Source organism: Pseudomonas neuropathica (assembly GCF_051174785.1).
Taxonomy (GTDB): domain Bacteria; phylum Pseudomonadota; class Gammaproteobacteria; order Pseudomonadales; family Pseudomonadaceae; genus Aquipseudomonas; species Aquipseudomonas neuropathica_A.
The window spans coordinates 2,056,656-2,171,998 of the sequence record NZ_CP195111.1 but is presented as its reverse complement, the minus strand read 5'-3'; the positions used below and the strand labels follow the sequence as shown (position 1 = coordinate 2,171,998).

General features: G+C 59.4%; 82 protein-coding genes and 1 pseudogene (2 of these 83 cut by a window edge). 38 read left to right on the top strand and 45 right to left on the bottom strand.

The window, feature by feature from the left end; translation table 11 throughout:
• The 4 genes from bamB to ACRRSD_RS09700 form a co-directional block, all read left to right on the top strand.
• Window positions 1–775, top strand: the 3' portion of a protein-coding gene (gene bamB, locus ACRRSD_RS09715; protein WP_435037946.1) for an outer membrane protein assembly factor BamB. The gene continues 377 nt to the left of window position 1, outside the view; 775 of the gene's 1,152 nt are visible here — the last part of the coding sequence; the start codon falls outside the window, past its left edge; the stop codon is at window positions 773–775.
• A 136-nt stretch (window positions 776–911) separates the two neighbouring features.
• A complete protein-coding gene (der, locus tag ACRRSD_RS09710) occupies window positions 912–2,381 on the top strand; it encodes a ribosome biogenesis GTPase Der (protein WP_034156263.1) in 1,470 nt (489 codons plus the stop codon).
• Between the two features lie 158 nt (window positions 2,382–2,539).
• Complete coding sequence (locus ACRRSD_RS09705; protein WP_435037945.1) at window positions 2,540–3,688, top strand: pyridoxal phosphate-dependent aminotransferase; 1,149 nt, start codon at window positions 2,540–2,542, stop codon at window positions 3,686–3,688.
• Window positions 3,676–4,467, top strand: a complete 792-nt coding sequence (locus tag ACRRSD_RS09700) for an amidohydrolase (protein WP_435037944.1) — start codon at window positions 3,676–3,678, stop codon at window positions 4,465–4,467. The genes ACRRSD_RS09705 and ACRRSD_RS09700 overlap by 13 nt, the downstream gene beginning before the upstream one ends.
• Before the next feature lie 171 nt (window positions 4,468–4,638).
• Here ACRRSD_RS09700 and leuA read toward each other — a convergent pair whose 3' ends face one another.
• The 4 genes from leuA to ACRRSD_RS09680 all read right to left on the bottom strand — a co-directional run bounded on the left by leuA (window position 4,639) and on the right by ACRRSD_RS09680 (window position 10,008).
• Window positions 4,639–6,318 carry a 2-isopropylmalate synthase gene (gene leuA, locus ACRRSD_RS09695; protein ID WP_194933493.1) on the bottom strand — a complete coding sequence of 560 codons (1,680 nt, stop codon included), beginning with the start codon at window positions 6,316–6,318 and terminating at the stop codon, window positions 4,639–4,641.
• Window positions 6,319–6,783: 465 nt separating this feature from the next.
• Window positions 6,784–7,605 carry a peptidoglycan DD-metalloendopeptidase family protein gene (locus tag ACRRSD_RS09690; RefSeq protein ID WP_414872532.1) on the bottom strand — a complete coding sequence of 274 codons (822 nt, stop codon included), beginning with the start codon at window positions 7,603–7,605 and terminating at the stop codon, window positions 6,784–6,786.
• Window positions 7,606–7,608: 3 nt separating this feature from the next.
• Window positions 7,609–8,988, bottom strand: coding sequence for an exodeoxyribonuclease VII large subunit (gene xseA, locus ACRRSD_RS09685; RefSeq protein ID WP_008082520.1), 1,380 nt, complete (start codon window positions 8,986–8,988; stop codon window positions 7,609–7,611).
• 132 nt (window positions 8,989–9,120) lie between these two features.
• Complete coding sequence (locus tag ACRRSD_RS09680; RefSeq protein ID WP_435037943.1) at window positions 9,121–10,008, bottom strand: LysR family transcriptional regulator; 888 nt, start codon at window positions 10,006–10,008, stop codon at window positions 9,121–9,123.
• Window positions 10,009–10,108: 100 nt separating this feature from the next.
• Here ACRRSD_RS09680 and ACRRSD_RS09675 point away from each other — a divergent pair, with 100 nt between their 5' ends.
• The 4 genes from ACRRSD_RS09675 to guaA all read left to right on the top strand — a co-directional run bounded on the left by ACRRSD_RS09675 (window position 10,109) and on the right by guaA (window position 14,827).
• Window positions 10,109–10,876, top strand: coding sequence for a sulfite exporter TauE/SafE family protein (locus ACRRSD_RS09675; RefSeq protein WP_435037942.1), 768 nt, complete (start codon window positions 10,109–10,111; stop codon window positions 10,874–10,876).
• Window positions 10,877–11,014: 138 nt separating this feature from the next.
• Window positions 11,015–11,563 carry a sugar ABC transporter ATPase gene (locus ACRRSD_RS09670; RefSeq protein WP_435037941.1) on the top strand — a complete coding sequence of 183 codons (549 nt, stop codon included), beginning with the start codon at window positions 11,015–11,017 and terminating at the stop codon, window positions 11,561–11,563.
• A 117-nt stretch (window positions 11,564–11,680) separates the two neighbouring features.
• Window positions 11,681–13,150 carry an IMP dehydrogenase gene (guaB, locus tag ACRRSD_RS09665; RefSeq protein WP_414872528.1) on the top strand — a complete coding sequence of 490 codons (1,470 nt, stop codon included), beginning with the start codon at window positions 11,681–11,683 and terminating at the stop codon, window positions 13,148–13,150.
• A 99-nt stretch (window positions 13,151–13,249) separates the two neighbouring features.
• A complete protein-coding gene (gene guaA / locus ACRRSD_RS09660; RefSeq protein ID WP_007916833.1) occupies window positions 13,250–14,827 on the top strand; it encodes a glutamine-hydrolyzing GMP synthase in 1,578 nt (525 codons plus the stop codon).
• A gap of 75 nt (window positions 14,828–14,902) precedes the next feature.
• Here the strand turns inward: guaA and ACRRSD_RS09655 are convergent, their stop codons facing one another.
• The 3 genes from ACRRSD_RS09655 to treR all read right to left on the bottom strand — a co-directional run bounded on the left by ACRRSD_RS09655 (window position 14,903) and on the right by treR (window position 22,174).
• Window positions 14,903–18,034 (bottom strand): membrane-targeted effector domain-containing toxin, encoded by a 3,132-nt coding sequence (locus ACRRSD_RS09655; RefSeq protein WP_435038494.1) that lies wholly within the window; start codon window positions 18,032–18,034, stop codon window positions 14,903–14,905.
• A 247-nt stretch (window positions 18,035–18,281) separates the two neighbouring features.
• Window positions 18,282–21,368, bottom strand: a complete 3,087-nt coding sequence (locus ACRRSD_RS09650; protein WP_435037940.1) for a membrane-targeted effector domain-containing toxin — start codon at window positions 21,366–21,368, stop codon at window positions 18,282–18,284.
• Between the two features lie 101 nt (window positions 21,369–21,469).
• Window positions 21,470–22,174 (bottom strand): trehalose operon repressor, encoded by a 705-nt coding sequence (gene treR, locus ACRRSD_RS09645; protein WP_435037939.1) that lies wholly within the window; start codon window positions 22,172–22,174, stop codon window positions 21,470–21,472.
• Between the two features lie 235 nt (window positions 22,175–22,409).
• On the opposite strand from treR, the gene treP reads away from it, so the two are divergent.
• From treP to tadA, 7 genes are all read left to right on the top strand, one after another.
• The gene (treP, locus tag ACRRSD_RS09640; protein ID WP_435037938.1) at window positions 22,410–23,852 is read left to right on the top strand and encodes a PTS system trehalose-specific EIIBC component; all 1,443 of its coding nucleotides are present in this window, start codon (window positions 22,410–22,412) and stop codon (window positions 23,850–23,852) included.
• Between the two features lie 87 nt (window positions 23,853–23,939).
• Window positions 23,940–25,589, top strand: coding sequence for an alpha,alpha-phosphotrehalase (gene treC, locus ACRRSD_RS09635; RefSeq protein WP_435037937.1), 1,650 nt, complete (start codon window positions 23,940–23,942; stop codon window positions 25,587–25,589).
• 105 nt (window positions 25,590–25,694) lie between these two features.
• Window positions 25,695–26,918 carry a maltoporin gene (locus tag ACRRSD_RS09630; RefSeq protein ID WP_435037936.1) on the top strand — a complete coding sequence of 408 codons (1,224 nt, stop codon included), beginning with the start codon at window positions 25,695–25,697 and terminating at the stop codon, window positions 26,916–26,918.
• 62 nt (window positions 26,919–26,980) lie between these two features.
• Window positions 26,981–29,509 carry a phosphoenolpyruvate--protein phosphotransferase gene (ptsP, locus tag ACRRSD_RS09625; RefSeq protein WP_435037935.1) on the top strand — a complete coding sequence of 843 codons (2,529 nt, stop codon included), beginning with the start codon at window positions 26,981–26,983 and terminating at the stop codon, window positions 29,507–29,509.
• A gap of 2 nt (window positions 29,510–29,511) precedes the next feature.
• Window positions 29,512–29,802, top strand: coding sequence for a PTS transporter subunit EIIB (locus tag ACRRSD_RS09620; protein WP_435037934.1), 291 nt, complete (start codon window positions 29,512–29,514; stop codon window positions 29,800–29,802).
• A 117-nt stretch (window positions 29,803–29,919) separates the two neighbouring features.
• The gene (locus ACRRSD_RS09615; RefSeq protein WP_007916816.1) at window positions 29,920–31,296 is read left to right on the top strand and encodes a multicopper oxidase family protein; all 1,377 of its coding nucleotides are present in this window, start codon (window positions 29,920–29,922) and stop codon (window positions 31,294–31,296) included.
• Window positions 31,296–31,796 carry a tRNA adenosine(34) deaminase TadA gene (gene tadA / locus ACRRSD_RS09610; RefSeq protein ID WP_435037933.1) on the top strand — a complete coding sequence of 167 codons (501 nt, stop codon included), beginning with the start codon at window positions 31,296–31,298 and terminating at the stop codon, window positions 31,794–31,796. Before ACRRSD_RS09615 ends, tadA begins: the two co-directional genes overlap by 1 nt.
• Before the next feature lie 269 nt (window positions 31,797–32,065).
• Here the strand turns inward: tadA and cmoB are convergent, their stop codons facing one another.
• The 8 genes and pseudogenes from cmoB to ACRRSD_RS09570 all read right to left on the bottom strand — a co-directional run bounded on the left by cmoB (window position 32,066) and on the right by ACRRSD_RS09570 (window position 45,147).
• Complete coding sequence (gene cmoB, locus ACRRSD_RS09605; RefSeq protein WP_435037932.1) at window positions 32,066–33,022, bottom strand: tRNA 5-methoxyuridine(34)/uridine 5-oxyacetic acid(34) synthase CmoB; 957 nt, start codon at window positions 33,020–33,022, stop codon at window positions 32,066–32,068.
• Window positions 33,019–33,798, bottom strand: a complete 780-nt coding sequence (gene cmoA, locus ACRRSD_RS09600; protein WP_435038493.1) for a carboxy-S-adenosyl-L-methionine synthase CmoA — start codon at window positions 33,796–33,798, stop codon at window positions 33,019–33,021. The genes cmoB and cmoA overlap by 4 nt, the downstream gene beginning before the upstream one ends.
• A gap of 165 nt (window positions 33,799–33,963) precedes the next feature.
• Window positions 33,964–34,608, bottom strand: coding sequence for a lysoplasmalogenase (locus tag ACRRSD_RS09595; protein WP_435037931.1), 645 nt, complete (start codon window positions 34,606–34,608; stop codon window positions 33,964–33,966).
• A gap of 2 nt (window positions 34,609–34,610) precedes the next feature.
• The gene (locus ACRRSD_RS09590; protein ID WP_007916811.1) at window positions 34,611–35,003 is read right to left on the bottom strand and encodes a protease inhibitor I42 family protein; all 393 of its coding nucleotides are present in this window, start codon (window positions 35,001–35,003) and stop codon (window positions 34,611–34,613) included.
• Between the two features lie 263 nt (window positions 35,004–35,266).
• Entirely contained in the window at window positions 35,267–37,684 is a 2,418-nt protein-coding gene (gene lon / locus ACRRSD_RS09585; protein WP_435037930.1) for an endopeptidase La, read from the bottom strand.
• A gap of 796 nt (window positions 37,685–38,480) precedes the next feature.
• Window positions 38,481–38,750 (bottom strand): annotated as a pseudogene (locus ACRRSD_RS09580) (DUF6124 family protein); the annotation flags it as partial.
• An 88-nt stretch (window positions 38,751–38,838) separates the two neighbouring features.
• The gene (locus ACRRSD_RS09575) at window positions 38,839–44,565 is read right to left on the bottom strand and encodes a membrane-targeted effector domain-containing toxin (RefSeq protein WP_435037929.1); all 5,727 of its coding nucleotides are present in this window, start codon (window positions 44,563–44,565) and stop codon (window positions 38,839–38,841) included.
• 207 nt (window positions 44,566–44,772) lie between these two features.
• Complete coding sequence (locus tag ACRRSD_RS09570) at window positions 44,773–45,147, bottom strand: DUF6124 family protein (RefSeq protein ID WP_435037928.1); 375 nt, start codon at window positions 45,145–45,147, stop codon at window positions 44,773–44,775.
• Window positions 45,148–45,835: 688 nt separating this feature from the next.
• Here ACRRSD_RS09570 and ACRRSD_RS09565 point away from each other — a divergent pair.
• A complete protein-coding gene (locus ACRRSD_RS09565) occupies window positions 45,836–46,024 on the top strand; it encodes a hypothetical protein (protein ID WP_435037927.1) in 189 nt (62 codons plus the stop codon).
• Window positions 46,025–46,086: 62 nt separating this feature from the next.
• On the opposite strand, the gene ACRRSD_RS09560 is transcribed toward ACRRSD_RS09565, so the two are convergent.
• A complete protein-coding gene (locus ACRRSD_RS09560; protein WP_311883000.1) occupies window positions 46,087–46,452 on the bottom strand; it encodes a DUF6124 family protein in 366 nt (121 codons plus the stop codon).
• A 534-nt stretch (window positions 46,453–46,986) separates the two neighbouring features.
• Complete coding sequence (locus tag ACRRSD_RS09555) at window positions 46,987–47,319, bottom strand: hypothetical protein (protein ID WP_435037926.1); 333 nt, start codon at window positions 47,317–47,319, stop codon at window positions 46,987–46,989.
• 367 nt (window positions 47,320–47,686) lie between these two features.
• On the opposite strand from ACRRSD_RS09555, the gene ACRRSD_RS09550 reads away from it, so the two are divergent.
• A complete protein-coding gene (locus tag ACRRSD_RS09550) occupies window positions 47,687–47,866 on the top strand; it encodes a hypothetical protein (RefSeq protein ID WP_435037925.1) in 180 nt (59 codons plus the stop codon).
• 112 nt (window positions 47,867–47,978) lie between these two features.
• Here the strand turns inward: ACRRSD_RS09550 and ACRRSD_RS09545 are convergent, their stop codons facing one another.
• Window positions 47,979–50,390 (bottom strand): glucose/quinate/shikimate family membrane-bound PQQ-dependent dehydrogenase, encoded by a 2,412-nt coding sequence (locus ACRRSD_RS09545; protein ID WP_435037924.1) that lies wholly within the window; start codon window positions 50,388–50,390, stop codon window positions 47,979–47,981.
• A gap of 216 nt (window positions 50,391–50,606) precedes the next feature.
• A complete protein-coding gene (locus tag ACRRSD_RS09540; RefSeq protein WP_435037923.1) occupies window positions 50,607–51,968 on the bottom strand; it encodes a carbohydrate porin in 1,362 nt (453 codons plus the stop codon).
• A 300-nt stretch (window positions 51,969–52,268) separates the two neighbouring features.
• Between ACRRSD_RS09540 and ACRRSD_RS09535 the strand changes: the two genes are divergently transcribed.
• Window positions 52,269–52,499 carry a VF530 family DNA-binding protein gene (locus ACRRSD_RS09535; RefSeq protein WP_007916799.1) on the top strand — a complete coding sequence of 77 codons (231 nt, stop codon included), beginning with the start codon at window positions 52,269–52,271 and terminating at the stop codon, window positions 52,497–52,499.
• Between the two features lies 1 nt (window position 52,500).
• Window positions 52,501–53,139, top strand: a complete 639-nt coding sequence (locus ACRRSD_RS09530) for a Pr6Pr family membrane protein (protein ID WP_435037922.1) — start codon at window positions 52,501–52,503, stop codon at window positions 53,137–53,139.
• A gap of 102 nt (window positions 53,140–53,241) precedes the next feature.
• On the opposite strand, the gene ACRRSD_RS09525 is transcribed toward ACRRSD_RS09530, so the two are convergent.
• Both ACRRSD_RS09525 and ACRRSD_RS09520 read right to left on the bottom strand, forming a co-directional pair.
• Window positions 53,242–54,030, bottom strand: coding sequence for a siderophore-interacting protein (locus ACRRSD_RS09525; RefSeq protein ID WP_435037921.1), 789 nt, complete (start codon window positions 54,028–54,030; stop codon window positions 53,242–53,244).
• A complete protein-coding gene (locus tag ACRRSD_RS09520; protein ID WP_435037920.1) occupies window positions 54,027–54,602 on the bottom strand; it encodes a PadR family transcriptional regulator in 576 nt (191 codons plus the stop codon). The genes ACRRSD_RS09525 and ACRRSD_RS09520 overlap by 4 nt, the downstream gene beginning before the upstream one ends.
• Window positions 54,603–55,111: 509 nt before the next feature.
• On the opposite strand from ACRRSD_RS09520, the gene ACRRSD_RS09515 reads away from it, so the two are divergent.
• The 6 genes from ACRRSD_RS09515 (at window position 55,112) to ACRRSD_RS09490 (ending at window position 62,035) form a co-directional block, all read left to right on the top strand.
• Window positions 55,112–55,603 (top strand): CS1 type fimbrial major subunit, encoded by a 492-nt coding sequence (locus ACRRSD_RS09515; RefSeq protein ID WP_435037919.1) that lies wholly within the window; start codon window positions 55,112–55,114, stop codon window positions 55,601–55,603.
• 113 nt (window positions 55,604–55,716) lie between these two features.
• Complete coding sequence (locus tag ACRRSD_RS09510) at window positions 55,717–58,239, top strand: CS1-pili formation C-terminal domain-containing protein (protein WP_435037918.1); 2,523 nt, start codon at window positions 55,717–55,719, stop codon at window positions 58,237–58,239.
• Between the two features lie 4 nt (window positions 58,240–58,243).
• Complete coding sequence (locus ACRRSD_RS09505; RefSeq protein ID WP_435037917.1) at window positions 58,244–59,455, top strand: hypothetical protein; 1,212 nt, start codon at window positions 58,244–58,246, stop codon at window positions 59,453–59,455.
• A 44-nt stretch (window positions 59,456–59,499) separates the two neighbouring features.
• Complete coding sequence (locus ACRRSD_RS09500) at window positions 59,500–60,243, top strand: molecular chaperone (RefSeq protein WP_435037916.1); 744 nt, start codon at window positions 59,500–59,502, stop codon at window positions 60,241–60,243.
• A gap of 33 nt (window positions 60,244–60,276) precedes the next feature.
• Window positions 60,277–60,780, top strand: coding sequence for a CS1 type fimbrial major subunit (locus ACRRSD_RS09495; protein ID WP_435037915.1), 504 nt, complete (start codon window positions 60,277–60,279; stop codon window positions 60,778–60,780).
• Between the two features lie 37 nt (window positions 60,781–60,817).
• Window positions 60,818–62,035, top strand: coding sequence for a hypothetical protein (locus ACRRSD_RS09490; RefSeq protein ID WP_435037914.1), 1,218 nt, complete (start codon window positions 60,818–60,820; stop codon window positions 62,033–62,035).
• A gap of 57 nt (window positions 62,036–62,092) precedes the next feature.
• On the opposite strand, the gene ACRRSD_RS09485 is transcribed toward ACRRSD_RS09490, so the two are convergent.
• The 3 genes from ACRRSD_RS09485 to ACRRSD_RS09475 form a co-directional block, all read right to left on the bottom strand.
• Window positions 62,093–62,923, bottom strand: coding sequence for an NEL-type E3 ubiquitin ligase domain-containing protein (locus ACRRSD_RS09485; protein ID WP_435038492.1), 831 nt, complete (start codon window positions 62,921–62,923; stop codon window positions 62,093–62,095).
• 24 nt (window positions 62,924–62,947) lie between these two features.
• Window positions 62,948–67,207 carry a dermonecrotic toxin domain-containing protein gene (locus tag ACRRSD_RS09480; protein WP_435037913.1) on the bottom strand — a complete coding sequence of 1,420 codons (4,260 nt, stop codon included), beginning with the start codon at window positions 67,205–67,207 and terminating at the stop codon, window positions 62,948–62,950.
• 192 nt (window positions 67,208–67,399) lie between these two features.
• The gene (locus ACRRSD_RS09475; protein WP_435037912.1) at window positions 67,400–70,543 is read right to left on the bottom strand and encodes a transglycosylase domain-containing protein; all 3,144 of its coding nucleotides are present in this window, start codon (window positions 70,541–70,543) and stop codon (window positions 67,400–67,402) included.
• A gap of 490 nt (window positions 70,544–71,033) precedes the next feature.
• On the opposite strand from ACRRSD_RS09475, the gene ACRRSD_RS09470 reads away from it, so the two are divergent.
• From ACRRSD_RS09470 to ACRRSD_RS09460, 3 genes are all read left to right on the top strand, one after another.
• Window positions 71,034–72,455, top strand: coding sequence for an amino acid permease (locus ACRRSD_RS09470; protein ID WP_150652328.1), 1,422 nt, complete (start codon window positions 71,034–71,036; stop codon window positions 72,453–72,455).
• Between the two features lie 155 nt (window positions 72,456–72,610).
• Complete coding sequence (locus tag ACRRSD_RS09465) at window positions 72,611–74,095, top strand: glucosyltransferase domain-containing protein (RefSeq protein WP_435037911.1); 1,485 nt, start codon at window positions 72,611–72,613, stop codon at window positions 74,093–74,095.
• A gap of 115 nt (window positions 74,096–74,210) precedes the next feature.
• Window positions 74,211–74,573 carry a GtrA family protein gene (locus tag ACRRSD_RS09460; protein ID WP_435037910.1) on the top strand — a complete coding sequence of 121 codons (363 nt, stop codon included), beginning with the start codon at window positions 74,211–74,213 and terminating at the stop codon, window positions 74,571–74,573.
• Between the two features lie 36 nt (window positions 74,574–74,609).
• On the opposite strand, the gene ACRRSD_RS09455 is transcribed toward ACRRSD_RS09460, so the two are convergent.
• Together ACRRSD_RS09455 and ACRRSD_RS09450 are read right to left on the bottom strand one after the other, a co-directional pair.
• On the bottom strand, window positions 74,610–76,229 hold the full coding sequence (locus ACRRSD_RS09455; RefSeq protein ID WP_435037909.1) for an FMN-binding glutamate synthase family protein: 1,620 nt from the start codon (window positions 76,227–76,229) through the stop codon (window positions 74,610–74,612).
• Between the two features lie 171 nt (window positions 76,230–76,400).
• Entirely contained in the window at window positions 76,401–77,201 is an 801-nt protein-coding gene (locus tag ACRRSD_RS09450) for a response regulator transcription factor (RefSeq protein WP_435037908.1), read from the bottom strand.
• A gap of 126 nt (window positions 77,202–77,327) precedes the next feature.
• On the opposite strand from ACRRSD_RS09450, the gene ACRRSD_RS09445 reads away from it, so the two are divergent.
• Window positions 77,328–78,149 (top strand): carbon-nitrogen hydrolase family protein, encoded by an 822-nt coding sequence (locus ACRRSD_RS09445; protein ID WP_435037907.1) that lies wholly within the window; start codon window positions 77,328–77,330, stop codon window positions 78,147–78,149.
• A 314-nt stretch (window positions 78,150–78,463) separates the two neighbouring features.
• Window positions 78,464–79,789 carry an APC family permease gene (locus tag ACRRSD_RS09440; protein WP_435037906.1) on the top strand — a complete coding sequence of 442 codons (1,326 nt, stop codon included), beginning with the start codon at window positions 78,464–78,466 and terminating at the stop codon, window positions 79,787–79,789.
• 3 nt (window positions 79,790–79,792) lie between these two features.
• Here the strand turns inward: ACRRSD_RS09440 and ACRRSD_RS09435 are convergent, their stop codons facing one another.
• From ACRRSD_RS09435 to ACRRSD_RS09415, 5 genes are read right to left on the bottom strand one after another with little or no spacing between them, the layout of a single operon-like run.
• Window positions 79,793–81,196: an ATP-binding protein gene (locus ACRRSD_RS09435; protein WP_435037905.1), complete on the bottom strand. Its 1,404-nt coding sequence runs from the start codon at window positions 81,194–81,196 to the stop codon at window positions 79,793–79,795.
• A complete protein-coding gene (locus ACRRSD_RS09430) occupies window positions 81,193–83,007 on the bottom strand; it encodes a DAHL domain-containing protein (RefSeq protein WP_435037904.1) in 1,815 nt (604 codons plus the stop codon). The genes ACRRSD_RS09435 and ACRRSD_RS09430 overlap by 4 nt, the downstream gene beginning before the upstream one ends.
• Window positions 83,004–83,957 (bottom strand): cytochrome-c peroxidase, encoded by a 954-nt coding sequence (locus tag ACRRSD_RS09425; protein ID WP_435037903.1) that lies wholly within the window; start codon window positions 83,955–83,957, stop codon window positions 83,004–83,006. Before ACRRSD_RS09425 ends, ACRRSD_RS09430 begins: the two co-directional genes overlap by 4 nt.
• Before the next feature lie 31 nt (window positions 83,958–83,988).
• Window positions 83,989–85,872: a putative bifunctional diguanylate cyclase/phosphodiesterase gene (locus tag ACRRSD_RS09420; protein ID WP_435037902.1), complete on the bottom strand. Its 1,884-nt coding sequence runs from the start codon at window positions 85,870–85,872 to the stop codon at window positions 83,989–83,991.
• Window positions 85,869–88,127 carry a GGDEF/EAL domain-containing response regulator gene (locus tag ACRRSD_RS09415; RefSeq protein ID WP_435037901.1) on the bottom strand — a complete coding sequence of 753 codons (2,259 nt, stop codon included), beginning with the start codon at window positions 88,125–88,127 and terminating at the stop codon, window positions 85,869–85,871. Before ACRRSD_RS09415 ends, ACRRSD_RS09420 begins: the two co-directional genes overlap by 4 nt.
• A 252-nt stretch (window positions 88,128–88,379) precedes the next feature.
• Between ACRRSD_RS09415 and ACRRSD_RS09410 the strand changes: the two genes are divergently transcribed.
• The 4 genes from ACRRSD_RS09410 (at window position 88,380) to ACRRSD_RS09395 (ending at window position 91,405) form a co-directional block, all read left to right on the top strand.
• Window positions 88,380–89,741 carry an HD domain-containing phosphohydrolase gene (locus ACRRSD_RS09410; RefSeq protein WP_435037900.1) on the top strand — a complete coding sequence of 454 codons (1,362 nt, stop codon included), beginning with the start codon at window positions 88,380–88,382 and terminating at the stop codon, window positions 89,739–89,741.
• A gap of 67 nt (window positions 89,742–89,808) precedes the next feature.
• The gene (locus ACRRSD_RS09405; protein WP_435037899.1) at window positions 89,809–90,270 is read left to right on the top strand and encodes an NUDIX hydrolase; all 462 of its coding nucleotides are present in this window, start codon (window positions 89,809–89,811) and stop codon (window positions 90,268–90,270) included.
• Window positions 90,267–90,905 carry a LysE family translocator gene (locus ACRRSD_RS09400; RefSeq protein WP_034153531.1) on the top strand — a complete coding sequence of 213 codons (639 nt, stop codon included), beginning with the start codon at window positions 90,267–90,269 and terminating at the stop codon, window positions 90,903–90,905. Before ACRRSD_RS09405 ends, ACRRSD_RS09400 begins: the two co-directional genes overlap by 4 nt.
• 2 nt (window positions 90,906–90,907) lie before the next feature.
• A complete protein-coding gene (locus ACRRSD_RS09395; protein ID WP_435037898.1) occupies window positions 90,908–91,405 on the top strand; it encodes a GNAT family N-acetyltransferase in 498 nt (165 codons plus the stop codon).
• Window positions 91,406–91,531: 126 nt separating this feature from the next.
• Here the strand turns inward: ACRRSD_RS09395 and metR are convergent, their stop codons facing one another.
• The 3 genes from metR to ACRRSD_RS09380 form a co-directional block, all read right to left on the bottom strand.
• Window positions 91,532–92,449, bottom strand: a complete 918-nt coding sequence (metR, locus tag ACRRSD_RS09390; protein WP_007916739.1) for a transcriptional regulator MetR — start codon at window positions 92,447–92,449, stop codon at window positions 91,532–91,534.
• Between the two features lie 142 nt (window positions 92,450–92,591).
• Complete coding sequence (locus tag ACRRSD_RS09385; protein ID WP_435037897.1) at window positions 92,592–93,113, bottom strand: hypothetical protein; 522 nt, start codon at window positions 93,111–93,113, stop codon at window positions 92,592–92,594.
• A 118-nt stretch (window positions 93,114–93,231) separates the two neighbouring features.
• A complete protein-coding gene (locus ACRRSD_RS09380; protein ID WP_435037896.1) occupies window positions 93,232–98,787 on the bottom strand; it encodes a dermonecrotic toxin domain-containing protein in 5,556 nt (1,851 codons plus the stop codon).
• A gap of 217 nt (window positions 98,788–99,004) precedes the next feature.
• Here ACRRSD_RS09380 and ACRRSD_RS09375 point away from each other — a divergent pair, with 217 nt between their 5' ends.
• Complete coding sequence (locus ACRRSD_RS09375; RefSeq protein ID WP_435037895.1) at window positions 99,005–100,039, top strand: alpha/beta fold hydrolase; 1,035 nt, start codon at window positions 99,005–99,007, stop codon at window positions 100,037–100,039.
• 175 nt (window positions 100,040–100,214) lie between these two features.
• Entirely contained in the window at window positions 100,215–100,880 is a 666-nt protein-coding gene (locus ACRRSD_RS09370) for a DsbA family oxidoreductase (RefSeq protein WP_435037894.1), read from the top strand.
• A 710-nt stretch (window positions 100,881–101,590) separates the two neighbouring features.
• Here ACRRSD_RS09370 and ACRRSD_RS09365 read toward each other — a convergent pair.
• From ACRRSD_RS09365 to ACRRSD_RS09315, 11 genes are all read right to left on the bottom strand, one after another.
• The gene (locus ACRRSD_RS09365) at window positions 101,591–101,929 is read right to left on the bottom strand and encodes a GlpM family protein (protein WP_435037893.1); all 339 of its coding nucleotides are present in this window, start codon (window positions 101,927–101,929) and stop codon (window positions 101,591–101,593) included.
• Window positions 101,930–101,940: 11 nt separating this feature from the next.
• A complete protein-coding gene (locus tag ACRRSD_RS09360; protein ID WP_038369087.1) occupies window positions 101,941–103,269 on the bottom strand; it encodes a sigma-54-dependent transcriptional regulator in 1,329 nt (442 codons plus the stop codon).
• Complete coding sequence (locus ACRRSD_RS09355; RefSeq protein WP_435037892.1) at window positions 103,266–105,167, bottom strand: sensor histidine kinase; 1,902 nt, start codon at window positions 105,165–105,167, stop codon at window positions 103,266–103,268. Before ACRRSD_RS09355 ends, ACRRSD_RS09360 begins: the two co-directional genes overlap by 4 nt.
• A gap of 177 nt (window positions 105,168–105,344) precedes the next feature.
• Entirely contained in the window at window positions 105,345–106,079 is a 735-nt protein-coding gene (locus ACRRSD_RS09350) for an amino acid ABC transporter ATP-binding protein (RefSeq protein WP_007916729.1), read from the bottom strand.
• Window positions 106,076–106,747, bottom strand: coding sequence for an amino acid ABC transporter permease (locus tag ACRRSD_RS09345; RefSeq protein ID WP_103522149.1), 672 nt, complete (start codon window positions 106,745–106,747; stop codon window positions 106,076–106,078). The genes ACRRSD_RS09350 and ACRRSD_RS09345 overlap by 4 nt, the downstream gene beginning before the upstream one ends.
• Window positions 106,747–107,493, bottom strand: a complete 747-nt coding sequence (locus ACRRSD_RS09340) for an amino acid ABC transporter permease (RefSeq protein WP_038369085.1) — start codon at window positions 107,491–107,493, stop codon at window positions 106,747–106,749. The genes ACRRSD_RS09345 and ACRRSD_RS09340 overlap by 1 nt, the downstream gene beginning before the upstream one ends.
• 193 nt (window positions 107,494–107,686) lie before the next feature.
• Window positions 107,687–108,613, bottom strand: a complete 927-nt coding sequence (locus ACRRSD_RS09335; protein WP_122606850.1) for a glutamate/aspartate ABC transporter substrate-binding protein — start codon at window positions 108,611–108,613, stop codon at window positions 107,687–107,689.
• A gap of 537 nt (window positions 108,614–109,150) precedes the next feature.
• On the bottom strand, window positions 109,151–110,689 hold the full coding sequence (glpD, locus tag ACRRSD_RS09330; protein WP_435037891.1) for a glycerol-3-phosphate dehydrogenase: 1,539 nt from the start codon (window positions 110,687–110,689) through the stop codon (window positions 109,151–109,153).
• Window positions 110,690–110,949: 260 nt separating this feature from the next.
• Window positions 110,950–111,705, bottom strand: coding sequence for a DeoR/GlpR family transcriptional regulator (locus tag ACRRSD_RS09325; RefSeq protein WP_007916700.1), 756 nt, complete (start codon window positions 111,703–111,705; stop codon window positions 110,950–110,952).
• A gap of 95 nt (window positions 111,706–111,800) precedes the next feature.
• Window positions 111,801–113,303 carry a glycerol kinase GlpK gene (gene glpK / locus ACRRSD_RS09320; RefSeq protein ID WP_007916698.1) on the bottom strand — a complete coding sequence of 501 codons (1,503 nt, stop codon included), beginning with the start codon at window positions 113,301–113,303 and terminating at the stop codon, window positions 111,801–111,803.
• 77 nt (window positions 113,304–113,380) lie between these two features.
• On the bottom strand, window positions 113,381–114,232 hold the full coding sequence (locus tag ACRRSD_RS09315) for an MIP/aquaporin family protein (protein WP_077574370.1): 852 nt from the start codon (window positions 114,230–114,232) through the stop codon (window positions 113,381–113,383).
• Window positions 114,233–114,594: 362 nt separating this feature from the next.
• On the opposite strand from ACRRSD_RS09315, the gene ybaK reads away from it, so the two are divergent.
• Together ybaK and ACRRSD_RS09305 are read left to right on the top strand one after the other, a co-directional pair.
• Window positions 114,595–115,065 carry a Cys-tRNA(Pro) deacylase gene (gene ybaK / locus ACRRSD_RS09310; protein WP_435037890.1) on the top strand — a complete coding sequence of 157 codons (471 nt, stop codon included), beginning with the start codon at window positions 114,595–114,597 and terminating at the stop codon, window positions 115,063–115,065.
• Window positions 115,066–115,163: 98 nt separating this feature from the next.
• On the top strand, window positions 115,164–115,343 hold the start of the coding sequence (locus ACRRSD_RS09305) for a PhzF family phenazine biosynthesis protein (protein WP_435037889.1). Its footprint extends 603 nt past the window's final position; 180 of the gene's 783 nt are visible here — the first part of the coding sequence; it begins with the start codon at window positions 115,164–115,166; the stop codon falls past the right edge of the window.

The window sequence follows — 115,343 nt, the reverse complement described above, 5'->3', positions numbered from 1 at the left end:
TATTAACGGTGAAGAGAAGTGGCGTGCTCGTGTAAACAGCGAAGTTCTCGCGCCGCCGGCCAACAACGGCGACGTCGTGGTGGTGCAGACTCAGGACGATCGTCTGATCGGTCTGGATGCCTCCACCGGTACCCAACGCTGGGTGTATGACAGCACGCCGGCCGTACTGACCCTGCGTGGCACCAGTGCCCCGTTGGTTACCAACCGCCTCGCGGTGGCTGGTCTGTCGACCGGTAAAGTGGTCGCGCTGGACATTTCCAACGGCGTGCCGGTCTGGGAACAACGGATCGCAATTCCACAGGGTCGTTCGGAACTGGAGCGCGTGGTCGACATCGACGGCGGTCTGCTGCTGTCCGGCGGTACCCTGTACGTCGCCAGCTATCAGGGTCGCGTGGCGGCACTGGACCTGGAAAGCGGTCGTCAACTCTGGCAGCGCGATGCGTCGAGCTACGCTGGTATTGCTCAGGGTTTCGGCAGCGTTTACGTGAGCCTGTCTTCGGGCACCGTTGAAGGCGTCGACGAGCGTTCCACCACAGCATTGTGGAGCAACGACTCGCTGGCCCGCCGTCAACTGTCGGCTCCGGAAGTGTTCTCCAGCTATGTTGCAGTGGGTGACCTGGAAGGTTATCTGCACCTGCTGAGCCAGGTTGACGGTCGTTTCGTCGGCCGTGAGCGCATCGACAGCGACGGCCTGCGTGCCCGTCCGCTGGTGGTGGGTGACACGATTTATGTATATGGCAACAGCGGCAAACTGGAAGCCCTGACCATCAAGTAACAACTATGCTTGGGGTTAAACCCCCAGGCGGCCCCGGATTCATGGGGCTTGCAGCGCTATCAGGCGTTGCCCCGAGCACCAGCCGCTGCCTCGCAGCGGCTTTTGTATTTTCTGAAATAACGAAGTGGAGAGCCGCATGGTTCCCGTAATCGCCCTGGTGGGCCGACCGAACGTCGGCAAGTCCACCTTGTTCAACCGCCTGACCAGGACTCGTGACGCCATCGTCGGCGACTTGTCCGGTCTGACCCGTGATCGCCAGTACGGTGAGGCCAAGTGGCAAGGGCGTTCCTACATTCTGGTCGACACCGGTGGTATCTCCGGTGACGAGCACGGTATGGACGAAAAAATGGCCGAGCAGTCGCTGCTGGCCATTGAAGAAGCAGACGTTGTGCTGTTCCTGGTAGATGCCAAGGCCGGTTTCACCGCCGCCGACCAGATGATCGCCGAACACCTGCGCAAACGTAACAAGCGTTCCTACGTGGTTGCCAACAAGGTCGACAACATCGACCCGGAAATGGCCCGCGCTGAATTCGCTCCATTGGGCATGGGCCATGCGATCCCGATCGCCGGTGCTCACGGCCGTGGCATCACGCAGATGCTGGAAATCGCCCTGGGTGATTTCCCCAAAGACGCAGAAGAGCCGGAAGAAGGCGAAGAAGAGATCGTTGCCGAAGGCGAGGAAGCCAAGCGCATTCCTGGCCCGAGCGAAAAAGACGGGATCAAGATCGCCATCATCGGTCGTCCGAACGTTGGTAAGTCGACCTTGGTCAACCGCATGCTCGGTGAAGACCGGGTTATCGTTTATGACCAGCCCGGCACCACGCGTGACAGTATCTACATTCCGTTCGAACGCAATGAAGAGAAGTACACGCTGATCGACACCGCTGGTGTGCGCAAGCGCGGCAAGATCCACGAAGAAGTCGAAAAATTCTCCGTGGTCAAAACCCTGCAAGCGATCAAAGACGCCAACGTAGTGATCTTCGTGATGGACGCCCGCGAAGGCGTGGTCGATCACGACCTCAACCTGCTGGGCTTTGCTATCGAATCGGGTCGTGCACTGGTGATCGCGATCAACAAGTGGGACGGCATGACGCCGAGCGAGCGTGACTATGTGAAGGTCGAGCTGCAGCGTCGTCTGTTCTTCGTTGATTACGCTGACATCCACTTCATCTCGGCATTGCACGGCACCGGCGTGGGTAACCTCTACGCTTCGGTGCAGAACTCGTTCAAGTCGGCGGTCACCCGCTGGCCGACCAACCGTCTGACCCAGATTCTCGAAGACGCCGTTGGCGAGCACGCGCCACCGATGGTCAACAACCGCCGGATCAAGCTGCGTTACGCTCACTTGGGTGGCGCTAACCCGCCGATCATCGTGATCCACGGTAATCAGATCGAAAAAGTGCCGAAGTCGTATGTGCGTTATCTCGAGAACACCTACCGTCGTGTACTGAAGCTGGTTGGTACGCCGATCCGCATCGAGTTCAAGGGCGGCGAGAACCCGTATGAAGGCAACAAGACCACGCTGACCGACCGCCAGGTCAACAAGAAGCGTCGCTTGATGTCGCACCACAAGAAAGCTGACAAGAAGCGCCGCGACAAGAAATAAGGTCGCTGGCTGTTGATCGTTCCCACGCAGAGCGTGGGAACGATCAACATGAGAGAAGGGTGCCATCCGGCGCCCTTTTTTTATGGGCGTCGGATGGGCTATCCTCGGGCTCTCCCGCGCCGTCGTCAGAGCCGGGTGTTGAGCAGGGAACCCCCCCGATGATCACCAGTAAGCTGCCGAATGTCGGCATCACGATTTTCACGCAGATGTCTCAGCTCGCGGCGCAAACCGGCGCGATCAACCTGTCCCAGGGTTTTCCTGATTTTGACGGTCCGCAGTCACTGCGTGACGCGGTCGGTCGGCACATCGCCAGTGGCCATAACCAGTATTCGCCGATGACCGGGTTGCCGGCGCTGCGCGAGCAGATTGCGGCGAAAATCGCTCGCAGCTATGGCGTGCAGGTCAATGCCGACAGCGAAGTGACGGTGACGCCGGGCGCGACACAGGCGATCTTCTGTGCGATTCAGGCGGTTATCCACAGCGGCGATGAAGTCATCGTGTTCGACCCTTGCTACGACAGCTACGAACCGGCAACGGAGCTGGCGGGCGGTCGATGCGTGCATGTGCAGTTGAACCCGGACGACTTCTCCATCGATTTCGACCAGCTCGCTGCGGCCCTGAGTCCGCGCACGAAAATGATCGTCATCAACACCCCGCACAACCCCAGCGGCGCGCTGATCAGTCGTGCCGAACTCGATCAACTGGCGGCGCTGATCCGCGATCGCGACATCTACCTGATCAGCGACGAAGTCTATGAACACCTGGTGTTCGACGGCGTGCCGCACGTCAGCGTGCTTGCGCATGAAGAGCTGTATCAACGCGCCTTCGTGGTCAGTTCGTTCGGCAAGACCTATCACGTCACTGGCTGGAAAACCGGTTACGTCGTCGCGCCGCCAGCGCTGACGGCCGAGTTGCGCAAGGTTCACCAGTACGTCAGTTTCTGCGGTGTCACGCCGCTGCAATATGCCCTGGCCGATTACATGGCCGAGCACCCGGAACACGTCGAAGAGCTGCCGGGTTTCTATCAGGCCAAGCGCGATCTGTTCTGCGACCTGCTGGCGCCGTCGCGCTTCACCTTCACCCGAGTCACTGGCACCTACTTCCAACTGGTCGATTACTCGCAGGTCCGTCCTGACCTGAATGACGTTGAGATGGCGATGTGGATGACCCGCGAACACGGCGTGGCGAGTATCCCGGTGTCGGTGTTTTACCAGAATCCACCGCAAGGCCAGCGCCTGGTGCGTCTGTGCTTTGCCAAACGCGAGGAGACGCTGCGTGAAGCGGCGGCGAAACTATGCGTGATCTGAGTGCATTGCCCGATCTCAACCTGGCGCTGATCCAGACCAGCCTTGCCTGGCATGACCGCCAGGCCAACCTCGAGCATTTCGAGGTGTTGCTGGAGCAGGCGCGCGGGGCTGATCTGATCATCCTGCCGGAAATGTTCACCACCGGATTCTCCATGGAGTCCGAAACCCTCGCCGAAGCCGAGAACGGCCCGACCAGCAAATGGCTGCGGGTTCAGGCGGCGAAGCTCAATGCAGTGATCACCGGCAGTGTGATCATTCAGGCCGCTGACGGCAGCCATCGCAATCGCTTGCTGTGGGCGCGGCCGGACGGTGAAGTGCTGCATTACGACAAGCGTCACCTGTTCCGCATGGCCGGCGAGCACAATCATTACACCCCCGGCGAACGCCAGGTGCAGTTCGAACTCAAGGGCTGGCGTGTGCGCCCGCTGATTTGTTACGACCTGCGCTTTCCAGTGTGGAGTCGCGATGCGCAGGACACCGATCTGCTGCTGTACACCGCCAACTGGCCGGGGGCGCGGCGTTTGCACTGGAATCGTCTGTTGCCGGCGCGAGCCATCGAGAACCTTTGCTATGTGGCAGCGGTGAACCGCGTCGGTACCGATGGCAAGGGTTTCGCTTATACCGGCGACAGTCAGGTGCTGGATTTCCAGGGTGAAACCTTGCTGGCCGCGGGGGAGGCGGATGGTGTGTTCAAGGTGGTTTTGGAGGCCGCTCCGCTGGCGGCGTATCGCGAGCGCTTCCCGGCAAATCTGGATGCCGACACCTTCGAGTTCACCTGAGGCAGCCGATCGTTCCCACGCTCTGCGTGGGAATGCAGCCCGTGACGCTCCGCGTCACTGGACGCGGAGCGTCCCTTGAGGTATTCCCACGCGGAGCATGGGAACGAGCGCATCAGGCAAAAAAAGGCCCCGGAGTTCGCACTCCGGGGCCTTTTGCATTTCAGCGGTCGATTACGCCGCCTTCGCCTCAGGCTGGCTCAGCGAGCGGTTCAGCGCGCTGAACAGGGCCTTGAAGCTGGCCGTGGTGATGTTTTCGTCGATCCCCACGCCGTGTACCGCACGCTCGCCATTCACTCGCAGCTCGATGTACGCCGCTGCCTTGGCGTTGGTGCCCGCGCCGATGGCGTGTTCGTTGTAGTCCATGATCTCCACCGGAATCGGCAGGCCGGCGACCAGTGCTTCCAGCGCACCGTTGCCTTTGCCGCGCCAGTGCAGGTTGGTTTCGCCCTGACCTTTGCTCGCCACTTCCACTTCGACGGCGCTGTTGCCGTTTTCTTCCTGCAGGCGATGGCTGACCAGCGCGTACGGGGTGTTGGCTTGCAGGTATTCGCTGATCAACAGCGAATGAATCTGCTTGGCGGTCATCTCCAGGCCGAGACGGTCGGTTTCACGCTGCACGACCTGGCTGAACTCGATCTGCATGCGACGTGGCAGGCTGATGCCGTACTCCTGCTCCAGCAAGTAGGCGATGCCGCCCTTGCCCGACTGGCTGTTGACGCGAATCACTGCCTCATAGCTGCGGCCGATGTCGGCCGGGTCGATCGGCAAGTACGGCACTTCCCAAAGTGCATCTGGTTTCTGCTGGGAGAAGCCTTTGCGGATTGCATCCTGGTGCGAGCCGGAGAACGCGGTGTGGACCAGGTCGCCTACGTACGGGTGACGCGGGTGAACCTGAATCTGGTTGCACTCCTCGACGACTTTGCGCACGCCGTCGATGTCGGAGAAGTCCAGCTGCGGGTCGAGACCCTGGGTGTACATGTTCAATGCGACGGTGACGAGGTCGACGTTACCGGTACGCTCGCCGTTGCCGAACAGGCAGCCTTCGACGCGATCAGCGCCGGCCATCAGGCCCAGTTCGGTGGCGGCAACGCCGGTGCCACGGTCGTTGTGGGTGTGCAGGCTGATGATCACGCTGTCACGACGGTTGATGTTGCGGCCGAACCACTCGATCTGATCGGCGTAGATGTTCGGGGTTGCACATTCAACGGTGGCCGGCAGGTTGAGGATCATCTTGTGCTCAGGCGTCGGGTTCCACACCTCGATCACCGCATCACAGACTTCCTTGGCGAACTCCAGCTCGGTGGCACTGAAGGTTTCCGGCGAGTATTCGAAGGTCCACTCGGTATCCGGCTGCATCGCCGCGTATTTGACGAACAGCTTGGCTGCGTTGACGGCGATGGCCTTGATGCCGTCCTTGTCCTGGTTGAAGACGATGCGACGGAAGGAAGGCGAAGTGGCGTTGTACAAGTGAACGATGGCTTTCTTCGCACCGCGCAAGGATTCGAAAGTGCGCTCGATCAGGTCTTCACGGCCTTGGGTCAGCACCTGAATGGTGGTGTCGTCCGGGATGTGGCCTTCTTCGATCAGGGTGCGCACGAAGTCGAAGTCGGTTTGCGAAGCGGCCGGGAACGACGCTTCGATTTCCTTCACACCGACCTGAACGAGGGTTTTCCAGAAACGCAGCTTCTTCACTGCGTCCATCGGTTCGATCAGCGACTGGTTGCCGTCACGCAGGTCGGAGCTGCACCAGATCGGCGCGGTGTCGATGGTTTTCGACGGCCAGGTGCGATCCGGCAGGTTGATGACAGGAAACGCGCGGTATTTCGAAGACGGATCTTTGAGCATGCTCATCGGGAAATTCCTTATTGTCTGGGCCGAAAAGAGGCGGCCTGCCGGTGTTACGAATGTTCAGGGAAAAGCGTGGGACGAGGTGCCGCGATTCAGCCTGGCAGTCGTGCGCTGACGAGGCACAGGCTGCGGTGCTGGCGAAGCTGAATGAGGGTGTGAGAGGTTTTCATGCCTTCAACCCTAACCGCGAGGGGAGAGGATGGCAAGCAGTCGGAAAAAATTGAGAGGAATACCCGGAAAGTGAGTTTTTGCGGGATTTTATTGCGCTAGAGATCGCTGATCGTTGTGATATTTGCGCGAGGTTTGATTGGGGCGCAATTGAGGTATGCGGGAATTCAGCAAGTATTGGTGTGCTGTGTAGGCCGCCTTCGCGAGCAGGCTCGCTCCCACACTGGATCTTACTCAAAACACAGATCCCCTGTGGGAGCGAGCCTGCTCGCGAAGAGGCCGGTCGCCTCAATACATCATTCAGGGTTGAAACGCGCCAATGAAAATCGCCGGATCCACCCGCGCATCATTCAGGCTAACATTCCAGTGCATATGCGGCCCGGTCGCCCGGCCAGTCGAGCCAACCTTGCCGACCACAGCGCCCCGCGCCAGTTGATCACCGACTTTCACATCAATCTTCGACATATGGCAGAACATGCTGATAAAGCCCTGGCCATGGTCGACAAACACCGTGTTGCCATTGAAAAAGTAGTTGCCGGTGAGGATCACCTTGCCCGCCGCCGGGGTCTTGATCGGCGTGCCCGCCGGCACCGCGAAGTCGAGACCAGCGTGGGGATTGCGCTCTTCACCATTGAAGAAGCGACGCACGCCAAACTTGCTCGACAGCGGCCCGTTGACCGGTTTGTCCAGCAGCAGATTGCTCGGCGTGTTCGGGCTGAAGCTGCGGTAGGCCTTGATCTGCTCGGCCAGTTCACCTTCGATACGCTTGAGGTTCGACTGGTCCGGATTGACCTGCTGCTTGTTCTTCAGGGTGATGCGCTGTTCCGGGTATTTCTTGTTGCCCACGGTGAACGGCAGATTGCGCCCGCCGCTGCTGATCTGTTGCGCGCCCGGCTTCACAGTCAACGGCACGCCGACAATCGCCAGCCAGTTGTTCTGCTCTTTCACCACCAGCACCGGTTTGCCTTGATACGTGGCTTTCGGTGCCTGCGCGGCTGAGCCGAGATCAACCACTGCCACGCCACCCGGCACCGGTTTGTTCAGCAGCCGGGTGATGTAACTGTCGGCGTGGGCATTGAAAGTCAGGCAGAGCAAAAACAGTGGAGCCAGAAAACGCGGCATGGATCAGTCCAGTAAAGAGAGGGTGACAGGCGTCAGGTGATTGTCCTCGACGCGCACTTGCAGTTCGCCTTCGCCGAGTTTGGCTTTCAGGCGCTGACCGGTGTGGGTTTGCGCGGCGTTGCGGATCGCGTGGCCGCGCTCATCCAGCAGAATGCTGTAACCCCGCCCGAGCGTTGCCAGCGGGCTGACCACATGCAGCGTCTGCATCTGGCTGTGCAGTTGCAGTCGACGATTCTTCAGACCTTCGCGCATGGCGCGGGGCAGGCGTTCGGCGAGGCTGTCGAGGCGCTGACGCAACATCGCCAGTTGCCGTCCCGGATGTTGCCCGGCTAGGCGGGTTTCCAGGCGGATCAGGCGCTCGCGACGTGTGTTGAGGCTGCGCTCGAATGCCCGGCGCATGCGCATGTCCAGATCGTCCAGACGCTGCGCCTGCTGGCGCAGACGTTCGCCGGGATGACGCAGGCGACGGGCCATGCCTTCGAGACGCAGGCGATCACGCATCAAGCGATCGCGCATGCGCATCACCAGACGGCGATGCAGGCTTTCGACCTGGCGGATCAGATGACTGGAATCGGGCGCGAGCAACTCAGCGGCAGCGGACGGCGTTGGCGCGCGAACGTCAGCGACAAAGTCACTGATCGACACGTCGGTTTCATGGCCAACGGCGCTGACAATCGGCGTCACGCAGGCATCGACGGCGCGAGCCACGGCTTCTTCGTTGAAGCACCAGAGGTCTTCCAGCGAGCCGCCGCCACGGGCGAGGATCAGCGCATCGAAGCCACGCGCATCGGCCATTTTCAGCGCGCGAACGATCTGCGCGGTGGCTTCGCGGCCCTGCACGGCGGTCGGGATCAACGTCAGTTGCACTTGTGGCGCACGGCGGCGGAACACGCTGATGATGTCGCGAATCACCGCGCCGGTCGGCGAGCTGATGATGCCGATGCGCTGCGGATGCGCCGGCAGCGGCACTTTGCGTTCGGCACTGAACAGGCCTTCGGCGCTGAGCTTTTCTTTCAGCGCATCGAAGGCCAGACGCAGCGCGCCGTCACCGGCAGGCTCGACGGTGTCGAGAATCAGCTGATAGTCGCCACGGCCTTCGAACAGCGAAACCTTGCCGCGCACTTTCACTGCCAGGCCATCCTTCAAGGCTTGGCGCACCCGCGCAGCGTTCTGCCGGAACAGCGCGCAACGCACCTGCGCGCCGCTGTCCTTGAGGGTGAAGTAGATGTGACCGGACGCCGGGCGGGCGAGGTTGGAGATTTCGCCTTCGACCCAGATGTTGCTGAATACGTCTTCAAGCAACACCCGCGCGCGGCCGTTGAGCTGGCTGACGGTCAGGACTTCACGGTCCAGGCCAAGTCTTGCAAAGGGATCTTTAATCATGGGGCGCAGTTTAAAGCTAATTTCCAATGCAATACACGCTCCCCTGTAGGAGCTGCCGAAGGCTGCGATCTTTTGATCTTTCTTTTGGCGGTCAGGATCAAAAGATCGCAGCCTCGTTTCACTCGTCAGCTCCTACAGAAGATTGGTGAAGGTCTGGAGGAAGTGTTGGATCAGCGGAGTCGGATTCTGCCGGTAGGCGAGGGCGACGGTGCTTTGGCAGTCGGGATCGGCCAGCGGCAAAAATCGTACGCCGCTCGGGGCGATGTCCTGCATGGATTCCGGCAGCAGGGCGATGCCGAAGCCGGCCTGAATCAGCTGTAGTTGCGTGGTTTTGCGCGACATCACTCGCGCCGCTTTCGGGAAGAAGCTCTGGCGCATGCACAAGTCAGCACACAGATAACTCAGTCCGCCGCGTTGCGGATGCGGAATCGAGATGAACGCCTCGTCCTTCAACTGTGACAGTTCGACGGTATTGGACCCCGTCAGTCGATGATCGGCCGGCACCGCCAGTAGCAAGCGCTCGGTAAACAGCGGTACGAGCTGAATGCCTTCGCGCTGGCGAAGCACGGGCAGGCGCAGCAAGCCAATATCGAGTCGGCCTTCGGCCAATTCTTCAAGCTGCGCTTCTGAAGACAGTTTGCCGATATCCAGCGATACGCCGGGTTGCTGCTCAAGGTAGGCGCCGATATCGCGGAGCAAGCGACCGCTGATCGACACGGTGCTGGAGTGGCTGAGGCGCAATGTGCCGAGTTGGCCATTGCCGACCTCAGTGGCCATGGCGCTGGCCGTACCCAGTTCATTGAGCAGATTGCGGGCTCGCGGCAAAAACGCTTCGCCCGCCGCCGTGAGCCGAGGCTGGCGCGCCGTGCGTTCGAACAGCGGTGTTTGCAGACGCGCTTCCATGTCCTTGATCTGCCGGCTCAGCGCTGATTGCGCAATGAACAAGCGTTCCGCCGCCGCACTGAAGCTGCCGCATTCGGCAATTTCCACGAAGTAGCGCAATTGGCGGGTTGAAAGCATCAGGTATGCCTTTTCGAGATGGCTTGGCGACGTTGAAGATATTAGTCGCAACCCTCGGCGCTGGCTAAAGTCATCTCAGGTTTACTAAGGAAGCGCATCGATGAGCGTGGCGGGGTTGTTGAGTGAGTGGGCGTGGGGCCCCGGTGGTTGGGCGGTGATCGGGCTGGGCATCGCCCTGGCTTACATCGTGTTCGGCATTGCCGGTTTTGGCACGGCGCTGGTGGCGGGGCCGATTCTGATTCTGTTCATGCCGTTGTCGAAGATTGTGCCGCTGTTGGTGCTACTGGATTTCGTTGCAGCGTTCGGCAATCTGCTGCCGTCACGGCGTGATGTGGCGAAACCGGAGTTGTTGCGGCTGCTGCCATGCATGGCGGTGGGTTGCACGTTAGGGGTGATTTTTCTGCTCAACCTCAAATCCGATGTGTTGCTGTTGTTGATGGGGCTGTTTATCAGCGCTTATGCAATTTACAGCCTGTGGGTGAAAGCGCGGCCGGCGCAATTGGCGGCGGCGTGGGCAGTGCCGATGGGGACTGTGGGTGGATTGTTCGGGGCGCTGTTTGGCAGTGGCGGCTTTTTATATGCGATTTATCTCAACAGCCGACTGCCGAAAGACGCGGCGCGGGCCACGCAAAGTGCGTTGATCAGTTGCAGCACGGTGGTGCGTTTGAGTCTGTTCGCCATCGCCGGTGTGTATGCCGAGCTACCCTTGCTGATGCTGGCGCTGTGTCTGTTGCCGGCCATGGCGCTTGGGTTGTGGATCGGGCGGAGGTTGACCATGCGGCTGTCGCGCGAGGCATTTGTGCGATTGGTGACTTGGCTGGTGCTGGCGAGCGGGATTGCGTTGATCGGGCGCTACCTCAGCACTTGACCGGATTTTGTCAGGGATTAAGCTGCCGGCCTTTAGGGCCTCTTCGCGAGCAGGCTCGCTCCCACTGTGGGAAATGCATTCCATTGTGGGAGCGAGCCTGCTCGCGAAGGCGTCAGAAGCCATACCGCAGGACTTTCCATGAATTCGCAAAGCATCATCGTCCCGAAAATCTCCACCCTGCCGGTCCACGAACCCCGGGCCCGGGCGATTCTGCGTTGGCTGGTACGCAAGAACATCGTCAAGGAAGAGCTGACCACCTGTGGCCGCACCGGCAATCGCATGGCGTACGCGATTGCCGACGGTGCCCGTGCCGTGGTGCTGCACCCGCAGGCGTTGCCATTTGGTGAACCGATCAACGGCCTGGAGGTTGTCACCAAGCGCTGCATCTACACGCCGGCCAAAGGTTTTCTCGAAGAGGCCGGTTGCGCCGAGTGCCGTCGCGAGGTTGGCGAAGCGTTGTTCGAAAGCCTGGAAGAGTGGATGCCCGGGCGTACCGACAATTTCACCTGCCCGGAATGCGGCCATGAAGACGACATCAACGGCTTTCTGTACCTGCAGGAGTGCGCGTTCTCCAACCTCGGCTTCATCTTCAACAACTGGTTGGAAGCGGGGTTCAAGCAAAGCTTTATCGATGAGTTCGCCGATTGGCTCGATCAACCTGTCTCTTGGGTCAAGGTGGAGCTGTAGGGGCGGGGATTTCCCGTACATCAGCAACATTGATATTAAGCTGAGTTTTACATTGAACAGCAGGGGGTGTCTGACTATAATGGCGCGCTTCCATTTTCCCGCTCGGGAGCCCCCGCGATGCTGCGTATCAGCCAAGAAGCTCTGACATTCGACGACATTCTCCTAGTGCCCGGTTATTCCGAGGTACTTCCTAACGAAGTCAGTCTCAAGACCCGCCTTACCCGTGGCATCGAGCTGAACATTCCTCTGGTTTCTGCTGCAATGGACACCGTCACTGAAGCCCGTCTGGCAATCGCCATGGCTCAGGAAGGTGGCATCGGCATTATCCACAAGAACATGACCATCGAGCAGCAAGCTGCCGAAGTGCGTAAGGTCAAGAAGTTCGAAGCCGGCGTCGTCAAGGATCCGATCACCATCGAGGCTGATGCCACGGTGCGTGACCTGTTCGAATTGACCCGCATGCACAACATTTCCGGCGTTCCGGTCCTGCACGATGGCGACCTGGTCGGCATCGTCACTTCCCGTGACGTACGATTCGAAAACCGTCTGGAAGCCACTGTCCGTGAAGTGATGACGCCTAAAGAGCGTCTGGTCACGGTCAAGGAAGGCGCCGACAAGAACGACGTACGCGAACTGCTGCACAAACACCGCATCGAGCGCGTGCTGATCGTCGACGACAAATTCGCCCTCAAAGGCATGATGACCGTCAACGATATCGAAAAAGCCAAAGCCTACCCGCTGGCCAGCAAGGACGATCAAGGTCGTCTGCGCGTCGGTGCTGCGGTCGGCACCGGTAAAGACACCGGTGATCGCGTCACCGCACTGGTTAACGCCGGCGTTGACGTGGTTGTAGTCGACACCGCGCACGGCCATTCCAAAGGCGTGATCGACCGCGTTCGCTGGGTCAAAGAGAATTTCCCTGAAGTGCAGGTGATCGGCGGCAACATCGCCACCGGCGCTGCTGCCAAGGCTCTGGCTGAAGCAGGCGCTGACGCAGTCAAGGTCGGTATCGGCCCTGGCTCGATCTGCACCACCCGTATCGTCGCCGGTGTCGGCGTCCCGCAAATCAGTGCCATCGCCAACGTCGCCGCTGCCCTCGAAGGCACTGGCGTTCCGTTGATCGCCGACGGCGGCATCCGTTTCTCCGGTGACCTGTCCAAGGCCATCGTCGCCGGTGCTTCCTGCGTGATGATGGGCTCGATGTTCGCCGGTACTGAAGAAGCGCCGGGCGAGATCGAACTGTTCCAGGGCCGTTCGTACAAGGCGTATCGCGGCATGGGGTCGCTGGGCGCCATGTCCCAGGCTCAAGGTTCTTCCGACCGTTACTTCCAGGACTCCTCGGCAGGCGCCGAGAAACTCGTTCCGGAAGGCATCGAAGGCCGTGTGCCTTACAAAGGCACCCTGAGCGCGATCATTCACCAGTTGATGGGCGGCCTGCGTTCCTCGATGGGCTACACCGGTAGCGCCAACATCGAAGAAATGCGCACCAAGCCTGAATTCGTGCGGATCACCGGTGCCGGTATGGCCGAATCCCACGTGCACGACGTGCAGATCACTAAAGAAGCGCCAAACTACCGCGTAGGTTGAGCCTTCTAGCAATAAAGTAAGCAACCGGGGCTGTTTGATTCAGCCCCGAGTTGTTTCTGAATCACGACTGTTTCTGAACGACTTAGACGAGACTGAATCATGGCCCTCGATATTCACGCTCACCGCATCCTGATCCTCGACTTCGGTTCGCAATACACCCAACTGATTGCCCGCCGCGTGCGTGAAATCGGTGTGTACTGCGAACTGCACCCGTTCGACATGGACGAAGATGCGATCCGCGAATTCGCTCCTAAAGGCGTCATCCTCGCCGGCGGCCCCGAGTCCGTGCACGTCGCCGACAGCCCGCGCTGCCCGCAGGCTGTGTTCGATCTGGGCGTACCGGTTTTCGGTATCTGCTACGGCATGCAGACCATGGCCGAGCAACTGGGTGGCAAGGTGGAAGGTTCCGAACTGCGTGAGTTCGGTTACGCCCGCGTTGACGTGGTCGGCAAGAGCCGCCTGCTCGATGGCATCGAAGACCACATCGACGCCGACGGCCTGTTCGGCCTCGACGTGTGGATGAGCCACGGTGACAAGGTCACCAGAATGCCGGAAGACTTCCACATCCTCGCCAGCACCCCGAGCTGCCCGATCGCCGGTATGTTCAACGACGACCGTGGCTACTACGGCGTGCAGTTCCACCCGGAAGTGACCCACACCAAACAGGGCGGTCGTATCCTGTCGCGCTTCGTCCTCGACATCTGCGGCTGTGAAGCCCTGTGGACGCCGTCGAAGATCGCTGAAGATGCCATCGCCAACATCCGCGCCCAAGTCGGCACCGACAACGTGCTGCTGGGTCTGTCCGGCGGCGTTGACTCCTCGGTGGTTGCCGCGCTGCTGCACAAAGCCATTGGCGATCAGCTGACCTGCGTCTTCGTCGACAACGGCCTGCTGCGTCTGCACGAAGGCGAGCAAGTGATGGCCATGTTCGCCGAGAACATGGGTGTCAAAGTAATCCGCGCCAACGCTGAAGAGCAGTTCCTCAACAACCTGGCCGGCGAAGCCGACCCGGAGAAGAAGCGCAAAATCATCGGTCGCACCTTCATCGACGTCTTTGATGCCCAGTCGAACAAACTGGAAAACATCAAGTACCTCGCGCAGGGCACCATCTACCCGGACGTGATCGAGTCGGCCGGCGCGAAAAGCGGCAAGGCCCACGTGATCAAGTCGCACCACAACGTGGGCGGCTTGCCGGAAGAGATGAACCTGAAGCTGGTCGAGCCACTGCGCGAACTGTTCAAGGACGAAGTCCGTCGTCTGGGTCTGGAACTGGGCCTGCCGTACGACATGGTCTACCGTCACCCGTTCCCGGGCCCGGGCTTGGGCGTGCGTATCCTCGGTGAAGTGAAAAAGGAATACGCCGACCTGCTGCGTCGCGCTGACCACATCTTCATCGAAGAACTGCGCAAAGCCGACTGGTACCACAAAGTCAGCCAGGCTTTCGTCGTGTTCCAGCCAGTGAAATCGGTTGGCGTTGTTGGCGACGGCCGTCGTTACGCTTGGGTGGTTGCCCTGCGTGCCGTAGAAACCATCGACTTCATGACCGCGCGTTGGGCTCACCTGCCTTACGAACTGCTGGAAACTGTTTCTGGCCGCATCATCAATGAAATCGAAGGCATCTCTCGCGTCACTTACGACGTATCGAGCAAGCCGCCAGCGACCATTGAGTGGGAATAATCCCGCTGCAGGTTGATTAACGAAAAACCCTTGGCCTGAAGCCAAGGGTTTTTTCGTTTCATGCCCTGAAAACAGTTAGCCGGGCAAGCGACTTTGCAGGGTCAAGCCGATCTCTATCAAACGCTGGGATAACGCGGCGATGTCACGGAACATGATGCCGCTGATTCGCGGCATCGACTGTGCCCAGATGTAAACCTGACCATCCCCTCTGCGATTCACCATTGTTCGAACAATATTGCCGTCGCTGTTGCGACGCACAAGCGTGTATGCATTCTGCGTTTTTTCGAGCATGAACATGCCGTTGCGATTCAGCAGTGTATTCACCGTCGCCTCAGTCCACTGCGGCACGGGTGTTTCGATCTGCAAGCGCAGATCCGCGAATAGAAAGTCGGATGAGTTGCGCGTCGATGCCCCGTTATCAAACGGCCCCCGAGCGACTTCCAGTCCCGGGTCGATTCTGATGCCGGGCACTTCGCTGGACGCTGCTTCTTCAATGCGTAACCCGATGCCGCCTCTGATTTCGCTGATGCCTGGCAGATTTCTGAAGGTATTGCTGTTCGTTGCCTCGACCAAGGCAACCCATTTGCCTGGTCTGTTGAGGAGCTCGTCACCCCACATGATTTGAGAGGCGAGCCGGGCGTGGATCATCTGCTCTTCGATCGAAGTCAGCGGTACCTTCAGCTTGTAACTGTGCGCGACTTCAAGACCGTGGGGCCGGATGCCATTGGCCTGGGCAGCCTTGATCAGTTCAAACATGTTGAACCGGCCAGCAGGGTCGGTATCCAGGCTGGACAGGTAGCCGCGAAGATCCTCTGACATCTCTCCCGACAGGTAAAAGTCGTTGAGGTCTGCCTGGGCAAAATCGCTCAGCAAACCACGTACATAAAGTGTGTCGATATGCCGTGCGAACGCCGGCATGTTTTCGATCATGAAACGCATGCTGGCGATGCGATCAAGGGTTTCGCCGACGACCAGTCCATCGGTATTGGCAAAGATGCGATCAATCAACTCAGCCGTCTGCATCTCGGCATCGATTGGCGGGATGACTGGCCGTGCGGGCAGGTTGGTCCAGTTCAGCTCTGAGTAATACTCTTTGGCCTCGTTTAGCAGGAACGAGCGTTTTTCGCGAAAATAGGCCGCGTACGTATCGGCAGTTGATGGGTTACCACGGTTTGCGCTGGAGAGCTCGGCGAAAGTCTCGGGCAAGTTCATTGCCCATCGTTTCATTTTCGCCATATCCATTCCTGGGATGTCGTTGAGGGGAGTAACCAGGCGCAGTGGTCGCGCGACCGGTGAAACCGCTTCGACGAGGGGAAGCTCCGCTGACGGCGTTGCTGAACCCTGGGCCGAGGACAGGTCGGTGTCCAGGAAACAGGCCTTGCCCATGCATTGGCCGCCTCCCCTGAGACGCAACGCGGGTATGCGTTGCCACTTGCCGCTACTACCGAAGCGTACTGGCAACGAGTAAGCGAATTGATTGGGGCGCTCGGGATTGACGACGGCCCAGTAGCCAGCGTCCTCGGAGTCGGCAAAGTAGCGCACGTAGTACGCGGCGCCATCCATTTCGATGGCATAGCCCGGCTCCTTGTCCAGGCGATAAATGCCCTCATATTTGCCTGGCGCTGCCTCTACAGAACGGTGGGCCAATAACTCGTTGCATCGATATTGGGCAGGAATCTTTGGAAAAGACCAACCTTGGCGCGCTGCAGCCATGGCCAACTGCCGGGTGGATACGAGGGTTGTCTCGGTGGGGATTTCGTTTGTCAGCTCAACGGTCGCCAGTGGATCAGCCGCCGTGACTGGCGGTTGATCCACTGGCGGCAAGAAGGGGGCGTCAGGCGATGTGAACTCGATCAACCCGCGCATTTCTTCAGCTTCGGCAAACTCCACCTGCGGGCCGACTTCAAGTTGCGCGCCAGTGCCGATCAGAAAAGGAATGTTGAACACAATGTCGATGGCATTGAGCACTGCGCCGGTAACACCGGCCTTGCGGTCGGTTGGTGTAGTGCCGTTGATGGCCTGATCGATGTTCAATCCCATGTTCGCGATGCTGGCGCCAATCAAAGGCAACGCCACAGGCCAGCCCACAGCTGCCATCGGGCCGAATACTTTCAGCCCGGCACTCAAATAACCGATCCAGAGTTTTTTGCGCAGTTTACTGTTGGAAGTGAGCACCAGGCGCGCCTCGGCAACCATGCCCGTACGTGTCGACTCGCTCAACCAGGTAAATGCGTCACCGCTGATCGCGTCGTTGCTGCGATTGATCATTCGGTGATCGCTGTGGCCCCAGGTGCTCACCAGGCGGTTCATCAGATCGGTGAGGTTTTCGCTCAGGTGATTGCGATCAGCCAGCGGGAAATGCTGGAGAAACGCCGTGCGCTTGTCCTCTGAGTTCATCTGCTCAAGCATCCACCAGTGCAGATCCGCTTGATTGTCCATCAAGAGGAATGCCCGTGCTTCGCCTGGCAAGTAAAGGGTCTGGCGGCCACTGTCTTCCACCAGACGCAGCGCATTGGAGGCGACGCGGCCATCGAGATCCAGCGTCCGCACTTGCGCACTGACCGGGTGTAACGCTTGCAGCATTGGCAGGGTAACGGGCCAGGTGACGGGGCCGATTACCGAGCTGACGATGCGCTGAAAATCAGTTCCATCAAGGTCACCCTGTTGCAGCGCCTGCACCGCCAGACTGAGAAAGTTGCACTTTGCCAGGGCGCGGAAGTCATCCGACGAGGTTTGCCAGAATGTCGTCAGCTGACCTGTGTAGCGCGCGCTGAAGTCGACGTCCCAGAACGCCTTCAGCACATCGCTGCCCAGCAACCGCACTTCATTGCGCTGATTGAAGTTTTCCGCCTCCGGGCCATCCGAGTAGAAGCCGCAGTAGAGGCCAAGCAGATCTGCGTTGTCTTGATCGGTCGAGCGAAAACGATGGATCACCAACTGCGTGAGGGTGAGCGTTTCGTAAGGCTTTTCCAGCAAGTGTTCCCAACCCGTGAAGGTCAGCGTACTGCTCTGGGCCGCTTTGAAACGGTGGAAGTAAACCCGGTCCGGATCGAGGCCGGACAGTCCTTTGTCCACCAGGATTTCATTGGCGACTTGACGGGCAGCGTCGTGCAGACTCGGGCAGGTCTGCACGATAGTCGCGGCAATGGCTTTGAGGGCAGTTTTGTCCGCTGCGTTTGGCAGGAGACGTCGTTCGGGGGAGGTCATGGGTTCTTCATCCTTGAGAAACAAAGACTGAGCATGACCGATTCGCTCAAGGGGAGTGCACTACCCGGCTACCGCATAGTGCCCACTATTGATAATTGCGTGGGGGTGATGGAGGAGGACTGTTTGCAGGACGTTTTTCAGGCGCTAGCTGGCTTAACAAGCACCGAGGAAGGTTGATGATAAATGCCAGTCAGTTTTGCTGACTGGCATTTTTGTTGTAGGGCGTTTCCTTGCTCACCCGAGAGCCTCAATCAGGAATCCGGCTACGCAATATCAGTCCGGTATCGGACAACCGTTGAGACATGTCCTTCAAATTGGTGAACTCGATGTCATTCACACGTTGCCACGCAGGTCGGTGGAGAGAGACCTTGCCGTCATTCAATCGAGCGACGGGAGTGCGCTGGAGCATGCCCTGTTTGCTGCGGTGGATCAGGGTGTAGCTGTCGCCCGCTTTTTCGAACAGATACATGCCGCGCCTGTACAAAAGATTCTCCAGCGTCTCCTCGCTCCAGGCCACCTCGGGTGCCTGAACTTTCAAACGCAAATCGGCGCGAAGCAGATCCGGATTTCCTTGCCTGACAGTGCCACCGGGGGAGCTGCCGCGTGGGACTTCAATGCCCGGGTCGACGTCGACACCCAGCTCTGCACCGGCGCCGACTTCATCGATTCGCAGGCCGATTCCTCCCTTCAATTCGCTGATGCCCAGCAGTCCTCTGAAGGTATTGGTGTTGTGAGCATCCGTTACTACGATCCATTTTCCCGGGCTGTTGAGGTAAACGTCGCCGGTCATGATGTCGTTTGTCAGGTAGGTGCTCATCATTTGCTCGTCGACGGAGGGCAGCGGGGTTTTCATTTTGTAGCTGGCGGCGCAGTCGATCGCCTGGACCCGAACCCCGTTCGCTCGCGCAACCTGGACCAGCTCCAGTGGGGTGAAGCGACCGCCAGGATCGGTGCCGAGGCTGTTCAAGTAATTGCGTAAATCCACGGTCATCTGGCCGCTGGTGAAGTAGCTGTTCAGTTCAACCTGAGCGAAGTCACTGAGCAACCCGCGCATGTAGAGGGTTTTGGCGTGGCGGGCCAGCGCCGGCATGCTTTCAATCAGAAAACGCAGGCTGGCGATGCGATCAAGGGTTTCTCCCACCACCAGCCCTGAAGCACTTTCAAAAATTCCATCGACAAGATCGGCCAGCGGCATCAGGCGGCTGATTTCGGGTATTGCCGGACGCGCAGGCTGGATGATCCACGGCAGATTCTTGAAAAAGCCTCGGGCCGAACTTTGCAGCAGCGTGCGTTTGCCGGCGGCATACAATTCGAACGGATCATCCATGCCAAAACCGCCGGCCCCATCGGGCTGCAACTGGGCATGGGTTTCGTTGAGGCTCAACGCCCAGGCTTTAATCGAGCGGCGCACAAGCGGGTCGATGTCGTAGGCGCTGGTCACCGGACGCGGGGGGCGCGATGTTGAAGGTTGCGGTGCTTGCGCTGGTTGGGTGGGCGTCTCCGGTGATGCAGGTTCGAAGGTATCGAGTTCGATATCAGGGGCGCATTGCTTGCCCATGCACTGGCCGCCTCCCTTCAGGCCCAGTGCGGGCATTCGCTCCCATTCACCTTCGCCATTGAGGCGGATTGGCAGGGCGTGGACGAGCTGGTTGGGGCGCTCAGGGTCAACGATGGCCCAGTCGCCACTGCCGCGAGCGTTGGCGAAGTAACGCACATAGTACGGCGCGTCATTCATCAAAATGGCATAGGGCGGATCAGAGTCGAGACGGTAGATACCGTGGAATTTCCCGGACTCTTCGCCGAGTGCTGTGCCATCGAGCAACTCGTTGCATTGATAGCGTTCCGGTACGGGTGGCGGTGGGGCGTTCTGCGCCGGAACCAGCACCGTTTCGTCAAGGTTCGGTACGGTGATGTCGACATCGCCCGGCACCATGATCTGCAGGGGATTGTCGGCCTCGGTGTCAGGATTCAAGGCTTCGCTGTACTCGGCCATTTCTGCGGCCTCTGCCACCTCGACCTCGGCGCCGATTTCCAGCATCGGCCCGGTGCCGATCAGCAATGGAAGGTTGAATAACAGGTTGATGCCACTCAAGACTGCACCCAGCACGCCGGCCTTGCGTTCGGCGTTGCTCTTGCCGTTTTGTGCCTGATCGATATTCAGTCCCATGCTCGCAATCGTGGCACCAATCACCGGCAACGCCAGCGGCCAACCGACAGTAGCCATCGGTCCAAACACCTTGAGTCCCGCACTCAGATAACCGATCCACAGCTTTTTGCGCAGATCACCATTCGATGTCAGGGACAGGTGGGCTTCTGCGAACATCGCCTGGCGGGTCGAGTCGCGCAGCCAACTGAATGCATCATCAGTCAGCACAAGGTTCGTACGGTTGATCAGGTGATGGTCGGCCCGGCCCCAGGTGTCCACCAGCCGATTCATCAGATCAGTGACGTTTTCAGTCATGTGCTGACGATCGGCGAGGGCAAAATGATCCATAAAGGCTTGGCGACGTTTCGCATCATTCATTTGCTCCAGCAGCCACCAATGCAGATCGGCAGCGGTTTCCTTGATCACGAACGCATTGGCTTCACTGGGCAGATAGATAATCTGTCGGCCGCCGGGGTCGACGATGCGCAACAGTTGGGTTGCGACATGCCCGTCAACGTCGAAGGCGCAAACATCCCCCGTTGGCGTATGACTCGCTTGCAGCATGCTCAGGGTTATCGGCCAGCTGACCGGCCCCACCACCGAGTTCACCAGCCATTGGAAGTCACTGCCGGTGAGTTGCCCAAGGTCCAGAGCCTGCACCGCACGACTGAGGAAATTGCATTTGGCCAATGTGCGGAAATCGTCGGCGTGGCTGTTCCAGAAGTCTGTCAGTGTCGCGGTGAAGTGGCCACTGAAGTCGAGACTCCAGAACGCCTTCAAGACGTCATCGCCATGCAGGCGCACCTGGTTTTTTTCGTCGAAATTCTCGCCCTGCGGACCTTCGGCATAGAAGCCACCATAGAGATCGAGAAGATCGGCGTTGTCCTGATCGGTGGCGCGAAAACGATGAATCACCAACTGTGTCAGCGTTGTCGATTCGTAGGGTTTTTCGCGGATGTGCTCCCAGCCGCTAAACGAGCGGGTGCTGCTTTGGGCCGTTTTGAAGCGATGGAAATAAACCTGATCGGGATCAAGGCTCGACAAGCCTTTGGCTTCCAGCAGATCACGGGCCGCTTGATGGGCGGCGTCCTGCAGACCGGGGCAGTTCTGCACGACGGTATACGCGATTCGCTTCAGAGCCGCTTTGTCTGCCGCGTTTGGCAGAGGACTTTGTTGGGTGGCGTACATGCTTTCTCCATCCTTGAGAAATGAAGGCCGAGCATGGCCGATTCGCTCAAGGGGAGTGCACTACATATGTACCGCACATGATCGTTGGAAATGTGTCGGGGTCAGCGCCGGGCCACGTCGGAAAAGTAGAACTTGTCGAGGGTGTGCCGCGATTCGGTGTACTCGAACTGACGACCGTCCTGGAGGAAGGTCTGGTTGCTGACCACGATCACATGGCTCTGGCCGTCGAGGTCCAGGTGCAGTTGATCGTCCTTGCTGCGCGGCACCGCTTCGATGGTGCGTTGGGCGTAGGCAATCTGTAACTGCAGGGTCTGTTCGATATGCGCATAGATCGACTGCTCGGCGATATCGAGAGACAGGCCGGGAATCACTTCGCTGACGAAGTGGTTGATGTCGAGGATGACCCGTTTGCCATCGATTCGCCGCACACGCTTGATCCGAGTGATGAGGCTGCCGGGCTCGGCATCGATGTGCTCGAGCAGGGCACCTTCGAGCGGGATCTGGCTCAGCTCGACCACTTCGGTGCTGACGTCGTTGCCCAGACGCGGGTAGGTCTCCTGAAAACTGACGATGCCGCCGAGCTGAAACTCGATCGGATTGGTCGAAAGCACGAATGTGCCTTTGCCGTGGATTTTCTGCGCAAAGCCGCGTTCCTGAAGCAGTTCGATGGCCTTGCGCACCGTGCCACGGCTGGCCTGATAGCTGTCCATCAGTTCGGTTTCGGAGGGCAGGCGGGCGCCGCGCTCCAGGCGCTCAGTCGTGATACTGGCCAGCAGATCGCTATAGATCTGGTTGTATTTGCTCATGGGGAGGCTCGGTGCCGACTGTGCTCAAAGCCACGAACCTTAAGGCCAGGGTAGGGCTTTGTCCATGTGGACGATGGAAATCACCTTAGGGCTGAGTAGGAAATTTCGCCTTCGGTCTGGCGGGAACATACATAAACAAACTCGTCTGTACGAGTTGTTGCATTAACTCGTACAGACGAGTACTTTTCGCTTCGGCGTGCTGCCAATAACAACAATCCACAGCGGAAGAACAAGCATGAGCCACGACTACCCGAATATTGCCAGGCAGTTGCTGCACAGCCTCGGTGGCAGCGACAACCTCGAACAGGCCGCCCATTGCGTCACGCGGTTGCGGCTGGCCCTGAAGGACCCGAGCCTGGTGGACAGCGCCACGCTGAATCAGATCGACCTGGTCAAAGGCTCGTTCTTCACCGGTGGCCTTTATCAAGTGGTGATCGGTCCGGGCGAAGTGGAAAAGGTCTATGCCGAACTGCGTCGCCAGACCGGTCTCGCGGCCTCGACCATCGCAGACGTCAAACAGAAAAGCGCCGAAAAGATCAACGCCATGCAGCGTCTGGTGCGGGTGTTTTCCGACGTGTTCATGCCGATCCTGCCGGCGCTGATCATTGCCGGCCTGCTGATGGGCATCAACAATCTGCTTGGCGCGAAAGGCATGTTCATCGAAGGGCAAACCCTGCTCGATGCCTACCCGAAACTCGACGGGCTGTGGAGCCTGATCAATCTGATGGCCAATACCTCGTTCGTGTTTTTGCCGGCGTTGGTGGGCTGGTCGGCGGCCAAACGCTTTGGCGGCAGCGAGATCCTCGGCATCGTGCTCGGCCTGATGCTGGTGCACCCGGATCTGCTCAACGCCTGGAACTACGGCAAGGCCGTGGCCGGGCTGGAAGGGCAGCAGTTGCCGTACTTCGATATTCTCGGTTTGTTTCAGGTGGAAAAGGTCGGTTATCAGGGGCAGATCCTGCCGATTTTGCTGGCCGCCTACGTAATGAGCGTCATCGAAAAATGGCTGCGGGCGCGCGTGCCTAACGCCATTCAATTGCTCGTGGTGCCGATCACCACCATCGTCGTCACCGGCGTGCTGGCGCTGGCGGTAATCGGCCCGGTAACCCGTCACCTCGGCATCTTCATCACTGAAGGCCTGGTCATGCTGTTTGACCTGGCACCGATGGTAGGCGGCGCGATTTTCGGTCTGCTGTATGCGCCACTGGTGATCACGGGTATGCACCACATGTTTCTCGCGGTCGACCTGCAATTGATCTCGACCCAGGGCGGCACCTTCATCTGGCCGATGATCGTCATGTCCAATCTCGCCCAAGGCAGTGCCGCGTTGGCGGTGTTCTGGATGACCCGTAATGCACGGGACAAGAGCATGGCGTCGACCTCGGCGATTTCCGCTTATTTCGGAATCACCGAGCCGGCGATGTTCGGCGTCAATCTGCGCTACAAGTTTCCGTTCTATGCCGCGCTGACGGGCTCGGCGCTGGGCTGCGTATTCCTGTCGCTGAACAAGGTTCAGGCCTCGGCCATCGGCGTCGGCGGTCTGCCGGGTTTCATCTCGATCATTCCGCAGTACATCCCGATGTTCGTCATCGGGATGCTTATTGCCATGCTCGTACCGTTTGTTCTGACCTGTGCACTGAGCATGAAGATTGTCCGGCCCGGTTATCGGGTTGCCTGAACAATCGCTTTCGCGAGCAGGCTCTCCCACCGTTGATCGCATTCAATGTGGGCGCGAGCCGCACGGACTTATTGAAGGAGTTGTGCCATGCAAGACTGGCAGCGTTCGGTGATCTACCAGGTCTATCCGAAGAGTTTTCATAGCCATGCCGGCAACCCGACAGGGGATCTGCTCGGTATCGTCGCCAAGCTCGACTACCTGCACTGGCTGGGTGTCGACTGCTTGTGGATCACGCCATTCCTGCGCTCGCCGCAGCGCGATAATGGCTATGACATCAGCGATTATTACGCCATCGACCCGAGCTACGGCAGCATGGCCGACTGCGAATTGCTGATCGCCGAAGCGGGCAAGCGCGGGATCAAGCTGATGCTCGACATCGTGGTCAATCACACCTCGATCGAGCACGTATGGTTTCAACAGGCGCGCAGCAGCCTCGACAACCCTTACCGTGACTTCTACATCTGGCGTGATCAGCCGAACAACTGGGAATCCAAGTTCGGCGGTTCCGCTTGGGAGTACGAAGCGCAGACCGGTCAGTACTACCTGCACCTGTTCGACCACACCCAGGCCGACCTGAATTGGGACAATCCCGAGGTACGCGCTGAAGTGTTCCGGATGATGCAGTTCTGGCGAGACAAGGGCGTGGGTGGTTTTCGTCTCGATGTGATCAATCTGATCTCCAAGCCCAAGGACTTTCCCGAGGACAACAGCGATGGCCGACGTTTCTATACCGACGGGCCGAATGTCCACGCGTACCTGCAGCAGATGCACCGCGAAGTCTTTGAAGGGCACGACCTGATCAATGTCGGCGAGATGTCCTCAACCAGCCTCGAACACTGCATTCGTTATTCGAATCCGCAGTCGAAAGAACTGTCGATGACCTTCAACTTTCATCACCTGAAAGTCGATTATCCGAACCTGCAAAAGTGGGTGCGCGCGGATTTCGATTTCCTTCAACTCAAGGCGATCCTGTCCGACTGGCAGACCGGCATGCAGGCCGGCGGTGGCTGGAACGCGCTGTTCTGGTGTAACCACGATCAACCGCGAGTGGTCTCGCGCTTTGGCAATGACGGCGAGTACCGCGAGCTTTCGGCGAAGATGCTCGGCACCGCACTGCACTTTCTGCAGGGCACGCCGTTCGTGTATCAGGGCGAAGAATTGGGCATGACCAATCCGGGGTTTGAGTCGATCGAGCATTATCGCGATGTCGAGACGCTGAACATCTTTCGCCTCAAGCGCGAAGCCGGCAGCAGCGATGCCGACAACATGGCGGCGATCATGCAGAAGTCCCGCGATAACGGTCGTACGCCGATGCATTGGGACGGCGGACCGAACGCCGGTTTCAGCAGTGTCGAACCGTGGATCGGCGTACCGGCCAATGCCGCGCAGATCAACGTCGCCCATCAGCTCGACGACCCGGATTCGGTGTTGCATCACTACCGCCGTCTGATCGCGCTGCGTCGCAGCGAGTCGTTGATCACCGACGGGCTGTACCGACAACTGTTGCCCGAACATCCGCAGGTCTGGGCGTATGTGCGTGAAGGTGACGCCGAGCGTTTGTTGGTGGTGAACAACTTCTACGGGACAACCTGTGAAGTGGAGTTGCCGTCGACGGTCATCAGCGAGTCGATGAGCCAGCGCCAGTTGATCAGCAATTACCCGGACGGGTCGATGCGCAATCGCCAGGTGACTTTGAGGCCTTACGAGTCCTTCGTCCTGCACCTGATCGATCCCTGACCTTTAACTAAAAAACAGCTTTCAAAAAAACACGCAGGACACTGCGCGGGGGATTTTTGCGCGCCGAATTCATGCAACCAGACAATAAAAACAATGGGGTGGCTTATGAAAACAACAATAAATCGCAGCCTTGCAGTCGCAGGTTTTTGCCTGGCCTTACCGCCAGCGTCACAAGCGCTGGAGTTTGGTGGCTACTTGCGCAGCGGTGTCGGTACATCGGTCAACAGCAGCGGTCAGTCATGCTTCCAGTTACCTGGTGCGCAGACCAAATATCGTCTGGGTAACGAATGCGAGCAGTACGGCGAACTCGAGTTGCGTCAAGATCTGTACACCCTCGACGACGGTTCGGTATTGAGTGTCGACGGCATGGCCTCGCTGTATAACCGCTACGATCGCAGCCCTACATTCAAAGACGACAATGGCTCGATCCGCTTGCCGCAGGCCTACGCACAGTGGTCGGCGATGCCGGCACTCAACGGTGGCTCACTATGGGCCGGGCGGCGTTACTACAAACGTAACGACATCCACATTTCCGACTTCTATTACTGGAACCAGAGTGCCACCGGGGGCGGAGTCGAAGACGTATTGATCGGTGATCTGAAATACAGCTATGCCTTCTCGCGCAAGGACAACCTGTACCAGAAGGACTACATCAATCGGCACGACTTCAACGTCGCCGGTTTCAAGACCAATCCGGGCGGTGAGCTGGAGTTCGGTTTGAGTTATATAGACAAGCCCGACAGCCGCGATGCCCACCGGGGCTGGGCGATCACCACGCAACATGTGCAAACGGATTTTTTCGGCGGCAAGAACAAACTGGCGCTGCAATACGGTGAAGGGCCGGGCACCGGGCTCGGTTATACCGGCAACGTCAAACTGGATGACAGCAACAAAAGTTACCGGATCGTCGAGTTTTTTGACTGGCAGGTGACACCGCGTTTCGGCGGTCAGGTCGAAGCGGTGTATCAGAAAGACATTCGCCCGGACGGAGCCGATCAGAACTGGATCTCGTTGGGGGTACGACCTGCCTACGCGCTCAGCGAACACTTCAAGCTGGTCACCGAACTGGGCCACGATCAAGTCGAAGCCCCGGGTGGCACGCGCAAACTGAGCAAATTCACGTTTGCCCCGACCTGGTCGCCCAAAGGCCCGGAGTTCTGGGCGCGTCCCGAGGTGCGTCTGTATTACACGTACGCTACCTGGAACGAGGCGGCCAAACGTGCGGCCAACCAATTGGCCAAAGGCTCGGCACTGTCTGACACCGGCGCTTTCGGCACCGCTCGCCACGGTGCGAATGTCGGATTGCAGGTCGAATACTGGTGGAAATAAGCGATGCTGATGGAGCGTCGCGCTCCGTGGGTACTTCAAAGCATAAAACTGCAGGTGACGTCATGGCCACACCCCAACAATTGCAACTGCTGGCTCCCTTGTCCGGTGTCCTGATGGCGCTGGAGCAGGTGCCTGATCCGGTGTTTTCCGGGCGCGTGATCGGCGACGGTCTGTGCATCGACCCAACCTCGTCGACCCTGTGCGCGCCCTTGGCCGGGGTCATCAGTAACGTGCAGGCCAGCGGACATGCCGTGGGCATCACCGATGACAACGGCGTGCAGGTGTTGATGCACATCGGCCTGGACACGGTGAACCTCGGCGGCCAAGGCTTCACTCGCCTGGTCGAAGAGGGGCAGCGGGTTGTGGCCGGGCAGGCGCTGATCGAGTTCGATGCCGACTACATAGCCCTGCACGCGCGCAGCCTGCTGACCTTGATGCTGGTGGTCAGCGGGGAGCCGTTTACCTGGCTCATCGCGCCGAGCGGACAGGTCGAAACCGCTCAGCCGTTGCTTGAACTCGCCGGTGCGCAGGCGGCCGGTGAGGCAGCTTTCGTGGCAGAAGGTCAAGCGGTGTTTTCAGCGTTGTTGAAACTGCCCAACCCCAACGGTCTGCATGCGCGTCCGGCAGCGGTGTTTGCGCAAGCGGCAAAGGGCTTCGCGGCAAAGATTTACCTGCATAAGCAACAGGCTCAGGCCAACGCCAAATCGCTGGTGGCGATCATGGCGTTGCAGACCGCTTTCGGCGACAGCGTGCAGGTCAGTGCGGTGGGCGAAGATGCTGACGCTGCAATCAATACGCTGACCCGGTTACTGGCCGAGGGCTGCGGTGAAACGGTGACGGCGGTGGCGCCTGTCGAGGTCGCCACCACCGAGACGCTGGCGCTTCTGCGTGGCGTCTGCGCATCGCCCGGTTCGGCGTTAGGCCAAGTGGTGCAGATCAGCGAACCGGTCTTCGACGTCAGTGAGTTTGGCGGCGCAGCAGACGTCGAGCGTGCGGCCCTCGCCAATGCCCTGATCGAAGCGGATCTGGCTTTGCAGCATTTGCGTGACACCGCTGCGGGTGAAGCCGAAGCCGAGATCTTCAAGGCGCATCAGGAATTGCTCGAAGATCCGGGTCTGCTCGATCAGGCTCAAGCGTTGATTGACGAGGGCAAAAGCGCAGCGTTCGCCTGGCGCGCCGCCACTGAAGAAACCGCGATCATGTTTCGCCAGCTCGGCAGTGCACTGCTGGCAGAGCGGGCGGCAGATCTGACCGATGTCGGGCGCCGCGTGCTCAAGCTGCTTCTCGGGATTGGCGAACAGGCGCTGGAGTTGCCGCAAGGGAGCATTCTGATTGCCGATCAACTGACGCCGTCGCAGACCGCCGGCATCGATACCAGCAAAGTACTCGGCTTCGCGACAGTTGGCGGCGGCGCGACCAGCCACGTGGCGATCCTTGCCCGCGCCTGTGGTCTGCCATCGATTTGCGGGGTACCGGTGCAAATGCTCGCACTGAGCAACGGCACTCAGGTGCTGCTCGATGCCGACAAGGGTGAACTGCATGTGCATCCGGACCCAGCGGCAATCAAACAATGGCAGGCGCGCCACGCGCAACAGCGCCAACGCCACGAGCATGAGCTGGCCAATGCAACACTTGCCGCGCGAACCCGTGACGGCCATCACGTCGAGGTGTCGGCCAACGTCGCCTCATTGTCTGAAACCGCGCAGGCCATGGCCTCGGGCGGCGCAGGCGTCGGCCTGCTGCGTTCGGAGTTTCTTTATCTGGGCCGCAATCACGCGCCAAGCCATGACGAACAGGTTGCCACTTACAGTGCGATCGCTCGCTGCGTCGGATCTGCACACAATCTGGTGGTGCGCACCCTCGATGTCGGCGGCGACAAACCGCTGGCCTATGTGCCCATGGACAGCGAAACCAACCCGTTCCTGGGCGTGCGCGGCATTCGTTTATGCCTGGAGCGCCCGCAGTTATTGCGTGAACAGTTCCGCGCCATGCTCGGCTGCTGCGATCTGACACGTTTGCACATCATGTTGCCGATGGTCACGCAATTGTCAGAGCTGCGTCTGGCGCGGCAGATGCTGGACGAGGAGATCCTCGCGCTGGGGCTGACGCAACGGCCGAAACTGGGGATCATGATCGAAGTGCCGGCCGCGGCGCTGATGGCGGATCTGTTTGCGCCGCTGGTGGATTTTTTCTCGATCGGCACCAATGACCTGACGCAATACACCCTGGCGATGGATCGCGATCACCCGCGTCTGGCCAGTCAGGCGGACAGTTTTCACCCCTCGGTATTGCGCCTGATCGCCATGACCGTGAAGGCTGCGCACGCCCATGGCAAATGGGTCGGCGTGTGCGGGGCGATGGCCTCTGAACGTCTGGCGGTGCCGCTGTTGCTGGGGTTGGGTGTGGATGAGCTATCAGTGAGTGTGCCGATGATCGCGCCGGTCAAGGCAACGGTGCGCGAGCTTGCGCTGGCGGACTGTCAGATCATCGCCCAACAGGTGCTCGGTCTGGAAAGTGCCGGGCAGGTGCGCGAGGCGTTGCAGCTGTTTCACGAGGCGACCGTCGATACTTTACGGGTTCTGGAGAACTGAACATGTTCGATCAATTGCAGAAGGCATTCTGGAAAGCCCTGACCCCGGATCTGGTGGTGGATACTCCCGCAGCGGCGGCCGAGCCGAGCGACGGGTTGAGCGCCGCTATCGTCGCGGCGCTGGGCGGTGTGGATAACCTGAAATCGCAGCAACCGCTGGCGTTGACGCGGGTGCGGGTGGTGTTGCGTGATGTGTCTGGCATCGATCAACAGGCGTTGAGCGCCGCCGGTGTCGCGGGCGTAATGCCCTTGACGGGCGGTGTGGTGCATCTGATTACCGGGCTGCGACCTTAAGCCGGCAGGGGATGTGCGGCCTCAGGTCGCCCTTACTGTTTCTCAACCGCAGGTGTATCGTATTCGCCTTTTACAGGCCTTCAGGGTCTGTCGCTGATACGTGAGGTAGTTGAGTTCATGTCCTTTACCCGTCGCCAAATCCTCGGTGGCCTGGCCGGTCTTGTTGTCGTTGGCGTTGGTGCGGGGGGCGCGTCGCGTTACTGGCTCGGCAAAATGGCCGACGCCGAGGCGGGCCACGACTATGAACTGATCGCCGCACCGCTGGACGTCGAGCTGGTGCCGGGGCACAAGACCGAGGCCTGGGCATTCGGGCCTTCGGCGCCGGGCACCGAGTTGCGTGTGCGTCAGGGTGAATGGCTGCGGGTGCGCTTCATCAACCACTTGCCGGTGGCGACCACTATTCACTGGCACGGCATTCGCCTGCCGCTGGAAATGGACGGCGTGCCGTACGTGTCGCAGCTGCCGGTGTTGCCGGGTGAATACTTCGATTACAAATTCCGCGTACCGGATGCCGGCAGCTACTGGTATCACCCGCACGTCAGCAGCAGCGAAGAACTCGGGCGCGGGCTGGTCGGGCCGCTGATCATCGAAGAGCGCGAGCCGACCGGTTTCAAGTACGAAAAGACCTTGAGCCTGAAAAACTGGCACATCGATGACGAAGGCAATTTCGTCGAGTTCAGCATTCCCCGTGAAGCAGCGCGTGGCGGCACGGCGGGGCGATTGTCGACCATCAACGGCGTGCCGACCCCGGTGATCGAACTGCCGGCGGGGCAGATCACTCGCGTGCGTTTGCTCAACCTCGACAACACCCTGACTTACCGCATCAACATTCCCGGCGTCGAAGCGCAGATCTATGCGCTGGACGGCAATCCGGTCGAGCCGCGCCCGTTGGGCAAGGAATACTGGCTCGGCCCGGGCATGCGTATTTGTCTGGCGATCAAGGCACCGGCGGCGGGCGAAGAATTGTCGCTGCGCAACGGCCCGGTGCGTCTGGGCACGTTGCGTTCGGTGGCCAATACCGACGCGCCGAGCGACTGGCCGAAAGCGCTGCCGGCCAATCCGGTGGCGGAACCGGACCTGGCCAATGCCGAGAAACTCAACTTCAATTTCGAATGGGTCGGCTCGGTTTCGGTCAACGTCGACAATGGCCGGCCGCCGAGCCTGTGGCAGATCAACGGCAAGGCCTGGGACATCACCGACAAGACCTGCGCTGACCGACCGATTGCCAGCCTGAAACTGGGTCAGAGCTATATTTTCGAACTGAAGAACATGACCCAGTATCAGCACCCGATCCACCTGCACGGCATGAGCTTCAAGGTGATCGCGTCGAACCGGCACAAGATCATCCCGTACTTCACCGACACCTATCTGCTGGGCAAGAACGAGCGCGCGCAAGTGGCGCTGGTGGCTGATAATCCCGGTGTGTGGATGTTCCATTGCCACGTGATCGACCACATGGAAACCGGCCTGATGGCCGCCATCGAGGTGAAGTGATGCGCCAGATTCGCCCCGCGGCGATCGTTGACCGCAGCCGTGACCGTGATTTCATGCGGGAAGCCTTGGCGCTCGCGGCGCAAGGTGCAGCGCTCGGTGAAGTGCCGGTGGGTGCAGTGCTGGTGCAGGACGGTGAGATCATCGGGCGCGGTTTCAATTGCCCGATCAGTACCAGCGATCCGAGCGCTCACGCGGAAATGGTCGCCATTCGTGCGGCGGCGCAGGCGGTGGATAACTATCGTCTGCCGGGCAGCACGCTGTACGTGACGCTGGAACCGTGCAGCATGTGCGCAGGCTTGATCGTGCATTCGCGAGTGGCGCGTGTGGTGTATGGCGCGCTGGAGCCGAAGGCGGGGATTGTGCAGAGTCAGGGGCAGTTTTTTACCCAGGGCTTTTTGAATCACCGGGTGTTGTATGAAGGCGGGGTGTTGGCGGAGGAGTGTGGCGCGGTGTTGACCGAATTCTTCCGCGCCCGAAGAGCGAAAAGCCCCTCACCCTAACCCTCTCCCAGAGGGAGAGGGGACTGACCGGGTTGGATGGGCGAGGTCCGCCGACCTGAGTTATCGAGTCGAACTCAAGTTTTGAAAAGCCTGAGGATCGGCTCCCTCTCCCAGAGGGAGAGGGGACTGACCGGATTGGATGGGCGAGGTCCGCCGACCTGAGTTATCGAGTCGTACTCAAGTTTAGAAAAGCCCAAAGATCAGCTCCCTCTCCTTGGGGAGAGGGCTGGGGTGAGGGGTGGGCTCACCGCGGTGGGTGGGTGGGTGGTTTACTTTTTAGCGACAATCACCGCCCGCATCGGCGCCGGCAATCCTTCAATCGTTTTGCTGTGATCGTCCGGATCAAGGAAATCACTCAGCGACTGATACTTCATCCACTCAGTCCCGCGCTGTTCTTCAACCGTTGTTGTGCTCACATCCACGCATCGAATATCGGTAAACCCCGCACGACGCAACCACAACTCCAGCGCCGGCACCGACGGCAGGAACCACACGTTACGCATTTGCGCATAACGATCTTCCGGCACCAGCACCTGATGCTTGTCGCCTTCGACCACCAGCGTTTCCAGTACCAGCTCGCCGCCCTTGACCAAGCAATCTTTCAGCGCCAGCAAATGCTCGATCGGCGAACGGCGATGGTAGAACACGCCCATGGAAAACACGGTGTCGAACCCTTCCAGATTCGGCGGCAGGTCTTCGAACGGGAAGGGCAGGTGCCAGGCATTTGGCTCTGACAGATAGCGTTGCACGGCCTGGAACTGGCAGAAGAACAGCCAGTTTGGGTCAACACCAATCACGCTGTCCGCACCGGCACCGAGCATGCGCCACATGTAGTAGCCGTTGCCGCAACCGACATCGAGGATGCGTTTGCCTTTCAGATCCAGATGCGGTGCAACCCGTGACCACTTCCAGTCCGAACGCCATTCGGTGTCGACGTGCACACCAAACAGGTCAAACGGCCCTTTGCGCCATGGCGACAGCCCCATCAGTGCAGTACGCATCTGCGTGCGGGTTTCATCGTCGCAATCGGTGTCGAGCCTCAACCCGTTGAGCAGATCAACTTCGCTCGGCTGGATCTTCGGCAAGGCGTCCAGCGCACTTTGCCAGCGCTCCAGATCGCCGTGGCCCTTCTCCATTTTCTTGTCGAGTTGCGCCTGCAGGGTGTTGGCCCATTCGGCCAGCGGTGTGCCGGCCAGACGGCGAGCGAGGGGGGACAGATCAATCATGGCAAGGCAATCAACGAGGCAAAGTTAAGACACTGGAACCACGGCACGACTTTCGAGAACCCGGCAGCCAGCAGGCGTTCGCGGTGTTCTTCGAGGCTGTCGGGCTTCATGACGTTTTCGATGGCGCTGCGCTTCTGGGCGATTTCCAGTTCGCTGTAGCCGTTGGCGCGTTTGAAGGCAACGTGCAGGTCGGTGAGCAGCGCATGTTCTTCGGCATCGTTGAAGCGCAGCTTCTCCGAGAGAATCAGCGCGCCACCCGGCAGCAGCGATTGGCGAATGCGCGAGAGCAATGCGGTGCGCTGATCGGGAGCGATAAATTGCAGAGTGAAATTCAGCGCCACCACCGAGGCTGGCTGGAAATCGAGGGCGAGAATGTCGCCTTCGATCACGTCCACTGGCAGCAACTCCTGGAACATCGAGTCCTGGCCGTTGAGGTATTCGCGGCAGCGCTCGACCATCGCCGCCGAGTTATCCACAGCGATCACCCGGCAACCGTCGGTACGCACATGGCGACGCAGCGCTTGAGTGACCGCGCCCAGCGATGAGCCGAGGTCGTAGAGCACGCTGTTCGGCTGGGCGAACTGTGCAGCGAGCACGCCGAGGTTTTCGACGATGGTCGGGTAACCCGGCACCGAGCGCTTGATCATGTCCGGGAACACCCGCACCACGTCTTCATTGAAGGCGAAGTCAGGCACCTGGGCCAAAGGCTTGGCGAAAATACGATCGGGTTCTTTGCTCACGGCGGTTCCGGCGGTGTCGGGGGAAAAGGCCGGCATTTTAGCCAAAAGGGCGCGGGGATGCTTGGGTTGTCTGATAAAGCGTTTTTTTGCCAGTGATCGTTCCCACGCTCTGCGTGGGAATGCCGCCCCGGACGCTCTGCGTCCCTGCGTAAGTGACGCAGAGCGTCACAGGATGCATTCCCACGCGGAGCGTGGGAACGATCAGAGGCTAGCGCGTTTGCTTTGGGAGAACGCGGAGGCCGCAATGCCCCACTGGCCCAGCCAGTAGCTGAGGATGATGACGTATGGCGCGGCGTGGAATGGCGATACGAAGCGATCAATACCGATCACGCTGTCCGAGAACACAAACGCCAGCGCACCGCCCGCCGCCAGCAACGCCGAGCGTTTCGGCACATCGGTGCCCAAACGGGCCAGCGCGCGCCAGAGCATCGCGCTGATCGCCGTGCCATAAACAACCACCGGCACCAGCAATGGCCCAAGACCGCTGGAAATCAGAAGACCCAGCAGCACCGCGCCCACTCCGAGGGCAAGTACCAGCGGCAAAATCGCCAGACGCTTGCAGTCACTCAGATAAGCCTTCAGATAAGCCAGATGCGCAACCAGAAACGCGCCGAGGCCAAATACAAACAGATCGCCCGGCCATGCCAGCAATACATCACCGAGCAGCGAGAAAATCAGCCCCAGACTGATCCAGCGCCGATAGTCGCTGGGCGGCGCATCGTGCAGCCAGCCGAGCAATGCCAGCACCGGCAACGGTTTGACCAACAGGCACAGCAACGCCGCATGCGTGCTGACACCGTAGAGAAACGTCACCGCGCCCATCAGCGCCAGAATCAGCCAGCCCATGATCAGTTCACCGAAATGGCGCAGTCAAAGGTTTCCACTGGCAGCACTTCCGGTGCCCAGGGTTGTTGCGAAGTCAGGCGCAGACGCCCGGTGCCGGGGGCGAAGGCCTGGAAGCGCCAGGTCGACAAACCCGCTGCGCCGACCACACCGGCATCTTCGGGATTGCTGTAGACCTCGGGGCTGAGTGCACGCAGCACGCCACCGGCGGAATCCTGAATCGCCCAGCGATAACCCGTGGTCGGGTTACTTGGCAGCATGATGATGAGGTTTTGCCCGTTGGTCAGCCGCACCGGGCATTCGCTCTGTTTTTCCACGGTCACGTTATGTTTCGGTTGCGTGGCGCAAGCGGCCAGCAGCGAGAGGGCGAGGGGGAGAAACAGGCGAGTGGGGGACATAAGGTCAGCGGCTCCGACGTTGGCGACGAACGGCGAGCATAACTGAAGATGAGACAAAGTGTGACAGTGCCTGCCCTCACCCTAACCCTCTCCCAGAGGGAGAGGGGACTGATCGGGGGATATTGGCGAGGTACGCCGACCTGAGCGTGCGTCAGCGAATCCATAATCGACCCGGTGTTTCAGGTCGGCGCATAGCGCAAGACCGCTCGGTTGGCTCCCTCTCGTGGGGGAGAGGGCCGGGGTGAGGGGCTACGGGCTACCGGTCAGAACAGTACCTTCGCCACATCCGCAAACTTCTTCGCGAAATGCACGGTAATCCCTTCCTTCAGATAATCCGGCAACTCCTCAAAATTACCCCGATTCGGCTCCGGCAAAATCAGTTCGAAAATCTTCTGCCGTCGCGCCGCGATCACCTTCTCACGCACCCCGCCAATCGGCAGCACATGCCCGGTCAGCGTCAGTTCGCCGGTCATCGCCACGCCTTTTTTTGGTGGCTGATTACGCGCAAGCGAGAGCAGGGCGCTAGCCATGGTCACGCCGGCGCTCGGGCCGTCCTTCGGTGTCGCGCCTTCCGGCACGTGCAGGTGGACGAAGGCTTCGTCGAAGAACTTCGCGTCACCGCCAAATTGTTTCAGGTGCGAGCTGACGTAGCTGTAGGCGATCTCTGCCGACTCCTTCATCACATCACCGAGTTGCCCGGTGAGTTTGAAGCCACGGTTCAGGGTGTGAATCCGCGTCGCTTCGATCGGCAAGGTCGCGCCACCCATGCTGGTCCAGGCCAGGCCGGTGATAACACCGGTGCCGGACAGCACTTGTTCGTTGCGGAACACCGGATGGCCCAACGAGGCTTCGAGGTCTTTCGGGCCGAGTTTGATCACCGCTTTCGGCTCGTCGATCAGCTTCATCACCGCTTTGCGTACCAGTTTGCCCATTTGCTTTTCCAGCTGCCGCACGCCGGCTTCACGGGCGTAGCCGTCGATCAAGGCTTTGAGCGCGCTGTCGCTGATACTCAGGCTGCCCTTGGACACACCGGCCTTTTCCAGCAGTTTCGGCCACAGGTGGCGCTTGGCGATGGCGACTTTCTCTTCGGTGATGTAGCCCGACAGGCGAATCACTTCCATCCGGTCCAGCAGCGGGCCGGGAATCGAATCGAGGGTGTTGGCGGTGCACACGAACAGGACTTTCGACAAGTCCATGCGCAGGTCGAGGTAGTGGTCGAGGAATTCGACGTTCTGTTCCGGGTCGAGGGTTTCCAGCAGCGCCGAGGCCGGGTCGCCCTGGTAGCTCTGGCCCATTTTGTCGATCTCGTCGAGCATGATCACCGGGTTCATCACTTCGACGTCTTTCAACGCCTGCACGAGTTTGCCCGGTTGTGCGCCGATGTAGGTGCGGCGGTGGCCCTTGATCTCGGCTTCGTCGCGCATGCCGCCAACGCTGAAGCGATAGAACGGCCGGCCGAGGGATTCGGCGATGGATTTGCCGACGCTGGTTTTACCCACGCCCGGCGGTCCGACCAGCAGTACGATGGAGCCGCTGATTTCGCCTTTGTAGGCACCGACGGCGAGGAATTCGAGGATGCGGTCCTTGATGTCGTCGAGGCCGGCGTGGTGTTTGTCGAGCACTTTGCGCGCGTGCTTGAGGTCGAGTTTGTCCGCGCCGTACACGCCCCACGGCACCGAGGTCGCCCAGTCGAGGTAGTTGCGGGTGACCGCGTACTCGGGCGAGCCGGTCTCGAGGATCGACAGTTTGTGCGTTTCTTCGTCGAGGCGTTTCTGCACCTGCGCCGGCAGGACTTTGCCTTCCAGACGTTGCTGGAACTGTTCGAGGTCAGCGCTGCGGTCGTCCTTGGTCAGGCCGAGTTCCTGCTGGATGACTTTGAGTTGTTCCTTGAGGAAGAACTCGCGCTGGTGCTCGCCGATCTTGCGGTTGACCTCAGCGGAGATTTCTTTTTGCAGGCGTGCGACTTCGACTTCCTTGCGCAGCATCGGCAGGACTTTTTCCATGCGTTTGAGCATCGGCACGCAATCGAGCACTTCCTGCAATTCCGGGCCAGTGGCCGAGGTCAGGGCGGCGGCGAAGTCGGTCAGCGGCGACGGATCGTTGGGGCTGAAGCGGTTGAGGTAGTTTTTCAGCTCTTCGCTGTACAGCGGGTTGAGCGGCAGCAGTTCTTTGATCGCGTTGATCAGCGCCATGCCGTAAGCCTTGACCTCGTCGGTCGGCTCGGTGGGCTGGTGCGGGTATTCGACTTCGACCAGATACGGTGGGCGGTGGTGTTTGAGCCAGGTCTTGATGCGCACGCGGCTGAGGCCTTGAGCGACGAACTGCAGTTTGCCGTTTTCGCGGCTGGCGTGGTGGACTTTGACCAGGGTGCCGTATTGCGGCAGGGCGCCGGTGTCGAAGTGGCGTGGGTCTTCCTGGGGCGTGTCCATGAAGAACAGCGCCAGGGAATGGTGTTCGGATTTGCTGACCAGTTCGAGGGTTTCGGCCCACGGTTCTTCGTTGACGATGACCGGCAGGACCTGGGCCGGGAAGAACGGGCGGTTGTGGATCGGGATGATGTAGACCTTGTCCGGCAGGTTCTGGCCGGGCAGGGCAAGGCCTTTGCCGGAAGAGGTGTGTTCGATGTGTTCGGCTTCGGTGTAGTCGTCTGGGTTTTCCGGGAATTCTTGCTGGTCGCTCATGGGGCACCTGCGCAATGGGGTATGGGTCTTAGATGGGGCAGGGTTTGGGTGGTTTCAATGGCGGGGGATGTTTCTGCTTGTGTGTTCAGGGTTTTGACAGGGTTCACGCTTTGGACTTGGCGGCCTTTGGGCCGACCATGTTGGGGGTGTTTGGTGTGTATATCCGTTGTTTAGGTAACGGCGGCTTAGGGTTTCGCCCTTACGGCGACTCACTTTTTTTCAAACGCCAAAAAAAGTAAGCAAAAAACGCTTGCTCCTACGTGCGGCCCGCTCGCTGGGGCTCGGGGTTCCTTCGCTGCGGTATCGATCCGAGCGCAGCGTCTCCGGTTTGCTTCGCTGCACCTACTCCCGCTGAGTTTGGCTGCGCCAAACGGTCGCTGCGCTCCCACGCCCGGATCAATCCCTCCACTCAGCCTTCCGACGTCGCCTTACAGATCAAGAGCTGCAGCCGAGCTAACGCTCATCCTGTTGAGTGGTGAAGAGCACAGCGCGGTCGGCTGTGGTTTTGTGTTGGATTCGCCCCTCATCGGAACGCCGCCCGCCCAGCCCTCTCCAGAGGGAGAGGGAGCCGATGGTGAGCTTTTCAAAATTTGCGTTCAACTCGGTATTTCACGTCGGCGTAACTCCCCCAAACACCTCGATCAGTCCCCTCTCCCTCTGGGAGAGGGCTAGGGTGAGGGGCTTTTGATCTGTTTCGGAATCTGAGTTCAACGCGGTATTGCCCGTCGGCATAGCTCGCCCAAACACCTCGATCAGTCCCCTCTCCCTCTGGGAGAGGGTTAGGGTGAGGGGCTTTTCAGCTGTGTGTCGGTGTTTGGGATATTTCGTGGTTATCCAGCACGCGGTTCACCGCCAGTTCGGCGAGCATGATGATTTGCTGAATCGCCAGTATCGTGCGCCGTTGCGGCAGGTCGATGTAGGCGGCGATGTCGCTGGTCATCAGCCTTGCTTGTGCCAGGGATTCGCAGGCGTGGACCAGCAGGCTTTCGCTGTCCTGCTCGGGGGCGGCCTGGAACATGGTGCTGGGTTTGTCGAAGCGCAGGATTAACGCGTTGGGTTTGAGGTAAGGCGCAGAACTGTGGCATCTGGCTGTAAAAAACCACCGGGCCATCAAGCCCGGTGGTTGTTGGCAATGCGAAGGTCAGACCTGACGGTTATTTCACCTCGGTCAATTTCACATCATCGACCAGCATATCGATCAAGCTCTGCAGGTATTTGAAACCCTCATCTTTTTTCCCCCAGCGATCAATGAAAAACAAGCCGTGGTCATTGACCTGGATCGGTGTGACAACGATGTCGCCGGTTTTGGATTTATGCACCAGGCGGGGCCCGTCTGTGCCTGTATTTTCGATCATGAACATTCCGGAGACGGTCAGTTTGCTACGGCTGACTGGCGGCGTCGGGGCGGGCTTTTTCGTTCCGGCGACGGCCACTTCCATGAGGAAGTCGCTGCGCAAGGCCCGGCTAGTGGTGCCGCGCTTGCTGGCTACCACTTCCCACGTCCCGCGGTGGATATCTCGGGCCAGTTCCGGGGCAGTGTCGCGTACGCGGAGACTGACCGCCGAGAGGGTATCCGCCAGACCCGGCACACCCAGGTTGTAGTTGGTGTGGGCATTGCCGATGAGGGCCACCCATTTATGCGGTCCGTGTGCCAGTTGGTCGGCTTCGATCACTTGGGTGGCGAAATAGCTGAACATCTCGTTTCGCGAGATATCTTCGTCAAACACACCTTTGAGGTGGTAAGACGCCGTGCAATCGAGTGCCCTGATACGGATGTTGTATTTTGCCGCCGCCTGACAGACCGCTGTGTACGTATCGTTACCGTCATGGGTTGGCATGTGACCACGGTCCTGAACGCGCAGGTAAGCCTTCAGTCTGTCCGGCATGCGCTGTGTCCGATAAAAAATATCCAGATCGGCCTGGTGCAAATCGGTGAGCAGATGTTCCACGTAGAGCGTGTCATACCCGGCTCGCTTAAGCGCTTTCATGTGCTTTTTCAGCAGCGCTTTGCTCGCTATGTGGGAATGGGCCTCGCCGATCAGCAGGTTCAAGCGTCCGTCGGCCAGCAGCCGCAAAAACTCCTCGAACGTGGTGTCGGAGGTGAGCGCCGGGAGCGTGGCCGCTTCGGGGGGCGTGTAGTGAGCAAAAGCATCACTGGCCTTTTTCTCCAGGCGCCCGCGGTTGGCGATGAACGCCTCGAACGCCCGTTTTTCACTCGGTACGGTCGGGTTGTAGCGTGAATCCATGGCGTAGGGTTGATGCAACATTTGCGCAATATCGTCGCGCATCGAGGGCGGGATATCGTACTCGCTGAAATGCTCGACAACGGGGGTAATTGCTGCTGGCCTGGAGACGGGCTGAGGTGCCTTGTACGCCGTCGGCCATTGCACACGATAATCGCCTTTGGCGGCCGAATCTCCGGCGATTGACCCGGCTGAATCGAGGCCGATACGTGCCGCCTGATCCTGTGCGACATCCTCCACGCGCACGGCGACAGCCGCGTGCAGGTCGGCCAGGCCGGGGGTGTTGTCGAAGGTGCTCATGCGTGATTGTTCGGTGAGGACCACCCAGCGCTCATCAGGCGCATCCGCGATATCGGCGGTCAGCGTCTTGTGCGAATAGAAATTCCTGAGGCTATTGCTGCGCGGGGTCAATGGCGAGACGTCGTTCAGTACCATCGCTCCTTCCAGTTGATAGCTGGTCGAAGCATCCAGTGCATGGATTTTCAGACCTTTTTCGCGCGCTGTACGCACCAGTGCCAGATAAGAGAATGGCGCGTTTTTCTCATGGCCCAGCGCACGGTCGACGGCTTCAAGATGGGTTTTGATGTGTCTCCAGGTTCCGCCCTTGTTCATCTTTTCCAGCTTGATATTGAAGACATCCCCCGCCAGGTATTCCACATAAAGTCGCTTGAAGCCTGTGCTCACGAGTTCGTCCACACCATCGATCAGCAGTTGTTTGCTGGCGATCGAACCGGGCTGGGCGCCGATCACCAGGTTTTTCCCTTTGACGGCGTCGCTGGCCAGTAACCGGGCAAACGACAGGTCGTCGCCGACGGGCGGAGCTTCGGCGCGGGCTGGCAGCGGGGCAAGTTCGGCGAAATGCGCGGTGGCGTCTGCGCTGAGCTTTTCAACCTGCTTCAGGTAGGCGGCGCGTGTCGAGGCGAGTTCATCAACCACGCCGGCAATAACCAGGTAGGGACTGGAGGCTATATCGTCCTGACTGCGCAGGAGGATGTCCTCGCGGGTTTGCGGATTCATCACTGCTTCGACGCGCTGCCGGTATTTGCGCTCCACGCCATAGACCTTGTATGGGCCGGGAGTCTCTGGCACGGCCTCGTACTTGGGCGCGCCGCCGGTCATGCCGCTGCGTACCATCATCCCGTCGGCATTGCGCACGGTCAGGATGCCGGTGGAGACGATCTCGGGAGAGTTCGGCTTACGGCTATAGAGCAAATAACGACCGATTGCGTCAGGATTATTCCTGGCGTAGTACATCTGGCCTCTGAAAACCACCACACGCATGTCATCCCAGTCAGGTTGGGGGGCCACTTGATCGATCACGGTCATGACATTCTGTTGTTCGCTGCTGGCACTGGCGAGGCTCTGTCGCAAAGGCCGGCGCACGGGTTTAAGCGAACGTAGCGCCGGACGCAGGTCGGTCAGCACCGCGCCGGCACTGTTGAACAGATAACCGAGCAAATGCTGGAACGCTTCGCCGTGGTCACCCTGGCGGTATGCGTGCAGGGCGAGCATGGCGTCCTTGAACGCCAGCAACAGGCCGGTGCTCAGGCTCAGCAGCGGGAACGGCGCAGTAGCAATGGCGGTGATCCATTCGACACTGGTCCAGACCAGACTGGCGATCATCTCGGCACGGCTGGTGGTGGTGGCGTTGACGTCGTCGATGCGGCGTTGCAACTTCATGTTGTAAAGAGCCGTGCGCAGATCACTGACCGCCGCGTCCGCGCGGGTCGAGTCGTAACGTGCCGGGCTGGGTGTGGTTTTATTGAGGTCTTTGGGCAGCCCTTTCTTGATGTTTTCAAGGTGCGAACGCACCCGCGTGCGGGCGCTGACGCCGACGCGCAAGGTCAGGTATTCGAGCATGCCGGGCTGCTGCTGGAGCAGGTAATTGAACAGCCGCGCTTCGCGGAAAGCGACGCCGTCGGGCGCCTCGGGGGTGTAGAGCAAGACCGGGTTGTCGCCATGGCTGAACAGCCACGCATCGAGCACCCATTCGCCGTCGATCATCAAACGCTGGAGCGGATAGGTCGTGCGCATGGAGCCGGAAGTCTCAGCCATGCTGTCGATACTCTGCTCCAGCCATTGCCGATCATGGTGGGTGATGTGGCCTTGCAGCTGGCATTCCAGCGCGGCGCTTTTCATCTGCCGCTGGGTTATGGCCAGGGTCGCGTTGCGCCGCAAGTCGTAGCCTTCACTTGTCGAACTTTGCAGTTCAGCCTTGACCTTGTCGATGTAGCGCTGGCCGACCCACACACCGGTGACCGAGCGCGCGACATTCTGGGCGGTCAGGTTGCTGATATCGATGCCCTGCGGGCCTCTGAAACGCGCCGAGCGGGAAAATTTCTCATCGAGAAATCCGACGCCATCGGCGTAGCCGTCGCGATAAAGCGTGGTGTAGGTCAACGGTTTTGGCGTCCACGAGCGCACGATGGAGGTCGGCGAGTAAGCCCAGACGGTATCCGGATCGACATCGTTGGCCGCGCGCTTGAGCAAGCGGTTCAAGCTGATTCTGGCTTGCTCGTGCACGTAGTCATCAAACGCCGGAAAGCGACTGCCCGACAAGACGTGCCTGTTGAACGCACGCAAGGCGCCCTCGGCGTCTTCGCTCAAGGTCGTCAGCTTTCGCCGGTTGGCAGCAGTGGTGGAGCGATACCACAGCGGTGTACAGAAATCGTAGTCGTCGATCTGCGTGGCGAGCACATGTTCAGCCATCGCACGCAGGCATTCGGGATGACTGCCGATGTGTTCGAACGTGACCTTTTGATGCTCCAGCGCCTCAGGTTTGAAACTCAGCCCGGCCAACACGTGACGCAGCTTGGCGCGAAAGCGCATGGGGGCGCGACTGATCAGGTAGCCGGCCATGCTGTCAGCGACGTCACTGTGCCTGGACCAGCCCAGCAGTTGGGTCTGGCACTCGCGCTCACTGTCGAAGGCCTGGAATTGTTGCGCTCGCGGCGCCTGTGGCGTGCACAGCAACAGCCGTTTGAGCGCGCCGCTGTCGTCGTTCTGGCGCAATACCCACAAGTCTTGCAACTGTGCGCCGTGCAGCGACAGGGTCGCGGCGCGCAGGCGCGGATCGCTGCCGTCACGCAGGTGCTCGATCAGTTTCAGGTCACTGTCGAGCAGGTGCCCTTGCAGCACGGCTGTGTGAGCGAGGGCGACGATACGTAGATCGAGCATCTGCCTGATGGCGGGTTTGATCGCGGGCTTGGCTTGCAGCTCTTTTTGCAAATGATTGAAGTCAATCCGGGGCTGCAGTTCCACGGCTTGTCTGATCAGCCACGCCGGCGTCACGTCAGCGTAGGCTGGCGGCAGAGGTGCGTCATCGTAGGTGAGGGTGGTGTGCTTCAAAAACTCCGAGCCCGGCAATTCATCGCCGGTGTGCGGGCCGCGCAAGGACAGTTCGAGCAGACTGGATTGATGCACATAAACACCGTAGCCCGGCACTCGGCGATCGGTCGAAAGGCTTAGCTTTTCCGGCTCGAGATCGTCGATCTCCAGGTCTTCGCTCAATCGTTCCAGCCATTGCTGGCGGGCCAGTGCCGTCAGGCTGCCTGCCGGCTCCATCAAGTCGAGCAGGTGTTGCCGCGCTTGCTGGTAGTTACGCAGATGCTGCGCCAGTGCAGTTTTTTGCGCGGTGCTGGCGCTGCGGTACCAGTCCGGTGCGCTATAGCGCAGGTGGCGCTCGAACAAGGTTTGCGCACGTAATTGCAGGCGCGGCGTGAGATCCGGCAGGGCGGCGGCAATTGCACGGTCCAGCGCTGTGAGCAATTGTCTGGGGTCTTGCTGCGGGTTATCGGCGAAGCTCAAGGCGCGTTCGATATCCTGCGTGCGTTTTTCGATCAGCGCATCGTAGGTGTGTTCGAACAAAGGTTTGCTGTCGATTGGGGCGAGCAGCAGCGGCCAGATCCCTGCTGCGCCCACCGCGTGATAGCGCGTCGGCAGCATGGACATGAACTCCTCACTACCGCTGGCCTGGTTCAACGATGTACGCAGTTGGCTGTCGAGATCAGCCAGGGAGTTGAAGAATTCGATGCCTCTTGCGGGGGTGAACAGCAGGGCGAAACCCATGCTCTGGTCGGTCTGCAAGTCCTTGACCCGGCGCGTGTCCTTTTCCGTGACAACAAAGGCGCCGGCAAGCTCAACGGTGCTGTCTTGATAGCTGAACTGCAAGGCGTAAATGGCCGGGCGCAGCATCGGGAGCAGATCGAGTTTTTGCAGCAGTTCGCCGGCTTGCGGGTGCAACAGGCGGTCGGTGACGGCCTGCCTGGCTTCGTGGCCGATGGCGGTGAAGCCTGCATCATAGTTGAGGAAGGTTTTCGCCGGTTTATCATCGATCCGGTCGCTCTGGTCCATGTTGATCAATTGGGTGGTCAGTCTGACTTTCAGCGTGGCGATCAGCTGTTTGCCTGCATCGCTTTGCAGATCGCTGTCTTCCAGTGCCTGATACAGCGCGCGGCTGCGTTGCAGATAGCTTGTCCGGTAAGTTTTCAATTGCTCTTCGAGGCGTTTCAGAAAGGCCTGTTCGGTGGTCGGTGGCTGCTCGGGAAGCAGTGGGGTTTGTGCATTGAACAGCTGATGGGCTATCGCGTTGAGATCGTTTTTGATCTCTTCGGGGGTGGGGGCTGTAGCGGGGATCATGGGCGCTTTTCCATGCTGAGGGTGAGCAACCAGCATGGCGAGAGGCAGCGGGGGGCAGGTGGTATCTATGTATGGGGGGTTATTGGTCTGTCGATGTGTTCGAGTTCGTCGAACGGCCCTCAGACCTGCTCGCGAAAGCGCTGTGTCAGTCACCAAAACTGCTGATTGCGCTGACGTCTTCGCGAGCAGGCTCGCTCCCACAGGGGGTTAGTTGTGTGTTGGGGATTGCGGGATTTCGTGGTTGTCCAACACGCGGTTCACCGCCAGTTCGGCGAGCATGATGATTTGCTGTATCGCCAGGATCGTGCGCCGTTGCGGCAGGTCGATGTAGGCGGCGATGTCGCTGGTCATCAGGCTGGCTTGTGCCAGGGATTCGCAGGCGTGGACCAGCAGGCTTTCGCTGTCTTGCTCGGGGGCGACCTGGAACATGGTGCTGGGTTTGTGGAAGCGCAGGGTCAAGGCGTTGGGCTTGAGGTAGTGGTCGAGGGCGCGCTCGGCGGCTTCGTGGAATTTCTTCGAGCCGGGGAATTCGTAGGGGGTGGTGTCTTCGGTTTCTGGCGGATTGGGTGTCGGCTTTTTCATTGTGAAACTCCGAATGATAAATGGGGCTATCACTCTCAATCACCGCGACGCGACGGAGGGTGGCAGCTGTACGCGGGTTCGCGGACCGAGTCATTCGGCAATCTCGGCATACCCGAAGGTATCCCGCGCACAGCCACCATCAAACCAAACAACAAGCACCTGAGTGCTCCGGTTTGGGCCGGCGATTATGCATCAAATCGAATGAACTGCTCGGGCCGCGACGCCCGTTCGCTGAATTTTCAGCGACCCCCTGAGCCTATCCAGCCGATTTCCGAGGCACAACCGACGCGACTTGTCGGAAAACTCCGAGCCACTTTCAACGTCTGTAGGACGAGCACATTCCCACAGACAGACACTTTTCAACCTGTGGGAGCGAGCTTGCTCGCGAAAGCGGTGTGTCAGGCACCGTAGATGTTGAATGTGCTGACGCCTTCGCGAGCAAGCTCGCTCCCACAGGGTTCTCCGGTGGGTGCAGAAATGGCGTGCACAAAAAAGGCGATGCCTCTCGAGAGTCATCTTCAATCTGACGGTTAACTCATAGATCAAAGTTCATTGCGGTTTATTTCGAACCGGTCTTGAACCCCTGTAATTTCTGACAGTAGACACATTGCCCGGTCGATCCGAGATTAACCAGGCGCCTTTGGGCAGAACGGCACATGCCAATTTACGGACTTCAAGGAATCCAACCATGAGTTATACCGATACGAATTACCAAGGCTTCACTATTCGCGAATACTCCTCCGACACCCCAGGTCTGCGTTATCGGGTGATCTATAGCGCAACAGAGGAGAGTTTGTTGCTTGAGACCCGCAAACACGCCGAGCAATTGATCATTGAGCGATTGCAGCGGATGAAAAGTGGAGGCAAAGCTTTTTGAATCGGCCGGGCTAACGCTCACCTTGTGCAGGAGCTGCGGCAGCTCCTGCACAAGGTGAGTTGTCAGGTATTTGCGGGGATTTCGTGGTTATCCAGTACGCGGTTCACCGCCAGTTCGGCGAGCATGATGATTTGCTGAATCGCCAGGATCGTGCGCCTTTGCGGCAGGTCGATGTAAGCGGCGATGTCGCTGGTCATGAGGCTGGCTTGGGCTAGTGATTCGCAGGCGTGGACCAGCAGGCTTTCGCTGTCCTGCTCGGGGGCGACCTGGAACATGGTGCTGGGTTTGTGGAAGCGCAGGGTTAAGGCGTTGGGTTTTAGGTAGTGGTCGAGGGCGCGTTCGGCGGCTTCGTGGAATTTCTTGGAATCGGGGGATTCGTAGGGCGAGGTGTCGTTGGTTTCAGGGGGATTGGGTGTTGGCTTTTTCATGATGAATACTCAGTTGGTGAAAGTGGAGCTGCCTTCGATTGCCGCGACGCAATCTGAGGTGGCAGCTGTACGCGGGTTCGCGGACCGATAACTGAGAAATCGGCATACCTCCAAGGACGGTATCCCGCGCACAGCCGCCATGACACAAACAACGGGCACCGAGGTGCCGTCAGGTTGGCGATTATGCATCAGTTATCGGGCCGCGACGCCCGTTCGCTGAATTTGCAGCGACCCCCAGAGCCTATCCAGCCGATTTCCGAGGCACAACCGACGCGACTTGTCGGAAAACTCCGCGCAATTACCAGCGTCTGTAGGACAAGCACATTTCCCACAGACCAACACTTTTCAACCTGTGGGAGCTAGCCTGCTAGCGATGGGGCCCTGTCAGTAAACACAGATGTTGAATGCCAGACCGCACTCGCTCGCATAGCTCGCTCGTAAAGGAAGTTTGCCATTTTTAGCAGATTATTTAGCACCCAACCGCGCCGGCATCATCACCGACCGGATCGCTTGTTCAAATACGCCGTAGTGCGATTATTTTCCCATGTTCGCTGGGTTGTAGTAGTTACACGCAACGATTTCAGCACCCTCATAGATAGTTGAAGTGTATGGTCCATTTGCGTCGCAAATATCACGCGTTTTATTAAAGAGCTCCCCTGGGGCATGGGCTCGCCAGTACATTTCCTTCTTGGTATTGGCTTCACAACTGGCTTCGCCAGGTATAACTCCGATAGCCTTCAGCTCACTCAGCGCTTTATTGCAATTTTTTGCCTTGTCTGTAAGTACGTCGGCTTTAACAAACGTTGAAGCAGTCAACGCCATGATGGTTAACAAGAGCGCAGCGCCCCTGTTTCCTGTATTGTTCATGGTTGATCTCCTTGAATATCTAATGCAGCTTACGGAACCAGGACTGGTGCGTAGCTACTTTCCTGGCAAGAACTCCTATCAATGCGACTGCATCGTCATCTTTTTTGCTATGAGTGGCTACTGTCATAGTTGACAGTTTTTTAGTCCGTTTTTGCTGAGTTTCGATCAAGCTTATGCTCTTTGGATTTTAATGCTGAAGGGTCGCTCTTTTCCTGAGTGGTTCATATTCCGCTTCGGATTTGTCTTTATCTCGAATGCGTATTGAATACCTGTCAACTCTGACAGTTGACGGTTTTTATAACGTTGTACGACATTGGTAGGGCGATTTCTCATACTAGGGAAGTGCGCAAAATCAAGGAGATAAATCATGAGTTACCCTATTACGACAACCTATCAAGGCTGGACCATTTTGGAACATGATCCTGCCAACTCAGGCGACCGTTTCCAGATTCTCTACTCCGATGGGAAACCTGGCGGTCTGTTTGCATCGTTGGCGGATGTACAACAGTCAATCGACGCTCAAATAGCCCAAAGCAAAAGAGGATAGTTTTCATTGGTGCCACATGCGCTGCCGTGGATGGAGCATTTTGGGCGCTCGTCTATGTAAAAAGGCGCCACCCTTCACAGGGTGGCGCCTTCATTTTTACCGCCGCTAAAACTTATTCCGGCAGTTTGTACGCAATCACGTAGTCACCCATTTTGGTACCCAGCGAACCGTGACCGCCGACAACCAGCAGCACATATTGCTTGCCGTCCTTGCCGGTGTAGGTCATCGGAGTCGCTTGGCCACCCGCCGGCAGACGCGATTTCCACAGCTCTTTACCGCTGTTCACGTCGTACGCGCGCAGGTACTGGTCAAGGGTGCCGCTGAGGAAGCCGACGCCGCCAGCCGTGACCATCGAACCGCCCATGCTAGGCACGCCCAAGGTGAAGCCGATCGGGATTGGCGAGCTGTCACGGCTGGTGCCGTTTTTGCGTTTCCACACGACTTTGCCGGTGGTCAGGTCGATACCGGCGACGTAGCCCCAGGCCGGGGCCTGGCACGGTACGCCGAATGGCGACATGAACGGGTGCATGATCACCGCGTATGGCGCGCCGGTGTTCGGTTGCACGCCAGCGGTTTCGCTTTCGCGTTTGCTGCCGGCGGCGACTTGCTCGCGTGGCACCATTTTCGAAACGAAGGCCATGTAGTTCGGGCTGGTGAACAGCATTTGGCGAACCGGGTCGACCGAAACGCCGCCCCAGTTGAACACGCCGACGTTACCCGGGTAGATCAGGCTGCCTTGTTCCGACGGCGGGGTGTACTGGCCTTCATAACGCAATTCCTTGAACTGGATGCGGCACAGCATCTGGTCGAACGGGCTCGCGCCCCACATGGCTTTTTCGGTGAGTTCCGGGGCCAGCAGGTTGAGGTCCGAACGGGCCTGGGTCGGTGCGGTGTGGTCGCCTTTCACGGCGCCTTGCGGTACCGGGACTTCCTTGATCGGGATGATCGGCGTGCCGTCACGACGGTCAAGGACGTACAGGCTGCCCTGTTTGGTCGGGGCGATCAGCGCCGGTTTCACACCGTCGGCGGTTTTCATGTCGAGCAGGGTTGGCTGGCTGCCAACGTCCATGTCCCACAGGTCGTGGTGGGTGAACTGGTAGTTCCAGCGCACTTTACCGGTGGCCAGGTCCAGGGCTACGACGCCGGCGCTGAATTTCTCGGCGCCCGGGGTGCGATCAGCGCCCCACTGGTCTGGAGTCTGGTTGCCCAGTGGCAGGTAAACCATGCCGAGTTTTTCGTCGACACTGGCCAGCGACCACATGTTCGCCGAGTTGCGGCTGTAGGTTTCGCCCGGCGCCAATGGCTCGGTGGCGTCTGGCTTGTCGCTGTCCCAGTTCCATACGAGGTGACCGTCGCGCACGTCGAAAGCGCGAATCACGCCCGATGGCTCGTTGGTCGATTCGTTGTCGGTAACGTGACCGCCCATGATCACCAGATCACGGGTAATCGCCGCTGGCGAGGTGGAGTAGTAACCACCGGCGGTGAACGGGCCGATGCCTTGGGTCAGGTCAACCACACCTTTGTTGCCGAAGCCTTCGCAGATCTTGCCGGTGTCGGCGTTCAGAGCGATCAGGCGAGCATCAGCGGTTGGCAGGTACAGACGACGTGGGCAAGCCTGCGCAACGGCTTTGCCAGCCTCGGAAATCACCGCCGAGGCAGCGTTTTCAGACTTGGCATAAGCAGCTTCGTCGTAGTACGACACGCCACGGCAGGTCATGTGGGCGAAGCCTTTGAAGCCGACCGGGCTTTTGATCTGTGGATCGAAGCGCCACAGTTCTTTGCCGGTGTCCGGGTCCAGGGCCAACACTTTGCTGTGCGCTGTGCAGGCATAGATCATGCCGTTGGCTTTCAGCGGGGTGTTTTCGTTGGTCAGCTCGACCGGGTCATCCGCCGTCGGCAGGTCGCCGGTCTGGATGCGCCAGGCTTCTTGCAGCTTGCCGACGTTGGCCGGGGTGATCTGCTTCAGCGGCGAGTAACGGTCACCGAACTCGGTGCGGCCGTAGGCCTGCCAGTCGCCATCGGGCATGGCTGGCGCGGTGCTGGTGGTGTCCGCAGTGTCGCGGCCCAGTTCGCCGAAGGTTTCGCCCGGGTGGGTGAACAGGCTGGCCAGAGCGGTGACGCCGGCCAGCACCACAGCGACGGTCAGACCGCCAGTGCCCATCGGCGCCGGGCCGTTAAGCAGCAGCGGACGACGGAACCACGGCAGCAACATCACGAAGCCGAGGACGAACCACAAGGCCAGACGTGGCACCAGTTGCCACCAGTCCAGACCGACTTCCCACAGCGCCCAAACGGTGCTGGCGAACAGAACGATGGCGTACAGGCCCAACGCAGCGCGACGGCGCATCAGCAGCAGGATGCCGCTCAGCGCAATGCCGATACCGGCCAGCAGGTAGTAAAGCGAGCCGCCGAGCATGCTCAGCTTGACCCCACCGGCCAACATGGCCAGGCCCATCAGTAGAAGCAGAATGCCGAGCAGGCTCGGTAGCAGACGGCCCCGACTCGAAGCACTTTCGGTGCTCATAGTGTGATTCTCCGTGACGTTTATGTAGTCCCGCGCTGTAGTCACTTTAGATGACGATTTGGCACAGGCATGGTTCAGATAAAAACTTGTCTAGCTAACGAATTTTCCTGTGGGAGCGAGCCTGCTCGCGAAAGCGGTGGTTCAGACATCAACGATGTTGGCTGTCATGGCCTCTTCGCGAGCAAGCTCGCTCCCACATTGGGTCTCAGTGGTTCTTTAGAACGACGACTGGATCTTGATCCCGCCGATCAGGGCGTCGTCGACGTTGTTCACGCCACCGGGGTGGCGGATGTATTGCAAGTTCGGGCGTACGGTCAGCCAGTTGGTCACGTGCACGCCGTAATACAGCTCGGCGCTGTATTCGGTGTCTTGCGGCGGCAGGAAGGACGGGTCGTCGTAGTCGTAAACGGCGTTGGCGCGGTTACTGGCTTCGGCGTTTTTGCGGAAGGCCGGGTTGACGTGCACGCGAGCGAGGGCGAAACCGATGTCGTCCTTGGCGCGCGCATCGAACGGGCCTTTGTAGGTGATGCCGGCCTGCACGTAGTTGTCGATCGCGTTGGTTTTCTTGTCGTGCATCGTGCCGTTGGCAAACACGCTCAAGCCGCGCGAGTTATCGCTGGCCATGCTGGTGATTTGCTGTTGCACACCGAGCCACACGCCGTGTTTGCTTGACGCGCTGCGATAGGCTTCGCCGCTGAGGGCGGCCGGTTGGCCGTGGCTGTCTTTATAGACGTCGCTGGCCTTGGCGTTGCTGTAGTAATAACCGGCGCGGTATTCGCCCGGCAGGCCGTTGAGCTTCGGTGTCCACACCAGTTCGATCGGCAGGATCGCGCCCTGGGTGCCGCTGCCGCTGAGTTTGAAGCCGTTGCCGCGATCGAGGTTCGACGGGTTTTGCTCATAAGCGCCGACCTGCGCGTACAACTCTGGGGTCAGGTGATATTTGACGCGCAGCGCCCACTGGCTGACCGGCCAGTTGTACCAGATGCCGCCGACCCAGTTGCCGACCTGCGAGCCGCAGAACGCCAGGTTCTGGAAGTCGCACGGGAAGCTGTTGAAGTCTTCGCCTTCGCCGAAACGGCCGACCTTGATGTCGAGTTTCTGATCGAAGAATTTCTGCTGATACCACATCTGCGTCAGGCGTGTGGTCTGGCCACGGCCCCAGACTTCCTGGGCCGAGGTGAAGCCACCGACGCGCGGATCGTTGATGCGGTCGTTGCTGATGTTGTTGCCGCTGCGTTTGGTGATGGTCAGTTGAAACTCGGCGTCGTCCCAGCCGAGGATCTTCTGCAGGTCGAGGTGTGTGCCCAGACCGAACTGATCGCTGTAACGCGCAGTGCGGTCATGGTCGTAGCCGCCGTGCAGGTTGCTGCCCATTTCGCCGGTGTAATCGAGCTTGAAGTCGTAGCCTTTTTCCGAGAGCTCTGTACGCGTGCCGTTCCAGTCACCGAGCATGTACGGTGATTCACTGTCGAACGCGGGCGCCGCTTGGGCGCAAGTGGCGAGACTTAGGGCGGTGCAGCCGCCAAGGGTGCGCAGGGTTGAGATAGCGCTGTCTCTGGAGAAGGAAAAATCGGGCATGGCTAAGTCTTTTCTTGGTGTTTTCGGGGTGCGGGCTGAGTGCTTCAATACGTCGCAGGCAGTGAAGCGATTCAGCGGAAGGGCGGCAGGATAATGATCTGTTACAAAAAGACAAAGGCCTTTTGTGAACATGCAGCGTTTCGGATTTGGTAACAGTGCGGCAAACGGGCGCATTGTCGGCCGGTTCGCAGCCTGCGATCTTTTCAGGTTGGCCTACATTTGAAGGTAGGCCTTCCACCCGATCACCCCCTCGGCTAAGGTGCGCGGCTTCTGCATTTTCACTTCGCCCAAAGGCCTGGCATGAACGAACAAACCCCCGATCCGCTGCACGGCGTGACGCTTGAACAGATCCTCAACGCTTTGGTGAGCCATTACGAATGGTCGGGTCTGGCCGAGCGCATCGATATTCGTTGCTTCAAGAGCGATCCGAGCATCAAGTCGAGCCTGACGTTTTTGCGCAAAACCCCGTGGGCACGGGAGAAGGTCGAGCGTCTGTACGTGAAGTTGATGCGCACCAAGCGACCGCTCTGACATGGACGCCGGTTGGCGCCGTCGCCTGATCACCTGCGCAGCCGTACTGGGCTGGGCGGGGTTGGGCATTCAGCTGTACCTGATTTTCTTCGCGCGCTTGAGTGTAGGCGCCAGCCTGTTGGGCGGGCTGGTGAGTTTTTTCAGTTACTTCACGATTTTGACCAATACGCTGGTGGCGACGGTGCTGACCTGTGCCGTGACCGAGCGTGAATCTGCTGCACGGCGCTGTTTTTTACAACCGTGGGTGAGTAGCGGGATTGCCGTGAGCATAGCGGTGGTGGGACTGGCCTACAGCATTTTGCTGCGGCATTTGTGGCACCCGCAAGGCTGGCAATTTATCGCTGACGAATTGCTGCACGACGTGATGCCGCTGCTGTTTCTTGGTTATTGGTGGGCGTGGGTACCGAAGGGCACGTTGCGCTGGTGGCACCTGCCGGTGTGGCTGATCTATCCACTGGTGTATTTCATTTACGCCTTGCTGCGCGGGCATTTGCTCGGGGCGTATGCGTATCCGTTCATTGATGTGGCGGTGTTGGGTTATCCACAGGTGCTGCTCAATGCCGGGGGGATATTGGTGGGGTTTGTGGTGATTGGGTTGCTGGTCGTCGGCCTCGACCGCTGGCAAGCCGTACGAAGTTAAGGTCAGGGTGGGAGCGAGCCTGCTCGCGAAAGCGGTGTATCAGGCGACATCGTCGGTGAATGTCAGACCGCATTCGCGAGCAGGCTCGCTCCCACAGGGTTCTCATTCTTCTTCGGAAGTGCCTTCGGCGCGCCAGTAGCCGACCGCTTTGATCAGTTGCTCATCCAGCCCGTGCTCATCGATCAGCACTCGGCGAATCTGCCGTGAAACTTTTGTTTCGGTCGCCACCCAGGCATACAGATTGCCCTTGGGCACCTGCAATTGCTTCACCGTGGTCAGCAGGTTGTCCCGGCCACCCTCGCGCAACACCCAGATCACATTGACCTGCGCCGCGCTTTCCAGCACTTGCTGCTCGGCACCGTTCTCCACCTCAATCACGACCAGCGCCTTGCGATTGGCCGCCAGGCCTTCGAGGCGGCGAGCGATGGCGGGCAGGGCGGTTTCATCGCCGATCAGCAAGTAGCTGTCGAAAATATCCGGCACGATCATCGAGCCGCGCGGGCCACCGATGTGCAGGTATTGCCCGGGTTGCGCTTGCTCCGCCCAGGTCGACGCAGGGCCGTCACCGTGCAGGACAAAATCGATATCCAGTTCCAGCGCATCGAGGTCGTAGCGACGCGGTGTGTAGTCGCGCATTTCCGGTTTTGGGCCATCGTCCTTGCCGGCGCCGAGCACCATGGTTTCCAGCGCGGCGGCTTGTTCGGCGTTCTGCGGGAACAACAGTTTGACGTGATCGTCCGTGCCCAGACTGATAAACCCGGCCAGCTCCGGCCCGCCGAGGGTGATACGGCGCATGCGCGGCGTCAGGTCGACCACGCGCAGCACTTCGAGCTTGCGGCGTTTGATTTCGTGCATCACGCGGTGAATGGTTTGGCTATCGACTGCAGTCATTCGGCTTTCTCCGGGGCAGGTTGAACGGCGGGGCCGTCGACGATGGCTTTGGCGGTGTCGTTGAGCAGGTTACGCACACGCAGGATTTCTTCGGCGCTCCAGCGCCCATGGTGCATTTGCAGGGCATGGCGCAGGTTGTGTACGGCTTCGTGGATTTCCGGCGGTCGGTCATGGCCGCGCAACGAGCGTTTGCTGACATCGATGCGCATGCGTACGCCATCGAGTGCTACGGCTTGTTCGCTTAAAGACAAACGACCCGCTTCGGTGACGCTGTAGCGTTTTTTGCCGCCCTCGGCGTCGCCGGTGATCAGTTCGCTCTCTTCGAGAAAGGTCAGGGTCGGGTAAATCACGCCGGGGCTGGGGCTGTACGCACCGTCGAACATGCCTTCGATCTGGCGGATCAGGTCATAGCCGTGGCACGGCTGTTCGGCGACCAGCGCCAGCAACAGCAATTTCAAATCACCGGGTGCAAACACCCGTGGGCCACGACCGCCGCGCTCACGTCCGGGACGTTTTTCAAAGCCGTCACGGCCGTCGCCGTGTTCGCGGTGGGGGGAATGGTGGTCTCTCATTTCGTCTTCTCTCGTCGTGTTTAGATACAACTTAAGATATATCTTAAGGTCTGCGCAAGACGTTTTTCCCTCAGACCTGACCTTGGCTGACGAGCGGCAGCCGACCTGCAAATGCAAGCGGTGATTTTCAGGCGGATGTCGCCAGCGATAACTTGAAAGTTAAAGTCATCACTCTATTTGCTGTAGAGTATATGTTCTAAATTTCACTAAGTTGCCGTAATGATGGGGCGAACTAGCTGTATGGTTTTTTAACTTTAACTGTCTGTAGGGGATAACTTACAGTTACCGTTTCGAATATCGATTTTTTGTTCTTTTTTCTTGCGGGTCACGGGGTTGTTTAACTACGCGGTTATCGGAAGTTACTTGCTTACTTTCCAGAGGCAACAGCCGATGATGCCCCGGCATTGAAAGTTCAAGTTTGACCTGGCTCAACTCGGGCAGCGACTCGGGCAGTGTTTGTCTTGAACTTTCAATGTTCATCCCCCTATCAAGAAAACAGGTACATAACGATGTTCAAGAAACTCGCAATCGCCGCTCCACTGGCTCTTCTGGCACTGGGTTCCACTGGCGCATTCGCCGCTGGTGAAGCGTCGCACTCGATCAGCCTTGTCGCTCATGTGCCGACCAACGGTTTCTATGTGGTGCCGACCGACCCGGATCTGGTCAACAAAGACCAGGACATGAGCTATCAGCCGACCACCGGCAAGATGCGTGACGTCAATGGCTTCTTCGATGTGCGCAACAACAACGGTTCGGTTCACGCCAGCCTTGAAAGCCAGCCGAAACTGGTGGCCGGCAACACCTCCATTGACCTGCGCGTGCTGCTTAACAACAAGGAGTTGACCTTGACTCCGCAACTGGTGGTGGGTGAGTCGGAGTCCGACGTCAACTACCGCGCGCCGCTGAACATCAGCGCCGTAGGCAGCAACTTCCAGCCGGGCGACTACACCGGTTCCGTGGCGATGATCTTTGATGCCGTGCCACCGGTGGGTGGCAACTGATCATATTGATCAGGCACTAAGCGTGCACTTGTACAAGTGGCGCTGACCGACGGGGCAGGCAGCAGTGTTTGCCCCGCCGGACTTTCCTTGTTTGTAAATCAGAGTACGAGTTCATGTTCCCGATGACACCCATCGCGGCTGCGCTTGCGCTGTTGTTTTGTGCCAGCGCAGCCGTGGCTTCCAACTCCACCGGTACCACACCCCGCAGTCTGCTGGCGCAGGCCAAGGGTTTGCCGGCGGATTTCGAAGAGCATTTCTTTGATGTGCCTCTGGCGGTACGGGTCGAAGTCGATCAGCAACCGCTGGGTGAGGCCATGGTGGTGTTATCCCGCGATGATCGCATCACCCTGCTCGAATTCACCGACACCAGCGAAAACCGCTTTGGCCCCGCCGAACGTGAAAAGTGGGCGAGCTACCTCAAGCCCGGCGTGCCGTTGGGGGCGTGCAGCGGTTCCTGCCCGGAGCAGTTTCTGGCGGTGCACTACAACCTGGAAAATTCGCTGGTTTCGATCCTTACCGAAAACGCCGAGCGCGATGTTGAGGCCAAGCGTTACTACGATCAGCCTGAAAGCGGCAGTCACGGTTTGATGGTGCGTAACCAGCTCAATCTCAATGGCGGTCAGGACCAGGATCTCGGCGGACGCTTCGGCCTCGAAGCCAGCTCAAGCCTGGGCAACTGGAGCCAGACGCTCAACCTGCAAGTGGCCCGTCTTGGCGGTCCGGACGACAAGCTGTATCACGCCATTCAAGAGCTGCACACCCAGCGCGAACTGCAAGGCAGTTTCTTCCGGCTGGGCTATTTCACCCCCAATTCCGAAGGGTTGACGCGCCAGCCACGCACGTTCGGCACCAGCCCCGACACCGCCGTCGGTGTGATGTACGGCAGCTCCGACAGCCTGGCCATCAACAGCCCGATGCCCAGCGTTTATCCGATCTACGTCACCGCCAACCGCCAGGGTTCGGTGGAGATCTGGCGCGATGGCCTGTTGATCAATACCCAATCGGTGCCGGCCGGTTTGCAGACCCTCGATACCCGACCGTTGCCCGGTGGCATTTATGAAGTGGAAGTACGCCTGATCGAAGATGGCCAGATCACCTCCACCACCCAGGAGCTGGTGTACAAGCCCAACAATTGGCGCAACCTCGACGAGCGCTGGCGCTACAACGTCTTTGTCGGCGAAGAACAGAAACTGCTGAGCAACTGGGACACTCAGGCCAGCGGCAGTCCGACGGCGGGTGCTTCGGTGAATTACCTGCTGCATCCGCGGGTGATTCTCGGTCTGTCGGCGCGGCAGATTCGTGAAAAGCTGCAATACGGCACGTCCATCGACTGGACCCTGGCCAACCACATCAGTCTGTATGCCAACGTCTACAAGACCGAGGATTACGGTACTGGTCTCGATCTGCAAAGTCTCTACAACTATGGCGCCGGTAGCATTGTCGTCAGCCACAACCGCAGTTGGCTCGACACCACCAACACCTACGACACCCTGCCCGATGGCACTCGGGTGCGACCGCGCAATGTGTTTATCGGCCAGACCAGCAATTCGTCGCTGGCGCTCAACCATCGCCTCAGCAGCAAGAGTTCGGTCAACGCGCGGGTCTCGCACAGCGAAGGCAATGTCGAGGGCATGGGCGTCGATCTGGGCTGGACCCAACGCACGATGGTGCTGGGCAGCGATGCCAGTTGGCGCCTGTCGATTTTCGATCGGCCGGGCAGTTTCAGCAGCGGCGATGCACGCAATCGCGGGGTCGACTTGAGCATCAACATGGCGCTCGGCGCACCCGGCCAGCAGATCACCGGCAGTATCGGAACGCGCACGGCCCGCGACGGTACGCGTGACAACAACGCCTCGCTCGGCTGGCGCAAGGATTTTCAGGATCACGTCCTGCAAAACGTCTCGCTTACCGCGCTCACCGACACGTATGGCGTGGGCGTATCCAGCCTGGCCAATTTCCGCACCGATTCGGTCAATGGCGACGGCTTCGTTCAACGCTCCTCCTACAACGGAAACTTCACCGGCGGCCTCAACCTCGACAGCACGCTGGTGGTCGGCGGGCAGCAGATGCTCATGACCAGCCAGAGCGAAGTGCGCGGCGCCGGGATGATTGTCGATGTCGAGTCGGACATCGAGGACATCGTTCTGCGCGCCGATGATTACAGCGGTGGCGGAGCAGCGTTGAAGCCGGGGCGCAATTTCATCCCGATTACCGCCTATCAGAACAGTTCGGTGAGTTTCGATTTCGAAGGCAATAACGTCCCGGCCGCCACCATCGAACCGGCACGCACCCGTTATCACTTGAACAAGGGGGGCGTGGAGTACCGCAAGGTCCGCGTGATGAAAACCCTGACCGTGCTCGGCCGACTGGTGGACGGACAAGGGCGACCGCTCAAAGGGCATCACGTGATCAACCACGCCAGCCGGGGGGTGACCGAAGTCGACGGGTTTTTCTCGATGGAAATGAACGCCGGTTCGCCGACCCTGGAGGTGCGTCAGGGCACCCAGTTGCTGTGCCAGTTCCGCCTCAACGAGTCCGACCATCGCAGCGAGAACAACGTGCTGATGATCGGCGATCTGCGCTGCACGCCGGACACTCTGGCCGACGTCACCTCAACCGAACAGAAGGCAGGTTGATCTTATGAAGATTTTTACAGGTGGTTGTGCATTGGCGCTGGCGCTGAGTATGTCCACGGCACAAGCAATCAATCAGGAAATCCGTGCGTTGTTTCAGCCTGACCCTTCGCAGCCGGGCAAGAATCTGTTCATCAATCAGACACCCAATAGTGGTTATTGCGTGAACTTCCCCGCGCAATGCGCCAGCAACAACATGTTCAGCATTGAGTTGCCTGTCCGCTTCAGCTCAGGCGAGCTCAGGCCGGGTGACGATGTCTCAGTGCAGGTTCCGGCTGGCTGGAAACGCTTGACGGTTATCAATCAGGATAATCAGGAAACGGAAACCGTAGAGGTGCGTATCACCGGCATCGGCTCCCGATTTGTCCTCAGCGATAGCGTGGATAACCTGACCGGAGTAGCAGCCCCCACAGGCCATGACATCCTCTGGACGTCCCTTAGTGGTTGGCTCTATGCCCCGGCACCTTGCCAAGGCACTAGCGTGGCTGGGTACAGCGATCGCGCCTATCGGTTTTTCTGGCAGACGCCTGTGCAAGCGCCCTGCACCAAGACCGCCGCTTTCCGCATCCCCTCGATGTATTTCGAGAAGATTGATTTTGCATATGAGTTGAAAACCCCTAATCCGTTGAGCATGTCGAGCGGTCTGTATACCGGGTCGATCGCCTACACGATGGGACCCGGCGGCGATTTCGACATGGGTGCGACGTTTCAGCCGGACGACGGCAACCTGACCCTGGACTTTGTACTGGACGTACAGCACACCCTCAAAGTCGACCTGCCACCGGGTGGCACCAAAGTCTCGCTGGAACCTGAAGGTGGCTGGGCGCCATGGATCGACAGCGGGCGCAAGCCGACCCGGATCTTTCGCGATCAACCCTTCTACATCTCTGCGTCTTCGCGCTTCAAGGTGATGATGCTGTGCGATTCCCTGGGCGGGCCGTACTGCAGGCTCGGCAGCCCCTTGGGCAACTCTGTTCAGGTCAAGGTCTCGATGACCTTGCCTGCGGGAATCGACGGCCCCGCCAATGGCCCGGTCAACAGAAATCCATTGAATTTCAACACTTGGATGGGCCCGTTCCAGCCCGGCATCTACGTGGATCGCAAACCCGGCGCGTTGCATTTTGAGCTGGACCCGTTTGCGATCAATTTCCTCCTGCGCCCCGGCCTCAACGATCGGCTGCGCGGCAACATCACCATTATCTGGGACTCGGACGCATGAGTGCTCCAGTCAGGCCCTTTTCGATTTTCATGGAGTTGAACGCGATGAAACGTGGTTTTCTGCTGGGCGTGCTCAGTGTGTTTTGCCTGACGGCGCAGGCCGGGCCGCAGATCAATGTCGGCACTGTCTACGACTATCTCGATGCCGATAAAAGTACCTACCTGAAACGGGTGTTCAACAGTGGCGATGCCACGGCGTTCGTCAAGATCAACGTGCTGGAAATCATCTACGGCGCCGATGGCGTGCCGCAGGAAGTGCCCGTTGCAAATGCCACCGATGGCGCTTCGCGCAATGGCGTGATGGCCAGCCCGGCGCGACTGATCGTCCCGGCGCAAGGTATGCAGGGCACGCGTTTGCTGTACATGGGCGAGCGTGATCGCGAGCGCTATTTCCGCGTACGTTTCGTCCCGGTGGTGCCGGAAAAGGAAGACGAGTTCGTGGTCAGCAGCGAGGAGCGTGAAGACTATAAAAACTCGCTTTCAGCCGGGGTCAACGTGATGACCGGGTTCGGCACGATCTTCTTCGTGCGGCCCAAGGACGCGCGTTTCGCCACCGTCGTCAACGACACTGACAGTCGCTATGAACTACGCAACAACGGCAACACCGTGCTGATCGTCGATGAGTTCAAAAGCTGCTCACTGAGCAAGGAAAGCGACTGCGGTGCCACCACCAAACACCACGTGCTGGCGGGCAAGACCTTCGCCTTCGACAAGGAAAAGGGCCGCCAGTACAGCTTCTTTCTGATCGAAGGCAACGACAAGAAAACCATAAAGATCGCCAGTCGCTAGGTGTGTTTTCCATTGACGTATCGGGTAACCAACATGATCAAGCAATGCACCGCCGCCGCGCTGCTGGCTGTCACTGCGCTGACCGGCGCCGGGGCGTGGGCCGCGCGCGAAGAGCACACCTTCGAAGTGTCCCTGACCATCCCCAGTCGGCCGTTTTACATCATCCCGGCGGAGCCGGACTGGATTCACCGACCGCAGCGGCTTGAGTGGGATTACCAGCGTTCGACCCTCAGCGGGCTACAGAGGAACTTCGACGTGCGCCATGACAGCAGCGCGATCGAAGCCCGCCTTGCCTACGACCCGTACCTGGAAAATGGCCGCCCCGGCGAGGTGATCGATCTGCTGGTTTCCTTCAATGATGTCGAGCTGAGTTCGCATGTCACCCCGCGTCAGGTGCTGTCCGAAGAAGAAGCCGCAGGGGGGAAGCGGGTGGCGTTGAAGATCGATCCGATCGAACCCGCGGGCGGTTACCGACCCGGGGATTACCACGGCAATGTGGTGCTGATGTTCACCGCCAGGGCGCCGGGGGCGGAATGAAGCAAACAAAAAATGCCCTACAGAGGCAGAGGTGCACATGAAAAGGTTTGACTGGCTGGTTCTGCTGGCGGCGTTGCATGTACCTCAGGTGCAGGCAATCAATCAGGAGATCCGAGCGTTGTTTCAGCCGGATCCGTCGCAGCCGAACAAGAACGTATTTGTTAACCAGACCCCGAATTCGGGCTATTGCGCGGAGTATCCGAATCAATGCACTGACAACGCTACGTTCAGTATTGAGGTACCTGTTCGTTTCAATTCAATCGGCCCCATTACGCCATTTTTTTGGATATCGATGAAGGCCCCAGCCAATTGGCGACGATTGACGGTGACCAATGCTCAGACTCAGGAAACCGAGACTGTCGAAGTCCGTATCACCGGTTTGGGTTCCAGGTACGTTTTGAGCCAGCCGGCACACGAGTTGGTGGGTGTGAGCGATATCCTTGAAGGGCATCAGAAACTCTGGACCACCAACAGTTGGGTGTATGCAGCGCCCCCCTGTCTTTATAGCGGCGTCGGGGCGTACAGCGCTGATTCTTATCGGTTCTTCTGGAAGACCCCTGTTGAGACATATTGCGTCAAGACGGCGATGTACAACATTCCATCCATATCCTTCAATTCACTCGATATTGCTTACGAGCTGAGAACGCCCAACCCGCTGGGTATGTCTTCCGGTCTTTACACCGGCTCAATGGCTTATAGCCTTGGTGTCACACGTGATTTTGATCTTGGACCCTGGATGGAGCCGGACGACAGCAACCTGACCCTGGATTTTGTACTCGACGTGCAGCACACCCTGAAAGTGGATATTCCGCCTGGCGGCAACAAAGTCGTGCTGGAACCGCAGGGCGGCTGGCAGCGCTGGCTGGACAGCGGGCGCAAGCCTTCGCGCCTTTATCGCGATCAGATATTCCATATTTCCGCCTCGTCGAAATTCACCATGAAGCTTGAATGCGAGCATCGGCTGGGCTGGGGTTCGGGCTGTGCCATTACCGACGGGCAGGGATTTGCCGGAGCGGTGGACGTCAGTGTCACGCTGCCCAACGGCTTGACCGACAGCGCCGGGCTGCCGGTCAAGCGCAAGCCATTGGGAATTGAGCCTACAGCGCCGTTTCAACCCTCTCTCTATATCGATCGCAAGCCGGGAACTCTGCATTTCGAAGTGAACGAGCAGCAAACCCACTGGATGATCGACAACGCCCAAGGCCGGCCCTACAGAGGCAATATCACGGTGATCTGGGATTCGGAAGTCGGTTAGGCGCGGTGCAATCCGACCAGTTCCTTGTGGGGCTGGCCGGGTTGCAAATCAAGGAAGTCAGAGACCGGCCTTGGCCATGGCTTCACGTGTCAGTTTTCTGGAAAGCTCTTTGCGCTCATAGGCGATTTTATTGAACAGTCGTTCATAGATTGCATCGCTCATGAGGTCGCCGCTGAACACCTCTGCCTGGGGAACGCCCAACAGATCGGCGAGCCTTTCCAGTTTGCGCGCCAGCGCATTCAGGGGTGTCTGGGGGGTGGCGTTGGCCCATTCGGCCTGGGCGCTGCGCAGCTCGTCGAGCTGCCCTGACATGTCGTCGAACAAACGGTCATTGGCTTCGTAGTCATCAGGGTGGGTACGGCGTAAATATTCTTCCCAGAAGTTTTCGGAGGATAGGTCGATCATCCCGTTGACCAGCCCGTCACCCTGTTCGTCCTTGATGATCAGCTTGTAGGCCGTCTCGATGTTTTCCGCAGAGACGCCGGAGGGGCGGGGATACAGCAAGCTTTCGGACTGCCAGGGCAGTTCCAGTCTTTGCGCCAGACCGATCTCGAATGCCAGGTGAATGTCCACTTCATCCGACACGGGTATGCCGGGGTCCATGAGGTTTTGTTCGGTCTGGTTTTTGTACTCGACCCTGACTTCATCGGCAACCCGGTCCAACCGCGCGGCACCGCGCGCCAGGCGCACAAGGCTGGCTTCCAGTTCGGTGGCTGAAGTCGACCCGGCGTAAGCCTTCGATACCAGCACTTTCATTCCCAATGAGTTCAACAACCGGGCGCCGAGATCTACGCGGTCTTTGGGCGACTCAATTTGCTGGAACAGCTTTTCCCGCAGCCTGGCATCGAGTGCGGCAGCGTCGACCATTTCCCAGACCCGCTGGGTCAGGCGTCTGCGGCCATGATCCGTTTGTTATTCGGCGCTCTCTCGCTGCTTGCGAATCACGCTGAAAAAACCTTCCGAATAGGGTTCGGCCATCAGGTCATGCCAGGACTCCAGGCGATACTTGCTGAGCGATCCTGAAGGGCTGGAGGCAGTGGAATTCTTGGGAAACAATTGCCAATAACTGATTTCGTTTTCGGCGGCCGGAAAGTTCTCCTGCGCAAAAGAGAGGCCTACGGATTTACGGTACTCGCCATACCGCACGTGATCTTCGACGGACAATCGCTTCGTATCGAAGCGCGCCCGGCTCAGGGTGTAAGCCTGCGCGGATCCGGGAGTGACCTCGGGTAAGGTGTTGATTTGTGCATCGCGTAAATCCAGATAGAAGCTTTGTGGTCGCTGTTTGTCGATCGCGCCGACACGGAACAAACCTTCGGGCCAGGTCTGGATTTTCGTCTTGGCCAGGCGCAGTTCAGTCAAGTGATCCATATGTCCGACATCGGGTGGCTGACGCAGGGGATTGCCGTTCAGATTCAGTGTTCGCAGTTGATCCAGCCCGGCCAGTTGCTGGCTGGATTCGCTGGTCAGTGTGATGGCGTTATCGGTCAGGTCCAGATCTTTGAGTTGGCGCATCAACCCGATGATGGAAGGCATTTCTTTCAACTCGCACTCGCGGGCGCTCAATTGGCGAAGCTCAGGGAAGGTACTCAGCAGAGCGCTGGGGTCTGGAGAAAGGCGCGCCCGGTCAAGTTTCAGCGCCGTGATGCGATCAAAGTATTTTTTCATCTTTGGCCGCCTGCGCAGGTCATTCCACCAGCGTTCGAGTTCATACCCCTGGAACTCGGAAGATAAATCCAGCGTCAAGCCTTGTTCCGGATGCAGGCTGCGCTCACCGAAAATCTCGCTTTGACGATCAAAGCATTCAATCAACCGTGTCTCGATGAACCTGCCGCCTTTTTCCAAGTAGTCGGATGAAATGTTCCAGTAGTCGCTTTCCACATCAAATTCGCGATAACTGCTACTCCAGGTCATCAACTCGTCGTGCAGTTCCTTGCGTTCGTTTTCAAGGCGCTCGATGGCGTCGACCGGTTCGCCCTTGCGTGCCAAAGCTTCAATAAAAGTCGTTCGTTCCCTTTCGCTCATTTTGGGAAAGAGGTCCTTTATTCTTTCATCCGGTGTCGATCGACGGAGAAACCGCGGCAAGCCGCGCACCAGGGTCTCGGTTTCAATGCTCACCACCGGCCGAATGGGTGGTTCGGCCAACACCGTCCGGCGCTCGGCAGCCGGCGCGGCTTTTTCCATGATCCAGCGTTTCAGTGCATGACTCTGGCCGCGTCGATGGCCTAAAACCGACTGGGTCTGTTCGGGCACCGCGCGCAGAAGCGAGGCATAGAAATCGTCGGCGTCATGCAGTGCGCGATTGCTGTCGTCGAGCACCGCATAACGGCCGTGTTCATCGCGGATCAGACGCCGGACGCTGGTTGCCTCCTGCGGTCCGGCGCTGCAGCGCAACGGGCCATCCCAGGTGCCGTCGCGGATTTCGATGCGCAGATCGCCGAAGCTGTCGGTGTAGAATTTCAGGGTGTTGAGGGCCAGTCGTTCGGTGTCGGCGGTGATCAGCTCATCGCGAAAAAAACCGTCGTAGGCGCGGGCGGCGCTGGCTTCGAAGTTCAGCTCCCGGGCCTGATTTTTCAGGCGCAGAGGCAGGCGTTGTTCGTCGACGACTCTTTGCAATTCGGCCGGGCTTGCCTCGGCCACGACTTTCTCGGCGAGCACGAGCGGTAGCTCGGGAAAGGTCTGTTTGACCACGCGGATGTCGGGTTTACCGGAGCGTTCACTGGACTGATAAACGTGGTGTGCGACGGCGCTGCGTCGCTCATCAACCGCGTCCGCGAGCCGATTGCGCAAGAGGCCGACACGTTCGTCGCGACTGGCCGCTTGACCGGTCAGATGATTCAGGTCCTCGTCACCGAGAAAGTCCACCACCCGCTCCACCAACCGGCCCGCATTGAGATCGCCCTGACTGATGCTCAAGGTATCGGGCGGCAAAGCCTGCGGGTTGCCGTATTTGTGCGAGTAACCGCTCAGGCTGGCATCGGCAAACACCTCCAGCGCTTTGCCGTCAGGCCAGCCCGGCAACGCGGTCAACATCGGTTCGAGCCAGACGGCCTGTGCATCGATCGGGCGACCGCCGCGTATGTCGGCACTCGCCGTGAGCACCTCGTCGTAAGCGCTGAAGCGCTTGACCGTATCGGCCAGCAGCGGCGGCGGTGGGCTGTTGTCGACATGCATCTGGCGCAGCGCATTGTGCTCGGTGCCGCTGCCAACGCGGATCTGTTCCAGCTCGGCAGGGGAGAAACGTTCGACGCTGTGGCCCAATCGCCGCATCAGCGCTTCATCCGGCCAGTCTTGCGGGGTTTCCACTTCATGCACCCAGGCGCCGTGGCCGTTGTGCTCGATCCTGGGCTTGTAGGCGTTGGCGCGCCTCGGGTGTTTGATGCGGTGGGTGTTGGACGTCGCATCAGTCGAAGCTTTTTCGACAAAGTACAGCTTGCCCTCCAGTGGCAGGACGTTTTCGTTGCCGTACTGATGCAGCCCATGGCGGTCGGGTCTGGCGCCTGGCGAAAGCATCAGTTCGTTGCGTTCGTAAGGACTCAGGTCCGGGTGCCATAAACTGTCTTTGCCATCGGGCAGCCTGACCGGTTTCATGCCATCGACCAGCGGTGAAAGTTTGACGCGAAAGGCTTCGCCGATCTGCGCGCCGGCGGTGAACGCGGCCAACTGAATGACGTCGGTGACCACGCTGATGACATGCCCGGCGGCTTCCCGCCAAAGCCCTTCGGCCAGATCGACGATGCCTTCGATGACGTCGCTGGTCAGTTGATAAGCGGTGTAGGCCATCATCAGTTCGCCCAGACCCGGCACGAACGGAGTGGCGATCAACAGCGCGACATTGAAAATGTCCGAGAGGATTTTCTTGAAGTTGTCCCACCATGCCCAGCGCGCCTTGCTGTCGGTGTCGGCAGTGGAGACGGCAATTTCCCGGGCGTCGTTGAGGATCTTGTTGAGTTTTTGCTGATAGGCATGGCGCCAGTAATCGCCCTGTAATTTCACCCGGCTGAATTGCAGATTGGGATTGTCCACCGGATCCTTGCGCCACGGCGGACGCTGATCGTTCGGATCCTGACGTGGGTGGTACCTGACGATAAACAGCCGTTGTTCGAGTTCGGCAAAGAAGTGCCCACGTTGCTGCTGATCAACGAACTGGCTGAAGAACTGACGGTAGGTCTGTCCGGTCGACTCACTCGATCGGTCTTCGCGAAACTGGCGCGCCAATTCATCGCGGAACGCCTTCAGAGAGTCGTATTCCTTGAGCGGATGGTCCGGGTCGTGGGGGATGTAAACGATCAGGCGTCGAACGCCGCGACTGTCCGAAACCGTGTGGGTCAACAGCAGAATCCCGGTCAGGCGGGTGCCGAGCAACGACAGGTCAGAACACTGCATGGAGCGACCATTGAGCAGCAGCTGCGGTTTGTCCTCGGTCAGGCTCAAGAGCATTTTGTAGGCGTCGTACTGGATATCGTCCTTGATCAGCGCCAAGTTCGCGGCGACGGCGAGGGCGTCCTTCTGACTCTGGCTGACCTTGTGTTGCAGCACGCCTTCGGCCAGCGGTTCGCCGGGTAGCAGGTAGCTTTCCAGGTGTTTTTTATATTGCGCGCCGATATCCAGATCGCGGCACAGCGTCTGGAACTGGCTGATGGGCATTTTGCCTTTGATCGGCAGGACATCGAACAAACCTCGCGCATCGGGTTTGCTGATGTAGTCCGAGCCATGACCGACCGTTTCACTGCTGGCGAAGTTGTGCAGGGCAGCATCCAGCAACGAAACCGTGCGGGTGACGACGCCCTTGGCAATATCAATGGCGTACCACGGTTTGTCTTTTGGCAGGTACAGGCGCAGAAAGGTGTTTTTGACGTCCGGCTCGATACCGTGCCGCTCCTTGATTCTTGCCTTGAGCAGCGGCTCGGCGAAGGCATAGAGATCGGTTTTGGCCAACAGATGGTCAACGCGGTTCTGCGAACTCCACGCCTTGAGGTTCGCAGTGGCGAGTTTGTTCAGGTACGCGGCGGGTGCGCTGGTGTACCAGGGTTGAATCTGCAGTGGAGTGGCTGCCAAGGCGAGGCCCCGGCTGACGGTGGCGGTCTTGAAATTGTCGTTGACGGCAGACTTGATGAATTCGTAGTGCCGTCCTTTGTCCGCGTTGTCCGCAGGCTGGGGAGAGAGAGACATGGCCAATCATCCTTGATTGTTGAGGAATGATCAGCCTACTCAGGGCAGGGCAAAACAAAAGTTCAAAGATCGGGAGGCAAACAGCGCTACGGGTCAGCAACCCGACGAAAATTCGAATCTGAAAAATACATAAGTACCACCCGCTGCATCGAAAAAACGTCACGCTGATGCAGAAAAGCCCGACACGATTTGTTACCTCGCTGTAGGGCGCGGCGCCTCGAGCATCGCCACGCTGGTTGTTTGCGTTGGTGTGCATTGTGAGGCGCTGCCGGGTTGCAGGTACGGCGTCAGAATCGGCGCCATGCCCTTGAGCACCTGCACCGGCAGGGCCGAGGTGAACTTGAAGTTCTCCGCCGAGCGCCCCGGAACGAACGCGGTGAGGGTGCCGAAATGGTGATCGCCGATGTAGAACACGAAGGTCGCGGTACGGTTGATCGACTTCGAACTGAGGATGCGTCCGCCCGAACCGATGGCCTCGATGCGGTTATCACCGGTTCCGGTTTTGCCACCCATGGCCAGTGGGCTGCCATCAGCCAGTTTGAAACTGCCGGAAACACGTTTTGCCGTACCGGCGTCGACCACTTGCGACAGCGCTTCACGCATGGCCGTGGCGACCTCGGACGGCATCACCCGTTTGCCGACGTGCGGGTCGTTGACCAGTTGTGTTTCGTACGGCGTGCCGGCGGCGAAATGCAGGCTGTCGATGCGCAACGTCGGCATGCGCACGCCGTCATTGAGGATGGTCCCGATCAATTCGGCGAGGGCAGCGGGGCGGTCACCGGAGCTGCCAATGGCGGTGGCCAGCGATGGCACCAGGTGATCGAACGGATACCCGACTTTCTGCCAGCGCTGGTGAATCTCGAGGAACGCCTCGATCTCAAGCATGGTGCGAATCCGGCTATCGCGGGCGCCTTTGTGCTTGCTCTTGAACAGCCAGCTATAGACTTCCTGACGTTCGAAATGGCTGGCCTTGACGATCTCGCTGAAGGTCGCGTCCGGGTGGTTCAGCAGGTAGCCCATCATCCACAGGTCCAGCGGATGCACCTTGGCAATGAAGCCTTGATCGGGCAAATCGTAACTGCCGGGTCCGTAGGAATCGTAGAGGCGGATCAGGCGATCGTCGGTGAGTTTTTCCGTGAGCTTCGCGCCTTTGAGGTGGGAGCGCACGAACGTGTTGAAGTCTTCCTGACTGGCATCCGGCAGCAAGTAGCGATGCACGGCGGCCATGCGGATCGGCGTCGGGCGCATGCTGTCGAGAAAGGTATCGAGACGCGCCTGAGTGTCTTTGTTTTTGTACTTTTTCCAGAACTTGAGCTGGAACGAGGTGCCTTCGCGGTCGGCGAAACTGGCCAGGTATTCCTGACGCCGCGGGTCGCGATCATCCTTGAGCAATTCGGCACTGTTGTTGGGGCCGGAGTAGGTGGTGTAACGCACCAGATCGCGCATCAGCCGAATGAACGGCAGGTTGATCGATTCGCGCAGGGCATCGCGCAGGGTCGGCATGCGGCCGTTGTCTTCCTTGCGGAAGTTGTGGAACGTGTGCAAGCCGCCGCCGGTGAAAAACGCCTCGCCGGGGCTGGCCGAGTATTTGCGGTCGAGGGCTGCGCCGAGCAGCTTCGACAGGTCGTGATCCTTGTTCTGGATCAGGTAATCGATGACCCACTGGCTCAAGCGGTCCTGATCGGGGACTTCGACTTTCTTCAGTTCCGGCACGCCCATCGCGCCGTACTTGTCGTGGAGTTCGGCGATGATTTGCAGGTAAGTGGTGAGCACGCGCATTTTCGCGGTTGAGCCGAGTTCGAGCTTGCTGCCTTCGTTGATGTCGAACGGCTGGTCGGTGCTGTCGGTCTGCACCCGCACGCGGGAGCCGTCCGCAGTCAGCTCGAACAGGGTAAAGCTGTAACGCACTTGCGTGGTGCTGGTCGGCGTCAGCAAACGTTCACCGAGCAGGCCGATTTCCGCGGCATAAGCGGGGTCGGCAAGTTTCTTCAGATAAGCGGTGGCCTGGGTTTGCAGGTCGCCTTGCAGGGTGCTGGTGGCAGACAGATCCAGGCGATCAAGATCGTACAGCGGCCGGTTGAGCATGCTCGCCAGACGACTGCGGGCGACGCTGATGCCCTTGTTGGTTTCGATCGGTTGCATGGTCGGCTGGGTCTGCCAGTCGCGGTAGGTGACCTTGCTGGCGAGGGCGGCATCGGCCAACGCGCTGTCGATCACGCCATTCTGCTTGAGCAGGCGCAAGTGGCTGTCGGTGAGGTCGGCGAGTTCTTCACGGCCCTTGGTCAGGTAATGCGAAGGGCGGCGCTGGGCGATCATCAACGAGAGCATTTCCCGCAGGTACAGGCCTTTGGCAGCCATGGTTTTCGGATCCGTGGCCGGACTGTTCAACTGTGCGTTGGCCTGATTGAAGTCACTGCCGTACCAGACGCGCAAGCCTTCCGCCATGCCATGCACTTCACCATGCCCCGGCACCGCCGAGAGCGGCACACTGTTGAGGTAATCGCGCACGATGTTCTGCCGTGCCCCCAGCGTCTGCGGGCCGGGCTGATAGGCGCGCACGCTGGCGGACATCATCTGCCGCAGTTTCTCGGCACCGGACACCGTCAGGCCATCCGGTGAATGCCGGTACTTTTCCAGTTGCGTGGCCAAGGTACTGCCGCCCGCCGATTGGCCCGGCAGACGCAGCAATTTAGCCACTTGCGACCACGCCGCCATGCCGAAGCGCGGCCAGTCCACCGCCGGGTTGGCCAGCGGCTGTTTCGGGTCCAGCAGAAACCGGTTTTCGATGAACAACAGGCTGCTGACCACCACCGGCGGGATCGCCGCGAAGCTTGCGTACAGCTGCTGTGGATAGTTGTACTTGTACAGCGGCGCGGCCCGGCAATCGGTGATCGACAGCCCGGCCTGGATCTTTTCCGAGTACGGCACGAACAGGCCTTTATCGGTGTAGCTGAGCAACGCCGGGGAAAAACGCGTCTGCTCGGTAATCACATAGTTGCGTTTGAGCAGGCGCGGCAGGAATTCATCGAGGGAACTGTAACCCAGGCGCAGATCGAACGGCCCGTTGCCCGGATAACGAATCGCTTCACTGGGACCGGGTTCGAGATGGTAAGTCAGTGAAGCGGCGTACTGGCTGAGCTCGCGCGATTGAAAGCGCGAGGTGCGCATTTCCTTGGACGCGGCCAGCCCTACCACGATCGCGATAATCAACAGCAACAGCCAGAAAGCCTTCCACCCGTGCCGATTGCGGCGGGGTTTTTCAGGGACAGGCGCTTCATCCACACGGTCAGTCGGAACCACGGCTTTACTCGAATCGGTTTGCCACAAAGCGCCCATAGTCGATTGATCCATTCACGCAGATTGATCGGACTTGTCTGAAGCTTAGACGGTGGTTGGCGGCGGGGAAGAAAATGTGCGGGGATGAGGGAGGGGTAATTGCTGAATAAATCTGAACGGCGGGTACCGGGGCCCAAACCTGCAAGTCAGAGCACTCTGTAGGGCAATGCTGGCCAAGCGGACACATGACGATGCACCAATGCTGTGCAATACTCGGCGGCTTTTTCAGTGGCGAATATTCCTACGTAAAGCAGGTAATGCCTCTCCGCAAACCCGGCTATCGCCGAGAGTTGTCGCTGAATGTTGTGGTTTATTGAGTGAAAAGTCCTGCCCAAGGCTTTTTATACTGCACGCCCCGCTGATCTTGCAGGTTGACCTGCAGGACGCGTTTGCCCACGAGGTACACGCGGTCTCACAGCAGCCAAGGCTTATCGGCCGACGCTTCGATACTCGGTGGTCATATCCAATAACAAGACGAGGTTGCACCCCTATGCCAGTCGGCAATCAACTGCCTCACGGCGACACCGCTCAGGGCGGTCCGCTCAAACGCGAACTCGGCGAACGGCATATTCGCCTGATGGCGCTCGGTGCCTGTATCGGCGTCGGTCTGTTTTTAGGTTCGGCCAAGGCCATCGAAATGGCCGGCCCGGCGATCATGCTGTCTTACATTCTGGGTGGCCTGGCGATCCTGGTGATCATGCGCGCGCTCGGCGAGATGGCTGTGCACAACCCGGTCGCCGGCTCCTTCAGCCGTTACGCGCAAGACTATCTCGGCCCGTTGGCCGGTTTTCTCACCGGCTGGAACTATTGGTTCCTGTGGCTGGTGACCTGCGTCGCGGAAATCACTGCGGTGGCCGTGTACATGGGCATCTGGTTTCCCGATGTGCCGCGCTGGATCTGGGCGCTCGCGGCGCTGATCAGCATGGGTTCGATCAACCTGATCGCGGTGAAGGCCTTCGGTGAATTCGAATTCTGGTTCGCCCTGATCAAGATCGTCACCATTATCGCCATGGTCATCGGCGGCATCGGCATCATCGCCTTCGGTTTCGGCAATGACGGTGTGGCGTTGGGGATTTCCAACCTTTGGGCCCACGGCGGCTTCATGCCCAACGGTGTGACCGGCGTGCTGATGTCCCTGCAAATGGTCATGTTCGCCTACCTCGGTGTCGAGATGATCGGCCTGACTGCCGGTGAAGCCAAGAATCCGCAGAAGACCATTCCTGACGCGATCGGCTCGGTGTTCTGGCGGATTCTGCTGTTCTACGTCGGCGCATTGTTCGTGATTCTGTCGATCTACCCGTGGAATGAAATCGGCACGCAGGGCAGTCCGTTCGTGATGACTTTCGAACGTCTGGGCATCAAGACCGCCGCCGGCATCATTAACTTCGTGGTGATTACCGCAGCATTGTCGTCGTGCAACGGTGGCATCTTCAGCACCGGGCGCATGCTCTATAGCCTGGCGCAGAACGGCCAGGCCCCGGCGGGTTTTGCCAAGACGTCGAATAACGGTGTGCCACGTCGTGCGCTGTTGCTGTCGATTGCGGTGTTGCTCTTGGGCGTAATGCTCAACTATCTGGTGCCAGAGAAAGTCTTCGTCTGGGTGACCTCGATTGCCACCTTCGGCGCGATCTGGACCTGGGTGATGATCCTGCTGGCGCAGCTGAAATTCCGCAAAGGCCTGAGTGCCAGCGAACGTGCCGGCCTCAAGTACAAGATGTGGCTGTACCCGGTCAGTTCGTACTTTGCCCTGGCGTTCCTGGTGCTGGTGGTCGGCCTGATGGCGTACTTCCCGGACACCCGCGTGGCGCTGTATGTGGGGCCTGCGTTTCTGGTCCTGCTGACCGTGTTGTTCTACGTGTTCAAGCTGCAACCGACCGGCGAAACGCAGGGTGCTGCGCGTTCGGCCTCTTAAGTCGTAGCGGCTGAAAAAACGAAGCCCCGGTCGCGAGATCGGGGTTTTTTGTGGGCGCCGTTTCAGCCTGACCGCCGGTCTGAAAGAAAGATACAAACCCGGCGCTGAGGTTCAAATCTGTATCACTTGGCGCGGTAGTGAATAGAGGCGCAGCGATGAGGATCAGCGATTTTGTCGTTCGCGAACTCGGCCGGCGCCAGGTCCTGCTGTTCTTTCTGCTGGCGACCGGGTTGTATGTTCTGCCGTTGATCCTCGCCGACTTTCCCTACATCGACGACAACTGGCGTGCACTGGCAGCCGGTAATGAATGGGCCGGCTACGGTCGCTTGTTTGCCGACTGGCTGTATCAGGCGTTGACGTTCACCGGCGCTGCGCCGGATATCTTCCCCTTGCCGCTGTTGCTCGCCACTGTGGCGATGAGTCTGGCGCTGACCGGTCTGACGTTTCACTACTTTGCCGAGCCGACACTGGCCTGTTGTCTGGTGCCGTTGCCGCTCTGGTACAACCCCTTCCTGCTGCAGAATCTCTCCTATCAGTACGACGGGCCGAGCATGGCGCTGAGTCTGGTTGCGATGATCTACGCGATCACCATTCACGGTGCGACTCGGGTGCAACGCTGGCTGATACCGGCGCTATTGATTGCACTGGGTCTCGGTCTGTACCAGATCAGCGTCAACGTCTTTCTGGGTTTGTGTTGTGTGGAGTTGCTCAGTGCGCTGTACCGCCGGGCTTCGTGGTCAGAGGTCCTGCATTTGCTTGGCAGCAAGCTTGCGCAGCTCGGTCTTGGCGTCGCGATCTATGGCGTCACCGCGTACCCGTTCATGGCGGCCTCGCGGCAAGCGCAGTTGCTCGACAGGGCAGGGCATCCATTACTGCAAATCATCACCAACATGGGCCGCGTGCTGGAAAAAATCACGCTGTTGTTTCACGGTGGATATCTGTGGGTGTTTGCTGCTCTGGTGCTTTTCGCGCTCTGGGGACTGGCGCGTCTCGCTGGGATGGATCGGCGCGCGAGTTATGCGATCCTCGGCTTGGCCACTTTCGCGGTGCTGACACTGCTGGTGCCGGGCATCACGTTGCTGTTCCGCGATTTCAATGAGGGCGCGCGAACGCTGATGGGCTTCGGCGTGCTGCTGGTGTTTCTGTTCTATCTCGCTCGGCTGGCATTGGTGCCCTGTCACCGCTTGTTGCCCTTGCTGCTGATCATTCCCCTGTTGGCGACGTTGTCGCTGTCGTTTGCCTACGGCCGCGTGCTGACCATGCAGAAAACCTTCGCCACGGCTGCGCTGTTCAGCCTTGGTCATGACATCGCCGCTCATCGCGAACTGCGTGAAGCCAAGCGCATTTACCTGTCGATCAATTATTCCGAGCGCTGGCTGGCCAGTGCCGAGGGATCGTTCCGACAGCTACCGGTTTTGCGTTATCTGCTGAATGTCGATTACTACATGCTCGCGGAGAACCTGCCGTCGATGGGTATCACCAATGTGGTTGCCGAGCGTGAGCGACGTAACGCCACGCACGTCGGATACAGGGGTTATCCAGCGCTGGTGGAAAGTCTGTATTACCGCATTTATCTGCTCGGCGATTACGGCTTTATCGTTATGAAAGAGCCGCCGCACGGACGGTTGTTGCAGTGGTGAAGCGCTGACCGTTGGTCGCAATTAGCCCTGTACCTGTAATTTCTGACAGTAGACCGCCAGCGCCTGATGACCTAGGTTGGCTGTTCGCCAAAAACGGCTTTGGCAAGGAATCGAGATGAAAGGATTCTCTGCATTGACTGTGATCGGCCTCGCCGATGGATTGATTCACTGGCAGGTATTTTTTGTCCTGTGCACCGCCGTGGGGCTGACGCAGGCTGCGAGTAATTTCGCAGCGTTTTGCGTAGCCGCTGCGTTCTCGTTTTACGTGAATGTGCTGTATACCTTCGAGCGCAATACGTCGGTGCTCGGCTATCTGTTGTTTATCGGCGGGATGGGCGGAGTGAGTTTTGCCATTGGCGCTATTGCCGATGCGCAGTACTGGCATGGATTGGCCACAGTGGCGTCTTTCACGCTGCTCAATCTATTGGCGGGCTACCTGTTTTTCCGGTTTGTGCTGTTGCGCGAGCATCTGGAGTAACGCGCCAGTCCGTTGCGCAGACCGGCGCATTGGTCGTTACGCGGCCGCGACTTCCTGCGGCTCAAAACTATCCGCCCGCGCCATCTGCCACATCCGCGAATAGAACTCGCCGTTGACTTCCCCGGTGAGCAATTCCCCCGGTTTCAGGAACACATGCAGCTGCGAAAACAACTTGATCTCGGTCGCCGACATGCGCCGCACCAGATGCTTGGCCGACAGTTGCGACGGATGCTCGAGGCCGGCCGCTGCCAACATTTCCGCCAGTGCCTTGAGGGTATTTCGGTGGAAGTTGAACACGCGCTGCGCCTTGTCCGGCACCACCAGCGCACGTTGGCGCAAGGCATCCTGAGTCGCTACGCCGGTCGGGCATTTGTTGGTGTGGCAGCTCTGCGACTGAATGCAGCCGATGGCGAACATGAAGCCGCGCGCGGAGTTGGCCCAGTCGGCGCCGATGGCCAGCACGCTGGCGATGTCGAAGGCGCTGACGATCTTGCCGCTGGCGCCGAGTTTGATCTTGTCGCGCAGGTTGAGGCCGACCAGGGTGTTGTGGACGAACAGCAGGCCTTCGCGCATTGGCACACCGATGTGGTCGGTAAACTCGACCGGTGCGGCGCCGGTGCCACCTTCCTTGCCATCGACGACGATGAAGTCCGGGAGGATGCCGGTTTCCAGCATGGCTTTGGCGATGCCCATGAACTCCCACGGGTGGCCGAGGCAGAACTTGAAACCCACCGGTTTGCCGCCGGACAGTTCACGCAATTGCTGAATGAACTGCATCATTTCCAAGGGCGTGGAAAACGCGCTGTGGCGTGAGGGTGAGACGCAGTCTTCGCCCATCAGGATCCCACGGGTTTCAGCAATCTCCTTGGTGACTTTGTGTTTGGGCAGGATCCCGCCGTGGCCGGGTTTCGCGCCTTGGCTCATCTTGATTTCGATCATCCGCACTTGCGGGTTCTGCGCTTGGACCGCGAAGCGTTCCGGGTCGAAACGGCCGTCGCTGGTGCGGCAACCGAAGTAGCCGCTGCCCAGCTCCCAGGTGAGGTCGCCGCCGTGTTCGCGGTGATACGGGCTGATGCTGCCTTCACCGGTATCGTGGGCGAAGTTGCCGAGTTTTGCCCCTTGATTGAGCGCGCGAATGGCGTTTGCACTGAGCGAGCCGAAACTCATCGCCGAGATGTTGAACACCGACGCCGAGTACGGCTGACTGCACTGCGGGCCACCAACGGTGACGCGGAAACTGCTCGGGTCGCTCAGCGGCGCCGGGCGCATCGAGTGGCCGATAAATTCGAAACCGGATTGATAGACGTCGATCAGCGTGCCGAACGGTTTGTCAGCGGTTTCGTTTTTTGCTCGCGAATAGACCAGCGAACGTTGCGCGCGGGAGAAGGGCAGGGCGTCGTTGTCGGACTCCAGCAGGTATTGGCGAATCTCCGGGCGGATGCCTTCGACCAGGTAACGGATGTTGCCGAGGATCGGGTAGTTGCGGCGCACTGCGTGCGGGCTTTGCAGCAGGTCGAACAGACCGAGCAGGCTCAACACACCGGTGACGGCGGTGATCGGCCACAGCCAGTCATGTTCGAGGAAAGGCAGGCTGGCGAGGGTGAAAATCACGCAGATGGCAAAGAAGGCGTAGCGGCTCAGGAGTGACAGGCTCATACGGTTTCCTTGGTTCGGACTCAGAGATTTCGGCGAAAGGCTCAGGAATGTACAAAATCCCTGTGGGAGCGAGCCTGCTCGCGAAAGCGGTCTATCAGTAGAAAAATTATTGTCTGATCCGACGCATTCGCGAGCAGGCTCGCTCCCACAAAAAGCCACTTCACCAAACGGTCAGGCGTTTTGCGCCTGGAGAAAAATCGAAAACAGCTCGGACTGGGATTTGATCCCCAGCTTGCTGTACATGTGTTTCTTATGGACTTTCACGGTTTCTACGGAGATTTCCAGCTTACGGGCGATTTCTTTACTGGAGCAACCGCTGAGCATCAAACGCCCGACATCCAGTTCGCGGGCTGTCAGTTGCGCACCTTTGAGTTGTTGCACCGACGCTTCCAGTTGCACCCGCCAGTCTGCCCGGACAGGGGCGGCGGCGAGGGCCACGGTTTCGTTGATCTCATAGGGCAGGCGCTGGCGCAGCAGGCCCAGCACCCAAGGCTGGATCAATGACAGCAAGGCGATGTGTTCGCCAGTGAAACGTTTTTCACTGCCCAGCGACAGACACAAGGTGCGATCGCCTTCGAGCTGACAATTGAACTGGATTTCGTCGGCCACGACATTCAGACGAAAGTATCGCTGGTAATACTCGGTCAGTTCGAAATGCTCCGGTGCCACTTCCGAGAGGCGATACAGACCGGTGCGCGTTTGCTCGCGGCAGGCGATGTAGAACGGGTCGAGCAGGTACAGGCCGCGTAAGTAATCCTGAAACAACGGGTCAGGGCTGCCGTCTGCGCCCGGGCATTCGGCGAAGACTTGCGGGTGTTGATCGGTGCTGAACAGCAGCACCACCCAGCTATCGAACGGCACGTACTGGTCGAGCAGACGCACCAGTTGTGCCCAGAAGTTCGGCTTGTCCAGCGCCTCGATCAGTTGCCCGACGGCGCGGTGCCAGGTGATGTCGTCAAACGCAAGTGTCATCGATCTACCCCTATCGGGTTACCCCGGCCGCGTAATTCCCTGGCCGCTCGCTTGCTGCGCATACTGGCCCACAGACAGCCACCGGGCAATCTTTCAGCGCCCGGCGCTCATAACAAGGGAACCCTAATGAAAGTCGAACTCGCCCAACTGGCGGGCCGTGACAATGCCACGGCATACAACCTCGAACGCGCACTTGCAGCGATCGCCGCGTGTGCGCCGGACACGCAGCTGATCGTGTTCCCGGAAACTCACTTGATGGGCTTTCCAAGCGCTGAAACCGTGGCGCAAACGGCCGAGCCGCTGGACGGCCCGACTGTCAGTGCAGTGCTCGCCGCTGCGCGCGAACGCAACATTGGCGTGGTGATCGGCATGGCCGAGAACGACAACGGGCGCTTCTACAACACCACGCTGTTGATCACCCCTGAAGGCATCGCCCTGAAATACCGCAAGACCCATTTGTGGGCGTCGGATCGCGGTGTGTTCGAGGCCGGCGACCGCTACGCCACGTGTGAGTGGAACGGTGTGCGCGTCGGGTTGTTGATCTGCTACGACATCGAGTTTCCGGAGTCGGCCCGCGCCCTGGCGCAACTGGGTGCTGAATTGCTCATCGTGACCAACGGCAACATGGATCCGTACGCGCCGACACACCGCACCGCGATCATGGCCCGTGCCCAGGAGAATCAGGCCTTTGCGTTGATGGTCAATCGCGTGGAGGCGGGGGATGACGGTCTGGTGTTTGCCGGTGGTAGTGCGCTGGTCGATCCGCTGGGCTCGCTGTTGTTCGAGGCCGGGCGGGAAGAGGGGACGTTCAGCGTTGAGCTGGATTTCACTCAACTGGAAATTGCGCGCAGGGATTACCGCTATCTGGATGATCAGCGCTTGAAGTTGCCGGGGGAGGTGGTGGAGCGTGGCGATGGTGTACGTGAGCTGTTGATTCCACGCCGTTGACCGCTGCCCTCACCCTAACCCTCTCCCAGGGGGAGAGGGGACTGACCGAGCTGATTGTTCGAGGTACTCCGACCTGAAGGACCCAGTCGCACCCAGGATTTGAAACTGCGAATTCGAGTCGAACTCAGGAGTTGAAACTCATGGCGATCGGCTCCCTTTCCCCCTCGCCCCCCTGGGGGAGAGGGCTGGGGTGAGGGGGAAAAGATTTCAAGTCGAACATAAAACTCAAGCAACACCAGAACAACAAAACCAACCCAAAACTTCGCCGAACCCGGCTCTGCCATAAATCCAATAACATTCGGAGTAAGTCGCCCATGGCTCGTTTGCAACGCACCCTTTCATTAGGGTCGGTGGTGCTGTTCGGCATCGCCTACATGACGCCGATCATCGTCCTCGGCACCTTCGGCATCCTCGCCCAGTCCACCGCCGGCATGGTTCCCGCCGCCTATCTGGCGGCGCTGATCGCGATGTTCTTCACCGCGATGAGCTACGGGCGCATGGCCGCCGCATTCCCCGTCGCCGGTTCCGCGTACAGCTACGTGCGCAAAGCGATCAGCCCGAAACTCGGCTTCATCGCCGGTTGGGCGGTGTTGCTTGATTACCTGTTTCTACCCATGGCGATCTGGTTGATCGGCGCGGCATATCTGGCCTCGGCATTCCCGTCGATCCCGCAATGGATCTGGGTGCTGGCGTTCATCGGCATCACCAGCGCAATCAACATCATCGGCCTGAAACTGGCCAACGGCATCAACGCCTTGCTGATGCTGGTGCAGTTTCTGGTGCTGATTGCTTTCGTCGTATTGTGCGTGCACTACATCGGCGGCGATGCGAGCACGCCGTTGTGGTCGGTCAAACCGTTCTTCAATGGCGACATGCAGATGCCGCTGATCATGAGCGGCGCGGCGATTGCCTGCTATTCGTTTCTCGGTTTCGATGCGGTCAGCACCCTGACCGAAGAAACCCGCGAGCCACGCCGCACCATTCCGCGAGCGATCATGCTGATCACCTTGATCGGCGGGTTGATCTTCGTCGGCGTCTCATACTTCGTGCAGATCGCACACCCGTCATTCCAGTTCGACAGCGTCGATTCGGCCGCCTATGAAATCGCCCGCAACATCGGCGGTGATCTGTTTGTGTCGATCTTTCTGATCGGTTTGATTGTCGGCCAATTCGCCTCGGGGCTGTCGGCCCAAGCCAGCGGCTCGCGGTTGCTGTTCGCCATGGGCCGCGACGGCGTCCTGCCGAAATCATTCTTCGGCACTTTGCACGCGCGCTTCGGCACGCCGGTCAACAGCATCCTGCTGTGCGCGGTGGTGGCGTTGCTGGCGCTGAAACTCGATGTGACCACCTCGACCTCGTTCATCAACTTCGGCGCGTTCCTCGCGTTCAGTCTGGTCAACCTCTCGGTGATTTTTCATTACTGGATCGGCGGCGAGAAAAAAGGCCTGCGTGAGCTGGTGCTGTTTTTGCTCTTCCCGTTCATTGGTCTGGTTGCGGATTTATGGCTGATGGTCAGCCTCGATCACTTGGCGGTCTATCTGGGCCTGAGCTGGCTGGCGATCGGCGTGGTTTATCTTGCCGTGCTCACCGGTGGCTTCCGTCGCCAGCCGCCGGAGATGGATTTTCAGGAAGCCACTTGAGGCTCAGGCAGCGGGCCGGCTCTGACGCATTGGCAACTCGACGCGAAAGGTCGTGCCCACCCCTGGTTCGCTGCGTACCGAAATATCGCCACCGTGCTTTTTCACAATGCCGTACGACAGGGACAAGCCAAGTCCGGTGCCCTGGCCGACCGGTTTGGTGGTGAAAAACGGATCGAAGATTTTCTGCAGGATGTCCGGCGCAATCCCCGCGCCGGTGTCGGCGACTTCAACCCAGGCCGTGTCTTGTTGCTGCCCGGTGCGCAAGGTGATGGTGCCGCGTTCCGGGCCCATGGCCTGCGCCGCGTTGACCACCAGGTTCATGATCACCTGATTGATTTGCGACGGCAGACATTCAATGTCCGGCAGTGGGTGGTACTCCTTGATCAGGTCGGCCTTGTACTTGAGTTCGCTGGCGACGATGTTCAGTGTCGACTCGATACCTTGTTGCAGATTGGCCCACTGCCACTGCTGATGGTTATCGACCCGAGAGAAGTCTTTCAAATCCTTCACGATCTGCCCGACCCGGCCAATGCCCTCCTTGGATTCGCGGATCAGCACCGGGATGTCTTCGAGGAGAAAATCCAGGTCGGCGTCCTTGCGCAATTGCTCAAGCCGTGCCACGGACGCGCTGTCTGGCGTGGGACCAAGCGTCTGCCAGGCATCAAGTACGCTCAGCAATTGCCTGAAGTAGCCGTCCAGCGTGCCGAGGTTGGAGGAGATGAAGCCGATCGGGTTATTGATTTCATGGGCCACGCCCGCCGCCATTTGCCCCAGTGAAGCGAGTTTTTCCGACTGCACCAACTGACTTTCCAATTGTTTGCGCTCATCGATTTCCCGCTGCAGTTCTTCGCTGGCCTGCTTGAACTGGGCCGTGCGTTGATCGACCAGATGTTCCAGGTGATGCATTTGCAATGACGCGCGTTCGGTCATCTGCCATTTGGTCAGCAGCGTGTTGGCCATCTGCTGCACTTCGATGTTGTCGAACGGCTTCTTCAGAATCAGCAAGCGGTCATGTGCCTGCAGACGTTCCAGCAGTTCATCCCAGGAATAATCCGAGTAGGCGGTACAGACCACCACTTGCAACTGCGGATCCTGCTGCCACAGATGTTCAATGGTTTTCGCGCCGTCCCAGCCATCAGGCATGCGCATGTCGACGAAGGCCAGCGCATAGGGGCGTTGTTCCGCCAGGGCCTGCACCAGCTTGCCCAGACCCTCCTCGCCGCCGTAGGCCGAGTCCAGTTCGAACGGCGGACGTTCGGCGCGAACCTGTGCGCCAAACAGAGCGGCCTCCATCTCGTCCATTTCCACTGACTGCGCCGCTGGCGGCGCGAGAATCTTGCGAAAGTCTTCATGAATCGACGGCATGTCGTCGATCAGCAGAATGCGGCGGTTCGACAGCTCGCTCATGCGTTCTCCGTGACGCTGATCAGGGGTATCTGCAAGGTGAACAACGCACCCTGGCCCGGGCCGTCGCTGTGCGCAGTGAGGTGGCCGTTCATTTCGATGGCCGCCAGGGCGCAGCTGTGCAGACCGAAGCCGTGGCCTTCCTTGCGGGTGGTGAAACCGTGGGCAAAGATCCGCGTCATGTTTTCCGCTGCGATGCCTTCGCCATCATCCTTGACGCTGATTTCAAGGAAGTTGTCATCGACGATCCTGACCGCCAGGGTCATGGTGCGGGGGCGGTTGCTGAGGTCTGACATAGCGTATTTGGCGTTGCTGATGAGGTTGATCAGGATCAGCAGCAAACGGTGTTTGTCGCCCATCACCTGCGGCACGTCGGCGTATTCCCGGACCACCGTGACGTGGTGGCGGGTCAGGGCGCCGGCGTTCATGCGCAACGCATCTTCGAGCAATTCGTTGATGAACAGCGGTTCGGTCATGCTGTTGGCGCCGGCATAGGACTGCTGGGTGGCGACGATGTCCTTGATGTGGTCGACGCTTTTGTTCATCTGGTGCAACTCGTCGAGCATTTCCTGCTGTTCCTGGGCAATGGCGACCACCAATTGGTTGAGGTAGCCGGGGAGCAATTTGCCCTTGGTGTCATCGCTGAGAAACATACCGAGGTCATCCGGGTGTTCGTTGATCAGTTGCATGGCCTTGCCCAGCCCCTGGGCCTTGCTGCTGCGCAGCTTGCGCGTGATCAGGTCGCTGGAGATATTCACGCTGTTGAGCACGTTGCCGACGTTGTGCAGCACATTGGTGGCGATTTCTGCCATGCCGGCCTGACGTGCCGCGCCGAGCAGTTCGCTCTGGGCGTCCCGCAGTTCCCGGGTGCGTTCTTCGACCCGTTGTTCCAGCGCATCGTTGGCCGTTTGCAGTTCACTGTTGACCCGGTTGATCTCGGCGAAGCTGCCGATCAGGCGGATGGCCAGCCATACCAGCGACAGCATCAACAGCACCGAAAACAACAGCAGGTAGAAGTGGTATTGCCGGTCGACCTGATCGGCGCGCTGCTGATCGTGATCGAGCATGGTGGTGATGTTGTCGAGACTGTCGGCCACGGGGATGTTTTCGATGCTATCGAGCAATTGATTGACCAGGGGCTGTTCGCGAGCAATCAGTGAGATATGGCTGCTCAGGATTTTGATCGGCGTCTGAAACGCGAGCGGCAGGCGTTGCGCATTCACCTTCAGCTTGTTCAGGCCAACCTCGATATCCGCCGCCCTGTCGACGGAGGTGACCTGGGCGAACTCGAGGGCGCTGAGCAGCAGGTCGTAGGTGTCAGTGGTGATGTTTTGCAGCTGCAATTTATCGAAGTCCGACAGGCTGGCCAGTTGCTGCTGGATGTCGTCTTCAGCGGTGGGTAAAAAAGCCAGGGAATTACGCAACAGTGCGTTGTGCGATTTGAACTGTTCGACCAGACGGGTCTTTTCCTGCATCGCCTGCAGGAAACGCTCGTGAGCTTCGTTCCATTGCGCCGAGTCCTTACGCCCGTGCCCGGACTCGATCGCTTCGAAGCGCGCCCAGAGCCGGTTCATCTCGTTCATCGGCGACACCAGCGGATCGTAGTTGTGGGTGAGCGCCACTCGCGCCTTGAGAATCTCGTTTTCCCAGAGCGAGTTCTGCTGTTTGATCTGCCGGATCAGATCCCGCGATTCGGTGTACGTCATGCTCTGGTCAGAGCTGGATTTCAAGTACAGAAACAGCAGAATCGAGGCCAGCGCCAGGGCGACCAGGGTCAGCAACAACAGGCTGCGTCGCCGCGAGATGTTGATCATGGCTTGTCCTCCCGTTGGCCGGTCAGGGTTGCAAGAAACAGCATGATCAGCCGTTTGTCCTCAGCACTTGGCATGCGCCCCAACTGGTACTGGAACATCACATCCACAGCCCGCTCGAGGGTTGGCGCCGAACCGTCGTGAAAATACGGCGCGGTGATCGCGACATTACGCAGGCTCGGAACTTTGAACACGGCCCGGTCTGCTTCATCGGTGGTGACGTTGAAGCGGCCCTGGTCGGCTGCGGTCGGGTTGCCGCGATCGGCAATGTAATCGCCGAACACGCCGAATTTCTGGAACATATTGCCGCCGATGTTCACCCCCTGATGGCAGGCAATGCAGCCGTACTCCTTGAAGCGCTGGTAACCGTACTTTTCTTCCAGGGTGAGAATGTCGGTATTGCCCTGCAGGTATTGATCGAAGCGCGAACCGGGCGTCAGCAGGGTGCGTTCAAAGCTGGCCAGCGCCTGCTGGACATTGGCCCTTGTCACACCGTCCGGGAAGATGGCGGCGAAGTCGCGGCGATAGTCGGGGTTTTGATCGAGTCGCTCGATGACCGTGTTCCAGTTGCTGCCCATTTCATGGGGGCTGGTGATGACGACGTTGCTTTGCTCCTCCAGCGTTTCGACGCGGCCATCCCAGAACTGGCGGAAGTTGAGGGCGGCGTTGAACACGGTCGGTGTGTTCACGGCTACCGGTTTGCCGTCGAAGCCCAGTGACAAAGCGCGGCTGTCGGCACCGTTCTTGTCGAGTTGGTGGCAGCTGGCGCAGGACAGCGTGTTGTTGATCGACAAGCGTGGCTCGTGGAACAAGCGTCGACCGAGTTCCACGTGCCGGGCATCCTGCTGCGGCACTGCGGGCAACGGTTTGAGCGGCTCGTCCAGCGGTTCGGCACTGGCCCCGGCGCAGAGTCCGCACAGCAGTAGTGCCATGGCGTGGTGGAAAAACTTCATTGGCAATTGTCTCCCTGACTCAAGGCCGCTTTCACAATGTTGGTCCGATCGTCCACGGTGCGGGCTCCGTGCCGGCCAGCAAACGCGCAAATGCCTCTGCGGGCAGGGCTTCGCTGAAAAAGTAGCCCTGACCCTCTTCGCAGTGGTGGGCCTTGAGAAAGGCCAGTTGTTCAGCGGTTTCGATGCCCTCGGCGATGACATCCAATTCCAGGCTTTTGCCCAGGTTGATGATCGCGCTCACCAGCGCGGCGTCGTTGCGGTCGTTGCACAGGTTGCGAATGAACGACTGGTCGATCTTCAGCACATCGATGGGAAACCGCCGCAGGTAGCTCAAGCTGGAATAGCCGGTGCCGAAGTCATCGATGGCCAGACGCGTGCCCAGCGTTTTCAGGCGGTTAAGTGCTGTCATCGTCGCCTCGACGTTTTGCATCAGCACGCCTTCGGTGATTTCCAGTTCCAGCCACTCGGGCGCCAGACCTGTCTGTTGCAGTACGCGTTCGATGCCGGCGACGAAGTCCCGCTGGCGAAAATCGATGGGCGAGGTGTTGACCGACATGCGAATCGGCGGCAGTCCGGCCAGTTGCCAGGCGCGGGTCTGCCGACAGGCCTCAGCCAGTACCCATTTGCTCAACGGCACTATGAGACCGCTGTCCTCGGCCACCGGGATGAAGTCCGACGGATAGACCCAGCCATGCCCCGGTTTTTGCCAGCGTACCAGTGCTTCGGCACCCACCACGGCGGCCGAGCGCAGGTCGATTTTCGGCTGATAGTGCAGGACGAATTCTTGCGCTTGCAGGGCGCGGCGAATGCCCGACTCGATGCTGTGCTGTTCCCGGGCGTGCTGGTTCATGGCTTCGATGAAAAAGCCGATGTTGTCGGGGCCCTGATCCTTGACGTTGCGCATCGCAGTCTCGGCTTTCTTGATCAGTTCGGTGGCTTCGAGGCCGTCATCGGGGTAAACGCTGATGCCGACGCTGGCGGTGACGCTGACATCATGGCCGGCGATCGTCTGCGGCAGGCGAATGGCGGCGAGGAGTTTTTCCGCGATGCCGTGGGTTTGCTGTGGGTGGTTGATGTCGCCGAGGATCACCACGAACTCGTCGGAACCGTAGCGAAACACCGAGTCCGAATCGCGCACGCAGGACAGCAGTTGCCGGGCGACCCGTTTGAGCATCTCGTCACCCGCCGGATGGCCCAGCGCATTGTTGATGCGTTTGAAGCGATCCAGACCGAGAAACATCACCACCAATTGTTTGTCATGCCGGCGGCACACCGCCATGGCCTGACTCAGGCGATCACCAAGCAGGGTGCTGTTGGGTAGCTCCGTGAGGCTATCGTATTGCAGCAGGTGCGAGACCTTGAGCAGTTCGTGCACCCGCGCCTCGATGGTCCGCTCAAGGCTGAGCATCTTCAGTGCCGCGTCCTGCGCCAGTTGCCATTTCCAGGTCAGGGCGTTGGCCATCTGACGGATTTCCAGACTGTCGAACGGCTTTTTCAGAATCAGCAACTGGTCGCCGAACTCCAGCCGTTCGGCCATCGCCTCCCAGCTGTAGTCGCTGTAGGCAGTGCACAAGGCGATTTGCAAATTCGGGTCGACTCGCCACAGTTGCTCGATGGTCTCCAGACCATCCCAGCCGGGTGGCATGCGCATGTCGATAAAGGCAAGGGCGTAGGGATTGCCACTGGCCAGTGCGCGATTGACCAGCGCCAGCGCTTCCTGGCCCTGATAGGCGGAGTCGAGCTGGAAGCTCAGGTGCGGCGTCTGCTGGCTGCCGAACAGCGTCTGTTCCAGATGCTGCAAATCGACGGCGTCCTCAACCTGCGGGGCGAGGATCTTGCGAAAGTCATCGTGGATCGCCGGCGTGTCGTCGATGATCAGGATGCGTCGGTTGGTCTGGGGAAAAGGCGTTTTCATGCCTCGTCCTCCTTTGGCGTCAGACGGGCACTGTCCTTGAGCAAATGCCCGGCCTGTTCGGCGCTGACCGCCGCGCTGAAATACAGACCCCGGGCGCTGGGCAGCGGGGCTGCGGAGGAGGGCGGGCGCGGCTGATCCGGCGACGGCTGGCCTTCGGCGATGATGCCGATGTCCAGATCCCGGGCGAAGTTGACGATCGCGCGCAGGGCGTTGGCACCGGCGACATCGTGGGCGGCGCTGTCGACGAAACTCTGCGCCAGTTTGAGGTGATTGACCCGGTAGGTTTTCAGGTAGTCGAACGAGGAATATTCAGTGCCGAAATCATCGATGGCGATGCTCACGCCCAGTTCACGCAGGCGCGGCAACGCGTCGTTGTGTGTCCACTTGGTCTGGGCCAGCGTGGCCTCGGTGACATCGAAACGCAGATCCCAGGGCGCGAGTTCCCAGCGGGCGGTGGTGCGCAGCACGTTGTAGATCAGCTCGGGGCCGCTCTTGAGTTGGGCCAGCGAGAGTTTGATCGCCATCACCGGCGGCGCGACGCCTTCGTTACGCCACAGGTGCATCTGGTGGCAGGCATGATCCAGCACCCAGCGCCCGAGCGGAATGATCGCGCCGGTTTTCTCCGCAATCGGCACGAAGTCGGCGGCCGGCAGCAGGCCGCGCCGGGGATGCTGCCAGAGGACTTGTGCCTCCATACCGAGAATCCTGCCGCTGTGCAGATCAACCTCCGGCGCATAACGCAGCATCAGCTCATCGCTCTCGAGGGCAGTCATCAGTTCGCTGACGAGGGTCATGCGTTCGGCCACTTCCCGGGAGATTTCCTCGGAGTGGAAGTGGTACTGGTTGCGGCCCATTTCCTTGGCGCGGTACAGCGCCATGTCGGCCTGCCCGAGCAGGCTGTCGGCGTCGAGGCTGAGGTCGCTGTAACTGCTGATGCCGATGCTCACCGAAATGTGCAGCGCATTGCCGGCCAGTTGGTAGGGCGCCAGCAGCGTGTCGCGGATATTGGCGGCCATTGCGGCGGATTGGGTCGGGTCACTGACGTCCAGTTGCAGGATTGCGAATTCGTCGCCGCCCAGGCGCGCCACCACGTCGCTCTCGCGAACGCCGCACTTGATGCGCCGGGCGACTTCCTGCAGCAGCAGATCGCCCACCGGGTGGCCCAGGGTGTCATTGATCCGCTTGAAATGGTCGAGGTCCAGGTAGAACACCGCGAACGGCATGGCGCCCCGTCGTGCGGCGGCAAATGCCTGATGCAGGCGTTCAATCAAGGTGGCGCGATTGGCCAGACCCGTCAGGCCATCGGAACGCGCCAGCAAGGCCAGTTTGTCCTCGGCCAGCCGGCGTTCGGTGATGTCGAGAATGATGCCTTCGACTTCCAGCAGACGGCCGTCCTGATCGCGCACCGGGATGTAGCGGTTCTCCACCCAGCGCCAGCTGCCCTGGCCGGTGCGCATACGGAATTCGATGGACGCGCCCGACGCATGCCGGTCCAGCACTCGGGCCATGGCCGCATCGACGTTCGCCTGATCATCCGGATGAATCAATGCTTGCGCCCAGTCGGGCGAACCCACCAGGTCGGCGGCGACATGACCGTAACGGGTGATGTTGTGGGAGATGTACATCAGCGCAAACGAGGGTTCGCCGCGCAAGCGGTAAAGAATGGTCGGGCTGTTCTGCACGATCACGTTGGCGTCCGACAGCTCCCGGGTGCGTTCCTGCACCGCTTGCTCCAGCAGGCTCATCTTCAGTTCGGCGTCTTCGGTCATCTGCCATTTGACTGTCAGGGCGCTGGCCATCTGGCGGATCTCGATGGCGTCGAAGGGCTTTTTCAGGATCAGCAACCGGTCGTTCAGCGCCAGACGCTGGTCGATATCCTCCCAGGAATAATCGGAATAGGCCGTGCACAGCGCAACTTGCAACTTGGGGTCGACCTGCCACAGCCGTTCGATGGTCTCCAGGCCATCCCAGCCCGGTGGCATGCGCATGTCGATGAAGGCCATGGCGTAGGGACGGTTTTCAGCCAGCGCGGCTTCGAGTTTTTCCAGGGCTTCGTGGCCCTGAAACGCCGAATCCAGTTCGAAATGTTGGGATTGCCTGGCGGACGGGGTGCCGAACAACAGGCTCTCGGTTTCACCCAGACCATCGTCGCCGGGGATGACCGGGCTGAGAATCTTGGCGAAGTCGCCATGGATCGCCGGGCTGTCGTCAACGATCAGCACGCGGCGATTGATGTGCACGTTTAGCGCTGTCATGCCGCGCCGCCCGTGGGGAGGCATGCTGTGGTCATCCGGGGCATCCTTTTCCCTCGCCATTTGCCTGTTCGTGTCAGCCGATAGAGTCTTGCGCTGTCTTCAGCATAGTCGGCTCCCCGGCACTGCGCTTTCGGCCCCGGATAAAGAAGAGCGTGAATGCCGGCGAAAATCATCTAGCCTTGGACTCAGGCGCGGACCGGCGCAGTGTTGGGTCGGTGCGTCGTAATTTCCCTGTTTGCTTGAGGCCATGCCATGGAAGAGCCATCCGCGCCGATGCCGGCGCATCGACCCACAGTGCTGCTGGTCGACGACGAGGAGTCGATCCTCAACAGTCTGCGTCGCCTGTTGCGCGGCCAGCCCTACGATCTGCTGTTGGCCACCAGCGGCGCCCAGGCGCTGGAGATTCTCGCGCAGCAGCCGGTGAACCTGGTGATGAGCGATGCGCGCATGCCGGGCATGGACGGTGCCTCGTTACTGGCGCATGTCCGTGAGCGTTATCCGGCGACTGCGCGGATCATGCTCACTGGCTATGCCGACCCGGCGGCGATCATCAAAGCCATCAATGACGGGCAAATTCACCGTTACATCAGCAAACCGTGGAATGACGAAGAGCTGCTGCTGATCCTGCGCCAATCCCTCGAACACCAGCATTCCGAGCAGGAGCGCAAGCGGCTGGAGCGCTTGACCCGGGTGCAGAACGATCAGCTCACACTGCTCAACAGCACCCTCGAAAAGCATGTCGCGGCGCGCACCGCCGAACTGCAACAAACCGCCGACATGCTCGATCTGGCGTACGAAGAGCTCAAGCACAGCTATGCCACCGGCACCGAAGTGTTCTCGCTGCTGGCCAATCTGCGCTTGCCACCTGCCAAGCAGACCAACCGGCAAATCATCGAACTGGTGCGCAGCTACTGCAAACAGCACGGCCTGGACGAGGCCACCAGCCGTGATCTGACCATGGCTGCGGCGCTGTACAACGTCGGCAAACTGAGCTGGACCGACGCGATGATGACCATGCCCTCGGATCTGCTGCGCCATACCGAACGCGAGCGGTATCGCAGTTATCCGAAGCAGAGCGAATCGTTGCTCATGACGCTTGACCCGATGAAAGATGCGGCGCGTCTGATCCTCCATCATCAGGAGCGCTGGGACGGCAGCGGCTTTCCCGACCGGCTCAAGGGTGAGGGCATTCCGTTCGGTTCACGCTTGCTGAAACTGGCGGTGGATTTCGTCGAGTTGCAGCGCGGTCTGATCCTCGAGCGGCAGATGAACAGCGATGAAGCGCTGCTGTACCTGCGCCAGTACGCCGGGCGTTTGTACGATCCCGATCTGGTCGAGGATTTCATTCAGGTGTGTGCGGCATTTCTCAGCGACGTCACGCTGGCCGATCCGTCGGTCAAGGTGGTGTCTACTCGGGATCTGGCGGCGGGGATGATTCTGGCGCGCAATCTGAATGCCGATAACGGCATGCTGCTGCTCAACGCCGGCAAGGTGCTCAGTGCGCTGTTGGTGGAAAAGCTGATTGCGTTCGAAGCCATGGAGGGCGGCAAGTATACGATTTTCGTCAAGGTGCCGGAGGAGGTCGAAGCCACGCTCAAGGCGCTGGGCGAATGATCGGCGAGGTGACGTCATTGGGCCGGGCATGGGATCCTTGCGGTTTTTCCAGGCCGGTGGCTGACCCATGACCTCTGCATCCGTTGTCTCTGCAAACCTCATTCGTATCGCCGCCGCGCTGTTGCTCAATCCTCAAGGGCAGACTCTGCTGGTGCGCAAGCGCGGGACCACCGCGTTCATGCAACCGGGCGGCAAGATCGAAGCGCACGAGTTACCGGTACACGCGCTGGCGCGTGAGCTGGAAGAGGAGTTGGGCTTGCAGATCGATCCGGCGCGAGCGACGTTCCTCGGTCAGTTTTCCGCCCCCGCCGCCAACGAGCCGGGATTCGTTGTACAAGCGCAGATCTTCCAGCTGACCATCGACGCTGATGTCACGCCGGCGGCGGAAATCGAAGAAGTGATCTGGGTCGATCCTGCCGCTGATCCTGCTGTCGTTCTGGCGCCATTGACACGCGACCTGATCCTGCCGTTTTATCGCAGCTCACTGACTGCGCTCGCCAGATCATTCACGCAAAGGACTTGGCCATGATCCCGTTGCAAGACTTGCTGATTTTCGCCGCTGCTGCCTTGTTGATGGTGCTGACACCAGGGCCGAACATGATCTACCTGATCTCGCGCTCGATCTGCCAGGGACGCAAGGCCGGGGTGACGTCGTTGCTCGGCGTGGTGGCGGGGTTCTTTGTGCATTTGTTTGCGGCGGCGGCCGGTTTGACCGCTGTGTTCCTCGCGGTGCCGATGGCCTATGAAGTGCTCAAATGGGCTGGTGCGCTGTACTTGCTGTGGCTGGCCTGGCAAGCGCTGAAACCGGGGGCGCGTTCACCATTCGAGGCACAGCAGTTGCCGGCGGATTCGTCGCGCAAGCTGATCACCATGGGCTTTCTCACCAGCGCGCTGAACCCGAAAATCGCCGTGTTCTACCTTTCGGTGTTCCCGCAATTCATCACCCCTGAACACGGCTCGGTGTTCACCCAAAGCATCATTCTCGGCCTGACCCAGATCAGTGTCAGTTTTTGCGTCAACTTGCTGATTGCGTTGTTCGCGGCAGGCATTGCGTCGTGGTTCGTGCGTAACCCGACGTGGCTGGCGCTGCAGCGTTATTTCATGGGGTTCGTTTTGGCTGGTCTGGCCGTGCGCCTGATGTTTGAGCAACGCAGGACGGCGTGAGCATGTGGATCGAACGGCTGGACGCCAGCCATGCTCTGGCTTACCGGGAACTGATGCTCGAAGCCTATGACCGCCATCCGCAGGCTTTTACCTCAAGCGTGCGCGAACGCGCGGTGATGCCGCTGAGCTGGTGGGAAGGGCGCCTGACCAGCAAGCTCGATGTGGTACTTGGCGCGTTTGAAGCCGCTACGTTGGCCGGTATCGTCGGCCTGGCCTTCGAGCCGCGTGAAAAGGCCCGCCATAAAGCCACGTTGTTCGGCATGTACGTGTCGGCGGATTTTCGTCAGCACGGCCTGGGGTATGAACTGGTGCAAGCCGCGCTGGCCAACGCGCAAAACCATCCCGAACTGAAAGTCATCCAGCTTACCGTCACCGCCGGCAATGACGCCGCGCTCAATCTCTATCAGCGCTGTGGCTTCGTGCAGTTCGGCCTCGAACCACTGGCGGTGCGGGTGGGCGAAGACTATTTCGACAAGATCCACATGTGGCGCGAGATCTGAGTTCACACTGATCCCTGTGGGAGCGAGCCTGCTCGCGAAAGCGGTGTGTCAGTCAGCAACGTTGGCAACTGACCGATTGCATTCGCGAGCAGACTCGCTCCCACAAGAGTTCGCGGTGTACTTGAGTCAGCGAACCGCGCTGACACCGTCCAGGGTCGAGAACGACGTGTCTTTCGCCGTCAGCAGGAAATCACGCATGTACGGCGCATCGAGCATGTCGGTGCGAATCGCCGCGTACAGCGTCGCGAACAAACCTTTTTCCCCCAACCGTTTGCCCTTCACATAACCGCGCGAGCTGTACTCGTGCAGCGCCCAGTGCGGCATGCCGCAGACGCCACGACCACTGGCGACCAGTTGCATCATCATCACCGTCAGCTCTGAAGTGCGCACCTGCGCCGGCTCGATATCGGCCGGTTCCAGAAAGCGCGTGAAGATGTCGAGGCGGTCGCGTTCCACCGGGTAGGTGATCAGCGTTTCCGTGAGCAAGTCTTCGGGGACGATGTACGGTTTGCTCGCCAGCGCATGCTGATTGGCCACGGCGAGCATGGCTTCGTAGGTGAACAGTGGCACATAAGTGATACCGGCAATTTCCAGTGGATCGGAAGTCACCACCAGATCCAGATCACCACGGGCCAGCGCCGGTAACGGTGCGAAAGCGAAACCCGATGCCAGGTCGAGTTCGACTTCCGGCCAGGCATCGCGGAACTGGTCGATGGTCGGCATCAGCCACTGGAAGCAGCTGTGGCATTCGATGGCCATGTGCAAACGCCCGGCGGTGCCACCGGCCAGACGACCGATATCCCGTTCCGCGGCGCGCAACAGCGGCAGGGTTGCGTCCGCCAGTTGCAGCAGGCGCAAACCGGCGCTGGTGAACCGCACCGGTTTGGTTTTGCGCACGAACAACGCCATGCCCAGCCGTTCCTCAAGCTCTTTGAACTGGTGGGACAGCGCTGATTGCGTCAGATGCAAACGGTCGGCGGCATCGACCAGGCTGTCGGCTTCGCGCAGGGCGTGCAGGGTTTTCAGGTGGCGGATTTCAAGCACCGATGGCTCCATGAGGAAAACTTGTGGTCAACGCAAAAGTGTTGAGTTTGTCTCATGTTTAGTGGGCTGTCGACGATTACGAAATCTTTTGCCCGCAGAGTGTCACCTACCCGCTGCGCAGTTTCTGAGTGGGGGCTGCCGATCACTGATTCCAGCGCGTTTTATGAATCTGCCCTGGCGGGTCGAGCGTATAGCTGACGTTATCGATGTAGAGCGACCCCTTGACCTTAAGAGGATCAGAGGGAAAGGACACTTGCACTTGGGCGCTCACTGCACCTGCCAACATGACGCCGGAGTATTTGAAAGACATTTGCGCAGGTTTCAGCCACCAGCTACCGACGTCGTACTGGATTGTTCTGCCGTCCTCTCCATAGCCCGAGATGATAAAAAACAGAATCGGGTGCGTGTCGATGTTCGGCGGATCCTGATGGTATTCGGCCTCAGGCGCGGATGCATCGATCTGCACGGTAAAGACCCCGGGTGGGGCGTCGAATCGATTCAACAGTACGACGCCGTTGTCTACACCAGGCAACACCTTCGCTTGATAGCCGAGGTTATGCTGAACGACGCTGGCCTTGCCTTGGAATGCATGAACCTCCCAAGGCGCAAACTTGCCAGTGCCGAAGTCGCCGTTTTGCAGAAAATTTTTATTCATGTCTGCCATCCCGTAATCCTATCGACGGTTCACCATGAGCTCCGTCGTCGAACCATTGGCTGCGTAAACGCGAGGTCGCGCTACTGTCAGATCTGACAGTAGCGACGAGCGGTTATGAAATAAGGATTCAACCCCCTTCGAAATGCCTCAGGACAATCGACTGTTGGGTAATTCTGGAATCAAGCAAGGTCGAGTCGTCAGCGTGCGTCAGCATGCGATGCTGTGGGAGTTTCAGGTGGGCTCTTTCGAATCTGTTAAAAGGCCGGGTAGCCGAGCGGTAATGGAAATGCACGTACCAGAGCAATTGTGCAGGCTCTAGTGTGATATTCCAGACCTCATATTCCTGCAGGTAGTTGGCTTGGCCCTGATGGTCAGACAGTTGCCGCATCGCAAGGGGCTTGCGGATTTCCACCGCATTCTGGCCGATGAGGTCATCCAGCATGCCGTCGGTAGGCTTTTGACTGGTCAATGAGCGTTCGGTGCGGATGGCACGACCTTCGATGGCCAGTTCGCTTGCCTGATCACGCAGTCGCTGGATGATCGGGTGCAGGGCAGACTTGGCAGCGATATCGTCGGCACGGGTGGTGAGCTCAACCGCCCGACCTTTCATCATGTGTTCCAGGTCGACGGGGAACATGCCGTTGTTGGCGTTTCTCTGAACCTTGGCGCGGTAATTCGCCACGTCATCCAGACGTTGCTGTGCCTCCGCGACCAGTGTGGCCAGACTCAACCCCGCGGGCGGGCGGGCGGCTGCGGGTTGCGGGTTGGTCAGCCGTAATTTGCCATCAGCGCCTTGTTCATAGATTTCCTCATAGCCTCCGGACCCGGTGCATTTATATCGACGAGTATTGGTCACGGTGTCCCATTGCTCCACGCCATGGCGTAATTGGTTGTCATCAGTGATGAATACGCGCTGCAGAGGTTTCCCTGCGATCTTGGGTTCGGGTGGCTTGTTGATAGCGGCACGCGCTCGATCAGCCAAGCGATCGATGCCTTCCAGCAAGGGCTCGACGACGTCCAGATGAAAGAATTGCGGATAGCTGGCGGTCCAGACGGCCATCTCGCGACGAAACTCGACGCAGGCGTCGATGCTTTCCTGAAGAATGCGGATACGTTCGGCGTTAGTGTTCTGAATGTTCGGCAGTTCGTACTGGCGGTACAGGCGCTCATCGATCTTACTGCGAAGGGGTTCCGCCACCGTGGCAAAGTAGCGCCACGATGCATCGTCGGGACTGCCGATTCTTTTGACGACTTCCAAACGTTGGGAGGTTTTCAGGTACAGCAAGACGGGTTCACTGTGGCGGGTGTTGGTGTTATCCACTTGCGCCGAGATTTTCGGCCGGTCTTTCGCCAGCATGCGTTCATACCAGTGATTGACCTGGTCTCTGAGTTCCCCCAATTGTTCGAGCTTGTTGACGATCTCGACGCGAAACCTGTGTATGTCTTCAATGTGTTGCAAACGTTCGACCACAGCGTCAGCTGGCAGCGCATTGTGTAGCTGCTTCAATCGTTTGACGGCTCGTGTCATCCCGATAATGTTATGCGACAGGTGAATGGCGCGGCGCCGATAACGATCAGTCAACAGCCAGGCGGTCTTGCTTTGCATTTCGGCGACAGCCCTGCGTTTTCTGCCCTGGGTCAGCGCAGTTAATTCGGTCAACACCTCATATCGCTGCCTGGCCACCCGGATATCGCCAACGCAAGCGGCTTCGACCGTTGGCCACATGGCCATGCGCTCAACTTCCGAAGCTTCGCCGTAGACATTGAGCACCTCGTCGCTTTTTCTCCCCCTGCTCTGCAATTGATCGGCCAGGTCGTCAGCGGCGGCGGTCAGTTGATGGTGACGACGGAAATTTCGATCCACCAGCCAGCGCGGCAAGCGTTGCCGAATCACTGGCGGCCAGTAAGGGTCGAGTGTATCGAGCATGCGCCCGCCCACATTGCCGCCACCCACCACGCCGCCTTCAAGGGCAGTGCCATAGACGCCAAACCAGGTGTCCCATTGCCCGCTTTCATCCAGAGCGATCGGCTGCTTGTAGGTTTTTCGCGAGTTGCCGGACAGGCGCCAGCTGCGCGAATCCCGGCTCAGCTCCACTTGGTAGACGCGGCCCTGACGTTCGATGAAGTCGCCGTCGGCATGCCGGTAGATCCCGCGATAGAGGCCGTGGCTGGCCGGTTCTGTGCCGCCCAGGGAAATTGGCTTTTCATATTCGTAATCCTTGAAGCGCGTCAGCACATGCCTGGCTTGACGTTGCGACTTGCCGTGCAGCGCCGCCACATTGCCGAGCACCGCGTGGAGCTGCCGAGCCTGTGTCAATGCGCGTGTCGTCCGTGAGAGGGTCGAGGCCACCGCTTCGCCCGGAAGCAGATCCATGAGGGCGTCGATCAACGACAGCAGCATGGACTCGATTTCCGCCAGACCATCAGCCACCTCGCCACGCAAGAACGCGACGACGGCCTGATTGGCAGCAGTCCACGCCTGATAGAGCGCCAGTACGCTGCCGACGAAGGGCACCATGCCCAAGGCCATTTTTATGTAGTTGAAAGCGCGCGGACCTTTCAGGGCGTAGCGCTCGAAGAACAGCTCATCGTTGGAGCGCGAAGTGCCGCGATGGGCTTCGATCAAGCGTCCCATGTGTGCGTCGAGCAGGTGCGCGGCGAATGAGGTACTGGCTGGCCAGCGCACGCCGACTTCGATGATGGCATCGAAGTTTTTTGCCACGGCCTGGCCGATACGGCTGACATGCGCCCTGACGTTACCTTGCAATGCCCTGTTCGCCAGATACTCGATCCACTTGTCACTCCCGCACAACGTGAACAGCCCTTTGCGCGCCGCTTCAAGCGTGGCGTAACGGCGGAAAAACTGCCCGTCGTGGCTGTCTGGCAGGTACAACAAGGTGACGCCGCTGATCTGTTCTTCGATCAGGCTGACGCCGGACAGGGTCACCGGGCCTTCGCCGGGGGTGTCCTTGCCGCCGACTTTCAGCGACACCGGCAGCAGGACAATGCGCTTGCCGTTGGCTTGCCACGCCTCTGCGGTGTCGGCATCGATAGCGATGTTCAGCAGTGCGGCTTCATCAGGGCTGAGGTGTTTTTGCAGGCGCGCATTTTCGCTTTGGATTTTCAGCATCAGACGCCAGGGCTCGATCAGGCTTTCCCGGCGGTGTTGTCTGACAAATTCCGACTCGCTGGCGGCGCCCCTGAAGGCGTCGTGGATTTTCTGTTCATAGGCTTTGGGCAGGTCAAGTTCCGGCAGGACTTTGCGCAGATAGGTCAGGTTGATGCCGTTGAGCAGGCGCGTGCGATCCCTTTTCAGCTTTGCGGTGACCTCCAGACGCAGGAAAATCAGACGCTGCGATAACGAGTCATTGAGCACCGAATGCACGTTGTCGATATTGAGCTGGGCGAGGTCCTCCAGGGACATTTTGCTGCGGGTTTTGCTCGGCACAATGACGGTGGTTTTCCGCGTGCCGCCAGGTCCCGCCTCGGGGATCTGTTCGGTCGTGGTCGAGTCGGGCAGTTCGACCTCGATGGAAAATTGTCCTTCAAGGGAAAAATCCTTGCGCAGTCGGGCGTGCAGGTGACGGCGGGTGAAGTCATCACGGGGTTCCAGCGCAAGAGTCATGAGGGCATGGCTTTCACGCATCGCCGCGATGTAAGCCTCGATGTTCTGTTTCAGCCCGTTACGTTCGTTGTCCTTGAGTTTGATCAGCCAGCCCGGCAGATGGCCAGCGAGGGTGCCGCTGCGCTCCTGCTCCAGCAGATGAGCGAAGGCCAGGCTGCGGGCGGCGTGCACCGGAACCTGAACACTGGCGAGGCAGCCTTGGCGCAGAATTTCCAAAGCGTCAGCCTGTTCGGGTTTATCGCGCAGAGGTGTGGCTTTCGCCTCGAAGTCGGCAATCAGCTCATTGAGGCAGTGATGCAACGGGTCTGTGGTAAGGGGGCTGAGTTGCAGGGTCAGGTCACTGTCGTGGCCCAGAATCCGCAACACCTCGCGTGCCAGCGTCCGCCTATCGGCAAAGCGTTGCAGGCCACCGCCGGTGCCCGGCCAGTAGAGTATCAGGCTGGAAATCGATGCCCTGTCCGAGAGGGCCGCTTGCCGTTCGATGACCAGCGCGCCTTTGAGTGATTCGCTCTGCGTCGTACTGATGCCATCCTTGGTCTCGGTCAGCATCAACGTCAGGCTGGCCACCGTGATGTCGGTGTCGCGGTCAGCCGCGATGGGAGTGGCCAATACGGCTTTGAGCAAATCGTGTTCGGCGCTGTCGAGTTGGCCCAGGGCCGCTTGCAGTCTGCCTTCGGCATACAAACCATCCTCGTGGGCCTGACGCAGGGCCGAGAACGCTGTGTTGAAAGCGTTCACGTCGAGGGCGTTGTCGCGGTAAAGCAGCAATGTGGCGGCGGTCTCGCCGGCTTGTTCGGCTGTTTCCAGGGCTTTGAGGGCTTCCTTGCACTCTCGGTATCCGGAGCCGTCACCGTCGTTGTCCTGCAAGCGTTCAAGCGCCTCGCGTTGACGTTGGAGCGCCGCTTGTCGTACCGCCAGTGGAATACCGGCCGACAGGCTGCCGAACAGCGGTTTCTCCTCCATCTCGCTATCGCTGACGGGCGTGAGCGGTTTGGGCGGGGCGGCCACGATGATCGCACTGCTGCGCTGATGATCGATCAGGTCGACATGCACCAGTGAACGCGCGCCGTGCGTTCTGATCCCGGGCTTGCCTTTGTTGGTATTGTTCAAGGCATCGAGCTGCGCATGGTGGCGGTCGGCGAACAGATCGCTTGCCCCGGTGGCCATCGGGTCAAGCGCTGCACTGTAATCGACGCGCAGGATGTCCTTGGGCAGTCCGGTGGGGATCTGTATCTGCTGGGCCAGCCAGGTTTGCATTGCTGCGCGAGTGTTGAAGGCCTGGATCGACGCTGAGTTGCAGGGTAGATATAGCAACGGCGCCGCCGTGGCCGGATCGCCGACGCTGACGACCCACGCACCGGGAAGTTTGACTTTGCTGTCGTTGCTCAGCACCAATGCCAGTTTTTCCGTGTGGATGGCTTGGCCCTCGACTGTCAGCGCGCCCGCACCTGAGTCGATGATTTGTTGCAGCGTTTTGAGTTGCGCGGCGGTGATGACCCGGTTGGCGAGGGCCGTGTGCGCGCTGGCTTCAAAGTGTGCCCGGTAAAGCTGTGTGGCGCGTGTACGCCGCGACACCGGGGTGCGCGGCGCGCGTGCCTCCCAGAACGCTGTCCAGCGAACCTCGTGGCTCTTGCGTGGGTCGAGCGTTTTGAGCTTTTCAAGGAGCTGCAGAGGTTTCAATGCGTACAACGGATGATTCGAGCTGATGCCGCTCAGATGGCAGCGCTGATCCAGATCGCTTTCCAGCGTTGGCTGTTGAACGACGAAGGCACAGGCATCGGTAAGGCTGACGGTGTGTTCCGGTTCGTCTTCGCTGGCAGCAAAGCGCAATCCGCTGGTTTCACCGTCCAGTTGCAGTTGTTGTCGCAGCAATTCATTGATGCTGTCGCGCAGGGCAGGGCTGGCGGCAAACAATTGGCGCAAACCCTCGTGGCTGACGCGCCAGCGGTGGCTGGCCTGCTGCAACAGGCTGTCATCAGTCGTTTTCGGCAGATGCTCGACGGTCTCGGGCAACGGTGAGGGGGCGGGGAGTTCATCCAGAACAAGGCGATCGGGCATGGGGGCATGACTCTCATAGCGGGGCGGGGAATCCGTCCCTGAGCGCGTCATTGAAGAGAATTCGCACAAGGCGATGGCGGTACATGGATATTTTTTGCAACCACCGCCCATGACCGCTCGGCACTCTTCATCAAACAGTCATCGAACTGTGGCAGCGCGCTTGTACAAACTTCATCAGACTCGCGCTCTACTGGGGTTCTGCGTTTCGGTGTTTTCCATGGCTAAGGGTTTTCTATCTGTCGCGGCTTTGTTGGCCGCGATTTTTTTCGGATCGTCGGCATGGGCGGCGGCGCACTGCGATGTGAATGTGCCGACTGAGCACGTCGATCTGCCGCAGGTGAGCCTGGCTTACCAGAGCATTGGCCGCGCATCGGATCCGGCGTTGTTGCTGGTCATGGGCCTGGGTGGACAGTTGATCCACTGGCCGGATGAAGTGGTGGTCGCGCTGTGTCAGCAGGGCTTTCGGGTGATTCGCTACGACAACCGCGATGTCGGCCTGTCGACCTGGCGTCAGACGCCGGCTGAAGCCAATCTGACCTTCGAAGTACTGCGCTACAAACTCGGTCTGCCGGTGGCGGCGCCTTACAGCCTGACCGACATGGCGGACGATGCGCTGGGGTTGATGGATGCGTTGCACGTCGAGCAATTCCACGTATTGGGCGCGAGCATGGGCGGGATGATTGCCCAGCACATGGCTGCGATGGCGCCACAGCGGGTCGAGAGCCTGACGTTGATCATGACCACTTCGGGCGCCGAAGGATTGCCGGCACCGAGTGCGGCGCTGGTGCAGTTGCTGTCGCGACGCGGTGCGCCGAATCGTCAGGTGGCACTGGAGCAACAGGCTGATTTGCTGGCGGCGCTCGGCAGCCCGGCGGTCACCGATGACCGGCAGGCCTTGCTGCATCAGGCGGCGCTGTCGTATGACCGTGCGTTCAACCCGGAAGGCGTGAAACGGCAGATCATGGCAATTCTAGCGGAGCCGAGTCGGGTGGCGCTGCTCAACCGATTGCGCGTGCCGACGCTGGTGGTGCATGGCACGGCGGATCCGTTGTTGCCGGTGATGCACGGCGTGCATCTGGCGGCGCATATTCGCGGTAGTCAGTTGAAGCTGATTCCGGGGTTGGCACATCGTTTTCAAGAGGCGTTCAAAGAACCGCTGCTGGCGGCGGTACTGCCATATTTGCAGGCGCATCGTGAAGACACCTCGCATTGGGCGCAGATTGAGCCGGTAGTGCGCGGGAATTTGCTGTAACCGAACTATTTGTGTTGTCTGCGCGGGCCTCTTCGCGAGCAGGCTCGCTCCCACAGGGGAACGCTTTCCAAGGGGGGAGCGAGCCTGCTCGCGAAGGGGCCGCTATGGTCACCAAAAATCTGGAGCAGGTGTATCGTGCAAACTTTCCCGCACGATTTCCCCTGCGAGGTGTTTGATGAATTCCGCTTTGAAAATCGACTTTGTCAGCGACGTCTCCTGCCCTTGGTGCGTCGTCGGTTTGTATGGCCTGTTACGGGCACTGGAAATTCTGCGCAACGAAGTGCAGGCCGAGATCCGTTTTCAGCCGTTCGAGCTCAATCCGAAAATGGTCGCCGCCGGGCAGAACATCGCCGAGCACATTCAAGAGAAATACGGCTCGACCCCGGAGCAGTCGCAGAAGAACCGCGAAGCGATCCGCGCCCGTGGCGCCGAGCTTGGTTTCACCTTTCGCACCGACGGCAACAGCCGCATCTACAACACCTTCGATGCGCATCGCTTGCTGCACTGGGCCGGGCTTGAAGGGGAGCAGTTGGCCTTGAAAGAGGCGCTGTTCAAGGCTTACTTCAGTGAGGGCGGCAATCCGTCGGATCACCGGCAACTGGTGCAGATTGCGGAAAGTGTCGGGCTGGATCGTCAGCGGGCCGAGGCCATTCTGGCGTCTGACGAATTTGTCGATGAGGTGCACGAAGAAGAGCAGTTGTGGCAGCAGCGTGGGGTGAGTTCGGTGCCGACTGTGGTGTTCAACGGGCAGTACGCGGTGACGGGTGGACAGCCGGTGGAGACGTTTGTCGGGGCGATTCGGCAGATCATGGCAGAGTCCAAGGGCGGTACCGTCAACTGAAGAGCAAAAGCCCCTCACCCTAACCCTCTCCCGGAGGGAGAGGGGACTGATCGGGGGATGCTGGAGTGATACGCCGACGTGAACGTGCTGTACCGAATCCATAATCGACTGGATCTTTCAGGTCGATGTCAGACGCAAGACACCTCGGTCGGCCCCCACTCCCAGAGGGAGAGGGGACTGATTGGGGGATGCTGGAGTGATACGCCGACGTGAACGTGCTGTACCGAATCCATAATCGACTGGATCTTTCAGGTCGATGTCAGACGCAAGACACCTCGGTCGGCCCCCACTCCCAGAGGGAGAGGGGACTGATTGGGGATGCTGGAGTGATACGCCGACGTGAACGTGCTGTACCGAATCCATAATCGACTGGATCTTTCAGGTCGATGTCAGACGCAAGACACCTCGGTCGGCCCCCACTCCCAGAGGGAGAGGGGACTGATTGGGGGATGCTGGAGTGATACGCCGACGTGAACGTGCTGTACCGAATCCATAATCGACTGGATCTTTCAGGTCGATGTCAGACGCAAGACACCTCGGTCGGCCCCCACTCCCGGAGGGAGAGGGGACTGATTGGGGGATGCTGGAGCGATACGCCGACGTGAACGTGTTGTACCGAATCCATAATCGACTGGGTCTTTCAGGTCGATGTCAGACGCAAGACACCTCGGTCGGCCCCCTCTCCCTCTGGGAGAGGGCTGGGGTGAGGGTCAGCTGTGCAGGCGAACCCACACAGTCACCAAAACAGTGGCGGCCATCAACCAAGCCACCGCCGCCACCGCCAGCGAAGTCTCCAGCCGCAGCCGATCCACCATCACATACAGCGTCGCCAGGTACACAAAGTACGGAATGATTGACCACATCCCGAAGACGATGGTGGTCTTCAAATCCTCAATCGAACGCCCCTTGCCGACGATGTAATGCGCAATCAGCGCAAACGTCGGAAACAGCGGCACCAGCCCGGCGATGTAATAGTTTCTGGTTTTCGACAGCGCCGCGATGATCAGCACCACCGCTGCGCCCAACAGGGCTTTGAAAAACAGATCCACATTGTTCTCGCTTAATGGCTCAACCCGTACTTCTTCACTTTGTCGAACAGCGTGGTCTTGGCCATGCCCAGTTCAAGACTGGCCTGAGTCAGGTTGCCGCCGCTGCGTTGCAGGGCATCACTGAGCAGGTTGCGTTCGAAGGCTTCCACCGCTTCGGCGAACGCCAGGCCTTGTCCGCCACTGCTGGCGCCAGTCTTTTTGAACGCCGGCAAACCGAGGGCAAACCGTTCGGCGACGTTGCGCAGTTCGCGCACGTTGCCCGGCCAGTCGTGACTCATCAGGTTCGACAGGGTCTGGTTGTCCAGCTCCGGCAGCGCGCGATCGAAGCGCAGGGCCGATTGCTGGGTGAAGTGTTCGAACAGTTGCAGGATGTCTTCGCGGCGCTCGCGCAAGGGCGGCAATTCCAGCGTTACCACGTTGAGGCGGTAGTACAAGTCGCTGCGAAATTCACCGGCCCGGCTTGCTTCGTCGAGGTCGGATTTGGTCGCCGCGATCACCCGGCAATCCACCGCCACGCTCTGGTTCGAGCCAAGGCGTTCGAGGGTGCGTTCCTGCAACACGCGCAGCAGTTTGATCTGCAACGGCAGGGGCATGCTTTCCACTTCATCGAGAAACAGCGTGCCGCCGTCAGCGTGTTCGATCTTGCCGATGCGTCGTTTGCCAGCGCCAGTGAAGGCGTTGGCCTCATGGCCGAAGATCTCGCTTTCGAAGAGGTTTTCCGGCAGACCGCCGCAGTTCAGCGCGACGAATTGCTTGCTGTGGCGGCGACTGAAGTCGTGCAGGCAACGGGCGACCAGTTCTTTACCGGTGCCGGTCTCGCCCTCGATCAACACGTTGGCCGAAGTGTCGGCGACGTTGGCGATCAATTCGCGCAGGTTTTGCATCGCTGGCGAGCGGCCGATGATCCGTCCCTCGAGGGAGTCGCGCTCGGCCAGTTGTCGGCGTAACGATGAGACCTCGCGGGCGAGGCTGCGTTGTTCCAGCGCCCGCCGCGCAACGTCAACCAGACGCTCCGGTGAAAACGGTTTCTCCATGAAGTCGTAAGCGCCTTTCTGCATCGCGCCAACGGCCATGGAAATGTCGCCGTGGCCGGTGATCAACACCACCGGCAGGCTGCGATCACGTTGCTTGAGGCGGGTCAGCAGTTCCAGGCCATCGATGCCCGGCAAGCGGATGTCGCTGATGACGATGCCGGCAAAGTTGTCGCCGACGCGCTCCAGTGCCTCCTCGGCACTGCCGACGCCGACGCAGGGAATGTCTTCGAGGGTCAGCGCCTGTTGGCAGCCGAGCAGCACATGGGGGTCGTCTTCGACGATCAGCACACTGAGTTCGTGGTTCATATTGGCTCGGCAGGGGTAGGGCTTACCAACGGTAAACTGAGGACGAAGGTGGTACCACCGCTGGCCGGGTGTTCAACACCCAGATGCCCGCCGGTGGCGGCCGCGAGGCTGGCGGAAAGCGTCAAGCCAAGACCCAGGCCTTGTTCGCCGGGTTTGGTGGTGAAAAACGGTTCGAACAGATGCTTGCGCGCTTCAGCGTCGATGCCGTGGCCGTTGTCGCGTACGCGCAGACGATATTTGCCGTTGAACTCTTCGCCCTCCAGCCACAGTTCTGGCCGTGGTTGCGCCTGCATGGCGTCGAGGGCATTGCCGATCAGGTTGACCAGAATCTGTTCGAGACGGGTCTGGTCGATCTGCACCTGTACGTCGATGAACTGACGATGCACGTCCAGCGCCGAGGTTTCCACGCGGGCACCGAGCACCTGCAACGCGGCATCGACGGCTTTGCCGAGGCTGGCCTGACCCTGATTGTCCCCGCGCCGGGCAAACGAGCGCAGGCTGGCGGTGATCCGGCCCATGCGGTCGATCAAATCGTTAATGGTCTTGAGGTTGGTGCTGGCGACGTCGAGCTGACCGCGTTCGAGAAAGCGCACGGTGTTGCCCGACAGCGTGCGCATCGCGGCCAGCGGCTGGTTCAGTTCGTGGGCAATGCTGGTCGACATCTGGCCGATGGCGGCGAGTTTGCCGGCCTGGACCAGTTCATCCTGAGCCCGGCGCAAGGTCTCTTCGGCCTGACGGCGTTCGCGGATTTGACTCTTCAGTCGCTCGTTGCTGGCGCGCAGGTCGGTGGTGCGTTCGGTAATCCGACGCTCCAGTTGATTGTTGGCCTCCTGCAAGGCTTCGCGGGCGGCAAGCCGAGTGGCGATGACCTTGCGCCGCTCGTTCCAGGCGATCAGCAGGAAGGCCACCAAGGCGAACGCGACGGCAACGAGAATGCCTTGGTTGATCGCTTCGCGGCGCAAGTCCTGTAGCGGCGTGAGCAGGGTGAAATTCCACGGCGTGTCGCTCAGCGGTCGGGTCTGCGCCAGATAGCTGATGTCGTCCTCGCCGGACGGCACTTCGCTGTTGGCCGGGAAGGTGAGTTTTTCCACGCCTTCGGACAGGGTTTCACGGGCCAACGGTTGCAATTCGTTGAGCGGGAACCAGTAGTACTGCAGGCTGCGGGCGAGTTTTTCCTTGGTGGCTTCGCTCAAGGGAATCACTGCTTTGAGGCGTCTGGCCGGATCGCTGGACAGAATGATGATGCCGTTTTCATCGCTGACGAAGGCTTCCAGACGCGCGCGTTGCCAGCGTTCTTCCATGGCTTCCAGGCGCACTTTGACCACGGCGACGCCGATGATCTTGCCATGCTCTTCGAGACCATGGGCGAGGTAATAGCCGGGCTCGCCGTTGGTGCTGCCGATGCCGTAGAAACGGCCGGGCTCGCCACGTACGGCTTTCTGGAAATAGGCGCGGAAGGACAGGTCTTCACCCAGATAACTGTCGACATCGCGCCAGTTGCTGGTGGCCATGACGCGGCCGGTGGTGTCCATGACGTAGATGGCCCGACTGCGGCTGCGCCGGTTCAGGCCTTCGAGGTAAGCGTTGACCGTTTGCCGGTACTCCGGGGTCGGGTCGGCCAGCAGCTGCGACACACTGGTTTCGAGTTCCAGCAGGCTGGGCAGGTAAGTGTATTTGCTGATCTCGCTTTCGACCGCGCGGGCGTGCAGTTCCAGTTGACGCTGACCGTTCTCGCCGAGGCTGCGAATGCCGAAATGCTCACTGGTCCAGAAGCCGATAAAACCCAATCCGATCATCAGGATGATGACCAGCGGCGGCAGGAACAAATGACGAATCAGACGAGGCTTCACGGCAAGTGATGGCGGCGCGGCGCGATAAAGATTGGGGTCGCATTTCATCACAGATGCCTTGGGTCAACCACCACACTTGTTGCGAGGGCAACGCCGGCCCTTGTGGGAGCGAGCCTGCTCGCGAAAGTGGACTGACATTCAACCTCCAGGCTGAATGTAATGGCCTCTTCGCGAGCAGGCTCGCTCCCACAGGGAAGGAGTAATGCCCCGGCAGGTGTGTTGCTTTTAGTGCTGCAGGATTTTCTCGAGGAAGTGCTGCGCACGCTCGGAGCGGGCGCTGATGTCGCCGAAGAATTCCTCTTTCGGGCAGTCTTCGATGATCTTGCCGGCGTCCATGAAGATCACGCGGTCAGCCACTTTCCGGGCGAAGCCCATTTCGTGGGTCACGCACATCATGGTCATGCCTTCGTGGGCCAGTTGCACCATCACGTCGAGCACTTCGTTGACCATTTCCGGGTCAAGCGCCGAAGTCGGTTCGTCGAACAGCATGACGATCGGGTCCATCGCCAGCGCACGGGCGATCGCCACACGCTGTTGCTGACCGCCGGAGAGTTGCCCGGGATGCTTGTGAGCATGTGCCGACAGACCGACGCGCTCGAGCAGTTGCAGACCTTTCTTGGTCGCCTCTTCCTTGCTGCGGCCCAACACCTTGATCTGCGCGATGGTCAGGTTTTCGGTGATGGTCAGGTGCGGGAACAGTTCGAAATGCTGGAACACCATGCCCACGCGCGAGCGCAGTTTCGGCAGGTTGGTCTTCGGGTCGGCAATCGAGGTGCCGTCGACGACGATGTCGCCTTTCTGGAACGGCTCCAGCGCGTTGACGCATTTGATCAAGGTCGATTTGCCGGAACCCGACGGGCCGCAGACCACGATCACTTCGCCTTTTTTGACCTCGGTGCTGCAATCAGTCAGCACCTGGAAGTCGCCATACCACTTGTTGATGTTCTTGATAGAGATCATACGGCAAACCTTTTTTGCAGACGCTTGACCAGCAGCGAGGCGGAAAAGCTGATGATGAAGTAGACGACACCGGCGAAGATCAGGAACTCGTTGGAACGACCGATGATGTCGCCGCTGGAGCGGGCGGAGTTAAGGAAGTCCACCAGACCCACGGTGTAAACCAGCGAGGTGTCCTGGAACAGGATGATCGACTGTTGCAGCAGCAACGGCGTCATCTTGCGGAACGCCTGGGGCAGGATGATCAGGCGCATGGTCTGGCCATAGGTCATGCCCATCGCCTGCGCGGCGGCCATCTGACCTTTGGGGATCGACTGTACGCCGGCCCGGACGATTTCGCAGAAGTACGCGGCTTCGAACATCATGAACGCCACGACGCAGGAGGTGAACGCACCGATCGGCGTGTCTTCGCCGGTAATCCAGCGCAGCACGAACGGCACCGCCAGATAGAACCAGGTGATCACCAGCAGCAGCGGGATCGAACGGAAGTAGTTCACATAAGCGCCGGCCACCCGCGACAGCAGTTTGCTCGACGACAGGCGCATCAGTGCGAGGATCGTCCCCAGCACGATGCCACCGACCACGCCCATGACCATCAACTGCAAGGTCATGACCATGCCGTTCCACAGGCCCGGGATCGCGGGGATGATGCCGCTGAAATCGAATTCCATTATTTACCCCCCACGGAGATCAGGCCGGGCACTGCGACTTTCTTCTCGACCATGCGCATCAGCAGCATCAGGCTCATGTTCAGGGTGAAGTAGATCAGCGTGGCCAGGGTGAACGCTTCAAACAGGTTGGCCGAGAACTCAGCGGTCTGTTTGGTTTGCGCCAGCAATTCCATCAGGCCGATCAGGGACGCCACGGAGGAGTTCTTGAAGACGTTGAGGAATTCCGAGGTAAGCGGCGGAATGATGATCCGGTAGGCCTGGGGCAGCAGCACGTTCCAGTAGATCTGCGGCAACTTGAAGCCCATGGCGCGGGCGGCGGATTCCTGACCGCGTGGCAACGCCTGGATGCCGGTACGTACTTGTTCGCAAACGCGGGCAGCGGTGAACAGGCCCAGACACACGACAACGCTCAGGTAAGCCGAGGTGGTCGGGTTGAGGTCCTGTTTGTACCAGTCCTGCAGGTTTTGCGGCAGCAGGTCGGGTACCAGGAAGTACCAGATGAACAGCTGAACCAGCAGCGGCACGTTACGGAACAGCTCGACGTAGCAGGTGGCGATGCCCGATACGATGCGGTTTGGCACCGTGCGCATGACCCCCAGAATGGAGCCCAGCAGCAAGGCGATGATCCATGCCACGATGGCAATGGCAATGGTCCAGCCCAAACCGGAGACGTACCAGTCGAGATAAGTCTCGCTGCCAACGCCGGTGGACTTGAAGAACACGCCCCAGTCCCAGTTGTAATTCATTAGGGTCTCCCCTCGAGATCGATCGATGTACAAGCACCCGCTTGGGGAAAATCCTTTCCCACCTGACGTTGAACGTCAGGCACACGCGATCGGCTCGAAAACCGCCAGGTCGAGTGTTCCACTGTATAGCCAGCAGGTAGTAACAGACGCCTGAGGGAGGGTGGCTCCCTCAGGAGATAAGGTTAGTCAGTAATCAGATTTTTACGTCAGGCGCCGGCTTGTCGCTCGGGTTGGCGATCAGATCTTTTACCTTGTCGCTCATCGGGAAGTTCAGGTTCAGGCCTTTTGGAGGAATCGGGCTCTCGAACCACTTGCTGTAGATCTTGTTGATCTCGCCCGACTTGTACAGGCCAACGATGGCGGCATCGACAGCCTTCTTGAAGGCCGGGTCGTCTTTGCGAACCATGCACGCGTAGGCTTCGAAGGACTGCGGCGTACCGGTGATGATCCAGTCAGCCGGCTTCTTCGCCTTGGCTTCTTCGCCGGCCAGCAGGGCGTCGTCCATCATGAAGGCAACGGCGCGGCCGCTTTCCAGCATGTTGAAGGATTCGCCGTGGTCTTTGGCGGAGATGATGTTCATGCCCATCTGCTTGTCGGCGTTCATCGCTTTGATGATGCGCTCGGACGTGGTGCCGGCGGTGGTCACGACGTTTTTGCCTTTCAGGTCGGCAAAGTCAGCGTAGGACGGCTTGCCATCCTTGTCTTTCTTGACCAGCAGACGGGTGCCGATTTCGAAGATATTGACGGTGAAGTCGACTTGCTGGGCGCGTTCGGCATTGTTGGTGGTGGAGCCGCACTCGATATCCGCGGTGCCGTTCTGGATCAGCGGGATACGGGTTTGCGAGGTCACCAGGTTGTACTTGACCTGCAGATCGGGCTTGTTCAGGTCTTTTTTCAGGGCTTCAACGATAGCCACCTGAATGTCGTGGGAGTAGCCCACTGGTTTGCCGGAAGCATCTGCAATGTAGGAAAACGGAATGGAGGAGTCACGGTGAGCGAGCGTGATGGTGCCCGAATCGTTGATTTTCTTCAGGGTGCCGGTGAGTTCGGCGGCGAAAACTGGCGTGCTGATCAGAGCGGCAGCAATGGCTGCGCCCAGGATATGGGGAACGATGCGCATCAAATTTTCCTCGACATTGTTTTTTTTATGGAGCCAGTTTGTCGGCCCTTTTGTGCTTCGAATGCCTGACGGCTCCTGAAGTGTTGGCACAACAAGCATTCGTCGAGAGAGTGTAGAGCATGAGTCGTGCCAGACCAGTCTGAAGTAGTTAAGTTGATGATTTATAACGTTATTAAAGTTTTATGATGGTTTGGTTGGGCGTAACTGATCCGGTTTACCGAATTGACCGTCAAGTCGCGTTCGGAAATCCGAACGGCGAAAAGCCCCTCACCCTAACCCTCTCCCAGAGGGAGAGGGGGCTGAACGCGGCGACTGGGCGAGATGCACCGACTTGAGATACCGAGCCGAACTCAGGATTTGAAGAGCCCCCCGATCGGCTCCCTTTCCCCCTCTACCCCTTGGGGGCGGTCCGACGTTTCGGGAGGGCTGGGGTGAGGGGGAAAGATCTAACTGACACAATCAGGTTCAACAGAACCCACAAAACAAAAAGCCCCTGAATCTCTCAATTCAGGGGCTTTCGTTTAAGCAATGTTCAGATCACGCCGCTTCGATCTTGCTACGGTTCTGTTCAACCTTGCCCAGATAAGCCGCCAGCTTCTCCTGCTCCGCGGGAGTGGTGAACAGGCCCAGCTTGCTACGACGCCACAGAATGTCATGCGCCGTGGTTGCCCACTCTTCGCTGCACAGATAATCGACTTCACGAGTGTAGAGCCCACCGCCAAGGTGTTCGCCCATGTCGGCGAGGGTTTCCACCCCTTCGAGCATGCGCCAGGTGCGGCTGCCGTAGGTGGTGGACCAGCGACGGGCAATCTCGGTCGGGACGAAGTCGAACTTGTCGCGGATCAACGCGCTCAACGCCTGCGGGGTGGTCATGTCTTCGCCGCCGGGCAGGGTAGCGGTGGCCGTCCAGCTCGGGCGCATCTGCGTGAAGAACGGCAGCAACTGCGCCATCGCCGACTCCGCGAGTTTACGGTAGGTGGTCAGCTTGCCGCCGAACACCGACAGCAGTGGCGCTTCTTCGGTGCTGCCGGACAAGGCGAGGGTGTAATCGCGGGTGACCGCCGACGGGTTATCGGATTCGTCGTTGCACAACGGACGTACGCCCGAGTAGCTGTGCTGGATGTCATCGCGGCTGATCTGCTTTTTGAAGTGGGCGTTGACCACTTTCAACAGGTAATCGGTTTCGCCATCGGTGATGGCCACTTTCGCCGGATCGCCGGTGTATTCACGGTCGGTGGTGCCGATCAGGGTGAAGTGGTTCAGGTAAGGAATAGTGAAAACGATGCGCTGATCTTCGTTTTGCAGGATGTGCGCGTGATCACCTTCGTACAGCTTCGGCACGATGATGTGGCTGCCCTGAATCAGGCGGATGCCGTACGGCGATTCCATCTTCAGATCGTCCCGGATGAACTTGGCAACCCACGGGCCAGCGGCGTTCACCAGCGCTTTGGCAGTGATCGAAAACAGGCTGCCATCGGCACGTTCCAGGTTCAGGTGCCACAGGCCCTTGGCGCGGCGGGCGCTGACGCAACGGGTCTGAGTGTGGACGTGGGCGCCTTTTTCCCGGGCGGCCATTGCGTTCAGAACCACGAGGCGGGCGTCGTCGACCCAGCAGTCGGAGTATTCGAAGCCTTTCTTGATTTCGCTTTTCAGCGCGCTGTCGGTGCCGAACTTCAGGCTTTTCGAACCTGGCAGTTTTTCGCGCTTGCCGAGGTTGTCATAGAGGAACAGGCCCGCACGAATCATCCACGCCGGACGCAGGTGCGGACGGTGCGGCAACACGAAGCGCATCGGTTTGACGATGTGTGGCGCTTTGGCCAGCAGTACTTCGCGTTCAGCCAGCGCCTCGCGCACCAGACGGAATTCGTAATGTTCGAGGTAGCGCAGGCCACCGTGGATCAGCTTGCTGCTGGCCGACGAGGTGTGGCTGGCCAGATCGTCCTTTTCGCAAAGGAACACCGAAAGCCCGCGACCGGCGGCATCCGCTGCGATCCCTACACCATTGATCCCGCCGCCGATAACGGCGATGTCGTAGATCTCGGAGATTGGGGGCGTACGCAAGGTAGAGGTGGACATCGGCTGGCCTCGGGTTCTTTTGATTTTCTATATTGGAAATCGAACATGAATGTTCATTTGCGAAAATGGTAGCCCATAAACACGCGCGCAGCCAGTCACGTTCGATTGAAAAAACTCATCGAAGAGCGGTTAAAAGAAAATTTTCGAACATTAAAAGCAAAAGATCGTCCGATCGCGGCCCGAGCCTTCGGCAGCTCCTACAGGTCAAGTGAACTCATGTAGGAGCTGCCGAAGGCTGCGATCTTTTGATCTTGCAGTCGTTAAACGACTTCGAGGCGAATCTTGTGCTGACTCAACAGCTGCGCCAACGCCGGCACTGGCTGCTGATCGGTCACCAGGCAATCAATCAGACTGATCGGCCCCAGGCGAATCATCGCGTTACGCCCGAACTTGCTCGAGTCCGCGGCCAGAATCACCTGCCGCGCATTGGCAATGATCGCCTGGGAAACCCGCACTTCCTGATAATCGAAATCCAGCAAACTGCCGTCTTCATCAATCCCGCTGATCCCGACCAGGGCGAAATCAACCTTGAACTGATTGATGAAATCCACGCTCGCCTGACCGACAACACCGCCGTCACGACGAACATTGCCACCGGTCAGCAGCACATCAAAATCATCCTTGGCACTGAGCATCGACGCCACGTGCAGGTTGTTGGTGATGATCTTCAGATGATTGTGATTGAGCAGGGCGCGAGCAATCGATTCGGTGGTGGTACCGATATTGATAAACAGCGAGGCGTGATCGGGAATCTGTGCGGCGATGGCTTCACCGATGCGTTGTTTTTCATCGCGCATCTGATCGGCGCGCATCGCATAGGCAGTGTTTTCGACGCTGGAATCGTAAGCGGCGCCGCCATGATAACGACGCAGCAGATTGGCTTCCGCGAGCTGATTGATGTCGCGGCGGATGGTTTGCGGGGTTACAACGAACAGCGTGGCCATTTCCTCGATGCTCACATAGCCGCGTTCGCGAACCAGCTCGAGGATTTGCTGCTGACGGGGAGGCAGATTCATGGGGCTTCCTTTGGGCTGCCGTGCAAAATTTGCCCATGATGCCGCAGGAATCCGCTCCCGACCAGTTAGATGCCTATCTGGATCTGAAGGTTGGCTTATTCAGCGTCTTCACGCGCCCAGTCACGGGTGCGGCTGACGGCTTTTTTCCAGCCTTTGTACAGCTTCTCTTTCTCCACTTCGTCCAGGCTCGGCTCGAACTCGCGCTCGATCACCGCTTTGCCACGCAGTTCTTCCAGGCTGCCCCAGAAACCGCACGCCAGACCGGCCAGATACGCTGCGCCGAGCGCCGTGGTTTCGCGCATTTGCGGGCGCTCGACCTGGGTGCCGAGGATGTCGGCCTGGAACTGCATGAGGAAGTTGTTCGCCACCGCGCCACCGTCCACGCGCAGGGCTTTGAGGCGTTCGCCGGAGTCCTGTTGCATGGCGTCGAGCACGTCGCGGGTCTGGTAAGCGATCGATTCCAGCGCGGCGCGGATGATGTGATCCACACGTACGCCGCGAGTCAGACCGAACAGCGCGCCGCGGGCATACGGGTCCCAGTACGGAGCGCCGAGACCGGTGAAGGCTGGCACCAGGTACACGCCGTTGCTGTCCTTCACTTTATTGGCGAAGTATTCGGTGTCGTGGGCATCGTTGATGATCTTCAGTTCATCGCGCAGCCACTGCACGGTGGAACCGCCGTTGAACACCGCACCTTCCAGTGCGTAAGCAACTTCGCCGCGCGGGCCGCAAGCGATGGTGGTGAGCATGCCGTGCTGGGATTTCACCGCTTTGTCGCCGGTGTTCATCAACAGGAAGCAGCCAGTGCCGTAGGTGTTTTTCGCCTGGCCTGGCTCCACGCACATCTGACCGAACAGCGCCGCTTGCTGGTCACCGGCGATACCGCCAATGGCGATGCCGCTCTTGGTGCGACCGTAGATTTCCGAAGAGGCCTTCACTTCCGGGAGCATCTCGCGCGGGATGTCGAGAATCTCGAGCATCTTCGAATCCCATTCCAGCGAATGGATATTGAAGAGCATGGTGCGCGAGGCGTTGGTGTAGTCGGTGACGTGTACCTTGCCGCCAGTGAATTTCCAGATCAGCCAGCTATCGACGGTGCCGAACAGCAGTTCGCCGTTGCGCGCACGCTCGCGGCTGCCTTCGACGTTGTCGAGGATCCACTTCAGTTTGGTACCGGAGAAGTACGGGTCGGTGACCAGGCCGGTGTTGTCGCGGATGTACTCTTCGTGGCCATCGCGCTTGAGCTGCTGGCAGATCTCGGTGCTGCGGCGGCACTGCCAGACGATGGCGTTGTATACCGGGCGGCCAGTGGTTTTGTCCCAGACCACGGTGGTTTCACGCTGGTTGGTGATGCCGATGGCGGCTACCTGATCGTGATGCAGACCGGCCTGGGCCAGCGCTTCAACCATCACTGCGCTCTGAGTGGCGAAGATTTCCATCGGATCGTGTTCGACCCAACCGGCCTGCGGGTAATGCTGAGCGAACTCGCGCTGCGCGGTGCAGACCACGTTCGCGTCGCGGTCGAAAATGATCGCGCGGGAGCTGGTCGTACCCTGATCAAGGGCAATGATGTAGTTCTTGTTCTGAATGTCGGTCATGTCGATTGCCTTGGACGAAATAAGGGAGAGTGGGCCGTGACGCAGGCTCTATAGGGCAGGAGCCTGCGCCGACTGTTTCAAGAAGTTCTTGGTTTGCCGTCAATGGCCGGTTCTGCATCCTTTGTAGCAGGTGTGGCGCCGGTCAGGTGACGGGCGATAAGCCCGCGATACCCGGCAGCGCCGAGGCAGGCACCGACAATCGGTGCAAAAATCGGAATCAGGAAGTACGGAATATCGCGGCCGCCAGTGAAAGAAATTTCACCCCAGCCGGTAAAGAAAGTCATCAGTTTCGGACCGAAGTCACGTGCCGGGTTCATCGCGAAACCGGTAAGCGGGCCCATCGAGCTGCCGATCACCGCGATCAGCAAGCCGATCAGTAGCGGTGCCAGCGGGCCTTTCGGCAGACCGTTGTTATCGTCGGTCAGGGACATGATCACGCCCATCAGAATCGCGGTGATGATCATCTCGACCAGGAATGCCTGAGCAGTGGACAGCACCGGATTGGGGAAGGTCGAGAACACTGACGCCAACTCAAGGCTGGCGGTCGAGCCGCGAACCATTTGGTGAGTTTGTTCGTAATCGAAGAAAAGATTGCTGTACAGCGTGTAAACCAACAGCGCGCCGCAGAAGGCGCCAGCGATCTGCGCAAGAATATAAAACGGCAGTTTGCGCTTTTCGAAGTCGGCGAAGATCGCCAGCGCGATGCTCACGGCCGGGTTCAGGTGCGCGCCGGAAACACCGGCGGTGAGGTAGATCGCCATGCTCACGCCGACGCCCCAGATGATGCTGATTTCCCACAGGCCGAAGCTGGCGCCCGCGACTTTGAGCGCGGCGACACAACCAGTGCCGAAAAAGATCAGTAGGGCAGTACCCAGAAACTCGGCCATGCATTGGCTCGAGAGCGTTGGTTGCTGTAAAGCAGTTGTCATTGAAAACCTCGGTTTTTGTTGTTGTCTGGCGCGATGCCGTCAGGGCAAGGCGCGATTTTCCCCGGTCAGGAATCCCCATTCCGATCCCGGTTTACTGCTGGGTGCTGCAGTGACGATAATTCTTACATTATTCAGATTCGAAAAAATATAGACAAGAAACAAACCTGTCAAAGGTCGAAAGTGAACCGTCGGTCACAATAAAACTATTCGTTGGGTGAATGATCCTGTGTCGTCCACGCGCGATGGTTATTGCAGAATGTCTGCAAGCCACGGGAATCGTGGCTTGGGATAGAGCCTTTTAGAGGCTGATCACCTAGAATCCGACGCAGTATTTTTCTGTCACTGCCGAGCCCGGAGTTGCCATGACCCCCGCGTTGGACTTGTTGAAAAAAGTTCGTGCCGAACATCGCGTGCACAGTTACGAACATGACCCCAAGGCCGCATCCTACGGGCTGGAGGCCGCAGAAAAGCTGGCGCTGGAACCAGCGCAGGTGTTTAAAACCTTGTTGGCGGCCAGCGAAAAAGGCGAGTTGCTGGTGGCAGTGGTGCCGGTCGTCGGAAGCCTCGACCTCAAAGGTCTGGCACATGCGGCAGGGGTGAAAAAAGTCGAGATGGCTGACCCTGCCACCGCACAACGCTCCACCGGTTATCTGTTGGGTGGCATCAGCCCGTTGGGGCAGAAGAAACGTCTGCGTACCTTCATCGATAACTCGGCTCAGGGTTTTGCGACTATCTATGTCAGCGCCGGTCGGCGCGGGCTGGAAGTTGAATTGGCACCTGCCGTGCTCGCTGAACACACCCAGGCCAAATTTGCCGACATTGGCCGCGCCTGACGTCCACCTGCACTGTATGAAGAAAATTCGCCGATTCTGTCACTGGCGGCGAGCGCATCGCGGCTGCATGCTCTGCCGACTGACTCAGGGAGAAGGTTATGCAGCTCGAGTTTCATCAGGTCGATGCGTTCAGTGATCGGCCGTTCAGTGGCAATCCGGCGATGATTTATCGGCTGGATGCGTGGCTCGCGGACGAGCTGATGCAGAAGATCGCCGGCGAACACAATCTGGCGGAAACCGCGTTTCTGGTGCGCGAAGGTCAGGCCTGGCATATCCGC

Bases quoted from the DNA above. Each gene is read 5' to 3' on its own strand.
- der (WP_034156263.1), top strand. From the start codon at position 912: ATGGTTCCCGTAATCGCCCTGGTGGGCCGACCGAACGTCGGCAAGTCC.
- ACRRSD_RS09705 (WP_435037945.1), top strand. From the start codon at position 2,540: ATGATCACCAGTAAGCTGCCGAATGTCGGCATCACGATTTTCACGCAG.
- ACRRSD_RS09700 (WP_435037944.1), top strand. From the start codon at position 3,676: ATGCGTGATCTGAGTGCATTGCCCGATCTCAACCTGGCGCTGATCCAG.
- leuA (WP_194933493.1), bottom strand. From the start codon at position 6,318: ATGAGCATGCTCAAAGATCCGTCTTCGAAATACCGCGCGTTTCCTGTC.
- ACRRSD_RS09690 (WP_414872532.1), bottom strand. From the start codon at position 7,605: ATGCCGCGTTTTCTGGCTCCACTGTTTTTGCTCTGCCTGACTTTCAAT.
- xseA (WP_008082520.1), bottom strand. From the start codon at position 8,988: ATGATTAAAGATCCCTTTGCAAGACTTGGCCTGGACCGTGAAGTCCTG.
- ACRRSD_RS09680 (WP_435037943.1), bottom strand. From the start codon at position 10,008: ATGCTTTCAACCCGCCAATTGCGCTACTTCGTGGAAATTGCCGAATGC.
- ACRRSD_RS09675 (WP_435037942.1), top strand. From the start codon at position 10,109: ATGAGCGTGGCGGGGTTGTTGAGTGAGTGGGCGTGGGGCCCCGGTGGT.
- ACRRSD_RS09670 (WP_435037941.1), top strand. From the start codon at position 11,015: ATGAATTCGCAAAGCATCATCGTCCCGAAAATCTCCACCCTGCCGGTC.
- guaB (WP_414872528.1), top strand. From the start codon at position 11,681: ATGCTGCGTATCAGCCAAGAAGCTCTGACATTCGACGACATTCTCCTA.
- guaA (WP_007916833.1), top strand. From the start codon at position 13,250: ATGGCCCTCGATATTCACGCTCACCGCATCCTGATCCTCGACTTCGGT.
- ACRRSD_RS09655 (WP_435038494.1), bottom strand. From the start codon at position 18,034: ATGACCTCCCCCGAACGACGTCTCCTGCCAAACGCAGCGGACAAAACT.
- ACRRSD_RS09650 (WP_435037940.1), bottom strand. From the start codon at position 21,368: ATGTACGCCACCCAACAAAGTCCTCTGCCAAACGCGGCAGACAAAGCG.
- treR (WP_435037939.1), bottom strand. From the start codon at position 22,174: ATGAGCAAATACAACCAGATCTATAGCGATCTGCTGGCCAGTATCACG.
- treP (WP_435037938.1), top strand. From the start codon at position 22,410: ATGAGCCACGACTACCCGAATATTGCCAGGCAGTTGCTGCACAGCCTC.
- treC (WP_435037937.1), top strand. From the start codon at position 23,940: ATGCAAGACTGGCAGCGTTCGGTGATCTACCAGGTCTATCCGAAGAGT.
- ACRRSD_RS09630 (WP_435037936.1), top strand. From the start codon at position 25,695: ATGAAAACAACAATAAATCGCAGCCTTGCAGTCGCAGGTTTTTGCCTG.
- ptsP (WP_435037935.1), top strand. From the start codon at position 26,981: ATGGCCACACCCCAACAATTGCAACTGCTGGCTCCCTTGTCCGGTGTC.
- ACRRSD_RS09620 (WP_435037934.1), top strand. From the start codon at position 29,512: ATGTTCGATCAATTGCAGAAGGCATTCTGGAAAGCCCTGACCCCGGAT.
- ACRRSD_RS09615 (WP_007916816.1), top strand. From the start codon at position 29,920: ATGTCCTTTACCCGTCGCCAAATCCTCGGTGGCCTGGCCGGTCTTGTT.
- tadA (WP_435037933.1), top strand. From the start codon at position 31,296: ATGCGCCAGATTCGCCCCGCGGCGATCGTTGACCGCAGCCGTGACCGT.
- cmoB (WP_435037932.1), bottom strand. From the start codon at position 33,022: ATGATTGATCTGTCCCCCCTCGCTCGCCGTCTGGCCGGCACACCGCTG.
- cmoA (WP_435038493.1), bottom strand. From the start codon at position 33,798: ATGCCGGCCTTTTCCCCCGACACCGCCGGAACCGCCGTGAGCAAAGAA.
- ACRRSD_RS09595 (WP_435037931.1), bottom strand. From the start codon at position 34,608: ATGGGCTGGCTGATTCTGGCGCTGATGGGCGCGGTGACGTTTCTCTAC.
- ACRRSD_RS09590 (WP_007916811.1), bottom strand. From the start codon at position 35,003: ATGTCCCCCACTCGCCTGTTTCTCCCCCTCGCCCTCTCGCTGCTGGCC.
- lon (WP_435037930.1), bottom strand. From the start codon at position 37,684: ATGAGCGACCAGCAAGAATTCCCGGAAAACCCAGACGACTACACCGAA.
- ACRRSD_RS09575 (WP_435037929.1), bottom strand. From the start codon at position 44,565: ATGATCCCCGCTACAGCCCCCACCCCCGAAGAGATCAAAAACGATCTC.
- ACRRSD_RS09570 (WP_435037928.1), bottom strand. From the start codon at position 45,147: ATGAAAAAGCCGACACCCAATCCGCCAGAAACCGAAGACACCACCCCC.
- ACRRSD_RS09565 (WP_435037927.1), top strand. From the start codon at position 45,836: ATGAGTTATACCGATACGAATTACCAAGGCTTCACTATTCGCGAATAC.
- ACRRSD_RS09560 (WP_311883000.1), bottom strand. From the start codon at position 46,452: ATGAAAAAGCCAACACCCAATCCCCCTGAAACCAACGACACCTCGCCC.
- ACRRSD_RS09555 (WP_435037926.1), bottom strand. From the start codon at position 47,319: ATGAACAATACAGGAAACAGGGGCGCTGCGCTCTTGTTAACCATCATG.
- ACRRSD_RS09550 (WP_435037925.1), top strand. From the start codon at position 47,687: ATGAGTTACCCTATTACGACAACCTATCAAGGCTGGACCATTTTGGAA.
- ACRRSD_RS09545 (WP_435037924.1), bottom strand. From the start codon at position 50,390: ATGAGCACCGAAAGTGCTTCGAGTCGGGGCCGTCTGCTACCGAGCCTG.
- ACRRSD_RS09540 (WP_435037923.1), bottom strand. From the start codon at position 51,968: ATGCCCGATTTTTCCTTCTCCAGAGACAGCGCTATCTCAACCCTGCGC.
- ACRRSD_RS09535 (WP_007916799.1), top strand. From the start codon at position 52,269: ATGAACGAACAAACCCCCGATCCGCTGCACGGCGTGACGCTTGAACAG.
- ACRRSD_RS09530 (WP_435037922.1), top strand. From the start codon at position 52,501: ATGGACGCCGGTTGGCGCCGTCGCCTGATCACCTGCGCAGCCGTACTG.
- ACRRSD_RS09525 (WP_435037921.1), bottom strand. From the start codon at position 54,030: ATGACTGCAGTCGATAGCCAAACCATTCACCGCGTGATGCACGAAATC.
- ACRRSD_RS09520 (WP_435037920.1), bottom strand. From the start codon at position 54,602: ATGAGAGACCACCATTCCCCCCACCGCGAACACGGCGACGGCCGTGAC.
- ACRRSD_RS09515 (WP_435037919.1), top strand. From the start codon at position 55,112: ATGTTCAAGAAACTCGCAATCGCCGCTCCACTGGCTCTTCTGGCACTG.
- ACRRSD_RS09510 (WP_435037918.1), top strand. From the start codon at position 55,717: ATGTTCCCGATGACACCCATCGCGGCTGCGCTTGCGCTGTTGTTTTGT.
- ACRRSD_RS09505 (WP_435037917.1), top strand. From the start codon at position 58,244: ATGAAGATTTTTACAGGTGGTTGTGCATTGGCGCTGGCGCTGAGTATG.
- ACRRSD_RS09500 (WP_435037916.1), top strand. From the start codon at position 59,500: ATGAAACGTGGTTTTCTGCTGGGCGTGCTCAGTGTGTTTTGCCTGACG.
- ACRRSD_RS09495 (WP_435037915.1), top strand. From the start codon at position 60,277: ATGATCAAGCAATGCACCGCCGCCGCGCTGCTGGCTGTCACTGCGCTG.
- ACRRSD_RS09490 (WP_435037914.1), top strand. From the start codon at position 60,818: ATGAAAAGGTTTGACTGGCTGGTTCTGCTGGCGGCGTTGCATGTACCT.
- ACRRSD_RS09480 (WP_435037913.1), bottom strand. From the start codon at position 67,207: ATGTCTCTCTCTCCCCAGCCTGCGGACAACGCGGACAAAGGACGGCAC.
- ACRRSD_RS09475 (WP_435037912.1), bottom strand. From the start codon at position 70,543: ATGGGCGCTTTGTGGCAAACCGATTCGAGTAAAGCCGTGGTTCCGACT.
- ACRRSD_RS09470 (WP_150652328.1), top strand. From the start codon at position 71,034: ATGCCAGTCGGCAATCAACTGCCTCACGGCGACACCGCTCAGGGCGGT.
- ACRRSD_RS09465 (WP_435037911.1), top strand. From the start codon at position 72,611: ATGAGGATCAGCGATTTTGTCGTTCGCGAACTCGGCCGGCGCCAGGTC.
- ACRRSD_RS09460 (WP_435037910.1), top strand. From the start codon at position 74,211: ATGAAAGGATTCTCTGCATTGACTGTGATCGGCCTCGCCGATGGATTG.
- ACRRSD_RS09455 (WP_435037909.1), bottom strand. From the start codon at position 76,229: ATGAGCCTGTCACTCCTGAGCCGCTACGCCTTCTTTGCCATCTGCGTG.
- ACRRSD_RS09450 (WP_435037908.1), bottom strand. From the start codon at position 77,201: ATGACACTTGCGTTTGACGACATCACCTGGCACCGCGCCGTCGGGCAA.
- ACRRSD_RS09445 (WP_435037907.1), top strand. From the start codon at position 77,328: ATGAAAGTCGAACTCGCCCAACTGGCGGGCCGTGACAATGCCACGGCA.
- ACRRSD_RS09440 (WP_435037906.1), top strand. From the start codon at position 78,464: ATGGCTCGTTTGCAACGCACCCTTTCATTAGGGTCGGTGGTGCTGTTC.
- ACRRSD_RS09435 (WP_435037905.1), bottom strand. From the start codon at position 81,196: ATGAGCGAGCTGTCGAACCGCCGCATTCTGCTGATCGACGACATGCCG.
- ACRRSD_RS09430 (WP_435037904.1), bottom strand. From the start codon at position 83,007: ATGATCAACATCTCGCGGCGACGCAGCCTGTTGTTGCTGACCCTGGTC.
- ACRRSD_RS09425 (WP_435037903.1), bottom strand. From the start codon at position 83,957: ATGAAGTTTTTCCACCACGCCATGGCACTACTGCTGTGCGGACTCTGC.
- ACRRSD_RS09420 (WP_435037902.1), bottom strand. From the start codon at position 85,872: ATGAAAACGCCTTTTCCCCAGACCAACCGACGCATCCTGATCATCGAC.
- ACRRSD_RS09415 (WP_435037901.1), bottom strand. From the start codon at position 88,127: ATGACAGCGCTAAACGTGCACATCAATCGCCGCGTGCTGATCGTTGAC.
- ACRRSD_RS09410 (WP_435037900.1), top strand. From the start codon at position 88,380: ATGGAAGAGCCATCCGCGCCGATGCCGGCGCATCGACCCACAGTGCTG.
- ACRRSD_RS09405 (WP_435037899.1), top strand. From the start codon at position 89,809: ATGACCTCTGCATCCGTTGTCTCTGCAAACCTCATTCGTATCGCCGCC.
- ACRRSD_RS09400 (WP_034153531.1), top strand. From the start codon at position 90,267: ATGATCCCGTTGCAAGACTTGCTGATTTTCGCCGCTGCTGCCTTGTTG.
- ACRRSD_RS09395 (WP_435037898.1), top strand. From the start codon at position 90,908: ATGTGGATCGAACGGCTGGACGCCAGCCATGCTCTGGCTTACCGGGAA.
- ACRRSD_RS09385 (WP_435037897.1), bottom strand. From the start codon at position 93,113: ATGGCAGACATGAATAAAAATTTTCTGCAAAACGGCGACTTCGGCACT.
- ACRRSD_RS09380 (WP_435037896.1), bottom strand. From the start codon at position 98,787: ATGCCCGATCGCCTTGTTCTGGATGAACTCCCCGCCCCCTCACCGTTG.
- ACRRSD_RS09375 (WP_435037895.1), top strand. From the start codon at position 99,005: ATGGCTAAGGGTTTTCTATCTGTCGCGGCTTTGTTGGCCGCGATTTTT.
- ACRRSD_RS09370 (WP_435037894.1), top strand. From the start codon at position 100,215: ATGAATTCCGCTTTGAAAATCGACTTTGTCAGCGACGTCTCCTGCCCT.
- ACRRSD_RS09360 (WP_038369087.1), bottom strand. From the start codon at position 103,269: ATGAACCACGAACTCAGTGTGCTGATCGTCGAAGACGACCCCCATGTG.
- ACRRSD_RS09355 (WP_435037892.1), bottom strand. From the start codon at position 105,167: ATGAAATGCGACCCCAATCTTTATCGCGCCGCGCCGCCATCACTTGCC.
- ACRRSD_RS09350 (WP_007916729.1), bottom strand. From the start codon at position 106,079: ATGATCTCTATCAAGAACATCAACAAGTGGTATGGCGACTTCCAGGTG.
- ACRRSD_RS09345 (WP_103522149.1), bottom strand. From the start codon at position 106,747: ATGGAATTCGATTTCAGCGGCATCATCCCCGCGATCCCGGGCCTGTGG.
- ACRRSD_RS09340 (WP_038369085.1), bottom strand. From the start codon at position 107,493: ATGAATTACAACTGGGACTGGGGCGTGTTCTTCAAGTCCACCGGCGTT.
- ACRRSD_RS09335 (WP_122606850.1), bottom strand. From the start codon at position 108,613: ATGCGCATCGTTCCCCATATCCTGGGCGCAGCCATTGCTGCCGCTCTG.
- glpD (WP_435037891.1), bottom strand. From the start codon at position 110,689: ATGTCCACCTCTACCTTGCGTACGCCCCCAATCTCCGAGATCTACGAC.
- ACRRSD_RS09325 (WP_007916700.1), bottom strand. From the start codon at position 111,705: ATGAATCTGCCTCCCCGTCAGCAGCAAATCCTCGAGCTGGTTCGCGAA.
- glpK (WP_007916698.1), bottom strand. From the start codon at position 113,303: ATGACCGACATTCAGAACAAGAACTACATCATTGCCCTTGATCAGGGT.
- ACRRSD_RS09315 (WP_077574370.1), bottom strand. From the start codon at position 114,232: ATGACAACTGCTTTACAGCAACCAACGCTCTCGAGCCAATGCATGGCC.
- ybaK (WP_435037890.1), top strand. From the start codon at position 114,595: ATGACCCCCGCGTTGGACTTGTTGAAAAAAGTTCGTGCCGAACATCGC.